Source organism: Virgibacillus kekensis, assembly GCF_042654125.1.
GTDB lineage: Bacteria > Bacillota > Bacilli > Bacillales > Amphibacillaceae > Lentibacillus > Lentibacillus kekensis.
In genome coordinates this window covers 115,343-230,685 of record NZ_JBHSFU010000003.1, presented here as the reverse complement: position 1 = coordinate 230,685, position 115,343 = coordinate 115,343, and the positions used below count along the sequence as shown (strand labels likewise).

Below are 115,343 nucleotides of genomic sequence, written 5' to 3'. Positions count from 1 at the left end.
CCCCTTTTCCTAGTAAAATGTGTTCCCCAAAATTCAATTCCCGGGCAAAGTTTACAAGTGATGGCTCACAGACAATCGATGCCCGGAGCTTTGTCAGCTCCCCCTCTGCCATCCGCTCTTTTGTACGGAATAAGTACTGGGAGACTCCCAGTTCCAAAACAGCGTCGCCAAGAAACTCCAGACGTTCGTTATCCGAAAATGTTTCTCCCCGATGCTCATTCACATAAGATGAATGGATAAAGGCCTGTCTCATTAAATCATGGTCGTTAAATGTTATATCAAGTTGCTTCTGCAACACTTCAGCATTCATCTGCTTGATCACCACTCTGTACATATAGTTAGGTCCATTTTACCGAAGACAGACTGAATTGTAAATATACGGAAAGTCCCGCGGAACGGGACTTTCATGAATTAGGACTGAGTACTGTTTATGTAATTAACAGCATCACCTACTGTATTAATTTTTTCTGCTTCTTCATCAGCAATTTCCATATCAAATTCATCTTCAAGTTCCATTACAAGTTCCACAACGTCAAGTGAGTCTGCTTCCAGGTCATCTTTAAACGATGCTTCCATTGTTACTTTCGATTCTTCAACGTCAAGACGTTCAACGATAATTTCTTTTACGCGATCAAATACGTCTGCCACGATCCTTCACCCCCTTTCAATGAGTAATTATCTTGCTTATGCATGTCGTCGCCGTTCAAGCCCGAACGCTTTTATTCTTACATCACCATTCCGCCGTCGATGTGAAGGGTTTGGCCAGTCATATAATTGGAATCCTCTGATGCTAGGAAGCGTACGACTTTTGCTACATCTTCCGGTTGCCCAAGTTTTCCAAGTGGAATCATTCCAAGCATACTTTCTTTCTGTTCTTCGGTAAGTGCGTCAGTCATATCTGTTGAGATAAAACCTGGTGCTACTGCATTGACCAGTATATTGCGTGATGCAAATTCCTTGGCAGTGGATTTAGTCAGACCAATAACCCCTGCTTTAGCAGCAACATAATTAGCCTGTCCTGGATTGCCACTCACCCCAACAATTGATGCCACGTTGATGATTCTTCCACTCTTTTGCTTCATCATCTGTCGTGAAACTGCCTTGGTACACTGGAACACACCTTTAAGATTGGTATTAATAACCTGATCAAACTCGTCTTCTTTCATGCGCATCAACAGGTTATCACGGGTAATGCCTGCATTATTAACAAGTATATCCAGACTGCCGAATGTTCCTGTTACTTCTTTTATCATAGCCTTAACGTCATCAGCGTTAGCCACATCAGCCTGTATCTTAATAGATTTTACACCGAGTTGTTCTATTTCCTCAACTACAGATTGTGCTTTTGCTTCATTTCCAGCAAAATTCACCGCTACATTGGCACCCTGTCTAGCAAGTTCCAGGGCAATGGACCGGCCTATTCCACGGGACGCACCAGTTACAAGTGCACTCTTACCTTCGAGCATTTAGGATTCCTCCCTGTACCATGAAATAAAGTCGTTCAGCGACTCAGAATCCTGCACTGCAAACGTCTTTATTTTACGGTCGATTTTTTTCACAAGACCACTCAGCACTTTACCATTACCTACTTCTACAAATGCATCTACACCCTGATCAATCATATTCCGGATTGATTCTTCAAACCTTACCGGAGAATATAATTGTCTGATTAAAAGTTCCTTAACCTCATCTTTATCGGTTACTGGCTCTGCTGTAACATTTGCATACACAGGGATGCTAGCATTGTTGAACTCAACCTTATTCAATTCCTTGGAAAACTGTTCATTAGCCGCTTCCATCAGCCGGGAATGAAATGGACCACTTACATTTAACGGTAGCACCCGCTTGGCGCCTTTTTCTTTAAGAAGTGTGCTGGCATGATCGATTCCTTCTTTGGAACCTGAAATAACAATCTGTCCAGGGCAATTAAGGTTAGCGATATCAACGACCTCGTCATCACCAAGTTCTTCAAGCGCTTGTACGATGTCTTCCTGTGACATCCCCAGCACTGCCGCCATGGCACCCTTTCCTTTAGGGAAAGCTTCCTCCATTAACCTGCCTCGTGTAGCTACAAGTGGAAGAGCCTCTTTAAATGAAATTGCACCTGATGCCACCAGTGCACTATATTCACCAAGACTGTGGCCGACTGCCATGACCGGCTGAATTTTCTCTTTTAGAAGAAGAGTATGTACAGCAACACTGGAAAGCAACAGTGCAGGCTGAGCGTTTTCGGTTTCAGTCAGCCTATCTTTTGGTCCTTCAAACATGATTTGAGAAATATTTGGTTCTAATAGTTCGTCCGCCTCATTGAATAATTCTTTTATTTCCGCGTATTCTTCATAAAAAGCTTTCCCCATGCCTACTGCCTGCGAGCCTTGACCAGGGAACATAAACGCTATTCGTTTCATTCGTTTTCCCCCTTGTCCAATTCAATTGTCTCCATTGTTGTTTCAATCGTATCAATTACATTATGCTCTACCATATGGGATGCCTGCCTGATTGCATTATAGACTGCACGACGATTCGATGACCCATGTGCTTTGATAACAGGTGCAGCTAATCCAAACAATCCTGCACCACCATATTCGGAATAGTCAAGCTTGCTTTTTAATCCTTTCAAATCACTTTTAACCATTCCAGCCGCGACTTTGGTCTTCAATGACGACATAAAAGTTTCCTTTAGCATGGAAAACATCGTCATCGCTGTACCTTCAATTGTCTTCAATGCAATGTTGCCGCTGAAACCATCCGTAACCACCACATCCGCAGCCCCTGAAAGGATATCACGAGCCTCCACATTGCCAATGAAATTAACTGGTGCTTCTTTTAGCTGGGTAAACGCTTTTTTGGCAAGGTCGTTTCCTTTACCATCTTCCGTACCCACATTCAAAAGCCCAACAGTCGGATTATTGATCGACCGGACCTTTTCGGTATAAATGGACCCCATAATTGCATACTGGACCAAATGGTGCGCTTTCGCATCAACATTTGCACCAACATCGAGCAATAGAAAGCCTTTCCCATCGACAGTAGGGAGTGTCGGACTTAGCGCTGGACGGTCAATTCCTGGAGTTCTTCCCACCACAAAAAGTCCCGCACTCATTAAGGCGCCGGTATTCCCTGCTGATATACATGCATCGGCTCGGTTTTCCTTCACTTCTTTTGCCATAAGGACAAGCGAAGAGTTCTTCTTTCGCCGCACTGCGCGTACAGGCTCGTCCTCAGAAGTGATAACCTCTTCAGTGTGGATAATATCAATATTCGCAGATTCTGTTAAGTATTTTTTAATTTCTTTTTCGTTGCCGACCAGGGTGATATTCAGGTCTTTATGCTGACTGACAGCTTCCATCGCACCAAGCACAATTTCTTTCGGTGCATTGTCTCCACCCATGGCATCAATCACTATTTTCATGCCGGAGATCCCCCTCTCAATCGTTCGAGCGATACATGTAAAACAATCCGGTGAATACTTTTTCATTACCTACAAAGCTGTTCACTCTGACTACTGTCAATCCTTTATCAGTTTCACCTTCAACAAAGGCTTTCGCCACAACCCGTTCTCCCTCTTTTACTTGTCGGGTGAACTTTATTTCCGACTTGGCAGTAAGCGCCAGTTCATCATTAATAACCGCGACAGCAAGAGAATTTGCCTGTGCAAACAGATGGTGACCCCGTGCTATTTTGTTGCGCGAAAAAACATGCTCCCGCTTTATGATTAGCATGGAAATTGCCCTGTTATCCAGCTCCAGATCGATCAGTTCACCTATTACCTCATCGATCGGAAGGGCTTTAACTGTTTCGTTCCACTGATAAGTTGCAACTGATTTAATCCGTTCACGCAACTCCGGAATGGACAGTTCCATCCGGTCGAGCCGGATTGTCTGAATACTGACATTAAACTTTTTCGCAAGCTCTTCATCCGTGATGAATGGCGTGCTCTCTATCGTTTCCTTTAATAATCGCTGCCGTTCCATTTTACTGATTTTCATCATCCGCACCGTCCGAATTTAAAAACTTTGCATTTCATTTAGCTGGAGTTGCACTTATAGATTATGTTTTATGACTTGGTACTAATAGTAATATATAGTACCACCGTTAAATATGCAAGCTATCTATTAATCAAGTTTATCATGAAGAAATGTGTCATTTTCCAGCATTATCCGCAATGGGTAAAATGACGCGTTTTCTTCCAGCAAATTTTTTTCCACAATTTCCTGCGCATCCTGTCTGGCTGTCTCAAGCGCCCGGTAGTCGTGTATCATATCGCCCACTTTAAAGTCAGGCAGACCACTTTGCTTTTTGCCAAAAAAATCACCAGGTCCGCGCAGTTTCAGATCCTCTTCAGATAGTTCGAAACCATTAGCAGTTTCCGTCATAATACGCATACGTTCTTTACCAATTTCACCTTTTGGATCCGCAATAAGTATGCAGTAACTCTGCTTGTCGCCACGGCCAACCCTCCCCCTCAGCTGGTGCAACTGGGAAAGACCAAACCGTTCTGCATCATAAATAACCATAATAGTAGCGTTTGGGACATTTACACCTACCTCAACAACGGTGGTCGAGACCAAAACTTGTACTTTATTGGCAGCAAAGTCCTTCATGATTCCATCTTTTTCATCAGTTGACAACCGTCCATGCATCAGACCCACTTCAACGCTGTCTGCATAGTATTCCTCAAGTTGATGATACAAATCCACGGCATTTTGAATGTCCATTTTATCGGATTCTTCTATTAGAGGACAAATGATATACGCCTGCTCACCCTCTTCAACCCGCTTGCCGATAAAATTAAAAATGCGTTCAATCGTGTTTTCTTTGGCCCAGTATGTTTCAACTTCTTTACGGCCTGATGGCATTTCATCGATAACCGATACATCCATATCGCCAAAGGCTGTTATGGCAAGTGTACGGGGGATTGGGGTAGCTGTCATAAAGAGAACATCCGGATTAAGGCCTTTATCCCGTAAAATACGGCGTTGCTCCACACCGAACCGGTGCTGTTCATCTACAATCACAAATCCAAGATCAGCAAAGCTCACGTCATCCTGAATCAGTGCATGTGTCCCAATTACAATATCAATGCTATGGTCCTCGATTGCAACGGTCATTTCCCTGCGCCTTTTACCTTTAACCGATCCGGTTAAGAGAACAATATTTGCACGTTCACCAAAAAGCTCGGTCAGTGATTGGTAATGCTGCTCCGCAAGGATTTCTGTTGGAACCATTAATGCTCCCTGCTTTCCTGCAGTTAACGCCGCAAAAAGACAGATTGCCGCAACGGCTGTTTTTCCAGAGCCAACATCTCCCTGCAGGAGTCGGTTCATTCTGTAAGGTGATTCCATATCCCGGAGAATCTGAATCAGCGATTTCTCCTGTGCATTGGTAAGCTTAAATGGGAAATCACCAATAAAACCATCAACCTTTTGTTTATCATAATGCTGGGCATTCCCTGTTGTTGATTCCCGCTTTATTTTCCGTAAAAGCTGCATTTTTAGCTGAAATAGCAGAAACTCTTCATATGTAAAACGTCTTCGAGCATGCTTAAGCGCTACCCTGGATTCAGGGAAATGCATGGTAGCCACTGCTTCTCTCCGATTGGGTAGTTTATATGTATGGAGATAATGTTCGGGCAGAATCTCGTCTATTTGATTGCCGTATTCTTTTACTGCTGTCTGTACAAGCTTTTTAAGTTTGTAATTCGTTACATCACCTTTCAGGGAATACTGCGGCTGGATTTCCGCCTGATCGGCAGCAGGACCTTTTTGGTAATTGCTCACCGTAATTTGCAAACGGTGTGCATCCCACTTCCCTGTTAATGTAATCGTGTCCCCTGCGTTTATTTGTTTTTTTGCAAAGGCCCGGTTGAACATAACTGCTTTAATCGCGACATTTTCCACTTCCAGATTAAAGGTAAGCCGGGATTTTTTCTTCCCAAAAAAAGTGAGAGAAGGCTCATGGACAATCCTTCCCTCGATGGTAACTTTATCATCATGAATTAGTTCGCTGAGCGGTTTGATTTCAAATACATCGAAACGGTAGGGAAAATAAAACAGCAAATCCTCAACAGTGTGAATATTCATATCTGCCAGGCTTTCGGCAAATTTATCCCCTACTCCTTTCAGCTGCGTTACTGGTTCATTTAGCATGTCATATCACTCTTTCTAAACTGACATTCCGAATATCTTTTCTTTTAAAAGCCTTCCTGTCGGTGTATCAGCAAGTCCGCCCTCGCCTGTCTCACGCAAGCTGGATGGCATCTGCTTACCAATTCGGTACATAGCTCCTATAACCTCATCACACGGAATCCGGCTGGTTACTCCTGCAAGTGCCATATCGGCTGAAACAATTGCGAGCGATGATCCGCCTGCATTCCGTTTAACACACGGTACTTCCACAAGACCTGCAACCGGATCGCACACAAGACCAAGCATGTTCTTAAGCGTCATAGCAAAAGCTTCTGCCGATTGCTGTGGTGTCCCGCCTGCCATTTCGACAATTGCTGCGGATGCCATTGCACCTGCAGATCCAACCTCAGCCTGGCAGCCACCTGCCGCCCCCGAAATAAACGAATTATTGGCAACGACAAAGCCAAAGGCACCTGATGTGAACAGGTAACGAACCATTTGCTCGCGCGTCGGGTTCAGCTGATTTTTGACCGCAAACAAAGTTCCAGGAACACACCCGGCACTCCCAGCGGTAGGTGTAGCACAAATTGTTCCCATTGCTGCGTTAACTTCATTGGTTCCCATTGCTTTACTTACAGCATCCATCATTAAATTCCCTGATAGCGGTGTCTTTTCTTTCATATAGTTTTGGATTTTGACTGCATCGCCTCCGGTTAAACCGGTGACCGACTCAACACCCTTAAGACTATCCTCTATAGCTTTCTCCATTACATCAAGATTTTTCTCCATATCAGAAAAAACTTCTTCTCTTGATTTATCTTTTACGTCCATTTCCTGACGAATCATAACTTCAGATATCAATATATTTTCTTTTTCAGCTATTTCAACAAGCTCTGCAACATTACGAAACATAATAAAACTCCTCTCCGGGTGCTTTTGAGAATCTATGAAACTATTTTGGAAATCCGAATAATATGATCGGCATTTTCCAATTCTTTTAAAACAGTATCCTCGACATTTTGGTCCACTTCAATGACCATCAGTGCTTCTTTTCCGACATCCTTCCGGTTAACTTCCATATGACCAATATTAATTTCATATTTCGCAAGTATCTTTGTAACGGAAGCAATGGCTCCAAACCGGTCATTATGCATAATCAGTAAAGCAGGATGGTTTCCGGACAAGCGTAGCTCAAATCCGTTCAGTTCGGTAATCTCCACTTTCCCGCCACCGATTGAAATACCAACGAGTTCAAGCTGGTCCTTCTCATCGCCTATTATTAAACGGGCAGTATTTGGATGACTCATTTTTGCGCTATCTTCAATAAATTCGAAGTCAATATTTTTTTCCTTGGCCGCATCAAGTGATTTGCTCATTCGGAGATCATCCGTCTCATACCCCAGCAAGCCTCCAATTAAAGCAAAATCAGTTCCATGACCTTTATACGTCTTCGCAAAAGATTCATAAAGATGAATGCGTGCCCATTTCGGCTCTTTTCCAAATAGATTTCGTGCAGCTTTCCCAATCCTAGCTGCTCCAGCTGTATGTGAACTCGACGGACCGATCATAACCGGTCCAATAATATCAAAAACTGAATTATATTTCATAAAGTAACACCGCCTGTACCCGAATATTTATTTTCATTATCTATCATTATAACAAAAAGCCGACCAATAATCACCCATCCTAAAAGGAATACACCGTATTTGATCGAGGTGAACGCTCTATTCTACTATTCATCTTTCGGCATGTGCGGCTATTCAGAATAATGGTAAAAAAGTCTACTTTTATGTGAAAAGTCGTGATAATATTGCCTATACAGAGAAAAAGAAATTTATTAAAAAGTGAGGGAGTCAATTGGATAGTTTTGTATCACGCATATCTGGAAAGTTTATTCTAGGATTGGTTGGCATCTTTCTGATTGGTGCACTTCCATCTTTATTTAATGGGGTAAGTATGAATTTAGGCTCTTATATAGCACAACTGACAGCAACACTGCCTGAAATCATCCGACCTTGGGAGATGTCCCAAATGATTGGGGGATTTGAACGGCCGTTATTTCCACGAATCCTGGATCCGTGGGGTTATTCAATGACACTACTATTAGGAGCATTTTCCGTTGCATTTTTGGTGGCAATGGCATTAGCATTTTTCACTTTTCTATTGCCCAGAAAACTAATTAAAATTGTAAAATTCATTTTGTTTTCCTTAGAATCCGTACCAGATGTTCTAGTTATGATTCTGTTTCAGACTGGTGCAATATGGATACATATGCAGACTGGGGAACGATTGTTTTACGTGGTTGAGTATGGTGGCCACCAGCCGTATACCCTCCCTATCATTGCTTTAAGTATTTTACCGACAATATTTCTGTTCCGTATTTTTATTTTGGATTTTGAGGAGCAGGCAGACCAACCATATGTCGAGATGGCTACCGCTAAAGGATTAAAAAATTACCTTATCTTATGGAAACACATTCTAAGAAACGCCATAATGGGAATGTTTCTTCATACCCGATTCATTCTTTGGGTAATGCTTTCCAATCTACTTGTAGCTGAACTTGTCTTCGGTATTAATGGGCTAATTCAGTTTATGTACACTTCACCTACACCAGAGATTTTCACTTTAGGGATCCTGTTATTTTTCGTTCCGATATTTGCGGTCTTGGCTATCGGCCAATTCATTATTGAAAAAGCCACTTCTCAAAAGGTGGTGCTTTAATCATGGTTAAGAATTTATTTAAAAATCCCTTATTTGTTATTGGTTTCTCGTTCATTGCTATAGTAATGGCAGCAAGTGCGATACACTGGATTTTTTTTGATGCGCAGGTACCAACAACGAACCTATTGTATAAAGATGGGAAACTTGTAAGTGCATCTCCGCATCCGCCTTCCCTATTACCGCCATTCGGGTCTGACCGCTTTGGGTCTGACTATCTGTACTTGTTGCTGAAAGGCGGGATCGTTACAATTGGGTTTGCACTGGCAGCGGCAGCACTAAGGATGGTCGTTTCAACAGTCGTGGGGTTATGTTACGCATTTTTATTTCCAAGAGTGAGCCGGCTACTAACAGGCATCTCTGAAGCTTTTCAATATTTACCGACCGCGTTAATCGCATACTTTATTCTCCGACCTGTTCTAATGCAGGATGAATTTACCCGCACCTTTTCAGCAGGATTCTGGGAACGGATTATTTTTGAGTTACTTATTTTTGTACTGATTGCCCTTCCGATGATAGCTACCCTGATTGGCAATGAAACATCACTCATCCTGAAAAAAGAATTTGTAACAGGTTCGAAAGTAATCGGTGCAGGACGGTGGCATTTACTAAAGACACATGTGCTTCCTCACTTGGCACCAAAACTATGGGTGAATTTCGGTCAGCAGGTGGTTCAAGTCCTTATTCTGCTTGTTCATTTAGGCCTGCTTAACCTGTTCCTGGGAGGGACAATCCCTCACCACCTGATGTCCAATGGCTTCCAATCGCTAACAGGGGATTGGGCTGGCCTTATAGGGTATTCCTATAAGTATTTTGATGTGTTTCCGTGGCTTCCATTAGTGCCGTTAGGGGCTTTTGCACTTACAATTCTGGCCCTTAATTATATGATAGAAGGAATGAAGCAGGTATTGATTAAGGATACTAAGGTCCGTACGTACAGAAAAAACAGGTTCGCTCAGGTAACGAACCAGTCACCTGACGTTGAAATTGATCAATTTGAACCTATCAGTCAGAAAGAGCGGACACAGATATACGGCTAATGTGTATTTTGACATTTCTATTCCCGAGCCATATAATTACTTCTTGTGGATTATTTAATAAAGGTTTATTCAATTTATTATTGAACAATCTATTAATAATCGGGTGGGAGAGGGACGCAAAAATATGAGGAGATAATATGCCTTATAACAGTAATTCCAGTCCAGGAAAAGTCATGACCAAATGGCGGACTGAAATAATTGCCGGGCTTATTGGTTATCTGACCACTGTATATATAGTGGCAGTGAACGGATCTATTCTCAGTGAAGCAGGCATATCACTCGAAAGTGGTATGGTTGCAACGATTCTTGCCAGTTTTGCAGGTACCATCCTTATGGGGCTCTACGCAAAGCTGCCATTAATCCTGATTCCTGGGATGGGCATCAATGCGTTATTCGCATATTCGATTGTTGAAGGAACCGGTCTGGCATTTCAAGAAGGACTGGCAGTCGTACTTATTGCTTCACTGCTGTTTTTAATTACGGCCTTCAGTAAACTCGGGATTATCTTGAAACAAGCAATTCCCGAGTCCCTAAAGCATGCAATTACTGTAGGACTTGGATTCTTTTTAATCCTTATCGGGCTGCAGAAGAGTGGATTAGTTGTCAGTGGTGAACATACTATTGTAGCTATCGGTGATTTTACTTCGCCGACAGTGATTGTCAGTTTGCTTACGCTGTTCTTTGCAATATTCATGTTTATGAAAGGTATCCCAGCCAACTTCCTTATTACAATGATTGGAGGCACATTGCTGGCATATTTCTATGGAATATTGGACATGGAAAAAAGTACTACGGCAATCAGTATAAATGATGTTGTATTTATACCGTCCTTTTCTGCAATTGATGAAATTTCTTTCTGGTTAGCGATATTTCCGCTAGCCATGATTCTTATTTTTGAGAACATGGGTCTGTTGCATGGACAGCTGCATATGCTGAAGCGGGATAACAGTTATGGCCGGGCATACCAGGTTACTGCATTTTCTTCGTTAACCTGCGCATTTTTCGGTACATCGCCTACTGTATCCGCAGCTGAAAATGCTGCCGTAATCGCATCTGAAGGTAAATCAAGGACAGCAGCATTAACTGCAGGATTACTTTTCCTCGCAACGATTTTCATTATTCCATGGATCTCTATGATTCCGAATACCGCGATAAGTCCAATCCTGATTATTGTTGGTGTGTTGATGGCCCAGAATATCCGCCATGTTCCACTGGATGATATGTCCGAGGCGTTACCGGCTTTTCTGGTCGTTGCAACAATTCCTTTTACGTACAGTATTGCCGATGGGATGGCGTTTGGTTTTATTGCTTATCCAATTGTAAAAATGGCGATGGGTAAACAAAAAGAATTATCCTTGCCACTTATCATCATATCCGTATTATTCCTGTTAGATTTTATGCTGAGAATCTTTGGAATCTAAAAAATCCGCCTTCATCTCCTGAAGGCGGATTTTTGCTTAACAATTATTCTACTGAAAATATAAACGAATAGATTGGCTGTTTACCGTCATGAACTTCAATTTCAATATCTTCGTACGTATCCTCTAAGAATTTTTCAATTTCTTCTGCTTCCTTATCGGTTGCATCCTCACCTTTAAGGATAGTCAGAATTTCATCATCTTCCGTGATCATCTCATTGAGAAGTTGCTTAACCGTCTCAATCTTATCCTGATTGGATCCCTTGATTTCCCCATCAGCAATTCCCATGAAATGGCCCTTCTCAATAGTAATACCATCAATCTGAGTATCACGGACAGCATATGTAACCTGCCCAGTTTTCACCTGCTTGCTCGCATCTTTCATAGCTTCACTATTCTCGGCCAGCTCTGCTTCTGGATGAAACGCCAGTAATGCGCTGATCCCCTGTGGAATAGTTTTGGTCGGTACAACTGCAGCAGCCACTTCTGCGAGTTCTGCTGCCTGCTCAGCTGCCATCACGATATTTTTGTTATTAGGCAGGATTATTACATTCTTCGCATTAGCTTCCTCAATGGCATCGGCAATATCCTGTGTACTAGGATTCATTGTCTGGCCGCCTTCAATAACCACACTGGCACCCAGGCTCTCAAATAAGGTTTTTAGTCCGGAACCCATTACTACAGTAACGATACCATATTCCGCCTGTTCTTTAGGCACTGGTTTCGCTTCTTTATCACCAACTATGGCAGTATGTTGTTCACGCATATTTTCTATTTTCATATTGATCAGGCTGCCAAATCGCTGTCCAAGTGTAAGGACTGTTCCCGGATATTCCGCATGAACATGAACCTTCACGATTTCATCATCTGAAACAACAAGCAAAGAATCCCCATGTTCACTGAGCTCATTTCGGAATACCTGCTCGTCAAACGGGTTTTCATTAAGCTTGTCCTCTTCAAATTTAACCATGAACTCTGTACAATAGCCAAATTCGATTTCTGAGGTATCCATGAAGTCCTGGGCAATTTTATGGTGCTCTGCATTCACCATTTCTTCCATCTCTGCTTCATCGGCTGTCTGTTCCGGAAGTTCTTCACCTTTCAACGCTGCGAGAAAGCCCTCATAAATAGTCAGCAGACCTTGTCCACCCGAGTCAACTACTCCCACTTCTTTTAAAACCGGCAATAAATCCGGTGTACGTTTCAGCGAAGCTTTTGCTTCCTTAACCACTTTTTCCATTAAAGCGATTACATCTTTTTCCGTTTTGGCTGTATCCATGGCTACTTGTGCAGCATCTTTGGCCACAGTAAGTATAGTGCCTTCCACTGGTTTCATGACAGCTTTATAGGCAGTTTTCACGCCATTGTCAAATGCATTAGCAAGATCTTTTGATGTCGCATCCTTTTTATTCTCAAGCCCTCTGGAAAATCCGCGAAATAGCTGAGAGAGAATTACACCGGAATTACCCCTAGCACCCATCAAAAGCCCTTTGGCAAAAGCATTGGTCACCTCAGCTACATTATTACTGTCCAGTTTCTTTACCTCATTGGAACCAGATGTCATGGAGAGATTCATATTAGTTCCTGTATCGCCGTCGGGAACAGGAAATACATTTAAAGCATCAATTTTCTGGGCGTTGTTCGTCAAATGGTGTGCTCCGGAGAGAACCATTTTCGAGAAATCTACGCCATCCAACGTTTGTAGCGTCACAATTCTTCCTCCTCATTAAAAACCTGACTTATCCTGTGTTCATGAATCGATAAGTCTCAGTTGCGCTTATCCAGGGAGGAAAGCACAACACCTTCTCCCTGTAAACAAAAGCGTAAGACGCCCTACCGTAAATAGCCACCGTAATAAGACGCCGTCTTGTTAATGTGTGCTGATTCAGTTTGTTAATCTTTTGATACTCTTACACCTTGAATATAGATATTAACTGAGTCTATTGCCAATCCCAAAGATTTGTTTAATGTATATTTAACCTGTGACTGCACATTATGTGCCACTGCAGAAATTTTGGTTCCGTAACTCACAATTATATACATGTCAATATGAAGATGGTTATCTTCCTGACGAACCACGACTCCTTTGGAAAAGTTCTCTTTCCTTAGGATTTCAGCGATTCCATCCCTGATCTGGCTCTTTGATGCCATGCCAACTATACCATAGCATTCTACAGCTGCACCGCCGGCTATAGTGGAAATCACTTCATTCGTAATTGTAACGTGGCCATCATTTGTATTAAGTTCAATGGACATTATTATCCTCCTTTAATACCCGCACATTATAAGAATATTTTACTACAAGCATACGCAATTTAAAAGTATGGTATGCTATTCCATACCCCTTATAACAATGGACGAAATTAACAATAGTGTCAAGATATTTTTCTTTATACAATTATTAATAACGATTGCATTCTAATGGGACATATGATAAATTTATAAAGTATGAAATGAAACTTGTCAGAGTAGGAGGGATTACCATGGCAAGAAAGTGTGTTGTAACCGGACGTAAAACCCGTAGTGGAAACCAGCGTTCACACGCGATGAATTCCAACAAACGTAACTGGAAAGCTAATGTGCAAAAAGTTCGTATTATGGTAGATGGCAAACCTAAACGTGTTTACGTATCTGCTCGTGCCTTGAAATCTGGTAAAGTAGAGCGCGTATAAATATACCGCAAATAAGAACCAGCATTAGTTAATGACCGGAAAGCATCCATTTGATGGATGCTTTTTCACGTTGGAGCTCTTTTGCAATCTAGCTGCGGCTCCTAAGATTCTACCACGAGCAATTGACATGCCAAACATCAAAACCAGCCGTGGCTCTTGTCGCTTGCTTATCCGTGCCCCCCCTGTTCTGTCTTAGCTTTTTCGTATCTTGTCCAAAAAAAATGAGCTTTTGCCAATGATTATTGACAAAAGCTATTTCTCCTCATTTCTCTTTATTAAACATGCCGATGACAACTCGAACAAATCCGCCGATAAACCTTGGGAGTTTAATAGTATAAAATTTCATGAGTTCTCCGCCTCCTCTGTTTACAAACAAAGCTTACACTGGAATCGTATGAGACACAGCATCACGACTCTTTATTAGTAATAGTATGCCTTCTCTGTACGAAAAAGTACCATAATTTGAAATAAGCTTATTTGAAATACAGAGTGTTGATCCCCACATGATGGACTGATCATTCAGAGGGTAGTAAAAGCCCTGAAGCGTTAGCCCTTCAACGTTTTTGGAAAGTGGGACAAAAGAAATATAAGGAAATGTTTCACTGCGAGAGACCTCATGACTACCCGGTTCAGTCAGTTCCATCCTATTCTGAGTATCGATAATGATTCCCTTAACATTCTTTTTCAGCAACAGATATAATAGTTGGATATTTGTCATGGCGTGGTCAAGCCGTCCCCCGGTTACACCGAATAAATAAATCTCCTGAGGATCCATGCTTATAGCTTTATCCAATGCAATCTCTAAATCTGTCTGATCTTTTTCAGAAGGATATGTGGTGAACGAGTCTGCATTACTTCTGACGACTTCTTTCTCCCTCTCATTTATTGAATCGAAATCCCCTACCGCGAAGGCCGGGGAGATTCCGTTTTCAATTACAGTCAATGCACCCCGATCAGCTCCGATCCAGGTATCTGTAAAGGACGCATATTGTCTTAGATCCGGAATAAGCTTTCTTGGTCCATTCCCCACAATAGCAATCCGTTTCATCGCTGATCTGCTTTCCCGGTTGCCTCCAGGATGGCATTTATTGCCTGTCGGCGATCATGCTTATTGAATACTGCGCTTCCTGCAACCAGGACATCAGCTCCTGCGTCGGTACATAGTTTCGCCGTCTCCACGTTAACGCCACCATCCACTTCAATTTCAAAAGAAAGATTCAGTTCCTCTCTCCAGGCAGCGATTTGCTTAATCTTTTGTACTGCATGATGAATGAATGACTGGCCACCAAATCCCGGATTCACTGTCATGACGAGGACTAAGTCAACCTCATGAAGAATTTCTCTAATCATTTCGGCAGGTGTAGCAGGGTTGATGACGACACCTGCTTTAACACCCTTGTCTTTTATTAACTGAATCGTCCGGTGCAGATGTGGGCTCGCCTCCTGGTGAACGGAAATTATGGATGCTCCTGCGTCGGCAAACATGGATATATAGTTATCTGGGTTTTCAATCATCAAATGAACATCAAGCGGCAATTCCGTCACAGGTTTTATTGCCTCCGTAATTAATGGCCCTATTGTGATATTCGGTACAAAATGTCCGTCCATTACATCCACATGAATATAATCAGCGCCTCCTTCGGCTACATCCTTTATCTCTTCTCCAAGTTTTGCAAAATCTGCTGATAAAATAGAAGGTGCAATTTTTACCATAACTTTTAATACCTCGGCTTCCTTGAATAAATTTCATCTAAAAAACTCAGATAGTGCTCATAGCGCAGCTCTGTTATCTCTCCTGAAGCGACTGCTTCTTTTACCGCACATTTAGGTTCTTTATTATGCAAACAACCTCTGAATTTACAATCTATGCTTCGTTCCTCGATTTCCGGGAAACAATCTCCTAGTTCACTAGCTTCAAGCTCATTAAAATCGAGCGCGCTGAATCCTGGGGTGTCCGCAACCAAACCACCGCCCATTTCAATAAGCTCCACATGCCGGGTGGTATGTTTACCTCGTCCAAGGCTTTTTGAAATATCATCTGTTTTAAGTTCCAATGAAGGGTTAATTGCGTTAAGCAATGATGACTTACCCACACCCGACTGACCTGCAAAAACGGAAACCTTATCAGAGAAATATCCTTCGAGCTTATTTACTTCATTCGCCTCACTCTTTGTCGATATCAGTTCAACTGGATACCCGATTTCTCTATATATCTCCCTGATTTTTTTTATTTTTTCAAGTTGGGAATCTGGTACGAGATCTTTCTTAGTGATGAATATAATCGGCCTTATACCCTTCGACTCGATCAGCACCAGAAACCGGTCCAGCAATAAAGGATTGAAATCCGGTTTAGCAGCAGAACTCACAATAACCGCCTGGTCAATGTTAGCAATCGGTGGACGTATCAGTTCGTTTTTACGTGGCTTGACATCTGTCACGTAGCCTTCATCCGGTGTGTTTATGTCATACTCCACAAAGTCACCTACAAGAGGGGTGATTTTTTGTTTGCGAAACACACCTCTCCCTCGGCATTGGTGAACTTCACCGTCAGACTTAACATAATAGAATCCGCTGATTGCCTTAACAATTCTGCCTTCTGCCATTTATTCACCCTCTTCATATGGAATTGATTTATCGATAACAACCTCATCATCACGGATTACCTTGTAGCGCGCAACACTGTCAGGCTCAATGGTAAATGTGATGGAATATTCCTTATCCTGCGTTATCTTATCCTCTTTAAAAACATCTGTAATGTTATTGTTTGCATCTTCCACATAGATTGTAACGGTTTGTTCAGAAGGATTATTCCCGTTTCCGTTACCATTTCCATTTCCGTTCCCATTGCCTGGATTATCCCCGTTGCCTGGACCACTTTCCGGGTTATAGGAAACAGTAAATGTTTCCGTAACATTTTTAGGCGGCTTTTCTTTAGGACCAGTAGAAATGTAGAGGGTAACCGTCTCGCCTTCTTCCATCTCTGTATATGGCGCAGGGTCCTGCCGAATAACTTCACCCTCTGGAGTATCCTCAGACGATTCCTCTTCAATTTTCGCCGACAAACCTTGCTCTTCAAGTGCAGTAATTGCCTGCTGCTCGGTCATTCCTTGAAGGTTATAAACGGAAATAAGCTCCGGACCCTTGCTGACATCAAATATTACACGGGTCTCACTGGGAACAACTTCAGTTCCAGGAGATGGCTGAATTTGACCAATAATCTCTCCCGCTGGCTTATCAGACGTTTGCTTATAGTCAATTACTTCATAGCCTTTCTCTTCAAGTAAACGTTTTACCTGACTGAAATCCTGGCCCACATAGTCACCGAACTCCACTTTTTCTTTTCCCTGACTGACAAAAAGTGTAACTTTTGACTCTTCTTTAACCGTTTCACCAGCCTTTGGATTTGTTTTAATAACATATCCCTCTTCCACATCTTCTGAGTACATTTGTTCCCGCTCCGGGTTAAGATTAAGTTCCTGCAGTTCGGACCACGCTTCTTCATATTCCATATTGGTTACATCTGGGATATCGACATCATCTGGTTGCAGCAGTCCAGGTATAAGGAATAAGGCAGCCAATCCAGCACCAATTAATGTAAACAGCACAATGAAAAAAATCGTCCATTTTTTCTTTTTGCTCTTTTTCTTCTTTGGCTTTGGCGCAGGTTTGGCAGGTTCCTCGTCCGTACTATATGTTTTTGTTCCATTATTGGTGGAGTGTACGATCGTATCCCCATTAGTATCAGGTTTCAACTGACTATCGGTAATTATAGGAATAGCACGGGTTTCTTCCCCTGCTTCTACAGGCGGAATATACTTTTCCTCGTCAGCACGATCGGGATCAAGTGCTGTTTCCAGCCCATCCTCCATCTCATAAACTGTTTCATAGCGATGAAAAGGATCCTTTGCCGTTGCTTTTAAAACGATGTTCTCCACACTTTGCGGAACCCCAGGGTTAAACCGCTTTACCGAGGGTGTATCATTTTGCAGATGTTTAAGTGCAATTGAAACAGGTGACTGTCCAGAAAACGGCAGACGGCCTGTCAGAAGTTCAAAAAGTACTATTCCCAGTGAATAAATGTCCGATTTCTTCGTTGCCATTCCTCCACGCGCCTGCTCCGGTGAGAGATAATGAACAGATCCCAGAATGGAATTCGTCTGCGTAAGAGAAGTAGCACTCAGCGCAACGGCGATACCGAAATCAGTAACCTTTACTTGTCCATATGTATCAATCAGTATATTTTGCGGTTTAATGTCCCGGTGGACAATATCATTCGCATGAGCATGTGAAATAGCCGCAGTAATTTGCTTCATGATATCCAAAGCTTCCTGAACATCAATCGGTCCATACCGCTGAATATATTCCTTCAGCGTCATTCCATCTACATACTCCATAACCATATACAGAATATGGTCCTCTTCCCCAACATCATAAATATTGACGATATTAGGATGTGACAGACTTGTTGCTGATTGGGCTTCTCGGTCAAACCGTGCGATGAACTCCTGGTCGTTGGCATAATCGAGCCGTAAAACTTTTATTGCAACATCCCGGTTTAAAATAATATCGGTAGCAAGATACACATTTGCCATACCGCCGCCACCAATTGTTTCTTTGATCCGGTAGCGATCATTTAACAGGTGACCATTCAGCACTAGGACTCACCCTCTTTCACTGGTAGTTCGTGGTGTATGATTATAAGAGTTATGTTATCCTCGCCGCCCCGTTCATTCGCCAGGTAAATCAGTTCCTTTCCGGTGGATTCTGCATCCGTTCCGGCCACAACATAATTGTGCAATTCTTCATCTGTTACCTTGTTCGTCAATCCATCTGAACAAAGGAGCAATCTGTCACCGGTTTCCCAGCCGATAGACTGAACATCGGCCACAACATTTTCCTCGGTACCCAGTGCCTTCAGAAGTACATTCTTTCGAGGGTGCTGTTCGGCATCATCACGGCTTATTTGCCCCGACCGGACGAGCTCATTAACCAGCGAATGATCTTCCGTTATTTGTTTAAATCCTGATTCATTCAGAATATAACAGCGGCTGTCGCCTATATGGGTAACGGTGACAAAGTCTTTTGCACATACAGCAATAACAACCGTCGTCCCCATTCCACGGCATTCTTCCTTGCTGTCGGCTTTTTCAAATATTGCATTATTTACCTCTTGGAGCGATTCAGCGAGCCATGCTTCGGTGTCTTCAGGTAAAGTCAATTCGGGACTATCCTGCCATTTTTGCTGAATAATGGTGGTTGCCATCTGGCTTGCAACGTCTCCTGCCTTATGTCCACCCATTCCGTCAGCAACAATTGCAAGCAATTGCCCGCTCCCATTGTAGAAAACACCGCCGGCATCCTCGTTATGCGTTCTTATCTTCCCTTGATCAGTAAGAAACTTCTCTTCCATCCTATCACCTCGTAAATGAAGTGCTACCAAAATTAATAGCAAATTACCTCTTTATAAAACGTGTCAGAAAAAAACCATCCGTATAAAACGTCTGTGGAAATAACTGCACCCCCGCCTCCGTTACTCCTGGAGATTTTTTTATGGATTCAGGCAGCTCTTCCATAAAGGATTCATCAAGGCTGAAATCAGGATTGCTGTTTAAAAATGCCTTTACAACCTCATTATTTTCCTCTTTGTCTACTGTACAGGTACTGTATACCAGTAGTCCATTGGTTTTTAACAAAGGTGCAACATGATTCAGGATGTCCAGCTGAATTTTGGCAAGGCGTTCTATATCCTCTTCATCCTTATTATACTTGATATCGGGTTTTCCACGGATTACTCCTAGTCCTGAACACGGTGCATCTACCAAAATCCGGTCAAAACTTTCTGGCTGATGGCGTTCCTGAAGCTTCCGTGCATCCCCTTCAGCAGCGTCAATTATCGACAAATTCAGCAGCTCAGCTTTTCTGTCAATCAGTTTTGCCTTTTTCTTATGCAGATCGTAAGCCTGAATTGTTCCCTTATCCTGCATTTTCTCCGCTATATGTGTCACCTTGCCCCCGGGAGCACTGCAGGCATCCAATACAGCCATTTCCGGTTCAACGTCAAGCATCTCAGCGACGAGCATCGAGCTCTGGTCCTGAATCGACAGATAACCCTCAGCAAAAAGTCTTGTTTTCAGCACGTTTCCTTTATCAATAATAATACCCTGATCAGAAAACTCGGAGGGTCTTGTTTCAAACCCAAGACTATTAAGTTCATCCATCACGTCCTTACGGGTAATCTTCAGCGGTTGGACGCGTACGGAGGAAACTTTTCTCTCCAGGTTAGCCTGACACATGTCATGCGTTACCTCCACACCATACATGGAAATCCAGCGTTTCACCATCCACTCCGGGTGGCTTGTCTCAATAGAGATTCGTTTGGACTCACTTTCAATTGCACTAGTGTCCGGAATACCTTTTCGCTGAATGCTTCTTAAAACACCATTAACAAATGAGGCGATTCCCTTATGCCCCTTATGTTTACCGATCTCTACTGCTTCATGAATGATTGCATGGTCGGGTATTTTATCTAGAAAAACCATTTGGTAAACTGACATTCTTAGAAGCATCCGAACCCATGGCTTGATCTTTTTCTTCTTATCTACAAAAGAATCCAGATAATAGTCCAGCGTCATTTTGCGCTGAATCGTGCCATAAACGATCTCTGTCAATAGTGCCTCGTCTCTGGGTGGAATCTTCCTTGATTTGATTTCGTGGTCGATCAGCAGATGGCTGTAGCCGCTGTCCTGCTCAATTCGCACCAGCAAATCAACAATTGCTTCTCTTACCTGATAATTACTCATTTAATCACCTAATTTAACCCCTGTATTAATTCGATCGGATGCTCCTTGCAGGTATTCCTTTACGGTCATCCGCTTTTTGCCTGCGGGCTGGATTTCAGTTACACGAAGTCCCTTCTGGTCCCCACAAACCGCGATAAAAGCTTCGTTATTAACAATCTTAACAATTTCCCCGGGAGCCCCTTTGTACGTTGAATTTTCTATTTCCGCCCACCAGATTTTCATGTTTTTGCCTTCGTATGTAGTAAATGCAACAGGCCAGGGATTAAGTCCTCTAATATGATTATAGACTGCTTCATTACTGTTATTCCAGTCGATTCTTTCCTGCTCACGTTTAATATTTGACGCGAATGTAGCTTTGGAATCATCCTGTTTGACAGGAGTAATATTACGGCTGAATAAAGCTGGCAGTGTATCAGTCAGTAGTTCGGCACCTGCTTCTGACAACTTATCATGCAGTGTTCCTACATGATCATCATCCGAGATTGCAACGTTACGCTGTGTCAGTATATCTCCTGCGTCCAGTTTTTCAACCATATACATAATAGTTATACCAGTTTCTTTTTTACCCTGCATAATTGCGTAGTGAATGGGTGCTCCTCCGCGTAGCTCCGGCAAGAGAGAGGCATGGACATTGATACAGCCAAACTGCGGAGCCTCAAGCAAGGCATTCGGCAGAAGTTGTCCATATGCTGCAGTGACAATCAAATCAGGCTCATAGGCTAGGATTTTCTGATACTCATCTCTTAGTTTTTCCGGCTGAAAAACCGGAATACCCTGTTTTTCAGCCTCCACTTTCACGGGTGGCGGGGTAATAACCTTTTTCCGTCCTTTTGGGCGATCAGGCTGTGTGACAACCAGGACTACTTCATATTCTGTCTTTGTCAGTTTCTGGAGAACAGGTACTGAAAAATCGGGTGTACCCATAAAAACAATTCGTTTCATTACTCAGTTCCTTTCTACATCAGTTGGTATGGTTGCATGTCTACGGTTATCAGCAAATCATTCTTCCGTACTTCTTCATCAAACTGACGAATGATTTTTCGAATCAGTGTCCGCAAGTTTGGTTCATTCTTATATTTTACCATGCATTGGTAGCGATATCTATCTTTCATCCGAGCAATCGGTGATGGCGTCGGCCCCAGCACTACTGTGTCTTCACCGACATTTTTCATTAGCAGCTGGACAATTTTTTGGGTTGCCTGAACCGCTGAGACATGGTTGGGGTGGGAAACAGTAATTAGGGAAAGAAAAACGTATGGCGGATATTGAAACGCCTTCCGTGTCCGCATTTCATTCTGAAAAAAAGTAGTATAATCATAATTGCTCGCAAGCTGAATACTGTAATGATCCGGTGTATACGTCTGCACAATGACTTCCCCCGGAAGTTCATGACGCCCCGCCCGTCCACTTACCTGTGTAAGCAGCTGAAATGTTTTCTCGGAAGAACGGAAATCAGGTAAATGGAGCATCGAGTCAGCAGTCAGAACCCCAACCAGTGTAACATTTTCAAAATCAAGCCCCTTGGCAATCATTTGGGTTCCCAAAAGAATGTCAGCTTCTTTATTGGCAAACTGTGTAAGCAGCTTCTCGTGTGACCCTTTACGTCTGGTTGTATCCACATCCATTCGGATTACTCTTGCTTCTGGAATTAATTGTGTCAGATTTTCCTCAATGCGCTGGGTTCCTGTACCAAAAAAACGGATCAAGTCACTATTGCATTCCGGACATATTTTTGGCATGGGCTCTTCATAGGAGCAATAGTGGCACTTAAGTCTGTTGCTGTTCTTGTGATAAGTAAGGGCAATATCACAGTGCGGACATTCTTTTACATGTCCACAATCCCTGCACATTACAAACGTGGAATAGCCACGCCGGTTCAGCAGCAGTACCGCCTGTTCACCCCTGCTGATGCACGCTTCAATACTTTCTTTAAGCTTCCGTGAGAACATCGACCTGTTACCGGCATGAAGTTCATCTCGCATATCCACTATTTCAACGTCCGGCATTTCGCTGTTGTTAGTCCGCTTTGTCAGTGTAGCAAGCTGATAGACACCTTTCTGGGCCCGCGCATATGACTCAAGTGTCGGTGTCGCGCTGCCAAGAATGACCGGACAGTTATGATTCCTTCCGCGGTATATAGCTACATCGCGTGCATGATAACGCGGCTGATCTTCCTGTTTATAGCTGTTTTCATGTTCTTCGTCGATAATAATGATGCCGATTTTTTCAAATGGAGCAAAAATAGCCGACCTTGCTCCTACGACCACCTGGACTTCCTTACGGTGGATTCGGCGCCACTCATCATACTTTTCACCGCTCGAAAGGCCACTATGCATTACAGCTACATTCGACCCGAACCTGCCTTTAAACCTGCGGACCATTTGCGGAGTTAACGAAATTTCAGGAACAAGAACGATTGCTTCTTTTCCGTTATCGATAACATCCTGGATCGCCTGCAGATAAACTTCTGTCTTACCACTCCCGGTTACCCCGTGAAGCAGGAAGGTATCGTGCGTCTCTTCCCTGATATGTTGTTTAATTGGAGCAATTGCTTCCTGCTGCTGTTCAGTCAGTTCAAGTGCTACGGTTCGGGCATAAGCATTGTCATCATACGGATTTCGGTAAACCTCCTGCTTGAAAGTGACAAGCAGTCCTTTATCAACCAACGCTTTAATTGTACTTTTAGATGTATTGCATTTTTGCACCAGTATCTTTTGGTCAATTGGTTCGGGATGGTCAATAAAATATGCGAGAAGTTCTTTCTGTTTTTTGGCTATTTTAGGCAAATCGAGGATTTCTTCTTCTAGGCTGTGTGGTTCAATCCTGGGTTCCACTACCGTAATATGTTTTTTGGTAATTTTAGACTTTACCTGGTAGTTGACGGATATATCCCCGTCCTGAATTGCCTTTTGAAGCTGGTAAAAGCTGATTTTTGCAGCCTCGAACTCTTCGTAAACGACAAAATCACGCCCGGCAAAAAAATTCTCGAGGTCTTCCGGAAGTGAATCTTCCGTCATTCGTACCAGCTCTTTTCTATATTGCGCTTTCAGAACCTGCGGGAGCATCGCCTGGAACACTGTTATATACATGCTTAGTGTTTCATCGGCAAGCCATTTCCCAAGGCCAAGCAGCTCATCAGTCAACACAGGTGTTATATCGAGTATGTCACTTATTTCTTTCAGTTTATCGAAAGAGGACTCGTCTGTCCGGCCAACGACGAACCCCATGATTTTTCTTGGTCCAAAAGGGACGATTACGCGCATCCCGACATTTAGAATTTCCTGGAAACGTTCAGGTATTTTGTAATCAAACGTCTGGTTGATGGAGCTGGCAGGTACGTCAACAATTACTTTAGCGATATTCATGCTTTATCTTCCTTCTGATCACGTAGCGCCAGTTCCAGAATTTTTTCAGCGATTTCCCTTTTGGAAGCAAGTGGTATTTTATCAACCTTTTGATTCCGGTTAATATAGGTCACGATATTGGTGTCAACCCCAAATCCAGCGCCATCTGATGCGACATTATTGACTACAATTGCATCCAGGTTTTTCTTTTTCAGCTTGTTCATTCCATATTCTTCCGGATTGGTCGTTTCCGCAGCAAAGCCAATTAGAAACTGATCCAGTTTTTTCTCCCCAAGGGAAAGGAGAATGTCCTTGGTACGTTCCATTTCAACATTCCAGTCATTGGGCTGTTTCTTTAGTTTCTCGTTATAAACTGACTTTGGCCGGTAGTCGGCTACAGCAGCAGCCTTTATGACGATGTCCTGGTTAGAAAAATGAGCATGCATTTCCTCATACATTTGCTCTGCTGTCGTAACATCAATCCTCTCAATGCGCGGATTGGATGTATCAAGAGCAACCGGACCGGCAACAAGGGTCACGTCCGCTCCCATATCAGCAGCAGCCTCAGCAATTGCAAACCCCATTTTTCCTGATGAACGGTTGGTAAAAAAGCGTACTGGGTCAATCTTTTCCTGTGTCGGACCTGCAGACACTAGTACGCGTTTGCCCGCAAGTAATAAGTTAGCTTTCTGATGTGCGTTGATTGTGTTAATAATACTTTCTGGTTCCTCGAGCCGTCCTTTTCCGACATAACCACATGCCAAATAACCTGCTCCCGGTTCGATGAAATGGTATCCCCAGGCTTCCAGCTGTTTCATATTTTTGATTACCGCTGGATGGGCATACATGTGCACATTCATAGCAGGTGCAATATATACAGTTGCTTCGGTGGCAAGTAAAGTGGTAGACAACATATCATCAGCAATTCCACCAGCGATTTTTCCAATGATATTAGCGGTTGCTGGTGCTATAACCAGAATGTCAGCCCAGTCCGCCAAATCAATATGCGCAATTTTTTCGGGATCCTTTTCATCAAATGTATCGGTATAAACCGGATTCCGCGACAAAGCCTGGAATGTAAGCGGGGAAACAAATTCCGTTGCGTTTTCGGTCATAATTACTTTGACATTTGCCCCCTGCTGCGTAAGTTTGCTGGTCAATGCACAAGCTTTATACGCCGCGATTCCACCTGACACCCCAAGGACTATATTTTTGTTCTGCATGTTACTTCCCCCTTACTGTAAGCAGTTCAACGTATGATGACATATCCGGATGCAAACAAGACCCCCGCGAAATATTAAACAGCGAGGGTCTTCTGGCTTACTTACTATCTTCTTTTACATACAATTTATCTTGAAGTACCTCTTCAAGGGCCTTGCCGACAAATTTATGAGATTTTGAATTCTCCGCAAAAACCTGATTTGTTTCCAGCATCTGCCGGGCTCTGCGTGCTGATAATGTTACCAATGTATACTTTGATCTGATTTTTCTCTGCAATGAGTCAATTGACGGTTCTAAAATCATTACATCTCATCCTCCAATAACTTTTTATACTGTTTGGCAATCCGGTCACGCTTGCAGTGTTCACTTTGAATGATCGACTGAATTTTTTCAACAGCGGACTCCACCCGGTCATTCACCACTACATAATCATACGCATCCATCATTTCAATTTCATTTCGGGCTTCACGCAGCCGTTTCAGAACCAGATCCTGTGATTCAGTGCCACGACTGACAATCCTGGTTTTCAGCTCCTCCAGGCTCGGCGGGAAAAGAAAGATAAACACGCCTTCGGGAAAGTTTTCCTTCACCTGAAGTGCACCCTGAACCTCTATCTCTAGAAATACGTCATGACCGGCAGCCAGTGTTTCTTCCACGTACTTCCTAGGTGTCCCATAATAATTATTGACAAATTGAGCATATTCTAACAGCTGCTTATCCTCAATCAGTTGTTCAAACTCTTCCCTGCTTTTATAAAAATAGTCAACTCCCTCAGTCTCGCCTTCACGCCTATCTCGTGTGGTCATGGAAATCGAGTACTTCAGTTCGTTGTCCTGTTCAAACAGTTCACGCCGAACCGTTCCTTTTCCTACCCCTGATGGACCGGAAAGAACAAATAAAATTCCTTTCTCTTCAATCAAATCAGTTCCTCCTAGTTATTCATCCGATATTTCTTCATGACTCAAAACACGTTGTCCAACAGTTTCAGGCTGAACAGCAGATAGTACCACATGGTCGCTGTCTGTGATGATTACTGCTCGTGTGCGTCGTCCATATGTAGCATCCACTAATTTATTGGTATCACGGGCCACAGTTATAATGCGTTTGATTGGTGCTGATTCAGGCGACACAATCGAAATAATCCGATTGGCTGAAACAACATTGCCAAACCCTATGTTTATTAAACGTAAACTCAAAACGATTCCCCCTAAAGTATTCCGAATGGCATGTCCTTTTCAATCTCTTTTTGAAAACAATCTGTTATACCTATAATACGATTATTATAAGGAAAAAGGAATGCATAATACAAATGTTTACTCTATATTTTGTATCTGTTCCTTTACTTTTTCAATATCACTTTTTAGCGTAACAATCCAGACTCCGATTTTTGAGTCGTTTGACTTAGAGCCAATTGTATTTGCTTCCCGGTGCATCTCCTGAATAATAAAATCAAGTTTTCGGCCAACAGGTCCTTCACCTTCGACTGTTTCAAAAAAATGCTTGATATGACTGCTCAAACGGGTGATTTCTTCCGTAATATCCCCTTTTTCCGCCATCAGGGCAATTTCCTGATGCATACGCGCCTGGTCAATGATATCATGATTACCGGTATAGTCGTCAATACGTGCCCTAATTCGGTCTCTATATTCTTCAATAACTTGATCACGCCGGCTGCTGATTTTTTCTGCAGTTGATTCAATCTTCTGCATGATATTTGTCAAATCTTTCAGCAGGTAACTTCCTTCTTCATCCCGCATATTCAGGACTTGTTCACAAGATCGTTTTGCGCTGGAGATAATAACCTCCTCCAGATCATCCGGCTGCTCTTCCACTTCATGAACACTCATCATATCCGGATTGGTTACCAGAGCTGCGGCACTTATATCACCCTCAAGCTGATAGCGCATTTTAACGTTCTCCATCTGCTTTATGTACTGATCCATCAGCTCCCAGTCCGGAACCAGCTTTTTCCGGACCAGTCCACTTCCTTCTACATTAATATAGATATCCACTTTTCCGCGGTGGAAATAAGACTTTATAATCCGTTTCAGTTTATCTTCCAGAAACATAAAAGAATGCGGTACCTTTGCTGTGAAATCAATAAAACGGTGGTTAACACTGCGAATTTCGATTGTAATGGTTGTGTCGCCAAAAACAGCAGTATCCCGCCCATAACCCGTCATACTTCTTGCCATTTCATCACTTCCCACTAAAAATAAGCCTAATCAATTATAGCAGTCCAAAAAAAGAAAGTGCAAGAATCTACCGTATGTGTGACCCTTTTCACGATTACCACGCTCATTCGGGATCTCATAACCTTGATGAGTGATCCGCGAGTTCACCATTACCACGCTTGCTCGGGCTCTCATAGCCTTCATGAGTGACCCTTTTCACGATTACCATGCTCGCTCGGGATCTCATAGCCTTGATGAGTGACCCTTTTCACCATTACCGCGCTCATTCGGGATCTCATAGCCTTGATGAGTGACCCTTTTCACGATTACCACACTCGCTCGGGATCTCATAGCCTTGATGAGTGACCCTTTTCACGATTACCATGCTCGCTCGGGATCTCATAACCTTGATGAGTGACCCTTTTCACCATTACCGCGCTCATTCGGGATCTCATAGCCTTAATGAGTGACCCTTTTCACGATTACCATGCTCGCTCGGGATCTCATAGCCTTGATGAGTAACCAGCGAGTTCACCTAAATAAATCCCATTAAAAAATAGCATGGGAACTTTGAGAAATTCCCATGCTATTTCTAATATAGCCATTTGCCCAGTGCCAGTTATCAATGACCTTAAACTGTTTATTTTTTCGTAAATCCAAACAGTACTGTGGGTAGTGAACTTAAAACGAGAATCAGCATCCAGTCTCTAACACCTAAGAATGTTGTATGAAAAATTGGCTGGAGCGGTTCCCAGTAAATAACTACTAACAATAATAATAGGGAAGAAATAACCGCCAGCACCAGATACATATTTTCAAATGGATTTCTCGCGAATACCGAGTTTTCACTTCGGCAGTCAAAAACATGAATCAGCTGCGCCATTACCAAAGTTGTGAACGCAATAGTCTGCCCGTAAACCAGATTGTCGGGATTTCCCTGGTATGTCAGCATAAACGCTATAATTGTCACAACACCTATTATGATACCACGGCTGATGATTTTAAAGCCCAGCCCCCTGGCAAATACCCCTTCCCTTGGGTTACGCGGTCCACGGCGCATGACGTCCTCTTCAGGCTGGTCGAGCCCAAGTGCCATGGCAGGCAATCCATCTGTAACCAAGTTAACCCAGAGAATTTGTACCGGAACGAGGGGTAATGGAAGCGCCAGAACCATCGCAAACAGCATAACAAGAATCTCACCGACGTTCGATGCGAGTAAGTACCGGATAAACTTCCGGATATTTTCATAGATATTACGGCCTTCGTTAATCGCTGCTTTAATCGTTGCAAAGTTATCATCCATCAATACAAGAGAGGAAGCCTCTTTCGTTACATCAGTTCCACTTCTGCCCATACTGATCCCGATATCACTCGCTTTAATAGCCGGCGCGTCATTTACCCCGTCCCCGGTCATCGCAACAATGTGGCCCTTTTCCTGAAACGCTTTTACGATTTTCAGTTTATGTTCGGGTGTAACCCGTGCAAATACATAAACCTGATCGATTATTTCCTCAAGCTCGGAAACCGACATTTGGTTCAGTTGCTGCCCGTCCAACACAAGACCATCTTCAGGCAAGAGGTCCAGGTTCTGGGCGATTGCGCGTGCTGTTTTTACATGGTCCCCGGTAATCATTACTGTCTTGATTCCAGCTTGTCGGCACTCGGTAATCGCTGCTTTTACTTCTTTTCGTGGTGGGTCCATAAGCCCGCACAATCCGATAAATGTCAAATCTCTTTCAAGGATAGCGGCGTTCAGCTCGGTATCTTTTGAAATCGGCCGCATCGCAACTGCTATTGTACGTAACGCTTTTTGTGCCATGCCATTAATCGCATCATCTATTTTATCCTTATCCTCTGTACGCAGCATTTTACGTCCATTTTCATCGAGGAAAAAGGTTGATCTTGGCAGCAGTACATCCGGTGCCCCTTTTGTAATCAGAAACCGTAAGTTATTTTCATCTTCCACGACCATGCTCATCCGTTTACGATCTGAATCAAATGGAAATTCTTTTACAATCTTGAAATTCTCATGGCGCTGTGGAGAGATTCCGATTTTTCTGGCTGCTACCAAAAGCGCTCCGTCGGTTGGATCCCCGTCCACAAGATATTTCCCCTGTTTAACCTGAAGGGCTGCATTATTACAAATCGCTCCATACAGAAGCATTGATTCCAGATTCGGATAATCCGGGTCGAGCTTTTTATCATTTAAAAAATAATTACCCTGCACGTCATAGCCGTCACCAGTGACATACAGATTTTTTCCATTAATGAATACCTCTTTCACCGTCATTTGATTTTCCGTCATGGTTCCGGTCTTGTCCGAACAAATGACAGACGCACACCCAAGTGTCTCGACCGCTGACAGTTTGCGGACCAGCGCTTTCTTCCTGATCATCCGCTGCACGCCGAGCGACAATGCAACTGTTACAATTGCCGGAAGCCCTTCTGGAATTGCTGCCACTGCAAGTGAAACACCGGCAAGGAACATGTTATAGATTGGATGCCCCTGATAAACCCCTACTACAACCACCAGTGCCGTAAGAAGAAGTGCTATAACGATCAGAATCTTCCCCAGTTCGGCAAGCTTATGCTCAAGCGGTGTTGTAGTTTTTTTCGTATTAACCATCAACGAGGCAATCTGCCCCATGACCGTATCCATCCCCGTTGCAACTACAATACCAACGCCAGAACCCCGGGTGGCCAGTGTTCCCATGAATCCCATGTTCACCTGATCCTGCGGGTCGAGTGCGTCCCTCGTAATCGCTGAGGCATGCTTGGCAACCGGAAGCGATTCACCGGTAAGTGCAGACTCTTCTGTTTCCAGACCATTCGATTTGGTTATCCGGATATCTGCCGGGATTCGGTCTCCACTTTTAACCCGAACAACATCACCGACAACCACTTCACTTGAAGGAACCTTCTCCCACCGGCCATCCCGCATGACATTTGCAACCGGTGCCGACATTTCTTTAAGCTTGGCCAACGAATTTTCTGCTTTTTGTTCCTGAAAAAAACCAAGAAAACCGTTTACAAGAACGATAACCATAATAGCAATTGCATCAACATACTCACCCAAAAGGCCGGCGATTAACGTGGCCGCAAGGAGAACAAGCACCATGAAATCCTGAAATTGTTTCAGAAAGATCAGCCATTTGGATGTTTTCTTCTCTGATTCAAGAGTATTGGGTCCAAACTGCTTCCTGCGCTTCTCTACCTGTTTCTCCGATAATCCCCGCTTCGTCGTGACCTGTAGTTTTTGCTCGACAATATCTACATCGGACTGATACCATTTCACACTGCATTCCTCCAAATTCATCTACTTGGACTAATAAGAACGTAGCCTTTATACCGATATCTATGCAGACCTGTCCCAAAAAATGCTATAATTGCGTAAAAGCGCAGGTAAGCGAATAAATATAATAGAGCTTTATTTTTAGAGAACTAGAGGTGATTGGATGCCGTTTGATGGAATTGTCACACGCGCAGTAACGAACGAACTAAATTCAAAAATTATACCCGGAAAAATTACAAAAATCTATCAGCCAACAGATACAGAACTTGTTTTTACAATCAGGAGCCAAGGAACGAATTATACGCTCTTGTTATCGATTCACCCTGTATACGCACGGCTGCATCTAACTGAGGATACATATCGGAACCCTAAAGAGCCGCCGATGTTCTGCATGCTGCTCCGCAAGCATCTTGCCGGGGCAATTATCGATTCCATCGACCAGTATGATATGGAACGGATTGTCACCTTCACCATCCAGACGCGGAATGAAATCGGGGATCTTACAACCAAAAAACTGATCATAGAATTAATGGGAAAACATAGTAATGTTATGCTTGTCGACGGAGAAAAAGGGCATATCCTCGACAGTTTGAAGCACGTTTCCATCACACAGAGCAGGTATCGTACAATCCTGCCGGGACAGCAGTATAAACTCCCGCCAAGCCAGGACAAATTAAATCCGCTCGAGATTGATAGTGAGACGCTGATTCGTAAACTCGATTTTAATGCAGGTAAGCTGGATATGCAGATTGTCCAGACGCTTATGGGTGTATCACCATTGGTTGCAAAGGAAATCGTTCACCAGGCTCGTCTCGGATCAACCGAAACCTATCAGCATGTATTTGAAGAAGTACAGCGTAAAGTCCAACAACATGACTATACGTCGGCTATCTATCTTCATAAAAAAGAAGACTTCCATGTCCTCCCCATTACTTTTCTTGACGGTGAGACGAAATATTTTTCAGATGTCAATCATATGCTGGATGCTTTTTATTCCGGCAAAGCAGAACGAGACCGAGTTAAGCAACAGGCAAAGGACTTATATCAATTCATTAAAAATGAAAAAGATAAAAATGAACGTAAACTGAAAAAACATGATAAGACCCTTAAGAAAGCCGATGATGCTGAAAAATATCAGCGGCTAGGTGAGCTGCTGACGGCCAATATGCACATGGTCAAGCAGGGTGACGAATCGGTTCAGGTGGTTGATTATTACGATCCTGATCAAAAAGAAATTACAATTGAAATTAACCCGAATAAAACACCTAGTGAAAACGCACAGGCCTTCTTTAAGACCTATCAGAAACTGAAAACATCGAAAGAGAAAGTAAACCAAGAAATACGGAAGACACACGATGAAATCTCTTACCTGGACCAGCTGCTTCAGCAAATTGATTCCGCCCGGGAAGCTGACATCGAGGAAATCCGTGATGAACTCCGGGAAGAAGGCTATTTGAAAAAACAAAAGCAAGGTAAAAAGAAGAAACCGATTAAACCAGAACCGGAAAAATATACAGCAAGTGACGGCACACCAATATTAGTGGGGAAAAATAATAAGCAGAACGAATATGTAACCATGAAGCTTGCCCACCGGGATGACATTTGGCTGCACACCAAGGATATCCCCGGCTCCCACGTAATCATCCGGGCAAAAGAACCAAATGAGGATACATTACTGGAAGCTGCACAGCTTGCCGCCTTTTTCAGCAAGTCAAAGCAATCTTCCTCCGTTCCTGTAGACTATACTAAAATTCGTCACGTGAAAAAGCCGAACGGAGCAAAACCTGGATATGTAACGTATGATAATCAAAAAACCATTTTCGTGACACCAGATAAAAATACAGTGGAGAAACTTAAAAACGGATAATCCCGCGGGATTATCCGTTTTCTCTTATTCTACAGCTTTAGGATTTAAAGTTACTTCAACATTACCTCTGGTTGCTTTGGAATACGGGCAAACTTCATGAGCATCCTCCACCAGTTCCTCAGCTTCCTCAGGACTTGCACCCTGAACCTCTACGGTTAATGTGACTGCAATCTTAAAACCATCATCTTCTGGGTCTTTACAGAAACTAACCTCCGCAGTAGTAGTCGATTCTATTTTTTTACCCTGCTTATCTGCTACCAGATTTAAGGCCCCATCAAAGCATGCGGAATATGCCGCCGCAAATAACTGCTCCGGGTTAGAACCTTTCCCTTTAGCATCTTTATCTTGTGCTGGGTTTACCAGTTTTAAATCAATTAATCCATCATCAGACTTAACGTGACCTTCTCGTCCATTTCTGGCGGTTGCCGTTGATGTAAATATTACATTACTCATTGGAATACGCTCCTTTTCTGGATATACGTATACTATTCCATTTTAATTGATAAGTTAAACCTCTAGATGAATTCCTGCCTTAACAATTCAGTTATAAATTTATCAACCTGCGGCAGCTTCCGTACCCCTTCCTGGTAACATAGCCACGTATCCCTGGTTACCGGCTTACCTTCCAGTTTCAATGAAATATTCGGATATTCATCCATCATTGAATCAGAGACACTTTTCGGCAATACCGCCATACCTAGACCTTGCTTCATGAACTGTTTGCATGTCTCTATTTGATCTACCCTGATTGTCTTCTCGGGCTTTAGTTGACTCTGATGATAATACAACCAGTTATCGACCAGCTCATGCATACTGTCATCACTTTTGAATGAAATAAGTGGTCGTTCCTTTAATTTGTTTTTCGGAAACGGCTCGGTATCAAATATATATAATGGATCCTCAAACAACCGTTCAGATACGCTTTCTTTCAATTTCTCTCCACGAATTATACATACATGATAATTTTTGTGATCCTTCTTAATATCCTCACTGATTCCTGTGACAAGATCTATCGCCACTTTCGGATATTCTTTCGTGTATTCTGCCAGAATTGATGGTAGATACCGTTGACTGACCAGCGATGAACATGCAATTGATAACGTACCCTGCACTTCCTTACTTGATTCAGCCAGCGAGTTCATCAAATCACGTTCACCTTCCATTACCTTTTCAGCATGTTTTAGAATCAGCTCACCGGCTGGGGTAAGTACAAGACTTTTGGAGGTCCGAATAAAAATCGGTTGCTCAAAATAACCCTCTATATACTTGAGTCGCTGGGTAACGGCCGGCTGTGAGATAAGCACAGCCTTGGCAGTCCCCCGGATTGTTCCGATTTCATTTAATTTAAGCAGTAATTCGTAGTCTTCTATCTTCATGATTTTGACGCCTTCTTTGATAAGTATTTATTATTACTTTTAATTATAAACCAGTATTATCCTTATTGCATCATTAAGTGTATGATATATTTAACTAAAGACGGGAGGGTCTCATTATGAATGAAAAGGACCATGTGAAACAGGTTTTCTCCAAGAATAAGGAATCGTATGTAACAAGCTCCACACATTCAACAGGCAGCGACTTGGAGTTAATGGTTGAATGGCTGAGTCTGGGACTGGACAAAACAGTGCTTGATATCGCAACTGGTGGCGGGCATGTAGCAAAAAAACTTTCACCACACGTCGGGAAATTAGTTGCAACAGATTTAACTAAAGAAATGCTAGAAAATACGGCAAAGCATTTAAAAGAGTATAAAAATATTAGTTATGAGGTTGCCGATGCAGGGGACTTACCATACGAGGATAATTCGTTTGATATCATAACTTGCCGGATTGCTGCGCATCACTTTCCTCAGCCCAAAAAGTTTGTTAAGGAAGTAGCACGGGTGCTTAAACCTGGTGGTAAATTTCTGTTTATTGATAATGTGGCACCTGAAGATCCAGCGCTTGATAAGTTTGTCAATACTCTAGAAAAAATGCGGGATTACAGCCATGGCCGATCGTTGAGGATATCGGAGTGGGAAAATCTATTAGGGCAGGAAAAACTGCACGTACAGAAGGATAAAACCAAAAAGAAGACATTGCCTTATCAGGAGTGGGTGACTAGGACCTTGGATGATGAAGATGAGATTAAGAAGGTTAGGGATTATATATGGAATGCAGATGTGGATACAAAGGAATATTTTCAAGTCAAAATAGAATCCGATCAAATTACTTCTTTCGCAATCGATGAGTTGATGGTGTTATGTAAGAAACAATAAAATAAAACTGGCCTAGATTTTAATTTATAATGCAATCGAGGCCAGTTAGTATTCTTTCTTACTATTAAGCTTTTTGCGCCGTTGATAAATGTACATTGCTCCCCCACCAGCAGTTAGAGCTACGCCAAGAATTAGATAGTTGAACATGTTGGTCGCCGTGTCTGGGAGTCTGTTGTCGACTGAAAGTACGCCGCCTAGGGTGCCTTCGACGTAAATTTTGAACTGGAAATAAGAGGTTAAACCCTGAAATTCATTAGTTAATTCCTTAGGAACTTTCACAAAAAATGTCAGTTTTTCTTTTGTCTGACTATCTATTCGCCCAGCCCTTAATTCAGTAAAGTCTTTTAACTTCCCTTCATATAAAGTACCTTGACTACTCTTTAACTTGAGCTCTAACTTATTATAAAAAGCTTTTGATCCGCCTGTGAATTTGTTTGAAATATTGTAGTCAAAACTTTCAGTTCCATTATTATCCAAAGTTAGAAACCTTGTAACAGAATCACCTGGCTTGATATTACTCAAGTCAAATAGCACATTTCCTGGCTCTACTGAAAGATTTACTGTGGTTGTTTTGTTTTGAGCATAAATAGGTTGTAACATACTAAATAATAATATTATAACCAACGTTATTATTCTCATGAACTATACTCCTCAAATTAAAAATTCAACATATATAATATATAAAAAAGGTGGTAACCCACCTTTTTTATATATTAATTTAGGATTTAATCCTCCACTACATCTTCTTCATTAATAGTTTCTGTACCGGTAGTTCTTGAATCTGGTTGAGTCGTTGGATTAGTTGTATCATCAGCAGAACCTTGAACGCCGTTATTCACTTCACCATTTGCATCATTTGTTCTAACCTCTACACCACCCCACTGAGTTGCTTCAAGGTTAAACTGGAAGGTTGCACTATTGCCCATAAATTTGTTTTGGACAAATTCTGAGTAATCACCATTAATTCTTTCAGTATCGTTTTTAAATGTGATCTTAACATGAACCTCATCTATATCTCCGTTAGTAGGAATACCTCTATTTTCATCAACCACTACGTTTGAAAGAGGAGCTAAGTTAATCCGTTTAGAACCATCAGTTGCCTCATAAACGTCTTTAATTTTATTCGTATCATATGATAAATTCACCAGTTGGTATAAAGATATAGGTCCATTAGAACCAAATACTGATACTTTGTTATCAGGATATACATGGTTCTCTTGATCAACCCTAAAGAAATCGATGGTAAACTGTTTTAAAAATTCGGCTTCACTGTCATTCTCTCCATTACCTTGGGCGAAGGTGGCGCCTGCACTTAATAGTACTTCTTTTATAGCTAAGGACCCACCATTTGTAAGTTTAAACACTCTTTCCACACTATCTCCAGGCTTCATGTTAGATAGATCAAAGTTGATAGGTTCGGTTTCTGAATTCTCTTTGATAATTAAATCTAGGGTTCCAGCTGCAAATGCATTATTAATTGTTGCTGTATCGTTAAAAGCTGCCCATGTTCCTCCCCCTACTAGTGATAACCCCAGTGCTGCAGATGCTACACCCATTCCTACTTTCTTCTTAATACTCATTCCTTTTCCTCCTTGTTTTCCCTCTATCCGAGGTATGTAAGATTTATTGAACTCCTATGACTTTTGCCATAGAGAGGCACAATCAGAATTAAGCTGTTTCTTTAACATCTTTTTTGTTGGCTGGCTGCTCAATTTCTTTCAGAGCTCTCCAGATAGTGACACCCGAGTAGATTAACAGTAGAACACCCGGTATAATTAGCAACATTGCTGTTCCTTTATTTGATTGGGCAAACTCTATAAAATAACCCAGAAACGGAATAGTCATGCCTGTATACTTTCCAATAACATTCATTGAAGGGACCATATTGGTATCGGCTTCTTCGTTGTTATCACCTTTTGTTTGGTACATTACATTACCACCCTGTTTAACTACCTCCGAAATCCTGTGCGTAACAATTTCATTATGGCTTTTCAAGAAGGTAATTACGTCACCCTTTTGTAGGTTTTCTGTGTTAACCAGTGGCTTTACAGCTATGACTGCTCCTGTGGAAAACGTCGGTTCCATGGAACCTGATAATACCGTTTTCAATTGGTAGCCAAGAAAGTTAGGCTCTCCTCCAGATGCCTTAGAGGAAATTACCACAAAAATCATAAAGAGTAGAGTTACTGATAGAACTATAGTTATTGACATACTAACAATCTTTTTTATCTTTCTTTTTGTCACTTAATACACCACCTAGTAATTGTTATTCATCACTTGCTACTTCATTGTTGATTCTGTTGACTTCTTACTCTCACTGCTCTCAGATTCGGAATTATTCTGAGAACTATCGCTTTCCTCTTTCTCGGTTCCATTATTAGTTTCTGTGGTGCTATTTTCTTCTGTGGTTACATCTTCTTCAGGACTATCTATATTTTGGTCACTAGTAGATTCAGAGGTATCTGATTCAGTTTCATCCTCCGCCTCATTATTATCCTTTTCTTTTATATCTGCGGAATCCACTTCAGCTTTATCTTCTTTGGTTTGTTTTCTTTCAGGGTTCGAATTTTCCTTTGAATCACTGTCACCATTTGGCATTGTCTCTTCAGTTGATTTCTGAATATCAGGTTGTGTTTCAGTTTCTTCTTGTTCTCTGTCTATTTCCGTTTCACTATCAGGTTCTGGGCCACAGGATATATCTTCACTCCATGGTCCGCTTCCAGTATTATTATCGCTTTTTGCATGCCCTGTTTCATGATAGGCTTTGATTTTGTATATGCCGTCTTTTTCAGGCTGATAATAAATATCGTAGTACTCGCCTTTATTTGGTATAGGAAAAGTCCCCGTTTCCACTACTACTCCATTCTTCGCACTACCATTTGCACCTGGTGCTAACCAGTAAACCTCATATTTTGTTAGCTCCTGATCTACGCTTTCTCCCGTATTAGTAAAACGGGCATAAAATTCTGTTTCACAGCTCCCCCCCATGCTCACCTCTTTAAGGGAACTTTTCTCCCAAACTCCATTGTCTGGCGGATAGCCTGCTCTAATTGTGTTGGGAATCTGTTCAACATCATTAAAGTAAGCCCCAGTTCCCGAGGTTAGAGTAATAGCACCGATAATACCTATGTACCAGATTGCAGCCAGTTGAGTTATTATCACAAATCCCCGCCGCTTTTTATATTTTTTTAAACGTGTACTTCTCATTTCCTTCACCCTTTTCGGTCTAATATTTAACGAACAAGGCTTTAAGACTATGTAATCAATTTGTTCTTCATTAAGAACCTTATAATCTGGAGTATATTATATAACGAACATATTGAAAAACCTCATATTAAGCCATTTAAATGTTATAACGAACAATCATCGTGCGTTATCTCGCTCATACGCTTATTTTCATTCATTTTTAAAACTTTATAAATTGTATTTTGTTCTTTATAATGCAAATACAAAGAAATGTAATAGGGTATATAAATAATTGAAGAAGATTATTCCTATGATAGGTGAGAACTTAAAGAAGCTTAGGTAGGAAAAGGAATGTTCTCTAACGAGGATTGCGAGGGATGCAGGAGTTTCCAAGACATACCTGAGTTATCTGGAGAGAAATGAAGTCCAACCCATCATTACAGTTCGTGGTTAAGATAGCGGGGACACTCGATTGTTCTCTGGAATATTTATTGGATAATGAACAGACGGATGAGAAAACCCAGGAGATTGATGATCTTAGAAAAGAGTGGACCGACCTGGAAGACGAATAACAAAACCCCACATTATCCCAAAAAATAAACGGCCACCACAAGGTGACCGTTTGTTTTTGCCTAATTTTTATTATCAGATGTTCTACTGGTTACACTGAATCCTATAAATCATCCCGCCATTTCTCCAAAGTAACCTTTTCGGATTCATTAATCTGTCCATTGCTCGCAAGTAATGATAGAACTGTATCATAATCAGTAATCGTTCTGCATTTCAACCCAGCAGCATCGAAGTTATTAGCTGCTTTTTTCAATCCATATGTAAAAATAGCAAGTACCTCAAGTACCTCAACGCCCTTTTGCTTCAGTGCCTCGGTCGCTTCAATTGAAGAACCTCCTGTTGAAATTAAATCCTCTATCACAACAGCTTTCTGGCCTTCAAGAATATGACCTTCAATCTGATTTCCTTTTCCATGACCTTTAGGCTTTGATCGTACATAGACCATGGGCAAATCAAGCTGTTCAGCAATCCACGCAGCATGGGGAATACCTGCAGTGGCGCATCCTGCAATGATATCCGGCTTCACTTCCATTTCGTTAATGAGCTCGACAAATGCCTCGGCCACTTTCCTGCGCACTTCAGGATAGGACATGGTCAGCCGGTTGTCACAGTAAATTGGTGATTTGATTCCTGATGTCCAGGTAAAATAATTTTCTGTCCTCATTTGAACTGCTTTTATGTTCAATAATTCCTGTGCTAATTCATGGCGTGCTTCCATGTCCCCACTCCTCCTGTACTTGTAAGTATGCTGTTTTTGGGTCCTTAGCCTGTGTTACCGTACGGCCGACTACTAATATATCCGCTCCGTTTTCTTTCGCAAATACCGGAGTTGCCACCCGTCGTTGATCGTTTACATCTGTCTCCTGCAGACGAATTCCTGGTGTAACCGTCAGAAAAAAACTTCCGCAAGCAGCTTTGACCCGGCTAGCTTCATGAACGGAACACACAACACCATCTGCTCCATTCTCCGCTGCAAATCCAGCAAAGTGCGTGGCATTATCCGCTACCGACCCGGGAATCTTCAACTCATTATTAAGTGCCGTTTCATCCATCGAGGTAAGAACGGTAACTGCAATTAGTTTAGTATCATGACTGGCCGGACTTCCGGACAGCAATCCTTCCTTAGCCCTATTAATCATCTCGCTTCCACCAAGCGCATGGACATTAACCATATCAACTTCCAGTCTGGCTAGATTCTTCATTGCTTTCATGACGGTGGTCGGAATGTCATGAAGTTTTAAATCAAGGAAAATTCCGTGGTCATTCGCTTTGAGTTTTTCTATAATCCGGGGACCTTCTCGGTAAAATAACTCCATTCCCACTTTTACCGGAACGCCATGTAAATCATTTTCCTTTAGAAAATGCTCTGCCTCGTCCCACGATGTAAAGTCGAGTGCTAGATATGTATTTCCTTTCATGCCTCATGCCCCTTTCCGATTGCAACTTCTACCGAATGGAATCCATATTTATGAAGCACTTCAGGTAAAGCGGCTATAATATCCGGGCAGGCAAACGGATTCTGGAAATTTGCCGTTCCAACCGCTACCGCACTGGCACCGGCCAAGAGAAACTCCAATACATCTTCAGCTGAAGAAATACCACCCATACCGATAATCGGAATGGAAACATGCTGCTTCACCTCATAAATCATCCGGATGGCAACTGGCTTGATCGCTTGTCCGGAAAGTCCGCCGGTTTTATTTGCCAAGAGCGGACGCTTGGATCCAAGATGTATCTGCATTCCGGTCAATGTATTGATCATCGATAGACCATCAGCTCCAGCTTGTTCAACTGCTTTAGCCATCGCTACTATGTTTCCCACGTTTGGCGATAGCTTTACATAGACAGGAAGATTACTGGCTTCTTTCACCTTTTTAGTTACCGTTGCGGCCATCTCCGGTTCGGTACCAAACTGGATACCACCTTCCTTAACGTTCGGACACGAGATGTTAAGTTCCAGTGCATGGACATCTTTCGTCTTGTTAAATGCAGATGCAACTTTCACATACTCTTCAAGTGTGCTACCTGCAACATTAGCTATAATCGGAACGTCATAACCTGCCAGAAAAGGAACTTCATTAGCGATAATTTTCTCGACACCGGGGTTCTGCAGGCCAATCGCGTTTAGCATGCCTGATGATGTCTCTGCAACACGTGGTGTAGTATTCCCATAACGGCCTTCACCTGTTGCTGCCTTCATAATCACAGCACCAAGTTTACCTAAATCATAAAACTCACTGTATTCGCGTCCAAAACCAAAACATCCTGATGCAGGCATTACCGGGTTCTTCAGCTTGAGACCAGGCAAATTCACCGATAGATCCATCATAAAATCACCTCATTTGCAGGAAATACCGGTCCGTCCTTACATATTTTCCTGTATCCACTCTCATTATCTGCAGGGATGACACACGCAAAGCATGCGCCAACCCCACATCCCATCCGCTCCTCAAGCGAAATGTAACCTGGTTTATCGGCCAGTTTCTCTTTTACTGCCTTCAACATTGGTATCGGTCCGCAGGTAAAATAATAATCATATCCATCAATTGAACCGAGCACATTTGTTACAAAACCTTTATGACCGTAACTACCGTCATCGGTGACAATATGTGTTTCACCCAGCTGACTGAATTCCGCTTCATAAAAAACACTGTCTTTCGTCTGAAAGCCTAAAACGGAAATGACCTCAATCCCATGGTTTGAAAGTTCTTTTCCGAGGTTATATAAAGGCGGGACCCCAATCCCTCCGCCTATTAAAAGGGCTTTTTGAATTGATTTATCCTGATACGGGAAGCCGCAGCCACTGGGACCCAGCGCATTAATTCGCATTCCAGGCTGATATGCTCCCAGTCGCTTTGTTCCTTCCCCCAATTCTTTAAAAAGAATAGTGGTAATTCCTTTTTCAGCGTCTACATCGGCAATCGAGATTGGACGGCGTAGTGAGTGCCCTTCCACTTGGAGGTGCAGAAACTGTCCCGGCACCGCATTTTTTGCAACATGATCATTGGATAATTTCATTTCCACTGTGTCGAGTGCAATCTTTTCCACTGCTTCAACAATCATCTCGACCCGTTGTTTCATGACCATACGACCTCTTTGCCTGTAAGCGGCTGTGCACTGAAGGTAGTCGAATCTATAACACTCAGGATTGCGTTTGCCGTATCAAGGTTGGTCAGGCATGCAATTCCATGCTCAACGGCCTGACGACGAATCCGGAAACCATCCGAACGTGGTTTTTTTCCTGATGTAAGGGTATTGACTACAAACTGTACCTTGCCGCTTTCGATGATTGATAGAACGTTTGGCTCGTCAGTATCCACTTTACCAACTTCAGTTACCGGCAGATTAAACGCTGCAACATATTTCGCGGTTCCTGTGGTAGCGTATAGCTGGAAACCAAGCTGGTGGAAGCGCCGTGCGATATCGATCGTTTCCTGTTTGTCTTTATCCGCTACCGTTAAAAGAACTGCCCCTTCCTGCGGTACAGTCAGTCCTGATGCTACGAGCCCTTTATACAATGCCTTTTCAAGCGTTTTATCATGGCCGATTGCTTCCCCGGTCGATTTCATCTCAGGTCCAAGAATGGTATCAACACTGCGAAGTTTTTCAAACGAGAACACTGGAACTTTGACAGAAACTGCTTCCTGTTCAGGCAGAATCCCGGAAGAATATCCCATTGATAACAGTGATTCACCTAAGATACAGCGTGTCGCCAGGTTAGCCATCGTAACTCCGGTTATTTTACTTAAGAACGGAATAGTTCGGCTTGCCCTTGGATTAACTTCCAGGACGTATACCTCTTCTTCACGGATAATGAACTGAATATTGACCAGCCCTTTCACTCCAAGTGCCTGAGCAATTTTAATCGTTGCATCCATCGTTTTCTGTTTGACTGAGTCGCTGAGCCGCTGTGGCGGATACACTGCAATTGAGTCTCCTGAGTGTACACCTGAGCGCTCGATATGTTCCATGATTCCCGGAACAATAACCGTCTGACCATCACTGATAGCGTCAACTTCAATTTCGATCCCGGTGATATATTTATCGATAAGAATTGGGTGCTGGTCATCGATACCATTCGATTTAGCCAGATATGCGTTTAATTCGTCGTCATCGTATACAATTTCCATCCGGCTGCCGCCGATTACATACGACGGACGTACAAGTACCGGGTAGCCAAGCTCGCTTGCTACTTCACGTGCCCGATCTAGTTTCAGTACCGATTTACCCTTCGGACGCAGTAAATCCAGGTCATCGAGCAGGAGTTCAAATTTATCCCGGTCCTCTGCCTGATCGATTGCTTCAAGATCGGTTCCAAGAATTTTTACCCCGCGGCGCTCGAGCCCGTCTGCCAGATTGATAGCGGTTTGACCGCCAAACTGGACAATAACGCCCTCTGGCTGCTCAAGGTTAATTACATGCATGACATCCTCAAGTGTCAGTGGTTCAAAATATAGCTTATCGGAAATACTGAAGTCGGTAGAAACTGTTTCAGGATTATTATTCATAATAATAGCTTCATAGCCCATTTCCTTGATTGCCAGAACAGAATGAACGGTCGCATAGTCAAACTCAATACCCTGACCAATCCGAATCGGCCCTGAGCCTAGAACCAGGATTTTTTTCCGGTCCGACTGAATAGATTCGTTTTCGTCCTCGAAGGTGCTGTAAAAATACGGTGTTTCCGACTCAAACTCAGCCGCACATGTATCAACCATTTTATAAACCGGCTCAATCTTCTGGTCCATTCGCAAGGTATAAACATCGTCTTCCGTCATGTTCCATAACCGTGCGATATGCCCATCAGAAAATCCTAATTCTTTTGCAGTCTTAAGCAGGTCAGCGGAAGTTTTATGTTCAGCAAGTTCAGTCTCCAAATCGATCAGACGCTTAAGTTTGATTAAATAAAATCTATCTATTTTAGTCAGCTCGAATATTTCTTCCGTATCTATCCCTCTGCGGATTACCTCAGCCAGGACAAACAGACGCTCATCGTCAGGTTTTTGTAGTCGTACTTTCAACTCATCCATTGTCACATCTATAAGACTGTTTAAAAAGAATTCACCTGACCCGCTGTCCAATGAGCGAACACCTTTCAGGAACGATTCCTCAAAGTTTCGCCCGATTGACATAATTTCACCGGTCGCCTTCATTTGAGTTCCAAGGCGACGGTCGCCGTTTACAAACTTATCAAACGGGAATCTTGGCAGCTTTGTCACAACATAGTCGAGTGCAGGCTCAAAGCATGCATATGTCGTTCCGGTAATTGGGTTCATGATTTCATCAAGCGTAAGTCCGACTGCAATCTTCGCTGCAATTTTCGCGATTGGATATCCGGTTGCCTTCGAAGCAAGCGCTGATGACCGGCTGACGCGCGGGTTAACCTCGATGATATAGTAATTGAAACTGTCCGGGTCTAAGGCCAGCTGAACATTACAACCTCCCTCAATTTCAAGCGCACGAATTATTTTCAGTGATGCATTCCTTAGTAGCTGGTATTCACGGTCACTAAGAGTCTGGGATGGTGCCACAACAATCGAGTCCCCAGTATGGATTCCGACCGGGTCGACGTTTTCCATGTTACACACAACAATTGCCTGATCATTTTTATCGCGCATTACTTCATATTCAATTTCTTTAAAGCCGGCGATGTTTTTCTCAATCAAACATTGGCTAACCGGTGAAAGTGACAGACCGTTTCGAGCCACTTCCCTAAGTTCCGGTTCACTGTAACACATGCCGCCCCCAGTTCCGCCGAGTGTATATGCCGGGCGGACGATTACCGGATAGCCGATTTTCTCAGCGAAAGCGAGTGCTTCGTCAACTGTTGTGACAATTTCACTTTCTGCCACCGGCTCGTTTAGTTCTCCCATAAGCGTACGAAATTTCTCCCGGTCCTCCGCTTGCTCAATTGCATCCAAAGACGATCCAAGTAATTCAACATTGTACTCGGAAAGAATTCCGGTTTTCTCAAGTGCAATTGCCAGGTTTAGTCCCGTCTGCCCGCCGAGTGTTGGCAGGAGTGCATCAGGCTGTTCTTTCCGGATAATCTTAATCAAAAATTCAGTAGTAAGTGGTTCCATGTACACTTTATCAGCTACGGTGTGGTCGGTCATGATCGTAGCCGGATTCGAGTTAGCAAGGATAACGGTATACCCTTCTTCACGCAATGACTGACATGCCTGCGTTCCGGAGTAGTCAAATTCTGCTGCCTGTCCGATTACAATAGGACCTGAACCGATTACAAGTATTTTTTCGATGTTGGTATTCTTAGGCATGTGTTACCACCTCACTTGTAGTTTTTGATTGCTTAATCATATTGAGAAATTCATCAAACAGGTGGTTCGTGTCTTCCGGTCCTGGTGAACTCTCTGGGTGATACTGAACCGAAAATGCCGGATAGTTTTTATGCCGGATTCCTTCCACTGTTCCGTCGTTCAATGCCCGCTGGGTTAGTACGAGGTCTGTTTGATTCAGTGAATCGTTCCTTACCGCATAGCTGTGGTTCTGCGAAGTCATGTATGTTTTATTTCTCTCCAGGTCTTTTACCGGATGATTGGATCCGCGATGGCCGAACTTCATTTTTTCTGTATCTGCCCCGCAAGCGAGCGCCAGCAGTTGATGGCCCAGACAAATTCCGAAAAGAGGTATCTTGCCGGTTACTTCAGCTACCATCTCGATTGATTCCGGTATGTTCTTAGGATTCCCCGGTCCATTTGTGAGCATAATTCCGTCAGGCTTTAACCGTAGAATATTAGCTGCTCCATAATTATAAGGAACAACTGTCACATGGCAGTCGCGCTTGGTCAGCTCACGTAGGATTCCATGCTTCATTCCAAAATCGACAAGAACGATACGCAATCCCCGGCCAGGTACCACGTATGGCTTAACAGTTGATGTCTGTTCAACCTGATTGGTCTGATACGGCTGACTCCGTACCTGGTCAGCCAATACTTCAGTGTCGTCTATTACATCCGTGATGATTGCTTTCATTGTTCCGTGTTTCCGGATAATCTTAGTCAGTTTCCGGGTATCAATTCCGGAAATCCCCGGAATATTATGTGCCTTCAGATAGTCACTCAGTGTTTCATCACTTCTGAAGTTTGATGGATGGTCGCATAATTCTTTTACCAGAAACCCGTGAATGAATGGTGTTACGGTTTCAAAGTCATCCCGATTGATTCCATAATTTCCGACAAGGGGATATGTCATCATCACAATCTGCCCACAGTACGATGGGTCTGAAATAATTTCCTGATAACCGGTCATCCCAGTGTTGAATACTACCTCACCAGTTACGGTGGTATCACTGCCAAAACCTTCTCCGGTAAAAACTGTTCCATCTTCAAGTATCAGCTGACGTTTAGACATAAGCTACCTCCTTGTGTACAAGCTTTCCTTCTGCAAGTGTCATGACAGGTGTACCCTGAACTTTCCAGCCATGGAATGGGGTATTTTTACCCTTAGATAAAAATGCGTTTTTGTCGATATGTGTTTTAGTATAAAGGTCGACGATCGTAATATCTGCTGGTGCATTAACCTTTAATTCGCCAAATGGCAGGTTAAAGACGTCAGCCGGTTTTACGGTCAGCCAGTCGACCAATTGTTTTAATGTGATTTTTCCGGTTTTCACCAGATATGTGTAAAGAAGTGGAAATGCAGTCTCGAGACCGACAATTCCAAATGGAGCTTTCAAAAAGCCTGGTGACTTTTCAGATTCAGCGTGCGGCGCGTGATCGGTTGCAATAAAATCGATTGTTCCATCTAGCAATCCTTCAAATAACGCCTGCTGGTCTTCTTCGCTCCGTAGAGGGGGATTCATTTTGTAATTGGCATCATCATCCTGAATTGCAGATTCATTCAGTAACAGATGGTGCGGAGTAACTTCGGCAGTCACGTTGATTCCTGCCTTTTTGGCGTCCCGGATAACCCGGACAGATTCTTTTGTACTCACATGGCAGACATGGTAATGGCAACCGGTGGCCTCTGCCAATAGGACATCACGGGCAATTTGTACGGATTCGCTCAGAGAAGGAATTCCCGGCAGATTCATAGCTCCACTTACATTTCCTTTATGGACAACGCCGCCGTATACGATTGAGTTATCTTCACAATGCGCTACAATGGATTTCCCTGCTGCCGCAGCCTTGGTCATGGCCTGAAGCATCATGTCTGCAGTCTGAATGCCAACTCCATCATCGGTGAATGCAAAAATCTCTTGCTCTGCCAGTTGCTGAAAATCAACCAGTTCTTCGCCTTTCAAGCCTTTGGTAATAGCCGCGTATGGCAATACTCTTACCGCTGCATCGGTGTCTACTTTTCTTAAAAGATTGTCAACCTGGACAGTTGAATCAGGGACCGGTGAAGTGTTTGGCATCGAACAAACAGTGGTGAATCCACCGCGGGCAGCCGCTTCGGTACCGGTTTTAATCGTTTCCTTATGCTCACCACCAGGCTCGCGCAAATGGATATGCACATCAATGAAGCCGGGGAAAATATAATTGTTTCCGCAATCCAGCACTTCATCAGTTGCATCGGAAATTTCGGAAGCTATCTTGGTTATTTTCCCGTCCTCTATTAGAATTTCGCACGCTTCTGATGTGTTATCTCCTGTTAAGAGTTTTCCGTTTTTAAGTAATGTTTTCATTATGCGTTCCCCCATTCCTTCAGTAATTTTGTAATGATAGCCATTCGCGCATACACGCCATTTTCCATTTGTTTAAAAATCCTCGAGCGTTTACACTCAACCAGTTCATCCTCAATCTCTACCCCGCGGTTAACAGGAGCGGGATGCATAATGATTGCATGGTCTTTCATCGTAGCCTCCCGCTGATTGGTTAGACCATATTCTTTCAGATAGATTGATAAATTACTAGCAACATGCTCATGACGTTCGTGCTGAATTCTGAGAAGCATCAGTACATCACACATTTCAGTAGCTTCATCCATGGACACATACGGATAATTCAGCTGCAGATCTTCAAATCCTGGTGCCGCAGCCAGATAAACATTCGCACCCATTGTGGTAAGTGCTGCTGCATTTGACCGGGCAACCCGGCTATGCCTAATATCCCCTGCAATCACCACGTTCAGCCCATCGAATGCTCCAAACTCCTGATAGATTGTCAGAAGGTCAAGCATGCACTGGGTCGGATGCTCACTCTTCCCTGCCCCAGCGTTAATAATGGGAATCGAAATGCCGGATTGAAGCTTCTCATACCAATTGTCATCCTGATGGCGAACCACCAGCATATCTGCTCCAATCGCTTCATACGTTTTAGCAGTATCATAGAGTGACTCTCCTTTTGTGACACTCGATAAGTCCATATGGAAATCAAGCGATTCGAGGCCCAGCTTTTTTTCAGCAACCTGGAAGCTCATCTTTGTCCTTGTGCTTGGCTCGAAAAAAAGGTTGGCTACAAACAGCTGGCGTGTAAATCGATGATTCTCTTTACGTAGTTTTTCAGCTACGTTCAAAATATCCAATATTTCTGCACGAGACATGTAACAGGTCGAGAGAAAGTGTCTTGGAATCATTGTTTTATCACTTTCCTTTTCAAGCAGCGCCTTCATTGTCATCTGCCACCTCTCTATCATCTAATATCGTGCCATTGCCATATCCGCTCTCTTTGTTTGGCAGTACAAGGTTTAGAAATACCCCAACTAATGCGGACAGCGCCATGCCGGCAATTTGCAGGTTATCGGAAAGCTGGATAAACGCTCCGCCTATTCCGAGTACCAGAATGACAGACGAGATAATAAGATTCCGTTTGTCACTTAAATCGATATGATTGTCAATCAGCATCCGCAGACCGTTTGATGCAATTATCCCAAAGAGCAGGATGGAAACTCCGCCCATTACGGCAGACGGAATGGAGCCGATTACTGCAGTCACAATCCCGATGAAGCCGAAGAATATTGCCAGGACAGCAGCTCCTCCGATTACAAACACACTGAATACCCGGGTGATTGCAAGGACACCGATGTTTTCACCGTACGTTGTATTTGGTGGTCCTCCAAGGAAGGATGCAATCATGGTTGCAACTCCGTCACCCATAATGGAACGATGCAGTCCCGGGTTTTTCAGGAAGTTCTTTTCCACCACTTTTGAAAGAACCATCTGGTCGCCAGTATGTTCAGCAATTGTAACCAGTGCAACAGGTACCATCAAGAGGACAATTTCCCAGCTGAACACTTCAAACGGTGAGTATGTTACGAACGGTACGAGAAATTCAGGGTTCTGAAATACTGCTGCGAAGAACGCTCCAACTGAACCAGCTGATGTTATGCCTGCCCACTCAGCCGCAATTTCGGACGTGTCGACGATTCCCTGAGTCATTGCGAACACATACCCGCTGACAATCCCAATCAGAATCGGAATAAGTGCAAAGAATCCCCGGAAAAAGATAGTTGCGATAATGGTGATTGCCAATGTTACGAGCGCTACAGTAAAGTGCGTGCTGCTGTATACCTGTTCATCAAGCCCTGGTACATACATCGCCATGTCAATTGCTGTTGAGGCAAGTCCAAGTCCGATTACAATTATCACAGGTCCTACCACGATTGGCGGCAGAATCCGCATTAGCCACCCGACACCGAGCAGTCGTATCAGGACTGAAACTACACCATAAACAAGTCCGGCCAGAAAGCTCCCTATCATTGCACCTGCTGCTCCACCTGAGGCAGTTGCCCCTATAATTGGTGCAATGAAGGCAAAACTTGATCCCAGATATGCCGGGATTCTGCCTTTGGTTATCAGCAGATATGCCAGAGTTCCAAGTCCACTTGAAACAAGAGCAATTGCCGGTGACAGACCGGTCAGGAAAGGAACAAGAATGGTTGCTCCAAACATGGCGAATAAATGCTGCAGACTTAACACGATCCATTTCTGTGGTTTTGGTACCTCATTTACTTCCAAAGCTGCGTTTGTTTTACTCATATAAATTCCTCCCGTTTAGTTTTCTTTTAGCAATCTTGGCTTATCGCCAAGATTTAATAGCCTTAATTGCACTTATGCAGTAAAAAAGTATTTATACTTTCTTACCTGCCTGCCATAAAAAAACCTCTTTGCGAAAGGTCGCAAAGAGGTAAACGTGCAGAAAATACACGTATATCCCTGGCAACCTTTTAAATCTCGCTGGATTTAATTAAAGGTCTCCTGTTTATTTTTCGTAAATACTTACTTCCTCAAGTTCATCCGTCTCCTGCAGATTAACCACGATAATCTCTTTATCTGACGTTGGAATGTTTTTTCCGACATAGTCAGCCCGGATTGGCAGCTCCCTGTGTCCTCGGTCAATCAGGACAGCCAGCTGAATCTGTGATGGTCTTCCAATATCCATCACCGCATCCATTGCTGCTCGGACTGTTCGCCCTGTGAACAATACGTCATCAATTAAGATAACTTTTTTTCCGTCAAAATCAGCGTCAATCTTGGTATCCTTCAGTTCTGGATCCTCATGCTCTGTTGTCTTCTCCAAATCGTCCCTGTAAAGCGTGATATCAAGCTCACCAGTTGGAACATTGATACCTTCAATTTGGCGGATTTTTTCCTGTAGACGTTTGGTAAGTGGAACTCCTCTGGTCTTAATCCCGACCAGCAACAGGTCCTCGCCGCCTTTATTTTTTTCTACTATTTCATGGGCGATTCTAGTAAGTGCTCTTCCCATTGCTGCCTGATCTAGTACAGTTGTTTTCTTGTTCACGGTCAGACCCCCAATAAAAAATCCCTTTTCTCCATGAGGAAAAAAGGGATTTGGATAGACGTATAGCAATACAATCCATATTCCGCTTCCTTCTTCGCCTCACTGGACGTTGTTAAAGGATCTTTATTCATTTGTTTCATTATTACAGACTCGAGTACGCCTGTCAATACATTTTGCGGATTTGCGCCAGAAGATCCTGGAAATATGCTGGTGGCTCTTCTTCAAAATAAAGTCGCTCACCGGTCCGCGGATGTTCGAAGCCAAGTGACCTGGCATGCAGAGCCTGTCCGCCGATATCGAATGTCTTCCGGCGACCGTACTTTGGATCGCCTACTAGAGGAAATCCAATATATCGCATATGAACGCGAATCTGATGCGTCCTGCCGGTTTCCAGCTGACATTCCACATGCGTATAACCTTCAAACCGCTCAATTACCCGGAAATGGGTGACAGCCGATTTGCCATTCTCTACAATCCCCATCTTCTGGCGGTCATTTTTATCTCTGCCAATCGGGGCATCAATCAGCCCTGTCTCATGTTCAATGACTCCATGAACGACCGCTTCATATTTACGTTCGATATATTTCTCAGCCATCTGTTCAGATAAACCAGCATGAGCTTTATCATTTTTAGCGACGACAAGGAGTCCGCTTGTATCCTTATCAATCCGGTGGACAATGCCAGGTCGCTCCGTTCCATTAATGCCTGACAGATCATCACAATGATACAACAGAGCATTTACCAGTGTCCCAGTCTGATGACCAGCAGACGGATGTACCACCATGCCTCTTGGTTTATTAACAACAAGCAGGTCACTATCCTCATAGACGATTTCAAGCGGTATATCCTCTGCCACTACATCGAGTTCTTCTGGGTCGGGAACTGCCCAGCTAATTTCATCGCCTGTCTGACATTTATAGTTCGGTTTAACCGACTCCCCGTTAACGCGTACATAGTCATCCGCAATCCATGACTGAATCTGTGAACGGGAAGTATCGGCTACTACCGTTGACAGCAGTTTATCGATTCGTGTTTTATTTTCTGTTTCAGTTACTGTGTATTGGTTAGAATTCATTTTGTTGATTTTCCTTTCTTCCGCTCATCCAGGAAAGTAACGATTAAGACAAGGATCACGCCTACCACCAATGCAGAATCTGCTACATTGAAAATTGGAAAGTCATACCCGAAAATAATAAAATCAAAAAAATCCACTACTTCTTTGCGAAACAAACGGTCAATAAAGTTTCCTATTGCCCCACCAAGAATCAATCCAAGTGAAACAGCAAGCAATCTGCTGTCTTTTCCATACTTCTGCATGTAAAAAATAATTCCAGCAATCACGATGAGCGTTACAATATAGAAGAACATCATTTGTCCCTGTAGGATACCCCATGCTGCACCACTATTCCGGTGTGAGGTTAGATAGAAAAAGCCTTCGATTAGTGTTATCTGTTCCCCGATGTCCATTGTTTTAATAATAATCCACTTTGATGCCTGGTCGATAATTGTGACGACCAGTGCCAGTATGTAATACCAGAACATTCGCTTTCCTCCGCTTTCTTCTCAGACTACTCCTTTTGCATTTTATCACAGTTTTTTAAAAAAGGCTCTTTTCTCGTGAGTTTTTCTTGTTCTGTAATCCTCGCAGTTTATAATTCTCAAGTCAAAACAGCAGTCATTTAGAATATAACATTAAAAAAGCGCCTCTCATTGTCATGTTACTGACAGGAGAGGCGCTTTTCTATTAACAACTTTATGCACTATAATGTTCTTTTACCACGTCTGCACAGCGGGTGCACAGTTCCGGATGGTCCGGATCCTCGCCTACTGTTTCAGAAGCAGTCCAGCAGCGTTCACATTTTTCACCAGGATGCTGCTCAACAGCAACATCAACATAGCGATATTCACGGGCACTATCAGCCTGATCTGCAACGTCTGCTCCAGAAACGATCAGAAGCTGATGAAGGTTTGGAATCCCTTGAAGTACTTCTTTGGTCTTTTCATCTTTTGGAACCAAAGTGATTTTCGCTTCAAGTGACTTACCAATCACTTTCTCATTACGTGCTTCTTCAAGTGCCTTAAGAACGTCATCACGGACTTTCATGAAATGATCCCATTTTTCTTGGGCATTTTCGAAGTCAGTGATTTTCCTTGGTTCCGGAATATCGGTAAGCTGGACGCTTTCCGCTTCTACACCAGGGATGTATTCCCACACCTCATCTGTTGTATGCGGAATAATCGGTGTCAGCAGCTTGACAAGTGTTGTCAGGATTTCATAGTAACCAGTCTGGATACTGCGGCGACGATGATTATCTTTTGCCTCGATATATAATACATCTTTGGCAAAATCCAGATAGAATGAGCTTAAGTCCACGGTACAGAAATTGTGAATCTGTGAGTAAATCGGTGAATACTCATATTTCTCATAGCTTTCACGTACGCTAGCATTCAATTTCTGCAAGCGATGTAGCATATAGCGATCCACCTCTGCCATTTCACTTTCTGGTACAGAATCTGTCTTCGGATCAAAATCAGACAGGTTTGCCAGCATGAAACGGAAAGTGTTACGGATTTTACGGTATGCTTCGGAAATCTGTTTCAAAATTTCCTGGGAGATCCGTACATCGGCCTGGTAATCAACCGAAGATACCCAAAGACGAAGAATATCGGCACCCAGCTGTTTCTGCACCTTGGAAGGAACCATAACATTACCTAGTGATTTACTCATCTTGCGGCCGTTTCCATCAAGCACAAATCCATGACTGATGATATTCTTATATGGCGCTTTGCCAGTCACTGCAACCGCAGTTGACAGGGATGAGTTAAACCATCCGCGATATTGGTCACTGCCTTCCAGGTAAACATCGGCAGGGCGTTGGTGGTCTTCACGGCCAAGCAGTACTGCTTCATGTGAAGAACCAGAGTCAAACCATACATCCATAATGTCCGTTTCTTTGGTGAACTTTCCGTTAGGACTGTTTTCAGATGTGAATCCTTCAGGGAGAAGCTCTTTAGCATCCCACTCAAACCAGATATTCGATCCATGCTCAGCGAAAAGCTGTGATACATGCTCGATCGTTTCATCCGTAATGATTGGCGTATTATCTTCAGCGTAAAATACCGGAATTGGCACGCCCCATGTTCGCTGCCTGGAAATACACCAATCTTCCCGGTCGCGGACCATGTTATAAAGACGTGTTTCACCCCACGCAGGATACCAGTTAACCCGGTTGATTTCGTCCAGGATGTTCTGACGGAAGTTCTTGATGGATGCAAACCACTGGGACGTCGCACGGAAAATTGTCGGCTTCTTCGTACGCCAATCATGCGGGTACGAGTGAGTAATGAATGACAGTTTCAGCAATGCGCCTGATTCATCCAATTTCTCAGTGATTGACTTGTTTGCCTCATCATAAAATAACCCTTCAAAGCCTGGCGCTTCACTTGTGAATACCCCTTTATCGTCAACTGGTGACAGTGCTTCAAGACCATATTTTTTACCAACGTAGAAGTCATCTTCACCATGACCTGGTGCGGTATGAACACAGCCGGTACCAGCATCTGTCGTAACATGTTCACCAAGCATTACAATTGAATCACGGTCATAAAACGGATGTTTTGTTACTACACGATCAGCATCAGACCCTTTAATCGTTTTGACTACTTCTGGGTTTTCCCATTCCAGTTCATTTGCAACATCTTCAAGCAAATCCTGTGCAACAACAAATTTATCATTATTTGCAGAAACGACAACATACTCCAGATCAGGATGAAGTGAGATACCCAGATTGGCTGGAATTGTCCAAGGGGTTGTTGTCCAGATGACAATTTTCTCACCGCCATCAAGCACATCTTTTCCATCTGTTACCTCGAATCCAACATAAATAGACGGTGAACGCTTATCATGATATTCGATTTCCGCTTCTGCAAGTGCAGATTCAGACGATGGCGACCAATAGACAGGTTTCAAACCTTTATAGATATATCCCTTTTTAGCCATTTCACCGAATACACGGATCTGTGCAGCTTCATAATCCTTGGTTAGCGTGATATAAGGATTATCCCAATCACCGCGCACGCCCAGCTGCTTGAACTGTGTACGCTGATTATCAAGCTGTCCGAGAGCATACTCAGCACACTTCTGTCTGAACTCCGCAATACTCATTTTCTTGCGGTTAACTTTTTTCTTTTTAGTGAGTGCAGTCTCAACAGGCAAACCGTGTGTATCCCACCCAGGAACATATGGCGCATGATAACCGGTCATAGATTTATACCGGGTAATGAAGTCTTTCAGCACTTTATTCAGCGCATGGCCGATATGAAGGTCACCGTTTGCATACGGAGGACCATCATGCAGGATAAATAATGGACGGCCCTTGGTACGCTCCTGTGACTTTTCATACAATTTATTTTCATCCCATTGTTCCTGCCGTTTTGGCTCTTTATTGGGAAGATTGCCACGCATCGGGAAATCCGTCTTAGGCATTAATAACGTTTCTTTATAATCCACAACTTTTCCTCCTAATCGTTCTATAAATTAAAAAAAGCCCTCTGCATCCCACAAAGGGACGAGAAGACTCGCGGTACCACCCTTATAAATCTAAAATAGCCATCTATTTTAAATTCACTCGATATTCGTAACGTGAACAGACGTTCATCCCTACTCAGGTTCGGAATGAATACTCGGGAGTGATTTTCTGAAAGTATCACTGTACCAGGCTTCCACCTACCCTGGCTCGCTGAACAGCTGACTCTTTCATACTGGTCTCCGTCATTGTAGTTTACATTTTATTTTCATTTTCTGTGTAATGAATTATATGTAAAATTCCAGATAACGTCAAGGCTTAAGCCTCTTTATCGGCCGCTACTTCCAGTTCGCTGCCGAAATCCGCGTCAAACAATTCTTCCCAGTCATCGGTTCCAATCATTTCAAGCTGCGCTTCCACAAGCATTTTCAGTCTTGTCCGGAACACTTTAGCCTGCTTTTTCAGTTCCTCTACATCCATTTCGATGCGTCGTGACTTGTTTAGCGCCTCGTTGATGATCCGGTCAGCGTTCTTTTCCGCTTCCTTAATAATTAGCTTAGATTCTTTTGATGCATTTCCCTTTACCTCATCCGCAGTTTCCTGGGCAATCAGAATTGACTTATTCAGTGTCGTTTCAATATTGGTAAAGTGTCCAAGCTTCTCATTCAGAGTTTCGACCTTTTCCTGAAGTTCCTTCTTCTCCCGGATTACGATTTCATAATCCTTAATTACCTGATCCAAAAACTCATTGACCTCATCTTCATCATATCCACGAAATCCTCGTGTAAACTCTTTGTTATGAATATCTAGTGGTGTTAATGGCACACAGGTCACCTCCTCAAAATTTATCCAGAAAAAATAATAAACGCAATAATTCCTATATTACGTTTTGATTCGACATAAAAAGTAAAATTCCTGCTTAGAATTAAAATTATTTTAAAACAGCAGTTGTTATTCTGCATTTATCTTTCTTGGTCGTCCCATTTATACTTACCAACTTACTGCGACCCTTGCCACGCATTGAAAGAATGTCACCTTCTTCAAGCTGGAACTTAGGATCATCCACTACCCGAAAATTAACCTTGACCAGTCCCTTGGTCACATATTCAGTGGCGTCCTTACGAGATAATGAATATATCGTTTTTAATACGGCATCCAGTCGAAGTGACGAAACAGTCTGGTCAGTTTCCAGCCATTTCTTCTCCGTTTCGATCAGCATGGAGAGAGGCTTTTCCTCCAGTTTAATTTTGGCATTTTTGATTGATGTTAGGTTTGCCAGTACGTATGGTGTAATTTCGTCGGCTGCAACAATTTGAATAATTCCGTTTCCCGCGAATATATCCCCAAGCTTTTTTCGCTTAATGCCAAGCGAAAGAAATGCCCCCATAACATCACGGTGCGAAAGAGAAACAAATTTTTCATGATAATTGCCCTGCAATAAGTTTAACTGAAATGATACCTCGGTCACTTCTTCATAAAATGGAGCAATCACCATGCGTTTTCGTTCAGATGCATCATTACCACCGTGTTTGTATACGTTTAAATCTTCCTGACTTGTCCCGGCTAGCATATCGACAATCTGTTGTTCCCGAGGATCAAGAAAATCAGTAACTTTACTTGTAAAAGTCTTCTCAACCTGATCAATCCAGGAAAGGACATTGTCGATAAATGACTGCTCTTCTTTTCGGAAATGCTGATAGATATCCAATTAAATCAGAACCAGTTATATAGTAAATCAAACAGGGCCGGAAGTCCATATGCCCTGGCGAAATAAAGTACAAAAATTGCTACAATCGGTGACAAATCAATCATTCCAAGCGGAGGGACAATTTTTCTGAATGGCTCCAGATATGGTTCCGTTATTTTAGCCAGGAAACTCCCGAAAGCAGACTCGCGCGCTCCAGGGAACCAGGACATAAAAATGTATATAATCAATGCAAAACTGTATATCTCAAGCCCGTAAAATAAAATCAAAAATAGTGCTTCCATCAGTTACTACCATCCTTTTTCAAATTCGTCTTCCTCTACATATGATTCCGTAATAGAGCCTGAGACATCCACATTGTCTGGTGTACATAAAAATGTCTGTGAGCCCAGTTTCTGAATATCACCTTTTACGGCGTATACAGTTCCACTAAGGAAATCAACAATGCGTTTTGCCTGATTGTGATCAACACGCTGCAGATTGATGACAACTGCACGTCTGTTCACAACATTATCAGCAATTTCCTGTGCCTCATCGTAATTCCGCGGTTCACATAATACAACTTTTGAAGTTGGTTGCTGCATACTGGTCAGACTCACAACATTTTCACTCCGTCGTTTCTGTCCGCCACTCGCATCATGCTGTTCAATTTCCTGCTCTTCTTCAATATACTCGTACTCATCATCCATAGTGAAAAAAGTCTTGATTTTGTTTTTAATACTCATCGTTCCACCTCACTCATTTAGGATCCGACTAGTTTTGAGCCAATCCGAATATGGGTTGCTCCCTCTTCAATAGCGATCTGATAATCATTGCTCATCCCCATTGACAAATACTCACAAGGGGCATGTCCCAGTTGTTCATCTTTTACAGTGTCTCGCAGTGCCGCCAGCTTTTTGAAAACGGAACGGATGCTTTCTTCATCATCTGTATGCGGCGCCATCGTCATTAGCCCAGCAACATGAACATTCTCATAGATTTCAAGCCCGTGGATGAACGGAAGTACATCCTCAGGCGCCAATCCATGTTTAGATTCTTCACCACTTACATTCACCTGGACAAAACAGTCAACCGGTTTATCTGCACGCTTATTTATTTCTTTTGCCAGTGATTTTCTGTCAAGCGAATGAATGGCATCTACCTTATCAATAACGTCTTTTACTTTTCGCGACTGTAATGTACCAATAAAATGCCATGATGCCTGATCCTGTATGTAATCATACTTTTCGAGAAATCCTTCCAGCCTGTTTTCGCCAAGATTTTTAACTCCAGCCTGCAAAGTTTCCTTTGTTCGTTCTATTGTAACATATTTTGTAACGCCGATTATGGTTATTTCGTGAGGATTGCGACCACTTTTTTCACAAGCCTGTCTGATATTATGGTTTATTTCTTCCAGATTCGCTGTTACATCCATTATTACCAATGCCTCCAAAGTATAATCAGTCAGTATATCCAATATATCCGAGCATTCTGCCTGTCCTGCCGTTATCCCGCCTGTGGGAGAAAAATAAGGATTCGTCAGTAAAAGTGCAATATCCTGTTACATCGATGTTCTCAGGTAATATACCCTGTTCCAAAAGAATTTCGACATTTAGTTGCTTTAAATCAAGTAAATAGTGATTATTCGCTTTAGGGGTGGCCACCTTATCAAAATATCGTTTTGGAATATGTTTAATAACATTTTCATCGACTTCATAATGGTCCCTGGAAATACATGGTCCGATTACCACTAGTAATTCAGCCACATCGGTTCCGAGCTTCTTAAACGTATCCGTCAGTTCTTTTCCAATCTGATGAACAGTTCCCTTCCAGCCGGCATGCGCTATACCTGTATATCCAGTGCTGGGATCAAAGAAGAACAGTGGAACACAATCAGCGTATGCCGCGATACATAATACGCCATTCTGATTTGTTATCAGTCCGTCAGTTCCCTGTACGGATGTTTCGTAGTGCTCTGCTCCCTTTCCTTGGTCATCATTCTCGACTACTTGAACATTTGTCTTATGGATTTGTTCCCCGGCAACCCATGATGTAAGGTTAATTTCGATATCCTCAGCCAGTTTCTTCCTGTTTGCAACAACATTGTCCTGATTATCTGGAACGTGGAGGCCCAGATTCAATGTGTGAAACGGCTCTGTGCTTACACCGCCGTTTCTCGTGGAAAAGCCAGCCCGAAGTCTGCTGTTCAGTTTCTTCCATCTGGTTATCTCCAATTTTAATTGACCTGATTGCTGAAACGGTTCTATCATATCAGCCCCTCCTTCGATGTCTACTTGTACTATTTTATCATATTTTGTTTATTTTTCGATAAAATGCTGCTGATCAGGATAAAGAGCCGGTTTTCCTACGTCCCGCACAAGGATTACATCCGAACCGATAGTTTCAATATGATGCCAGGGAATTACCATCTCGCCTGCTTTACCAAATAAACCATTTTTCTTGTCTTTAACAATAATAACCAGGGCAGTAATATTTCCATTGTCACCGTCAATCTCAAGGTCGGATATATGCCCAAGCCGGCGGCCGTCCTCTATCACAATAACCTCTTTAATTTGTAGTTCAGATAATTTAACCATGATCATCACCTGCCTTATTTAAAATATATATGCAGCCATCTGATAAAAAAAACTTCGAAGTGGAAATTGTAACAATCAATTAAATGTAAAAAACGCCACCATATAGATGACGTTTTAATAGTTGTATTATGTTATTGTAGTGCTTATTAGCTTAATAAGTTTCCCCCTTCACATTTCTTCGTGCGCGTTTCAACATTATTCAAACATTTGCTTGTTCATCTGGGATATTGCTGCTTTCTCTAGCCGTGATACCTGGGCCTGGGAAATGCCTATTTCATCGGCAACTTCCATTTGAGTTTTGCCCTGAAAAAATCGCTTATTCAAAATCATTTTATCTCGTTCGTTCAAACGATACATACCCTCTTTTAACGATAATTTATCGACCCATGTTGAGTCTTTCTCTGAATCATCACTGAGCTGGTCCATTACATAAATCGGATCCCCACCATCATTATAAATCGGCTCAAAAAGCGATACCGGATCCTGGATAGCGTCCATAGCAAATACAATATCTGAATGGGGAACTCCCATTTCTTCGGCTATTTCTGCTGGTGTAGGCTCTTTTGAGGTTTTACTTATCAGTTTCTCTCTAACCTGTAAAGCTTTATAGGCAATGTCTCTTAATGATCTGGACACCCGAATAGGGTTATTATCACGTAAATAACGTCTGATTTCACCTATAATCATCGGAACTGCATACGTCGAAAATCTTACATTATGGCCTAAATCAAAATTGTCAATTGATTTCATGAGCCCAATACAGCCTACCTGGAAAAGATCATCTACGTACTCCCCACGATTATTGAATCGCTGGATTACACTTAAAACCAGCCGTAAATTTCCGTTTACCAGTTTTTCTCTTGCTGATAAATCACCTTGTTGCATTTGTTTAAATAACTCACGCATTTCATCATTTTTAAGTACAGGTAATTTGGATGTATCCACACCACAAATTTCAACTTTATGTCTGGTCATTCTTTCTACCCTCCCGGTTGGAGATGCTGTTCATGGACAGTATCTCCCCGTGGAGGAATTTTTATGCAGACCCCTGGTTGCTAAAAAGGGTCAAAAAAAGCTCTGAATGCCTATGCTATAAGTCATACCATTTTATTTAATTCTTTTTGGAGACGTCTGATTATTTTTTTCTCAAGCCGTGAAATATAGGACTGGGAAATGCCCAGCATATCGGCTACATCTTTTTGTGTTTTCTCTTCCTGACCAACCAGACCGAAACGAAGCTCCATAATTTGCTTTTCACGATTATTTAACTGGGAAAGTGCATCTTTTAACAGTGCTTTATCTACATTAGTTTCGATGTCCTTGGTAATGATATCCTCATCGGTTCCCATAACATCAGATAACAGGAGCTCATTGCCATCCCAGTCAATATTAAGCGGTTCATCAAACGATATTTCAGACTTTAGCTTGTTGTTTCTTCGCAAATACATCAGGATTTCATTCTCAATGCACCTGGATGCATATGTAGCCAACTTGATTTTCTTTTCGGGATTAAACGTATTGACCGCTTTAATAAGTCCAATCGTTCCTATACTGATCAAATCCTCAATATTTATCCCCGTATTTTCAAACTTTCTGGCGATGTATACAACGAGTCGTAAATTTCGTTCAATTAGCATCGCTCTGGCTGATTTATCACCCTTAGGTAATAATTCAAGCAATTCACGTTCTTCTTCTTTTGATAGTGGCGGCGGTAATGCCTCACTTCCGCCTATATAATAAATCTCATCCGTTTTTAGGCCAAGTTTGAACAAGAGCTTATACCACTGTAAACGTAAACGCAGCTTCCAATGTTTCACTATTAAGTCGCCCCTTTTCAGCAGTTATTCCGCAATAATCAGCACATCTGCCACACTATTGCTGTCAAAAATGCGTTATGCAGAATTGACAGTTGCCATTTTTATAATCTGTGGATGCAGTAAACAGTGATAAGACTGATCTTTTGTTAATTCAGCAAACTGAATTCCAATTAACGTTTTACGTGTAACTATCTTCTCGTCTCCATAATAAATTTCCAGATTGTCAGGCTTAAGAGCCAGCATGAACGTGCGCTTTCCCTCTACGCCCTGGAAAGGAATAATATGAATCCGTTTCTCCCATTTTTCCGGTAGTTTTTCAAAATCTAGATTCTCATGTGCATTCTCAAGCATTTTCCACTCTTCCCTAGTAAACCATTGTGATAAAAAGTATTCATCGCAAATTATCACAGGTTTCTTAGTCAAGGGATCAACGAGCTGGTTTCCGCTGTCAATGTAGCCGGTTGTCGACTTACTAACACCAGCAATCTGTATGGAAACCTCACTGAGTTGGTCATAGCGGATTTTTTCAGTAGCGTGCTTGTCCATACGTTTTTTCGTAAACCACCAGGAAAGCGGAAATCCTACAATCACAAACAGCCAGCTGATTGGATCGCCATACCCGCCGTTGTAAGTGAGAATACTCCCACTAGCTACCCCAACAGAACTTTGGGATAAAAAGTGAACGGCTATCAAACCTCCCCCTATCGCAAAAGTAATAAAGTAAAACAGGAAAAGCAGTTTTAACACCCGGTGAACAGACTGCCAGCCGAAAGCGCTAACAATAATCAAAACCGAATAGATTAACTTTCCTGTCATACCTGATAAAAAAGATCCCGGATAAAAAATAGTCAATGGGACTAGTAACGAAGCAACAAACGCGCCAAAAATAATTCTTATCTTGTGTGTGCTGTCCTTGGCGAGCGCCTGTGTAAGCATAAGGAGCATCATATCCAAAAAGAAATTCAGCAGCCAGACAGCGTCAAGATAAATGGTCACGTCCTTCTTCCTTTCATCTTAAAAATACCTTATAGAAAGTATAGTTTGTTTAGAAAGCAAAGTCTGTCACTTCTTGTATGGTAAAAGGAGCTAATTTTAACAACTTATCGGGGACTTTGTCAGATAAGATTTCTTAAGAGTCTAATCAGAGGAAAGTGAATTTTTAAGAGACTGCAGTTTTCCAAGATGCTTATGCAAATCGATACGTTCATAACCCGACCTAGGTCATACTTTTACTCATCAAAAAAAACTTCATAAAATGTAAGCACCTTCCAAGTAATTAGAGGTTGAACGAAACGGGAATCCTTGTCAAATGCCTCTCATCGGCTTGATGAGAGGTCGAAGGAAGCGGAAACTCTTGCCTAATGCCGCTCATCGGCTTGATGAGAGGTCGAAGGAAGCGGAAACCTTGCAAAACGCCGCTCATCCATCTGATGAGCGGTCGAACAAGTCGAGATTTCTTGCTAACACCGCTCATCGAGACGGTCTCCTTAATCGACACGATTATTTTCTTCCTAAACAAAGAAAAAAGCAACCAGATTTGGTCTGATTGCTTTATCTCTAATCTATTAAACTGATTTATCGGTTTCTATTACGGTTTCTCAGGAAGGTTGGGATATCAAGTTCCTCATCCTGATTAATGGAACGGTGCTGCTGATGTTGCGGTTGCCCCTGTTCTCTTGGTGTATCATCATTTTGTCGGGTTGCAGCCTGTTCACGATGATTGATCACCGGACGCTGTTTTGGCTGAGGGTTAATTTTTTGAGTTTCATCAAAGCCAGTCGCGATTACAGTTACTACAATTTCATCTTTAAGATTTTCATTAATTACCGAACCGAAGATAACGTTAACTTCATTATCTGCCGCGGAAGTAACCAGATCTGCAGCTTCCTGTACCTCGTAAAGACTAAGGTTAGCTCCACCAGTTATATTCATCAGAATACCATGCGCTCCATCGATTGATGTCTCGAGCAATGGTGAGGAAATAGCCTTTTTGGCAGCTTCGGTTGCACGGTTTTCTCCTGTGGCCACACCAATCCCCATTAATGCGGACCCTTTATCAAACATAATTGTTTTTACGTCAGCAAAGTCCACATTAATCAGCCCTGGTTTTGCGATCAGGTCAGAAATACCTTGTACACCCTGACGCAGCACATTATCCGCTTCACGGAATGCTTCAAGCATTGGTGTATTCTTATCAACGATTTCGAGAAGACGGTCATTCGGGATTACAATTAAAGTATCCACGCTGCTTTTAAGTGAATCAATTCCTGTAACAGCCTGTGTAGACCTTCTTTTACCTTCAAAAGTGAACGGCCGGGTTACAACTCCTACAGTAAGAGCTCCAAGTTCTTTGGCAATCTGTGCGATAACCGGAGCAGCTCCTGTACCGGTACCTCCACCCATTCCAGCAGTTACGAAAATCATATCTGCTCCTTGAAGTACTTCTTCGAGCTGCTCTTTATTCTCTTCAGCAGCCTTTTTACCTACTTCAGGATTAGCACCTGCACCAAGTCCGCGGGTAAGTTTACCGCCAATCTGCAGTTTTGTTTCTGCTTTTGATAGATTAAGAGCTTGAGCATCCGTGTTTACAGCGATGAATTCAACACCTTCTACACCGTGCTCTATCATGCGATTTACTGCGTTGCTGCCGCCACCGCCAACGCCAATAACTTTTATAGTTGCCAATTGATCCATATTCGTATCAAACTCTAACATATATTCGTTCCTCCTAATATGTAAAATTGCGAGAGTCCTGGAAGCTTTCTTTCTTCTGGGACTGCAGCTATTTACATTCTTTTAAATAAACAGCAGCAAAGCCCTGTTCAGTTATGCCATACAGACAGGTAAAGTCCTGTCCGTACACTGCTGAACAAAAATTTGTTTTCTCAAGGAACACCAGATTAATCAAAAAAGTATTTGAATAAATTAGCGAATCCTGATTCTTTTTTCTTAGGTTCAGAAGATTCTTCTGTTTTAGCCGGTTTTTTAGCTCGTTTCGGCTTCGCTTCATTTTGATTCATCACAACGGATGGATATAAGTCTTTTCCTTGTATTTTCGCATTGCGATAGGCAAATTGCAAGATTCCAACCCCTGCAGTAAATTGAGGTTCACGTACACCAATGTAATCAGGGATTGCAATCCGTACATTTGACTGGAAAAGTTCTTGTGCCAGTTCAAGTACACCCGGCATTTTCATTGTACCACCTGTCAGCACGTAACCACCAGGTAATTGCTGGTAACCCATTCGTCTGATTTCACGTTCCGCATAAGCAAAAATTTCTTCCAGACGCGCTTCAATCATATCCGCTATCTGAAGCTGGTTGTACATCTGCTTATTATTGCTTCCAATTACAGAAGCCTCAAAAGTTTCATCCTCTTTAGCATCATTGAAATAGGCATGTCCATAATTAAGCTTAATATCCTCTGCTTCTTCGGTGGAAGTCCGCAGACCAATTGATAGGTCCTTGGTAATGTTGTCTCCACCCAGTGGCACCACACTTGTAGACACCAGATGATCATTTTCAAAAATAGAAACGGTAGAACAACCGCCGCCTACTTCAATAAGTGTTACGCCAATGTTCTTTTCATCTTTGGATAGCGCCACAGTTCCAGCTGCTAGAGGCTGCAGACAAATATCTGACACTTCCAGATTGGCTCGTTCCACACATTTTAAAATGTTATGTAAAACTGTTTTAGAACAAGTAATAATTGTTCCTTCCATTTCCAGCCTTACACCGATCATTCCACGGGGATCGGTTATCTCATCCAACCCGTCCACGATGAACTGTTTCGGTATTACATCAATGATCTCTCTTTCCGGTGGGATGGATACAACCTGCGCCCCGTCAATGACACGGGTAATATCTTCATCACCGATTTCACGGTTCTCACTTTGAACGGCCACTACTCCATGGCACGGCTGCAGCTGTATGTGGTTACCATTGACCCCGACTACTACTCTGTCAATCTGCATTCCAACCATTCGTTCTGCCTGTTCAACAGCGTTCCGGATGGAATGGACTGTCTGGTCGATGTCCACAATTGCCCCTTTTTTCATGCCATTTGACTTTGCGGTTCCTACTCCAATGATATTCAGGGAATCATTTAATACTTCTCCGATAATTACTTTGATTTTTGATGTACCTATGTCAAGACTCACTAGTACGTCACTGTTGTTCAAAGAAAGGCACCTCCTGATTTCAGAAGCATCTGATTATGACATGTATCCCGTAGTTTTGTTGGGAATTCCAAGTTTGTTAGTATTACGACCCTTAAATAGAGCCGTTGGGATTATCAGATGGTTTCTCATATTCCGTTTTTCTTTTATTTTTATACTATAATCTACTATTTTAAAGGAATACTGTGGAAAAGAAAATATATATTGATTAATTCAATAAAAATCGCTGAAATCCTTCTATTTTCTAAATGTTTTTAATGTTTTTTTGAAGAAGAATCGATTTTTGCATGAATTACGCTAGAGCCTTTCGGAAAACATTTGGTATATATGACTTTCCACAATAATTTAATATTTTTTTCTCAGACAGAAAAAAAGAATTTCGGCTGACCAGGCGATATTATAACATGCCTAATTTTCCGTGTCATTTATCTCCTCATCACTGGCAGCCTCTTCTTCTACAGGTTTGTTGAATTCTTCAAAATAAGCCCCTACACCTATATGGATAATCCCTTTCTTATCTGGGTCAAGCTGCGAGACAATCGAAGGATAGACTTTCATTTTTTCGGCAAAATTTCGGATCGTACCATCAACTATGTACCCTTCATTCATGTACAGCTTAATTTTATTTTGGTTACCGTCTTCCGGATCCCAGTGTACTTCAGAGATTAAGCGGAGTATGCTTACTGGAAGTTTCTCAAGTTCCTGTGTCATTTCCTTTAAATAGTCTTTATCGGAGAATCCCAGAATCAATGGAGCGTCCCCGTTAATTGTTTCCTGTTTGACTTCTGTTAAAACCTCACTGTTGCCCAAAATCGGAAAAAAATTTCCTTTATTTTTTATATAGCCGACATGTTCGTATTCATTCAGCTTTATATGAACAGTCCAGGGGAGCTTTCTAGTGACCTCTGCAGATTCTACAGCGGGATTCTCACTTACTGATTTCACAATTTGTGCATCGTTAATCATCCAAATATTGGTATCCTGGTTAAGGCTTGTCTGCTTAATGACTTCCTCGTCAGAGACCATGGAGTTTCCTGTGACCTTTACAGTACGCACATGACTTAATGGAGACTGGAGATACACAATAATCGCAATCAAAACAAAAAAGACGGAAAGATAAAAAATCAGCCGGCGGTTTGCCTTCTTTTTCCGCTCCTGTTTCAGTTTTGGAATGCGGTCCTCAATCGAAACGACATTCTTTTTCTCCATTTATATTTCTCTTCCTTTTTCAGAGAGTTTAAACAAAAAACTGCCAAAACTATTAATTTACTTGTTTTAGAAAGAATAAAACGGCACTTTACAATGCCGCTTCCATCTGTTACATGAATTATATCACATAATGTATTTAAGTATGTAGTAAACTTTTCCCAGTTTACTTGATTTTTCATACTATTTTCAGGGTTTGCCTACATTTTCGAATACTTACTGATATTCAGCAGGATTCCGACCGAACAAAGCGTAAGTGTCAGGGAAGAGCCCCCGTAACTGAGAAATGGCAACGTAATCCCAGTTACCGGAATAAGCCCGATTACCACACTGATGTTGATCATCACCTGAATTGTAAGCATGGCCACAATCCCAAGTGCCAGAAACCTCCCATATGAATCAGGTGCTTCCAAAGCTATTTTAATTCCGCGCCAAAAAAGAATCATGAATAATATGATTACAAACGTACCACCAAGAAAACCGAGTTCCTCTGCGAGTATCGCAAAAATAAAATCGTTTTGGGGTTCTGGCAGGTAAAAGTATTTTTGCAGACTCTCGCCAAGCCCAAGACCCATTAACCCACCGGGACCGATAGCATATAGAGACTGGATGATCTGAAATCCATCTCCAAGCGGATCCTGCCATGGGTTCAAAAATGCCGTAATTCGGTTTATCCGGTACGGGGCAGAAGCTATCAGCAGGACAAACCCTACCACCCCAATTAACCCCAGTCCAAAAAAATGTAAAAGCCGTGCGCCAGCTGAGTAAATCATGGCCATACATGTGAGAACAAGTACAACGCCTGTCCCAAGGTCCGGCTGCAGCATGATCAGACCGAACGCTGCAAATACTAGAATCATAGATGGGAAGAAGCCTTTTTTAAAAGAAGTGATATACTTTTGCTGGGCCGATAAAAACACAGCCAAGTATATGATTAACCCCAGTTTCATAAACTCGGATGGCTGAATGCTGAACGCCCCTACACCAATCCAACTCTGGGCTCCACCCCGCTTCATACCAATCCCGGGAATGAGTACAACCAGGAGCAAAAAGAAACATATTAACAGCAGGATCTTGCTGTATTTTCTCCAATTCCCATACGGCACAGACATAATAAAAAACATTGCAACCACACCAGCGCTACAAAACAGCAGCTGGCGTTTAAGGTAAAAGAATTGATCAGCATATTTATATTCCGCCCAGACATACGAAGAACTATAGACCATTACGATTCCCACAATAAGCAGCATGAAAATAACGGTGAGCAACGTATAATCTGGTGCATACTTAGTTTTCAGCAGATTTCGGAACAAAAAAAACACCCCGTTTTCAGTTTCGTTAACAGGGGCGTAGAGTTATTCTTATTATGTCTTTTTTAATACAAGCCCCTACTTTAATGTATGCACGGCTTGTATAAACATGTCTCCTCTTTCTTCAAAAGTCCTGTACTGGTCCCAACTGGCACATGCAGGTGACAGGAGAATCACATTATCAGGTTCTGAAATCTCATATGCGTTTCGGACCGCATCTTCCATGGTGTCTGCTGACCTGATGATATCTATACCTGCTTTTTCCGCGGTACTTCTTAGTTTTTCGGATGTTTCCCCAAAAAGAACCATTCCCTTAACATTTTCGAGGTAAGGAATCAGGTCATCAAAGTCGTTCCCACGATCCAGTCCTCCAGCAAGCAGAACAGTAGGCTGCCTAAACGAGGATAACGCCTTTTGAGTCGCAAGCGTATTTGTCGCTTTGGAATCGTTATAGAAAAATCTTCCCTGGATATTTTCCACAAACTGCATCCGGTGTTTAACCGCCGAGAATGTGGTGAGCACTTCCTGAATTCCTTCATTCGTTGCACCGCTGAGCTTAGCCGCACAGACAGCCGCAAGTATGTTTTCCAGGTTGTGATCCCCTACAAGCACGATATCTTGCCTGTCGATCACTTTTTCACCCTGAAAGTAAACACCCTTTTCATCAGCCCAGGCACCATTCTCATATTTCTGTTTAAGTGAGAAAGGGATTTTGGATGCTTTTGCCTGTTCAATAGATTCTACAACTGTGGAATTGTCTGCATTATAGATTAAAAAATCCTCTTCTGACTGATTGCGAAAAATATTGCACTTAGCTTCCCGGTAGTTTTCAAACGTTTTATGATAATCCAGGTGAGCTTCATAAATATTTAGCAGAACCGCAACTTTCGGTTTAAATGCTTTAACACCCATCAACTGAAAAGATGACAGTTCAAGCACCATTTTTTCATCACTTTTCAGCTCATTCGCAACTTCGGTCGCCACATATCCGATATTTCCAGCAACCCGGACCTGCTGATTGCTTTTGGCCAGCATCTCGGTGGTTAGTGTCGTGGTCGTGGTTTTTCCATTTGACCCAGTAATCCCAATAATGGAAGTCTCCACTAGATTCCCTGCAATTTCTATTTCAGTTATAATCGGAATATCCCTGTTCTCAGCCTCAACAAGCAACGGTATGTCGTAAGGAATTCCCGGGTTTTTCACAATAACCTCGACACCTTCCAGAACAGATAAGGGATGTGAACCTGTTATCACTTCAGCACCAAGCTGTTTCAGGTCCTTAACAGACTGGGCGTTTTCATCAGCCTGTTTATCATTGACCCGTACCTTCCTTCCGTTCTCAAGAAGAAGCCTTGCTGCTGCAGTACCGCTTTTAGCTAATCCCAGGACCAGAATATTTGTATACGGAAAATTCTTCAGTTTCTTCAAGTTATCCACACCTCAATATATATGCCAAGAGCAGCAAAGATAAGTCCAACAAGCCAAAATGTTGTTACAACCCGCCATTCCGACCAGCCAAGCAGTTCATAGTGATGGTGAAGAGGACTCATTTTAAATACTCTCTTACCTGTAGTTTTAAAGGATATTACCTGAATGATGACAGATAATGTTTCAATTACAAATACGCCGCCGATGACAACTAAAATAATCTCAAGCTTTGTCAGAATTGCAATTGCAGCGATTGATCCGCCTAGCGCCAATGACCCGGTATCCCCCATAAATACTTTTGCGGGATGCGCGTTGAAAACCAGGAATCCGAGCAGCGCACCGACAACCGCCAATGAAAAGATTGTTACTTCACCTTGGGGAAAGCCATACCATGCCAGAACACCAAAGGCACCAAATGCTATTGCAGCGGTACCTGCCAATAGGCCATCAAGGCCATCCGTCAGGTTTACGGCATTGGAAGATCCGACGAGCATAAAAATAATCAGCAGGGCGTATCCGTATCCAAGTTCCCACTGAATTGATGTGCCTGGTATCTGAATATAAGTGGCAAAATCGTTATATTCCAAAATAAAATAAAAAACAAGTGCAATAATCAACTGTCCAAACATTTTTTGTTTGGACGTCAAACCTAAATTACGTTTCATTGCTACCTTGATAAAATCATCCAGAAATCCCAGCAGGCCATACCCTACCAGCACAAAAATCAGCAGCCATAGCTCATAGCCTATGTTTCCGCTGGATTTCCCTGCCATGATAAGTGAGGTGGCAAAAATGCTGAGTACAATCATAATTCCACCCATTGTAGGTGTTCCTGTTTTTTTCTGGTGTGACTGTGGACCTTCTTCTCGTATACTTTGCCCAAATTTCAACCGTCGTAAAAACGGAATGAAAATAGGTGACAGAAGGACGGTAATCAGGAACGCTATTGCAATTGTCATAAGTAGTACGGTTATATTCATTATTTCTCCTCCTTCTGCAGCGACCGTCCCATTCATCATTAAGCTGGATTAATCACATTCTCAACCAACTGCTCAAACTGCATGCCTCTCGAGGCCTTGAAAAGTATCAGTGTCTCTTTGGATAAATAGCTTTCCAGGGCTTGTAAAAGCTCCTCTTTCGAACCAAAATGGCTACATACTATATTTTGCTTTCTATCGGACACAACAGATGAAATTTCCTTTGCATCCTTTCCATATGTAAATAATACATGGATAGATGCATCGACACTGTCAGCCACCGACCGGTGAAAATCTCTGGACGCTTCCCCTAGTTCAAAAATATCACCGAGAACGAGCACCTTCCGTTCAAATCCATCCATTTGCCCAACAACGTTTATTGCCGCTTTCATCGAAGTCGGTGAGGCGTTATAGGCATCGTTAATAACTGAAACACCATTACGGCCTGTCAGCAACTCAAATCGCATAGACGTGTGCTGAAGAGCCATCAGTGCATCAGCTGCTCCGGTTTTTGATATACCCCCGATATGGTCGGCAACTGTAAGTGCAAACGCCGCATTAAGGGCATGATGTCTGCCAAGTAATGGAATAGCATATACCGTTTGATCTGATAATGTAAAGGTTGTTTGATTATGAGTTAGTTCCACATCATTAACTACCACATCATTATCAATTTCAAACCCGCAGGTAATCACATAATCAAGATTATGCATTTTGTTTAGTAAAGGTTCGTCCCCGTCTACAACAAGTAATCCATTTTCCTTTAAGCCACTGTTGATTTCCAGCTTAGCATCGGCTATTCCTTCTCGAGAACCTAAATACTCTATATGCGACTCACCAATATTGGTGATTACTGCATAATCAGGCTTGGCTATTTTTGACAATGTTTCAATTTCACCGGCCTGACTCATACCCATTTCCACTACAAGGACTTCTGTATCTGCAGGCATAGATAAAATTGTCAGTGGCAAACCAATATGATTATTGAGATTCCCTTTTGTATGGTGAGTCCGGTAACCTGAGCCTACAACTGAGGCCATCATATCTTTCGTGGTTGTTTTTCCATTTGAGCCGGTTATTCCTATTACAACCGGATTAATTTTATCCCGGTATGCACTTGCAAGCTGCTGAAGTGCCTTTAGTGTATCCTCCACAAAAAAGACAGGGAAGTCAGTCGGCACGAAACCAGGCAGTTTCCTGTCTTTCTGCCAGAGCGCTGCAATCGCCCCCTGATCGAAAGCTTGCTTGAAATAGTCGTGTCCATTAAACTTTTCCCCTACAATTGGTACAAACAATGACTTATGTGTTTCTTTTCTGCTGTCTGTACTTACTTCATCTATCGGAATGCCTGGGCTGACAGCTCCTTTATATTCGTTAAAAATCGTTTTAAGCCACTCTGTATGAAATAACATTATGATTGCTCCTTAGCTTTGATAGCTTCTCTGGCAACTTCACGGTCATCAAAATCATAACGATGATGGCCGATTTCCTGATAGGTTTCGTGACCCTTACCAGCAATTAATACAATATCATCTTTTTCCGCCAGGCTTACTGCGTGGAAAATAGCATCGCGTCTTCCCTCGATTACTTCATAATGATTCTCCTGCAGTTCTCCGGTCATATCTTCAAGAATTAACGTTGGATCCTCTGTGCGCGGATTATCGGATGTAAAAATGACATGGTCAGCATACTGCATCGCAATCCCTGCCATTAACGGGCGCTTTGTGCGATCACGGTCTCCGCCACAACCAACCACAACATATACTTTCCTTTCAGCAAATCCTTTTATCGTCTGCAGTACATTTTCAAGCGAATCCGGTGTGTGCGCATAATCCACTATAACTGCATAGGGCTTGCTGCCATCCACTGGTTCAAACCTACCTCGTACACCGCCTATTCGTTTAAGAGCATTCTTGATAGTAACCAGGGGTATACCCGCAGAAATAGCTGCAGCACTAGCGGCAAGCATATTATAGACATTAAACTTTCCGATTAGCCTGCTGCTTATCTCAATAGAGCCGACTGGTGTCTCCATCGTAAATGAAGTTCTATTGACTTCTAATTTAATATTAGTTGCCATTACCTGTGCTGAATTTTCACACCCGTAAGAGACGATATGCTGGGCTGTACTGCGCTGAATTATTCTGCTGCTAGGGTCATCCACATTAAGAATGGCGTATTTTTTCTTGTTATTGTTATAGGTATTCCCCAACTGGGCAAACAAAAGACTCTTTGCGTGCAGGTAATCATCCATGTCCTTATGGTAGTCCAGATGATCCTGCGACAGGTTGGTGAATATTGCAATATCAAAATCACAGCCGTATACCCGCCCCATATCAAGTGCGTGCGAAGAGACTTCCATAATTGCCTTATCAACGTCCTTTTCAATCATCTCACGGAAAGTCCGTTGCAGGAAGAGCGCATCAGGCGTAGTATTATTTACAGGAAATGCATCCTGGCCGATTTTCATCTGAATTGTTCCGATCACCCCGGTCTTTAACTCGTACTCATTGAAGATGGATTCCAGCAGATATGAAATTGTAGTTTTTCCATTTGTGCCGGTAACACCAATAAGCGGCAGGCTAGCTGTTGGATAATCGTAAAATTTTGCGGCAATCATAGCAATCGCTCTGGACGAATCAGCAACAATTATTGTAGGAACCGGAACATCAAGTTTCCGCTCAGCTAAAATAGCACTTGCCCCGTTCTCAACAGCTTGATCCACAAAATCATGGCCATCCAGGGTAAAGCCATTGATACAAACAAACAAACTTCCTCTGGTAACCCTTCGTGAATCCACCTCTATATTACTGATTTCTACACTATCGAATGCCACCGCAGATTCATAGAATGGTAAAGCAGCAAGAATTTCAGATAATCTCATTTAAAACATCCTATTCTATAGTAATATCCCACTTCTATATTTAGATAAAATGTGATAATAAGAGGGTGCTTTTTCACCCTCCTATTTAATTACCACTACACAAGGTTTTTACACCTGTATAATTCATTGTTTTGAAGAGTCGCTTAAACTTTCGTTTTTCATTATAGCAAAAAAATCGGATGTTCACGATTAATTTTTATTGGACAGATAAATCCTGATTGTATCACCTTGTTCCACTTTAGTCCCGGCATGAGGTTCCTGATCAACGATATAGTTTCCACTCCCACTTGTCTCTATAGATAAATTCGTCAGATATTGGGTTAACTCCTCTTTTTTCAAACCTACAAGGTCAGGAACTTCCACTTTTGGCTGCTCTGGCCAGGTATATTCTTTGGACAGACCGTTATCCCGTGGCTCTACTCCCATTACATGCATACTATCCTCTATAATAGTCCCCACAATTGGAGCTGTTACCACCCCGCCAAACTGGACTGTATTCTTTGGATTATCAATCGCTACATAGACAACAATCTCCGGGTCATCAGCAGGCGCTACACCAATAAAGGAAAGAATATAGTTATTGTTCATATAGTTGCCGTCCGGGCCGACTTTTTGGGCCGTACCTGTCTTACCCCCAACACGGTAACCTTCCACATACGCTGGGCGTCCAGTTCCCTTTGCAACTACGCTTTCCAATGCCATTCGTATTTCTTTTGAGGTGGACTCGGAAATCACCCGTTCTTTCATTTCAGGTTCGATTTTTTCCACAACGTTATTTGTGCGTGGGTCAATCCATGCATTTGCAATTTGCGGTTCATACAGTCGCCCGCCATTGACAGCTGCGGCTACCGCCATAACCTGCTGAATTGGAGTAACAGAAACCCCCTGTCCGAACGAAGTGGTGGCGAGTTCGACTGGTCCGATTCGTTCAGGCTTAAATAATATACCACTTGCCTCACCATTTAAATCAATACCAGTTTTATTTCCAAAACCAAAATCCCTGATATAGCTGAAAAGCCTTTCCTCGCCAAGTTTCATCCCCAGACTGACAAACCCTGGGTTACACGAGTTTTGTACGACTTCAAGATATGTCTGGCTTCCATGCCCACCACTTTTCCAGCAATGAAGCTCAGTACCTCCCACCGAAATATCCCCATCATCCATAAAGTGGTCATTCTGTAAATCTACAACCTCTTCTTCGAGGGCTGCAGCAAGCGTAATAATTTTGAACGTAGAACCAGGCTCATACGTACTCCAAATTGGCAGGTTACGGTTATATACCTTTGCATCCACGTTTTGATAATTCTCCGGATTAAAATTCGGACGTGAGGTCATACCTAATATTCCGCCTGTATCAGGATCCACCGCAATGGCAAGTGCTCCATCCGGATTATACTTGGAAACTGCAAGATCAAGTTCCCGCTCCATGATTGTTTGGATTTTAGAGTTGATGGTCGTTTTCAGATTAAGGCCATCCTCGGGCGGTTTATAGATATCTGCAATTTGTTCAAGTTTCTTCCCTTTTGCATCGGAGTAAAAAGACAGGCTGCCTTCTTCCCCGTCTAGTTTTTCATTATAAAAAAGTTCGAGTCCCATGAGCCCCTGGTTATCTATGCCGGCGAACCCCAGAACATGCGATAGATCGTCACCGAAGGGGTAGTGCCGCTTAGAATCCTTAGCAAGGTATACACCATCCAGATTTAGTGTCTTGAATGCCTTTTCCTGTTGCTCCGTTATTTTTCTGCCAGCAGGATGAATCCGGGTATAAACGGCATCTCTGGTAACATATTCGTATGCCTTCTCTTCAGATATATTTAATATATCTGCTATCTTACCGGCCGTTTCCTGTGGATTTTTAATTTGCTTGGGAACAACGATCACAGACGGCGCCGACACATTTTCTGCAAGTACTACTCCGTTCCTGTCCAAAATATTTCCCCGCTCGGCCTCAAAAGTGATGTCCCTGCTCCATGAGTCATTGGCCAGTTTCATCAGTTCATCACCAATCACAAACTGAACATATCCCAGCCTGAAATCAATCACTGTAAAAAACAGCAGCCCGCAAAGAAAAACAGTGACTATTCGTTTTCTTACTGTTACAGCAGATACACGTTTCATTCTCCATCCCCTTTTCATAGGTAGGCTTGTATCAACTATATGAGTATAGAAAACTGAATAGAACACTGTTTGTCCATGTTAATATTCAACTGTACCTCTTATTATCTATGTCTGTTCTTCTGTATCAGAACCAGATCCCGAATCTTCGCTGGTTTCGGTATCTTCTTCCGTTGTATTGTCATCACTAACAGGGTCTTGCTCCTGCCCTTCCTCCGGTGGTGGTTCCTGTTCAGGCGTTACCCCGGGCGGCGTGAATTCGACCCCTAGATAATCATTTTTCTTGACTGGTGAACCCTCTTTTATACTTTGAGAAAAAGCGTAACCATTTCCGAGAGTCTCCACCTTCAAGTCTAGTAAGCTGGCCAATTCCAATACCTCCCGCATGGACCATCCCGTAATATCCGGCATAACCGGTTTTTCGGTAACAAGCATAACCCTGTCAGTAGGCAGGAGTTTTTCACCTTTTTCCACACTAGCCTTTTGAACAGTAGTTCCGTTTCCGATTACCGTTACATTGATACCTTTTTCAGTTAACGAGCCTTTTACCGCATTCACATCCTGTCCTAGTAGTTCCGGTACAGTTACGGAATCGACAGGTTTAGAAGACTCTTTATCAGGATCAATACTCAGATAATGCAGGCTTTTACTCATTACATTTCTGAACACGAATGAGATTGGCTTGGAACCTGGAGTGTATCCTTCCAGTTCAGGTTGTTTAACGGATACATACATCATAAGCTCAGGATCATCTTTAGGAGCCATCCCCAGAAAAGAGAATATATAATTTTCATGTCCAGTCATATAACCAGGGTTATCCGGATCAGGTATTTGCGCAGTACCAGTCTTTCCGGCAACAGAATAATCCTCTAAAGCGTAGTCGTCCCCTGTACCATATTCAGCCGATACAGCTGAACCTAATAAATCCATCATTTGCTTTGAGGTTTCTTCTGAAATTGGCGTGTCCACTACCTCGGGAGACTTTTTCTTAATGACATCACCTGTGGAGGAATCCACAATCTTAGAAATTACATACGGTTTCATCATTTTTCCGTCATTCGCTATTGCTGTGGCTGCCTTCATCAGCTGAATCGGCGTAGTAGTCGTTCCCTGTCCATATGAAGTGGTCAGTTTTTCGATCGGCCAGTTATACAAAATCTCTCCAACAACCTCACCTGGAAGGTCAATACCTGTTTTTTCATCAAAATCAAAAGCATTCAGGTAATCAAGGAACTTCTCAGGTCCTATTTTCTCCCAGACGAGTTTGGCTGCGGCTACATTGGAGGACCGTGCAAATCCTTCATCATAGGTGATGGAACCCCAATCACCGTCCCAATCATGAATTGGTCGCATTTTTTCGCTTATCCGGTACTTACCTGATTTGAACCACTCATCGCCTTTATAAACCCCTTCTTCCATAGCTGCTGCCCATGTAAACATCTTCATCGTAGAACCAGGTTCAAATGGCGTGGAAATTGCATCATTATACCAATTTTCCACGTTATCCAGGACGTTCGGGTTATAACTTGGCCGGTTACTCATCGCTACCACTTCACCGGTTTTGGGATCCATAACAATGGCGGTCATCCGCTCCGGATTATACTTCTTAAACATCTCCGTCATCGTATCTTCCAGCAGTGTCTGGATTTTCTGATCAATTGTCAGGTAAACATCTTCCCCGTCTTCGGGCTTCTTAATCACCTCATTGGGATTTAGCAATTCCGTATTGTAATTGTCTCGCTCATACGAAATGTGGCCATCTTCCCCGCCCAAAAGCTTATTCATTTCCTTTTCGATACCAGTCTGTCCAACAATCTGCCCTTCCTGTTTACGTGCAAATCCAAGAATATGGGAAGCAAACATGCCATTTGGATAATAGCGGATTGCTTCTTCAGTAAATGTGATGCCTGGCAGATCCAGCGATTCGATTTCTTTCTTTGTTTGTTGGGAAAGTTCCCTTCCAACCTTTCCGAATTCCACCTGAAAGAGGTCCTTTTCAATGCCTTTTTTTATTCGTTCAAGCAAAAACCTTTTCTCGGCATCTAATAAAGGAGCCAACACTTCCGCCGTCTTTTCGGGGTTTTTTACATGCATTGGCTCCTCAGGATTCTGCGTATACGATTCGTCAACTATTGCCTGAACTCGGTACGTAGGACGATTATATGCAAGTGTCATCCCATTGGTATCATATATTTTTCCCCGCTCTGCCTCAAGTGTGTACGAAGCAGTCCGCATTTCCTCGGCCCATTTATCGAGTGAAACGTTATCGATTTCCCCCGTTGCCTGAATGTACAGGAACCTTCCGGCTACAAGTAAAAATATCCCAACAAAGCAAAGAATAAGGACCCAAGACATGAAATGAGTTGTTTTATTTTTCTTCATGACATATCCACCTTATTTTATTGGTTAAATGCTGTAGCCTGTTTCACTTCCGTACTTTGAATTTCCAGTCCGTTTTCTTTAGCAATCCGTGTAATCCGCTCAGGTCTGCTTAATTGTTTTTTCTCATATACGAGGTTTTCATTTTTTACTTCCTGCTGCTGTACTGTCTGCTCAAGTGACTGCAGCTTGCGATTCAGCGTATCGCTTGTTGAAGAGTAAGAAACAACATAAATACATGCCGCTATCAGACATAAACCAATAACAGAGTACAATACTTTTTCGCCTTTTGATATCCAGCTTTTCTTATGAACTTTGACCTTAACCTGCTTTTCCCGTTGAGGGGACTGGGGAGCGTATGATTGTTCCCATTTCCGCGCATGATTTACACTCATTTATTTTTTCCACCCTTCCTCGTATCTGAATTCTTCATTCCATTTCTCTGTTTTTTCAGCCACCCGTAACTTGGCGGACCGTGACCTCCGATTGACATCAAGTTCGTCAGTTGTTGCCACTATCGGTTTTCTGTTTATCAATTTAAATGGTGCTTTATGATCATCTGGTATTACCGGCAGGTTTTTTGGAACCTGCTTTGCTGTACTCCACTTCTTAAACGCTTGTTTACAAAGCCTGTCCTCCAAGGAATGAAAGGTAATAACTACAACTCGCCCACCTACATCGACCATACGTGCAGCCTGATGGAGGGCGTCATTAAAGGCTTCCAGCTCATCATTAACTGCTATCCGCAACGCCTGGAAAATACGTTTAGCCGGATGACCGCCTTTTCTTCTGGCTGGTGCTGGTATTGCATCTTTAATAATTTCGACAAGCTGATGAGTCGTTTCGATTGTAGTTTCCTCCCTGACAGCCTCTATCTTTCTCGCTATCTGTTTGGAAAACTTCTCTTCACCGTATTTAAAGAAAATACGGACGAGCTGGTTGTACGACCATGCATTGACTATTTCATATGCTGTAAGCTCTTGATCTTGATTCATCCGCATATCAAGTTTTGCATCATGCTGATAGCTGAATCCCCTGTCTCCACGGTCGAGTTGCGGTGAAGACACTCCTAGGTCAAAAAGAATTCCATCAATATTGGTATAGTTCCGTTTTGTCAGTTCTTCCTCCAGGTTCCTGAAGTTTGAATGAATAAAAACAATTCGGTCATGGTACTTTTCTAGCCTCTTTTTAGCTGCTTCAAGGGCATCCTTATCCTGGTCGAAGGCAATCAGTAATCCGTTGTTTCCCAATTGGGAAGCAATCTGTTCTGAGTGTCCGCCCCCACCAACTGTACAATCAACATATGTACCGTCAGGCTTAATCGCCAATCCCTCGAGCGTTTCTTCTTTTAATACACTATAGTGGTCAAACATTAATACACCTACTTCTGGAAAATCTGTATCCCCCTGTATGACCAGTTTTCCCTGCTGTTACTCATTAATGTTAAATATCAAAGTCCATTAGATTTTCAGCTATTTCACCAAATGATTCCTCAGAATCTGTGAAATAGTCTTCCCAGTTTTCGTTAGCCCAGAATTCAATCCGGTTTGATACACCGATTACCACGCATTCTTTATCGAGTGATGCATAGTTGCGCAGTGGCTGAGGAATATTTATCCTTCCCTGTTTGTCCACTTCGCATTCAACCGCACCGGAGAAAAAGAACCGTGTAAACGCACGTGCATCTTTCTTAGTGAGTGGGAGTTTCTTCAGCTTTTCCTCAAGAGTTTTCCATTCATCCATCGGATAAGCGAACAAACATTTATCCAGTCCACGGGTTACCACGAAGGCTTCTCCAAGCCCCTCACGGAATTTCGCAGGGACAATGATTCTGCCTTTAGAATCTATATTGTGCTGGAATTCACCCATGAACATATAGTTCGCCCCACTTTCATATTCACATATTACCACATTCCCCCACCATTCACCACTTAATTTTTAAATTTTTTATAGCAAATTAAAAAATGAGGCTATTTATTTATAAACCGGACATATTATCGGTGTTTTTTTACCTATGTAGGAAACACAAAAAAACACTGTCACATCAATGTGCGACAGTGTTTTTCTTTTAATATTACACCCATTCCACCTAAAAAATGAATAAAGTGGGGAGTGGTGGATGGGTTTGACCTAGAAATATACAACGTAGTGGTCCTCTTTAAATGAACAGGGAGAATTCACGAGTTCCCTGATAAAATCAGCACCATATTCGTTGATCCAAATCAGAGGGTTCCATACGCGCTCCTGAAGTCCGTTATTAGGACGCAGGGTGATCCCCACCAGGTTATATTCAGCCAGTTCTTTTCGGTATTTTTCTTTTATTGCCTTTTGTATTCTGTCTTCCAAATACTCAATATCACAATGGAGATAATATAAATTCCTATCAGCTAATTCTCCTAGGTCGGCACGAATATTTCTCGCAACATCCCGCAGAGGCTCATGTACCTTGTCCACAGTCGACTTTATTTCATTTGCAATTTGCTCAACCGGTGGATCATTCTGCGCTGCCAGCCAGTTGGATTTCAGCTGGTCTACCCCAATACTTACCGCACTTTTTGGGTCAATCGCAAATCTGTTAAGTATTTTATCTGCATTTCGGTCAACAAAAGTAAACGAGAGTCTAGGAATAACCGGGGGCATTTTTATACCGGCTGTATGGAACGCCGGCTTTAATGCTGACCAGTATCCTACTTCTCCCGGCCCTCCAATAAATGCGAGCGTGGGAAAAAGAAGATCCTGCATAACAGGTCTTGTTACCACATTGTTACTAAGCAATTCTGGTTTACTTTTAGCAATTTCTGTAAGCTCCTGTTCACTTAATAAAACTTCATTTTGCTTACCAGCCCAACTTCCATCTTCATTACGGACCAGCAGAATACGTTCCTTATTCTTATGGTAAAACAAATGACCATCATTATAATCAACCTCAAGGGAAACAGAATAACCCTTTTGCTTCACCTGCTGTAGCGTTGTATATACACCTTGTGAAATACTGTGCTGATTCTCTATTAAGCCAAGAAAATGGTTACTCTCGATTTTTCGTGCTTCAGGACTACCAGAATCAAACAATACCAGCCCTTCATCTTTAAACAGTTTCAATAATAATCGGGCAAAGAAGTCTACGTAAGTATCAGACAAACTCAAGCAGTTCTTAATTGTCTGGTAAAGATCCTTTGTATATTGACTTTCATTTAACTGTTCAAACAAACTGTCGACCCACTGTTTTGCATATGTTTCATCAACAGGAATATCTGACAAAGGCTGCTTATCCTTCACACGTTGTAACAATTTATATTTCTTCATTGATTCCTTTTCTGGAAGGAAAATATGATTAACCTCATCAAAGTCATGGTCTTCTCCGGCTATCCAGAAAACAGGAATAACAGGGGTGTTTAGCTTTTCTTCCTGCTCTTTCGCAAATTGGATTATCGAAATTATTTTATTTATTGTATACATAGGTCCCGTAAGTAATCCTGCTTGTTGCCCGCCGATCACCACCATGCTATTATCCTTTTCAAGCCGCTCAATATTTAAATATGTAGAATCAGGGGCATCCCATTGTTTATTTAATTTAATAAGAACCTCTACAAGCTCCTCGCGTCCAAAATTCCTGGATTTAAGCTCACTGGCCCGATCTTCATATGTAGACTGAGAATACGGAGCATAATCAAAGTGTTCCATGATACTTTCCCGGTTATTACGATAATCATTTATTAATACATTTTGATTGTCCAGTTTAATTGAGTCGATCCGCATCGATTACATGCTCCTTTACGTAATGACATCTCTCCATTACGTATTGTACATAAAACCATAATCAATTTCATTTAATCTGTTTCCGGTAACCAGCTATATGAAAAATAGCTGTTCAGTTATTCCATAGAACACCAAGAATATATAAAGAAAAGCAAATAAAAGAAAGCTAAACCGCCAGAAAATTTTAAATACATTCTTGAAAATAACCTCTGTATACATCTTCCACTGTAGGATTACAATCGCCGCCAATGTCCCAAGCAGTAGCACCATTACGATTCCCACATAAGAATTGTTAAATACCACTTCAAGCAAGATACAGACCGATATTATATATAAACCTGTTGTCCAATTTACAGCCTTGTGAACAGCTCTCCACCTGCTCTTTGATAGTTTACCGGCAGCGAAATAGACCAAAAGCGTTACAATGACTGGAGCGGTAAGGATAAAACCGATCAAATAGCTAACTAAATTCATCATCTTTGTTTCATAATCCCTTTCTTTTCTTCCATGGCCTTGATGCTATGATAAGCAAAAGATGTGTATGGTATGGAGTATAATTTCCCGCTGAGCAGATATCCGCTTATTGCCTCTATCTCGGTCTGTCTGTTTTCTATTAAGTCCTTTCGCATGGAAGAAATATTATCACGGGTGTTATGGGCAACTTTCCCAATTTTTATCCATTGTTCTTCATGATTGAGCCCCAGAACTTGGGAGGCTTCCTCACATAATTGGAAAGCCAGATTTCGTATATGAAAGTTTGTCATTACTTCCCCATTTTTAATATCAAAAATAGCTGTAAGTGGATTGATTACCGCATTAATAACCAACTTTTCACTTAAAAGCCTCTCCCAGTCCTTAACAAGTTCAACTGGAAAATCTGGAAAGGAAAGCTGAGTGACAATCGTGTTAAGAAGGTTTTCATCAGCTTTATACGCTGCCAGCCTGATTTTGCCTTTACCTGTATGTTTGACTGTATACTCATTCTCCTTGTAAGCACCATGTTCAACAACCCCAAGTAAAACCGGCTGGGAAAATTGCTGAAGCTCTGGGACGTGCCCCATACCATTTTGCAGAAAAACCAATGTTCCCTTAGTGTTGAGCTTGCGAATATTCTTAGCGACAGCCGAAAGGTGCGGCTGCTTTACACAAACTATCAGAAGCTCTTCATCACTTAATTCGTTTAGAAATGCTGATTCGACATGGAAGTTGCTAGTCGCATTGCTCCGAATAATACCATGAGCTTGCAAAGCATTTAACTGTTCTTCCCGTCGTATGTAAATCGTTACGTCATGCTTATCAGCCAAATAGCTTCCAAGCAACAATCCAATTGATCCCCCACCAATAATGCCAATCTTCATAGCTTTCGACCTTCTCTTCTTTTTAGATTCTATGTATTCTATATCCAGCTCTTTAAGTATATTTTCTTTCCATTACCTCTCTGTTGAGATAAACTGCGAAGTATCTAGCTATGTTGATTTCCGCTTCAGGCAGTCGCTTATCCCACTCCGGGTGCAATTCCAACATCTGTTCAAGCTAAAGCTTTCACAGTGTTTCCTTTGCCGCCGGGTACGGCTTCAGCCTCCTCGCGGAAACCCACCGCTGCGGTGTCTTCAGACACGTGCTGTTCCCCCAGGAGTCGACTGCCCTACGTTCCAATCAGACGCCATGTTAGCGAAGTGTATTTCCGGAGCGAAGCTTCGCTGTTATGTCGCAGTTTATAGTTGGATAAAAGCTGTAATCTTTTATTTAAGCAGCAAGAACCCCTACAAAAAGTGGTTATTTTATATGAATTATGTAATTCTCAGTTTCTGTCATTTCAATCTGAATATTTTTATATTATAATAATTATAGGGAAAAACCAAATACTTCTGATGTTAAGGGGGCAAACAACAATGACCACACCTAAAGTAGAGAAGCTGCTAATCAATTATAAAACACTGGAGAAATTCAAGTATTTCAAAGAATACGGAAATCAAGAGCTATCCATGCTAGAGGATTTACAGAATAATATTGTGGAAAATGACAGTGAATCACCTTTTTACGGTATTTATTTTGGCAACAACCTTGTTGCACGTATGAGTCTTTACACGGTGAAAGCCAAGTATGACAAATTCTTTGAGCCACCACAGGATTACCTGGAGTTATGGAAACTCGAAGTCCTGCCCGCTTACAGGGATCAAGGATACGGAAAAGCCTTAGTTGACTTTGCAAAAAGCTATAATCTTCCAATTAAGACTAATCCAAGAATCAATTCACACAGTTTCTGGGAAAAGATGGGATTCCAAAAAGCAAAGTACGATATGGAGAGAGACCTTGGAAACAATCCGCTTATCTGGATGCCAGAAGGAGTAACAGAAAAAGAAGTATAGTAACAACAGAAGCTGAAACACCCGGATCGCTTGTTGAAGCTAGGTTTTGTTAGTAAATTGGACAACAAGCCCAACTACTACTTTACGAAACAGGAATATAAAGATTAAGACATGAATGGGTACATTACTTCATTCATGTCTTTTTTAAGTATTATATATAGTACAATGTCCTTTAGCCTTTTACCCAGTCCCAGAGTTTCCCCATTTCCTTCCATGCTGCTTCATAGCGGTCCAACTTTGCGATCAGTTCCTCATTTTCCTGCTTTAACTGTTTTACTTCTTCTATTTCATTGAGCGGAAATAAAAGCCCTTTTCCTGATGAGGTCTTTTTCATTTTCTCAAGCAACTGGATGGCGGTATCTATTGGGTCACTTTCTTCCACGGTTTCCGGCTCACTTTGACCTGCCAGTTTTTGCCGCCCTCCTTGTTTACGTTCCTCCTTGGCAAGCTCAATTGCCTCCTGGTATTGCTTACGAATGGAGGCATTCCAGCGAAAACCACAGGCAGCCGAAGTTCTTGATAGCTGTTCTGCGACATCTTTAAACGCTTCAAGCTGTGTTTTGCCTTCCCGGATATACCGTAAAACAGTTTCTGCTAGAATAATATCTTCGTCTTTTGTCCAAGCATCCTGACGTGTTGCATTCATAACATCCCTCCTTACACTTTTGCTATCAATGTATGCAAAAGATAGGAGTGATAGAATAAATATGCGATAAATTATTTCGGCAAAACATGCTAATCTATCTTTTTGAGCGGCTTAAAAAATCCTCTACAGCCTTTTTATGGGCAGGTGAATCCCAGAGTGATGCACAATTTCTGACGTCTTCATCCATCAGCGCAGAAAATCCGATAGTTGTCAGTTTCTTTTTATATTGATTCTTTAGGATTTGCATCTGGTGAAGAGACTTAGAGGTATATGGTTCCAGTATTTTTTCCTGGTCATCCCATTCTTGCTCAGATACTATTCTATGTAACCACCCTTTACTTTCTAGAAATGGTGCCTCATAAACTTTCCCTTCCATCAACCATTGTAATGCAAAACTGGTATGAACCTTTTCATATAGTAGGCTGCCACCTCCCCAACCGGGCAAAATCCCTATATTTGACTGAACAAAACCAAACTTAGTTCCTTCCCGCGCGATTCGGATGTCACATGCGGTTGCAATTTCACAGCCCCCTCCCAGTGCATCCCCATTAAGCAGACACAAGGTTGGGACAGGAAATGAAACAATATCATAAAGTACTTCTTTCATTGGATATAGACTTTGGAATGCCTCATCAGGGCTTAAACTCCCATGGAGATGCTTTAAATCCCCACCTGCGCAAAACATCCGTTCGCCTGCCCCAGTTATAATAAGGAAATTGATCGAATCCTGTTTTGCCTGATTCAATGCATCTTTGAACGCTGAAGTCATTTCCTGTGAAATGGCATTTCGCTTTTCAGGACGGTTAATTGTGATTTTTCCGTACCCAGCTTTATTTCTACTGTATTCAACTGTATCCGTCATAATTACCCCTCTTTACCCTGTTTTCTACCTATTATTTATAATACCATACGGATTTTTTAGATTAAAAAAACAGACCACTTCAATGAGTGATCTGTTTACTGAAAGTATTATTACGATTAATTGTTTACAACTTCTTTTCCATCATAATGCCCGCATGATTTGCAAACGTGATGTGGCTTTGTCAGTTCACCACAGTTTGAGCATTCTACCATGCCAGGTACGTGAAGCTTTTTATGGGTACGACGTTGATTTTTAACCTTTTTGGATGTTCTTCTTTTTGGTACTGCCATGACTTACACCTCCTTCAAATACGAAAGCAAAAACAGAATCTACATTCTTATTTCTCTTTCTTATCATCAAGTAAAGACTCCAGTTTTTTCAAACGGGGGTCAATCTTTTTTTCATTTTTTTCTTCTGTGACAAATTCCCAGCCATTACCTTCAAAAGGTGCCTGGCTTGTCGCATTCTCATCATCGGAGAAAACACGAAAAGGAACTTCCAATATAATATTTTCCTTTATATACGGGGTTAAGTCAAGTACTTCTCCGTTGATTGGATGAATTTCGTCTTCATCATCCTCGTCACCCGCATATGGGGAAGTGGAAAACACTTCAACCGCTTCTATTTCAAACGGATACGGCACATCAACCAATGTTCGGGCACATGGCAAAATCATTTTACCATTTATAGTAAAGTTAAATATGATTTCATCTCCCTGATCATTCGCTGTACCATGTACATGAACTGAGCCAATTTCCCGAATATCATTATTCATGGTTTCCAGCTCAGATACATCCGCCTGACCATCGAACTTGTATGGTTCGTGATAGGCTCTTTTTCTGATTTCACCTAACGTAAATTTCATTATAATCACCTCAAGGCAACAAGAGTTATTTTAAAAGGAAAATAAGGTTTTGTCAACATTTTTTCTTTACAGTAAAAAAATATCGAAACTTCTTCATCTTTATAGGTATTATTCCCGTTAGAATTGTACGTAACCTTAAAATTGAATAATGCAGCGGAAAGCGTTTTCTGCTACACTTATTACATTAAATTACTGGGAGTGGAATGTATGGATGCCTGTGGTCTCATTGTGGAGTACAACCCATTTCATAATGGACATGTTTACCATCTACAGCAAGCAAAGAAAGTATCGGGTGCCGACTGTATGATTGCCGTAATGAGCGGATCCTTTCTGCAGCGGGGCGAACCAGCCATAATTGATAAGTTTCATCGTACAAAAGCGGCACTTGCGACCGGAATAGACATTGTGGTTGAACTGCCGTACCCATACGCAGTTCAGAGCAGTGATATGTTTGCCAAAGGCTCGGTTCTTACTTTAAACAGGATTGGTGTCTCATCGATTTGCTTTGGGAGCGAATCGGGAGAAATTTCCCATTTTACCAGAAGTTGCCAAACATTCAGGGATAAAGAAATTATATATAAAGAAACGTTACATAACAATCTTGATGAGGGTATATCTTTTCCTGAAGCAAGCAAGGATGCATATCAGAAAATCGGATTAACTTCTGCTGACATGGATTTGTCAAAACCGAACAACATTTTGGGATTCAGCTACGTTAAAACGATCCTGGACTATAAGTTACCGATCAACCCATTAACCATCAAACGAACTAAGAGTGGCTACCATGACCAGGACATTACAGGGTCGATTGCAAGTGCCACGAGTATACGGAAAAAACTGTTTGCTGCCGGAACTCTAACGGATGAGATAAAATCTGCTTTACCCGAAGAAACGATACACCAGTTGAATACATATCGTACCTCAGCATCTACCTGGCATACATGGGAATACTATTTTGACCTGTTGCAATATAGGGTACTCACTATGCCCGCAGATGTGTTAGCATCCATTCATGGTGTAGACGAGGGATTGGAGCATCGTATCCGGAAAACTGCCCGGGAAGCGACTACATTTCAGGAGTGGATGGAAAAACTCAAGACCAAGCGCTACACTTGGACTCGATTACAGCGCACCTTTGTTCATATCCTTACCAATACCACCAAAAATGATGTAATGTATGCGAAAGACATATCACATGTCCCATATGTACGGCTTCTAGGTATGACCAAAATAGGACAAGCTTATTTAAACAAACAAAAGAAACAAATGGACGTACCGCTGATTTCCGGATTGAACCGTTCCATGGATTCCATGCTCCATCTTGAGGAGCGAGCTTCCAATGCTTATTACAGTATACTGCCACCGAAAAAAAGAAATCTTTTTCACAGGCAGGAGCTTCAGCCTCCAATCATCATCGAAAAATAAACAGCGTGGCGAACATGCGCCACGCTGTTTCTATTATTTTAGCCATCCATACCCTGAAGATATTCAATTGCCTCGTCAAAGGTATCAACCGGAACCACTTTCATGTTCGATCCAATTTCTTCAACGGTCTTTTTAGCCACTTCATAATTGGACCCTTTTGCACCATCTTCATTAGGAGCTAAGAAAATATTGCATCCTTCATCATCAGCCGCAACAACTTTTTTATCTATCCCACCAATACGGGATACGTTTCCGTCATAATCGATTTCTCCTGTTCCGCAAATCTCCTGACCATTTGTCAGGTCACCTTCTGTCAGCTGGTCATAGATCTCGAGCGAAAACATTAGCCCGGCACTTGGGCCGCCTATATTACCACTGGAGAACTTCACCTCCGGCTTAACGCTTACTTCTCTGTCCGTTACCAGCCGAATGCCAATCCCTACCTTATTTTCGAGTTCTTCAAACCGTTCAAGTGTTATTTCTCTGGTAAGCCGCTCACCATCCCGCATAACTTCCAGGGCAATTGTGTCTCCTGCCTGTTTATCTTCCACAAACTGAATAAGATTTTTAGACTCTTTTATCTCTTGACCATTAATACCTGTAATCCGGTCACCAGCCTTTAACTCTCCATCCGCAGGCATTCCTTCAACCACAGCAACAACATAGACACCATTATAATTAATTTTAATGTCCTCTCCCGCTTCTTTGTATGCAACTACTTTAGCTGCCTCCTGTGAACTTTCCATCATCTGCAGTTGGGCATGAAAATACTCGCTCTCTGATACGCCTTCCTGCCTGACTTCACGAAGAGGCAGAACTTCCTGATGAGGCATAGCTTTCGCGAGAACATATTGGATAGGTGTCGCCTGTCCACCCCTAATAGTCACAAGGTGCATATCTCCTTCACTTTCATAGCCGCCCTGTACTTCGACAATCGGGTTAAGGGGGTCAGCTCCTCCGGGTTTATATATATAGTATGGAAGCTGGTATGTTGACAGGAAAAATGCCAAAGCGACAACAATTAATAATGATAGTATATGTTTTTTGTTAAATTGCATCGTAAATCCCCTTTCAGCCTGGGAGCCATCTTCTCTCTGAGTATTAAAAAGTGTATGGCATAATTACATGATGTATGTGCGTATATTGATATAGACTTGTACATTTTGTACACCTTATCGATTAACACAGGCTAGACTCATTCTACTACGATTAAAAATAGAAGTACAGAGTTAGCTCATACTCTAGGGGGCTTCATATTGATCCAGAAATTTAAAACAATCCTGCTTTCAGGTGTCACCGTATTCATTGCTTTCTGTCTAATAAAATATCCCGATCAATCGTTTGAAGCTAGTATCCGTGGCCTTACTATGTGGTGGGAAATTGTATTCCCTTCATTACTGCCTTTTTTTATAACTGCCGAGCTGCTGATCGGATTCGGAGTCGTCAAATTTATAGGTGTCCTTTTTGAACCGATTATGCGTCCATTATTCAATGTGCCCGGATCAGGAAGTTTTGCATGGGCGATGGGAATGGCAAGTGGTTATCCGACAGGCGCAAAAATATCTACTCGTCTGCGGGAGGATGACCAAATTACTCAGATTGAGGCAGAACGCCTAGTATCCTTCACAAACGCCTCAAGCCCTCTCTTTATTTTCGGTGCTGTATCGGTAGGATTCTTTTACGATGTGAAACTGGGTATGTTGCTTGCGTCCTCCCATTATATCGGGAATGCAATTGTAGGGATATGCATGCGGTTCCATGGGACAAGGCAGGAAAAGGACGTAGAAAAAACAACTCGAGAAAAAACTTCCATTATTCAGGCCTTCCGGGAAATGCACCGGGCAAGGATGAATGATACCAGGCCGTTCGGGAAAGTTGTCGGTGATGCGATATTAAACTCGATTCAAACCCTGGTAATGGTTGGCGGATTTATCATTTTGTTTTCAGTAATCACAAAGCTGCTGTTTATAATTGGTGTCTCACCTCTCTTTGCAGCGGGGATAAAAATTATTTTACAAATAATCGGACTGCCAGCCGATCTGGCGATGCCGCTTTTTTCCGGTTTATTCGAAATTACTCAAGGTGCAAAAGCTGTGTCCCAGACAGAAACAAGCAGTCTGCTCGCAAAAATGGTTATTGTCAGCTTTATCCTTGGCTTCAACGGCTTTTCAATTCAGGCTCAGGTCGCAAGCATTATAGCACCAACTGACATCCGTTTCGCGCCTTATTTCTTTGCCCGTATTTTGCACGGAATCATTGCAGGTCTACTTACTGTCATCCTGTATAAACCACTTTATCTCAACCGGACAACATTCAATTTCAACGGGGTGCCGGTTTCAGGCGGAGCACAGGCAGAACCGTGGGTATATATCCTTTATCAATTGAAGGAATTCGGGCCACTAGTTACCCTCCTGTTTCTGTTGCTCGGAGTTTTTATCCTGCTTCGTCGCCATTATACCCGGGGATAATCCACAGAATAAACTAAAAAATGCTGTCCCATTTTGATGGAACAGCATTTTTTCAACTGAACTTTTCATTTAAAGCTCTTTCAACCGTATCCGGAACTAGGTCGGATACGTTAGCCTTATATTTGGCCACTTCTTTTACAATACTGGAGCTTAGGAAGGAATATTGATTATTTGTCATCATGAAAAATGTTTCGATATCTTCATCAAGTTTTCTGTTCATCGAAGTGATTTGCATTTCATATTCGAAGTCACTGACAGCGCGTAAGCCGCGAAGTATAGCACTTGCTTTCTGCTGTCTTGCATAATCAATCAGCAGCCCTTTACTGTCGTCCACTGACACATTCGGTAGATGTTTAGTGGTTTCACGCAGCAGTTCCAACCTCTCTTCCACAGTAAATAATGGGGATTTCGACTGGTTGTTAAACACTGCAACAATCACTTCATCAAAGATTTTCGCACCCCGCTGGATAATATCCAAGTGCCCGAATGTTACCGGATCAAAGCTCCCTGGACAAATTGCTCGCCTGGTCATTAACTATTCCCCCTCTGGTTCTTTCGATAAATAGTGATGCCAATAGTTCCTCCATAATCTTCTTTCTTTACAATAGAAAAATTTTCGTCTTCATCAGGTAGTTTCTCTGCTGGGTCGTGTTCACAGTACAATATACCGTTGTTCTTCAGAAGTTGGAGCTTGTGAATCTCATGAATAAGTTTTTCATAGCTTACCTTACCATATGGAGGGTCAAGCAAAATCAAGTCAAACTGGAGACTTCGTTTTGCTGCTGCTCCGAGCGCCCGAAATGCTTCAGCACGAAAAACTTCTGCATTTTTATCAAGCCTTAATGTTTTAAGGTTATCATAAATAGTATGTATCGCTTTGGGATGCTTATCAACAAAAACTCCATTTTCCATCCCTCTGCTGAGTGCCTCAATACCAAGGGAGCCGCTCCCTGCAAAAAGATCCAGACAGGCACCCCCGTCAAAAAAAGGACCAAGAATCTGAAAAACTGCTTCTTTCACTTTATCTGTGGTTGGCCTGGTTGATTTACCTGGCACCGCTTTCAATTGCCTGCCTTTATGTACCCCCGCTATAACCCGCATGTAACCACCTCAATAACACATATTAATCTTTCAGGAAAAAAAGCGCAAGTATCTAAGAAAAATACAGTAAAAATATGTATATAATTTTTCCACCCGTCCATAATACAATTATGAGACAGCTTAGTTGGTTGTTTCAGAACACGGAGAAGACTTACACTTCCCCATAAGTTCTTCCTCCGGTTTCTCCTCTCCCTTTGCCTTTTTGTTTTCTAACAGGAAAACAAAGGGACCTGCAGAGTTATTTCTGCAGGTTTTTTTATGTTCTGCAGACGTTATTAGACAGGACAAAATTTCTCTCCACCGCAGTCTTCTCAACAAATTTTATCACTGAATAAACTTACTCACCAACTAAAGCGCTAAAAATAAAACCTTTATGGTGGCAATGCATCCATAAAGGTTAAATTCCCATTTTATAATCGTACTGTTTTGCCTTATCGGGCTTGGCATTTTCAAAATCAGTCCGAATAAACGGTTTATAAGATCGATCCACTTTCGTCACAAACGAAAGCTTCAGCAATTTAGTTTCAATGCTTTCCAAATCTTCCTGGTTCACATATATAACTGCATACTTGAGTTCGCGGGACGCATAGAGCAAATGCCCATGTCGCTTAATCTGTTTTAGATTTTTCATATGTTGAAACCAGACAATCAGGCCTTGACGTTTCGTTCTCATCGGCATATCCTCTCTAACATCATGTTTCTGATAAGTTTATCAGAATATGCCGCATTCTTCAATATATTTAGGAAGCCTTACAGCCGCATCCACTGCTACCACTTCCGCAGCCACAGCCGCCATCTGTTAACGCTGCACCATCTTTAGGGGCCTTAATATCATCACTGACACTTTTAGCCACATATTCACTAATCTCATCCAATAACTTCTGAAGGTTGCGCTCAGCAATTTTAAATGCGGCAACCTTATCATTCATGTCCATTTCACGCTTAGCTGCACGAACCTTTTTCATAATATCGCTGTAATCCGGGTGGTAGCGTCCAAAGCGCTGAACATCCTCGTAGTGAACCTTTATATCTTTAAACGCCATTATAAGCCGTTGAGCTTCTTCATCTTCATTTAATGCCCTTAAGGACTTTTGGTAACTCTCCATTATGTCCGACTTTAAAACCATCCGACTGACTAATTCTGAATGGTCAAGTATGTCTGCATATTCCATTGTTCCTATCATTATTTCACCCCCAATTATATTTTATCATTTAATTCAGGGTATGAAAATGTTATTGTACTTAATCTTTCATCGACCCGGCAACTTGAAGCAGCATACTGACCATCTGAATTTTCCCGCTTAACTTCTCTGCCTGCTGCGGAATAGTTTTTCCATAAAACTTCTTTGCCTCTTTTCCTATCTCAACTATCCTGCCTGGATCTCTGGACAAATAGCGGTACCATTCAGGATTGTGACGCACAAAATTGATTAATTCCGGGTGTTTGGTAAGATATCTGTACGTGGTTTGATGCATACTATCACCTCTAATCCTTGAACCAGTTATCTTGATGATACGGTCTCCTGAATGTCTGTTGTGGTTTGTCAGACTGGAATTGGCCTAAAAGCTCCTGTACGGTAGTAATAGCACTGTTTAAATTTCCAACCTGCGACTGCACTTTATCCAGATCAATACTCTCTGAAAGTTTAACCAGCTGATTAAGCAACTCTTTCTGTCCCCCGCCTTTACTCCGTGATTTTCCATTTCCATTTTGCTTCTTGTACTTCTCCCAAAATGAATCGTCTTCTCCAAGCAGTACCCACTTTTCGTAATACTCCTGCCAGCTTCTTCCGCTTTTCCTCACTTCCTCCACCAGTTTTGGGTGTCTATTCATGAAGGCCTTGAACTCTCTTACACTTGGATGGAGTTTATCATCGCTCAATACTATCCCTCCTTTAGAAGTCTTTCTGCTAGTTATTTTATGTAGGGAAAACACACACTGTGCCGTGTATTGATTCAACAAAAAAAGCATACCCGGTAAGCTTTTTCCAGGTATGCATTCAATTACTGTATTTTTAAGAAATTCTGAGTGTAGTAAAATCGGTAAACCCCTACACCAAGGTGTGTGTAATCGTCTTTGAGAAGAGCTTCACGGTGACCTTTACTATTCAGCCAGCCATGCATCGCTGAAGGTGCATCCGGATATTGAGCGGCAATATTCTCACCAGCAGACCGATAGAAAACTTCCTCCGCCGCTAGCCGTTCTTTTAAGCCATCCCCGTCAAGTCCATAATGCGAAAAATAATTATTCTGTGCCATATCTTTGCTGTGCAAATATGCAACATTACTTACCGTTTCATCCCATTTCAGCGCAGGTTTTCCGTGGTTGAAACGTATTATATTAGTAATATCAAAAATCTGCTGTTCCATATCAGCTTCTATTTTATTCCATTCCTTATCAGAGAAAGATGGCTTTTCAGGAAGGCTTCCACGATATTCCATTCCGTACGGTCGATGCAACAACAGGATGTCACCGGATAAAACCCTGACTGAGGAAAGTTTTCCGGTAAACGAATCAAAATATAACTGAATGAAATAATTGTCCGTTATTTTCACCAGTGGACGTGAACGTAATTCCTCATCTTTCAGTTTGAATGTGTACGAGGATAACCCTTCACTGTACGTGACTTCATTTGTAAAAGAAAAATTTTCTTTTAGTGAATCATAGCTCTGACCGATTTGAATTGGCTCCAGTGATAGTTCGTCACCAATTGCATAAATTGAAGCTATTTTATTATCTTTGACCCCAAACTGAATGTACTGCCCTTCACTTTGTGTATAGACTAACCATTGATAACCATAGGGGCTTTCATATTCTTTTGCAGGTTTCCCATAAACCGCTGACAGTTCTTTAACAGGCTTTCCTATCCACCGGTACAAATCCCCTTCCAATGGGATAATAGATCGCTTCGCGGGCATTGCCTTGGTTTTGAGGACATTTTTCTTTTCCTCCACGACAGTGTTGATATTCTGAACAGCCTGTTCAGGTGTCAGATCATTCTTTTCCAGAAAATAAAAACCGCTTATAACAACCAGCAATAGTAATGCCAACAGTCTACTCAGCCGCATATTTGATGCTCCTTCTATTTGTTCTTTTATCTAACTATATGAACAAATCTCTCATTCCATGCTCTATTATTTAAATTAATATAAAATAACTATTAGTTCGATTATCCAATTATACAATATAAAACCCCGCTCAGATACCAATTCATTTAAATATTGATGCTCTATTTTTCATGGATGATGGTAATAGAAATAAGGTTTTAAATCTACTTTATGGTCTCTGCATAATTCAATTTTAAACAGACTTGGGATGCTTCCTCCCTTTTGATTGCAAGTTAAACTGATTCGTACTATTATTATTGTGTGAGGAAAATTATGTGAGGTGGATTAAATGAGAATAGACAATACGGGTATTGAGGATTCTATCGTTGATGTAAAACCATTGGACCACTTGCTGGGTAAACATGCTTTTATCCGCGGAGGACAGTGGGATTATGAACGTGTAACATACGATTACAGAATTGATTCCAAAGAGAAGAATGTTACATATTACATACGGATTCAGGGATATGCTATCGAAGGAGATGTGGATCGGGGTAATGCTGTCATTAAACTGGCTACACCATTACTCGGTAAACATTACTATCCGCATGGAGTTGAATACGGCGAAGGGGAAAATTTCCCTAAGAACCTTGTGGAGCGCGCATCCAAGATTCTCGCCGGTGTAAAGGAAGAAATCGAACAATATAAGAAATAACGTTTATCAGAAAACCAGCGGCCCTCCAGCAACCCGGCCACTGGTTTTTTTATTAATTGATTAGTGACAGGACAGGCAATATGCACTGTTCATAGTTGGAAATTAGTGCTATATTTTATATATACATACTGAACTCTGAACCGTTCAAGCGAAAGGGGTCATCCGATTACATTGTTTCGATCTATTACAAAGCGTCAATGGACAATAATTTTCTTAATCATTTTTCTGATTTTGTTGTTTTATTTTATCGTTCCTATTTCTGTGCCATTAATAGTAGCACTGGTGACCGCCTTGATGCTCAATCCGCTGATAAGACTCTTGCAGCGAAAAATTAAGATTAGCAGGAAGAATGCCGTAATTATTGTCTTTCTTCTGTTTCTTGTGGTCATAGGTTTGGCTGGCTCGTTTATTGTCACCAAGGCCGCAACGCAGGTTGTTACCTTTGTCGAAGATGTGCCATCCCATTTCAATCAGTTAAATAGTGCCTATAAGGATTGGGAAAATGACTTTGAAAAGTATACGCAAAACCTTCCAGAAGAATTTTATGGGCAGATTACACAAAGTATAGAGGATCAGCTGAATACATTAAGTACAGCAATTAAAGAAAAGATCACAATTGATAGGATTGCGCAGATATTCGCTGAGATACCTCAATACCTGATCAGTTTTCTTGTCTATCTGATTGCCCTGTTCCTGTTTATGCTGGAAATACCGTTACTGAAAGCAAAGCTGTACAATTTGATGACCAAAGAGACTGCTGAAAAGGTAAGTTTTATGAACAACCGACTTTCAAATGTTGTGCTGGGTTTTCTTAAGGCTCAATTTCTGGTTAGTGTCGTTATCTTTCTGGTTTCGTTGATAGGTTTATTTCTGATCATCCCGGATGTGGCCATCATTATGGCAATGGTTATATGGTTGGTTGATTTTATTCCGTTAATAGGATCAATCATTATTCTGGGGCCGTGGGCAGTGTTTATGTTCTTTGCAGGTGAGACCGCTCTTGGAATACAGCTTTCAATTCTCGCCATTATTCTGCTTGCGATAAGAAGAACAGTTGAACCTAAAGTTATGGGGCATCACATAGGCCTTTCCCCACTCGCCACATTGATAGCAATGTTCCTGGGAGTAAAGTTGTTTGGGATAATCGGTTTCGTTCTTGGACCGCTTATTCTCATTGCCTTTAACTCAGCAAGGGAAGCAGAAATAATTAAATGGAATGTAAAAATATAAAAAGTGCAGGCGTAATTAAATCGCCTGCACTTTTTATATGAATCTCTAACCTCCGAGGATTGCCTTTAGCATACTGGTGGTCTGTCCGCCCTCGTATATAATATATAGTAACAAATAGACCATCACTCCAGTTAAGGCACTGAAAAACCAGATGACACTCGTTACAGGACCAATTTTCCGGTGAACCCTGATTCTTCGCTTTAGTCCTAATGTGAGCGTGACGACACCAAAGATGGCCCCTGTCGTCGCGAGAAAGATATGAAAAATGAGAAATATGGTGTAATACACTTCAATCTCTTCAGGCCCTCCAAAGCTGGTATTTCCAATAAAGACCGTCCTAGACACATAGATAATGAAAAATATTAGGGCACTGATAGCTGCAGATATCATTGTTCGCTTATGAGCTCGAGCGTTACCCTTCATTATAAATCTCCATCCAAATGCTACGAGCACTGCACTGACTACTATAAAAAAGGTACTAATAGTTGGTAAAATTGGTGGCATATTGATGTAATTCCTTTCTCTAGCAAAATTAAAGTGAAACAAAAACACGGATTTTAAACTATGTTTTCGTTTCACTTTTCTTATTTAATACTGTTCGCTTTGATTTCCTGCCGGTATTGGGTCAACGCGAAGGCTTTCCCGGTTAAACCAGCTGAAGAAAATTCTAGCCAAAATGAAACCGTAAGTGACCTCCTGCGTAAGTTTCATAATGATACCGCCTAATTGTTGGTCCTCCAAAGTTGTCATTGGACTGAACATCTCTGGACCAGAAATGGAATAAGTAAGCCCCTGAAGCACATCGTTCGGCACACATAAAGCCAATGCTTGCATCCATTCACCACTCTCTGAGTACGTGGCATATAATGGCACATCAGAAAAAATTATCAGAACACACGCGGGGGTTATGAGTACTCCATTCGCAAAAATATAAAATATCTTACCGAGTGGCGGCATTCTGTCAAACTTCTTTATTGGTGTGAGGATTGGCCACCATACAATAAAGGCTGCAAACAGGATAACTAATGAAATTGACGTATGAGCAACCTGTGAAGACTTGGCAAAATTAAAGACTTCCGGTAGATGATAAAGCGAAAACAAGGTATTAAACAATAATAGAGAAATCAGCGGTTTTGAAAGAAACATGAGAGCAGGTTCAACTACTGGCCTCAAGACAACCTTTTCCCAGAACCATTTCGGCAACCCTTTAATAATCAGAATTGGGAAAATAAGAAAATACACTGCCATCTGAATCATATGGGTTGTCAGCATAATATGTGTCAGCAAATCAATCGGAGATCCTTTGACAGCGTACAGTAGAACTAACGCTGTATAGAAAGTAATTTGCTGCTTTTTCGACGGTCTGTCTCCACCTCCAAATTTATGCCGGTATGGTCCAGTAATAAGGAAATATAATATAGCAAGACCCAATACAAATAAAAAGAAGTATGGGCTCCATAATGCTCGAAAACCAAAAATCTGTAACTCCAGCCACATAACTAGTTCACTCCATAAAACGTTGTTATCTTTCATTATAACGTATTTGCTATTGAATCACATAATCCCAATGTGACAAATTTTAAACAAAAGCCAAATTCATATCTGTTCTTTCCGAAGACTGTGCTTAATGACGTGGACCCATTCACAGGACATGGGCATTCCTAGCCGAGGACCCTAGCAGTCAACGGCCTTCCAGTAAAATAGTAAAAGACCGGGAATTTTATCCCGGTCTTTTACACGTACCATTTACCACCAGACTAGCAGCATCAACCCTACAATCGTTAAGATTGCTGCCCATATACCTCCGTAAATCATTAAAGCAGGCGTCTCATGGCCTTTATCTTTCATATGCATAAAGTAATAGAACTGAAACGCAACCTGTATCACTGCAAGAACAAGGATGACAGGTATAAGAAACATCTTCTCCATTGTTCCAGTTGCCACGATTACAAATGCAATAATGGTAAATAAAATCATTAATGCGAAAGTAATCAGCTGTTTTTGCATTTCAATTTTATTCTTACGTTTCTGAAATGAATTAATCTCTTTGGAATTAGTGTTGTCAGCCATTTATTACCCCACCTTTCCCATTAAGTATACAACGGTGAAGATAAACACCCATACTACATCAATAAAGTGCCAGTACAAGCTGAAAACGTAAAATTTCGGTGCATTGTATAAATTCAAGCCACGTTTAGCATTACGTACCATTAATGCAATCAGCCAAAGGAGGCCGAAAGTTACGTGCCCACCGTGAAAGCCTACGAGTGTATAGAACGCAGAGCCAAGGGCAGATGAACGGAATGTAAAATCGTACTCATGAATATAATGCGTGAACTCATAAATTTCACAACCGAGAAATGAGAAGCCTAAAAGTGCAGTGATACCAAGCCATAGCTGCATCTTTTTAAAGTTGTTATTCTTCATATGATACATTGCATAAACACTTGTCAGTGAACTGGTCAGCAATAGAATCGTCATGATAAATACCAATTCCAGTCCAAACAAGTCGTTTGTGGAAGGGCCCCCGGCGGTTGAGTTTCTCAACGCCAGGTAAGTTCCAAACAAACATGCAAACAATACGGTTTCACCGCCAAGGAAAAACCAGAAGCCTAAAAACTTATTTTTACCTTCAAGGGTGGCTTTCTCAGGTTCATGTGGCATCGTTTCAGGATTTAAGGAATGATCATGACTCATATTAGTCAGCCTCCCTTTCAAGTTCTTCTTTAGTAATGTGATAACCAAGGTCATCTTTCACTGACCTGATTAGCATACATGCCAGCAATATCCCCATACCGCCGAATAGAAGGATATAGGCCCAGTTATAGTTAACCTGATAAATGAAGCCAAATCCTGCAATAAACAGCCCTAGAGACATCATAAACGGCAGGAATGATCCATTCGGCATATGAATATCCCCTACTGGCTCAGCCGGAGTTATCTTACCGTTTCCGTCGGTTTTCTCAATCCACAATGGATCCAGTCCGCGAATCAACGGAGTCTGTTTAAAGTTATAGTGTACAGGTGGTGAAGCTGTTGCCCACTCCAATGTACGGCCATCGAATGGATCGTCTTCAACTTTTTCACCTCTGACCGCTGTAATGACAACATTGGCAAGAAAAAGAATAACCCCAATTGCCATTAGGAATGCACCAATTGTACTGATAAGGTTTCCTGTATCCAATCCTTGACCTTCCAGGAATACCCAGTAACGACGTGGCATACCCATCAGTCCTAGGAAGTGCTGGATGAAGAATGTCAGATGGAACCCGATCAAGAATATCCAAAATGTAATTTTTCCAAGCTTTTCATCAAGTATACGACCAAACATCTTAGGCCACCAGTAGTGTAAACCGGCAAGTATACCGAACAGCGTACCACCAACGATTACATAGTGGAAGTGTGCTACAACAAAATAGGAATCGTGATACTGATAGTCGGCAACTACCGATGCAAGCATAACACCTGTCATACCACCGATAGTAAACGTTGGAATGAAGCCAAGTGACCATAGCATCGCGGAGTTGATTGTAATACTTCCACCCCATAATGTAGCCAGCCAGTTAAATATCTTAATACCCGTCGGTACTGCAATTGCCATGGTTGCTATCGCGAAGATAGAGTTTGCAACTGGACCAAGCCCTACGGTAAACATGTGGTGGGCCCATACCATGAATCCAAGGAATGCGATTAGGATAGTAGCAAACACCATTGCTGTATACCCGAATAAACGTTTTTTAGCAAATGTTGCAATAACCTCACTGAAGATACCAAATGCCGGCAAAATCAGGATATAAACTTCAGGGTGACCAAAAATCCAAAAAATATGCTCCCAGATAATTGCGTTACCACCAAGTGAAACATCAAAGAATGCTGATCCAAACAGACGATCAAACATTAGAAGAAAAAGTCCAATTGTCAGTGCTGGAAAAGCAAATAAAATCAACGTACTTGTTACGAATGTAGTCCAAGTAAACAGTGGCATCCGCATGTAAGTCATTCCTGGAGCACGCATATTAATAATGGTAACCAGAAAGTTGATACCAGCAATTAAAGTACCAGCACCCGAAATCTGCAGTCCCAGTACATAAAAGTCAACCCCATGACCAGGCGAAGTGGTTGATAACGGAGCATACGCTGTCCATCCAGCATCAGGTGCTCCTCCAAGGAACCAACTGCAGTTAAGGATTAATCCGCCAAATAGGAACAACCAAAATCCGAGTGAGTTTAGAAAAGGAAATGCTACGTCCCTTGCACCTATTTGTAATGGAACGACCGCGTTCATCAAGCTAAGTATCAATGGCATGGCTGCAAGGAATATCATTGTAGTCCCATGCATTGTTAATACTTCATTATAAAAACCTGCACTGACGAAATCATTTTCTGGTTTCATCAGTTGAATACGAATTATCATGGCTTCTAAACCGCCAAGCAAGAAGAAAAATCCACCACCGAACAGATATAAATGTGCAATCTTTTTATGATCCACAGTGGTTAAGTAATCCCATAGCACAGCGCCGAAGCCTCTATTTTGAGTAGCTGCTATACTCATGACTTAAACCTCCCTTTAACATCTTCCATCCCTTTTTATATATGTCGAGTCTTACTTACCTGCATCTTCCGGTGTAATTTCAGATGGCTCCAGCTGCAGCAGGTACTCAGCAATCTTGTCCGCTTCTTCTTCTGAAACATCAGGATAGTTACCGGTCATTTTATTGCCAGGTTTAATTTCCTCAGGATCCATAATCCATCTAACCAGGTTTTCCTTTGTAGGCTCAAGAATACCTGCAATTTTTGATCTGCTTCCAAAGTTAGTCAGGTTAGGTCCGACCGCTGCCGGTGATGAACCGATTGCGTGACAGCCCATACAGTTGTTCTCCTGGAACAATGCCTGGCCTTCTTGTGCTACAGCATCCTGTGGCTGGGCTTTAGGATCGACATTCTTCATGTCTTCTACCCACTGGTCAAACTCTTCCTGACTTACTACGACCACTTTGAAGTCCATGAGTGAGTGGGACGGTCCACAAAGCTCAGCACATTTACCCCAGTAAACACCTTCCTCATAAGCTTCAATGAACATGGTGTTCTCATTTTCAGGGTTAACATCCATTTTACCTGAAATACTTGGAACCCAAAATGAGTGGATAACATCTGATGATTTCATGTTCAAGTACACTTTCTCTCCAGCAGGAATATAAAGATCCTGACTAGTTTGAATTTCTTGTCCTTCATAGTTAAAGTGCCACCAGTACTGATTACCTGTCACCTGAATGTTCAAATGATCACTGGCACCTGTTTCGTCTGCAAGATCAAAAGTTGCAGTCACTGTTGGTACCGCAATAATAATCAGCAGAATAATTGGAATAACTGTCCATATTGTTTCCAGGGCCTTGTTTCCTTCAACTTGTTTCGGAATGTAATTTTCCTGTCCCTTTTTCTTACGGTAACGCAGTAATACTGCAGTATAAATAAGCATTACAATAACCAGAACAAACAGCATTACAACAGTTGTCAGAATGATTAGGTCCAAGGCCTTTTCAGCACCATAACCTTTAGGTTCCAGGGCTGTTAAATTTTCCTGTCCACAAGCTGATAAAACAAGTGCTAAAGAACCTAACAGAAACAATCCTTTAAATTTTCCCATCCAACCTTTCATGTATTCATACCTCTCTTTCTCTTTGTAACTTCCTTATATATTAAGTGTATAAGTAAGGACAAGCTTAGCTTAGGGGCAATTCCAGGGTTACTACAACCATCATCAGAAATATGATGGTTAAATAGTTCAAGGAATAAATGAATATCATATTTGCCCATTTTAAATCGTTCTTCATAAAAAATCCGCTGATGCCCATAATCAGCCAGCCAACATTAAGAAGTGTAGCTATTACTAAAAAGGTAGTTCCCAAAGGTGCCAGATAGAATGGCAACGGCAGTAAACATGCAATATATACTACTATCTGCCTTTTTGTTATTTCAAAACCATGTACGACAGGGAGCATAGGTATACCCGCAGCCTTATATTCCTTAGCCTTCTTCATTGCGAGAGCAAGAAAGTGAGGCGTCTGCCAAATGAACATGATCAGAAACAGAACGATAGCCATTACATGAAGGCCCGGGTCAACAGCTGCCCATCCAATAAGTGGTGGAACAGCACCGGAAACGCTTCCGATGGCAGTATTAAGGGTGTATCTGCGTTTTGACCACATCGTGTACAGAACCACGTATGTAAACCATCCTGCTAATGCGATAACTGCAGCTGCAGCAGTTGTCATAAACAGAAGAATTAACCCGATTGCTGTTGAGGCAATCCCCATTATCAGCACTTTGTTGAGTGAGATTCTTCCAGTTACGGTTGGCCTTGTTTTGGTTCTGGTCATTATAGGGTCAATATCCACATCATACCAGTTATTAAGAATACATCCACCTGCAATGACAAGCGCACTACCTCCCATTGTCAGCAAAAATGTTCCCCAGTTAGCTGCAAATGAGGTGTTGGTAAAGTAAAGCGCTAGCCAAAATCCGGCAAATGTTGTAATCAGGTTAGAATTTACGATTCCCACTTTAATCAGCGATTTTAAATCGGCCAGCAGTGAAGTACTAGATGAAGTTACAGGATCTGCAGCCTCATTGCCATCAGTTACAGCCGTTTTACCTATTAAAGGAGAAGAAGTTGTCTCCACTTTGTTCATTTAAGTATATCCCCCCTTCTGATTCCAACAAAAAGGCACATGTTAAATACGAAGCATACTACTTATCATACCTAAGTATTCCCAATAGTATCCTCCATAATTATCCTAATTGTACCACGGAATTGTAATTCATTCTATTTACTGCATATTCCTAGTTCACTTAATCAGGATCAGGCATATCAAATGTGACAGATTTGTGAAAAAAGCCCTTAAAATAAAACGAAAGGCTGTCACAGCCTTTATCATGTAAACAAAAATATGCAGTTTTCCCATGGCATTAGACACAATGGTATGAAGCTTAGCAAATATCCCCTACACTATTTCTAGCAAACAAAGCTCGACAATGCAAGCGTTTTTTATTTTTTTATAGTGAAAATGGTAATAAATCGTGATAACATATCATTTGTGTGTATTTTGCAGTATTATTGCTTTTTAATTGCTTGATAGAATTACTAACTATTATGATAGAAGTGTTATATGTATATCCTACGAGAAGCGAGGCAGTCATAATGATCAGAATTTTAAAGTGGCTCTCTGTAGTTGCTGTGTTGGGAATGGTATTTGTTCTAATGGGAGGATCACTGGTAACAAAGACGGAATCAGGAATGGGTTGCGGAGCCAGTTGGCCATTATGTCATGGACAGGTGCTACCGGATGAGATAACCCCCGAGCTTGTTATTGAATTAAGTCATCGGCTTGTTTCAGGAATAATGGGGGTAGTTGTGTTGTTACTTTCTATTTTAGCCTGGAAATATATCGGCCATGTAAGGGAAGTAAAATTCCTGGCTTTTTTATCCTCATTCTTTCTGATTTTACAGGCTCTAATTGGCGCAGCAGCTGTAGTTTGGAACCAGTCCGATTTTGTGCTGGCGACACATTTTGGTATTTCGCTCATATCCTTTGCAGCATTATTCCTGCTTATGCTGCTGATATTTGAAATAGATAAGAAATTCGATGCAAAGTCATTGATTATCCAAAAGAAACACCGCATAGAAATATATGCACTGAGCATATACACCTTAATGGTAGTTTATACAGGAGCTTTGGTAAGACATGCCCACTCCAGTATGGTATGTGGAGATTGGCCTTTTTGTACAAACAGCGCACCCCTTGCATTCGCTGATTACAGTATTCAGCAGTGGATTCAGATGGGACACAGACTTGCTGCGGGTATTTTGTTTATATGGACATTATTACTTTTTATCCGAATAATACGCAATTATCGGTCAAACAGAGTAATGTTTTGGGGATGGATAACAACTATGATCCTCATTTCATTACAAGTGTTTCTTGGAGCGATGATTATCTTCACAATGCTGAATCTGGGTATTGCGCTATTACATGCCCTGATAATTACTTGCTATTTTGGAATGCTTAGTTATTTTGTGTTACTGTCATCACGAAGTGCCAAATATGAAAAAGGGTAACGGTGGCGATGCCGTTACCCTTTTTCTCTATTCAAATTCAATTAACAGATCATTTACCGTGATAGCTTCTCCGTCTTTTACATGAATATCCTTAATTACCCCTGCATATGGCGCCTGAACAGTTGTCTCCATCTTCATCGCCTCGGTTATCAGCAAATAATCACCTTTTTTGACTTTCTCACCTTTTTCACAAAGGACTTTAACAACCGTGCCTGGCATGGTCGCCCCAATTTGCTTATCATTTCCCTGGTCGATTTTAGGTCGTGTTACAAGATCGGATTTAACATTATCATCACGTACAACCACTTCTCTTGATTGTCCGTTAAGTTCAAAATAGACAACCCTAGTTCCGTCAGAGCGGGCTTCAGAAATGGATACTAGTTTAACAAACAGTGTCTTACCCTGCTCAATTTCCACTTCAATTTCTTCACCAAGCTTCATGCCATAAAAGAACGTAAGGGTATCGAGGACAGACATATCCCCATACTTCTCATAAAAACGATGGTAATCCATAAATACTTTTGGATAAAGCGCGTGCGATATGATATCGAAACTGGTTACCTGACGATCAAGGGTTTTGAACAGTGCTTCCTTCTGTTGCTGAAAATCAATCGGATCAAGCAATTCTCCAGGACGAACTCCAATTGGTTCTTTTCCTTTTAAAATAATCCGTTGCAGCTCCTGCGGGAACCCTTGATACGGCTGCCCGATATAACCCTGAGCAAATTCGATGACAGAATCCGGAAAGTCGATTGATTCCCCGCGTTCGTAGATGTCATCTTCTGTAAGGTCGTTCTGAACCATAAACAGTGTCATATCCCCTACCACTTTCGAGGAAGGCGTAACTTTTACAAGATCACCGAACATGTCATTTACACGACGGAACATTTTTTTAACTTCATTCCAGCGATCTTCCAGTCCAACCGCCTTAGCTTGTTGTTTAAGATTGCTGTATTGTCCGCCTGGCATTTCATGAAAATATATTTCCGTATGCGGAGATTTCATACCACTCTCGAAATCCTGGTAATAATCTCTGATGCCTTCCCAGTAATGGGCAAGTTTTTCATACGAATCAATATTGATATTCGGCTGACGCTCCCGCCCCTCCAACGCATGATATAACGTTTGTGCGCTAGGCTGGGAAGTGAGACCTGCCATTGGACCACAAGCCACATCAACAGCATCTACTCCCGCATCAATCGCTCTTCCATACATATACACACCATTACCACTCGTATCGTGCGTATGGAGGTGTACCGGCAGATCAGTCGATTCTTTCAATGTAGAAATTAGCTGATAGGCTGCTTCCGGTTTAAGCAACCCTGCCATATCTTTGATTCCTAGTATATGGGCACCTTCTTGTTCAAGCTGTTTGGCTAAATTTTTATAGTAATCCAAATCATATTTTGTCCGCCCCACATCTAGAATGTCCCCGGTGTAACACATGGATGCTTCCGCAATTTTATTACTTTCCCGGACTGCCTGGATAGCCGGCCTCATTCCTTCCACCCAGTTTAAGCTGTCAAATATCCGGAAAACGTCGATTCCAGCGGTCGCACTCTTCTCCACAAATTCCCGGATTAAATTATCCGGATAATTCTTGTATCCTACCGCGTTACTGGCCCGAAGCAACATCTGGAAAAGAACATTCGGCATTTTCTCGCGTAATTTAAGCAGCCGCTCCCACGGGTCCTCCTTAAGAAAACGGTATGCCACATCGAACGTGGCCCCACCCCACATTTCCACAGAAAATAACTGTGGAAGCAGTTTTGAGGTTGGTTCTGCTATCTGTAGCAGGTCCTTTGTGCGAACCCGGGTGGCAAGCAATGACTGATGTGCGTCACGGAATGTTGTATCAGTCAGTAGAACATCCTTCTGGTTTTTCATCCAATCGGCCAAATACGCTGGTCCATGCTCATCAAGGATTTGCTTCGTTCCCTTTTCTGTTTCCTGAAGCTTATCTATTTTCGGAATTATAGGCGTAGACAAAGTCGGTTTCTTCTTTTTTGCCATACCTTCGAACCCGTTTATCGTTGTATGACCTATATATGTCAACATCTTCGTTCCGCGGTCTTTTCTTTTAGGGAAAACAAATAATTCTGGTGTTTCATCAATAAAAGTGGTACTGTATTCGCCGGATAAAAAACGGTCATGTAATATTACATTCTCAAGGAACGGTATATTTGTTTTAATTCCACGAATACGGAATTCCTTTAAGTTACGCACCATTTTTTTGGCGGCCTGTTCAAACGTGAGTGCCCAAGTCGAAACTTTGACCAATAAAGAATCATAGTGTGGTGAAATTACGGCTCCCTGAAATCCATTACCTGCATCCAACCGGACACCAAAGCCCCCACCTGTTCGGTAGGCCATGATTTTTCCAGAGTCAGGCATAAAATTATTTAATGGATCTTCAGTTGTTACCCTGGACTGAATGGCAAAACCATGTACAGTAATCTGATTCTGTTTGGGAATTCCAATCGAGTCATCATGGATATTCTGACCCTCTGCAATCTTGATTTGGGTTTGGACGATGTCCACACCAGTTATCATTTCAGTAATGGTATGTTCCACCTGTACACGCGGATTAACCTCTATAAAATAAAATGCGTCATCAGTTACTAAGAATTCAACCGTACCTGCATTTACATAATTAACATTCTTCATCAGATCAACTGCTGCATCGCATATTTCCATCCGGAGGTTATCCGGCAGTGATACACTCGGGGCTATCTCAACAACCTTCTGATGTCGACGCTGGACCGAGCAGTCACGTTCAAACAAATGAACCGTGTTTCCATGCTGGTCACCAATAATTTGGACTTCAATATGCTTCGGGTTCTCAATCAGCTTTTCAACGTAGACCTCTTCACTGCCAAATGCGGCCCTTGCCTCCGACCTTGCACGATCGTAGGCTTCGTCTAAAGAATCCTCATTACGGACAACACGCATTCCGCGGCCTCCGCCTCCTAGAGATGCCTTAATGATAATCGGATAACCGTGTTTTTTACCAAAGTCTTTTATTTCCTCAGCAGACGTTACAGGTCCATCACTTCCCGGTATTACAGGAATTCCTGCTTTCACCGCCTGACTTCTTGCTTTAACCTTGTCACCGAACATATTCAGGTGTTCGCTGGTAGGACCAATGAAGATTATTCCCTCTTCCTCACACCTTCTGGCAAAATGAATATTTTCCGAGAGAAATCCATAACCAGGATGAATCGCATCCACCCCTACATTCTTAGCAAGCTCAATCAGACTTTCAATATCTAGATATGCATCAATCGGCTTCTTTCCTTCGCCAATCAAGTAGGCCTCGTCAGCTTTATAACGATGATATGAGCCGGTATCCTCTTTCGAATAAACTGCAACAGTCCGGATATTCAGTTCGGTACAAGCCCGGAAGACACGAATTGCTATTTCACCCCGGTTTGCAACCAGAACCTTATTAATCTTTTTTACCTCACCCATGTTTTTCCTCCTTTAGTAGTGAATTCCTTTGCCTCATCTTTTTCGTGAGGAACAGCTGGTTCCTGTTCCTGCTGTTTTACGGTTTTTGCAACATTGTTCAGAATCCCCATTGATGCCAGCATGATTACCAGTGATGATCCACCGTAACTGACAAAAGGAAGTGGAACACCTGTGATTGGCAATATTCCACTTATTGCGCCAAGGTTAATGAAGGCTTGAATCCCAATCATGGAAGAAATCCCGATTGCCAGTAATGCCCCGAAACTATCTCGGCACTTTCTGGAAATAAAAAGACCCCTGAGTACGATAATAGCCAACATCCCTATTACAAGTACCACACCTACAAACCCAAGTTCTTCAGCTATAACAGCCATAATGAAATCGGTATGGGGTTCCAGTAAGTATCCCAGTTTTTGTACACTTCCGCCAAGCCCTTCACCAGTCAGGCCACCAACACCTATTGCCAGATACGACTGAATAAGGTGGTAACCGTCATCCTGGGGATCTTCAAATGGCTGGTATGCACCAGCAAACCTGGCTACACGCTCTTCTGTTACCATACTTGGAATTGCAAAAGCTAGTAATGCAACCCCAAGCAGCACTAACATAAAAAGGTGCTTGAAACGGATACCTGAACTGAAAATAACGGAACACGCAATAATAAATATAATCGCTGCAGTACCAACATCAGGCTGCATCATTATAAGTCCAAGTACTAATGCCGTCAGGACTAAGGGCGGTAAAACGCCTTTGTTGAATTCATTGATGTAGGATTGTTTTTTTGAATAGATTGATGCCAGATAAATAATCAGTCCCAATTTTGCAAATTCAGCAGGTTGCATGCTTGCGAAACCGAAATCATACCATGACTTTGCTCCATTGGCCTCCGTACCAAGGAAAAGAACACCTACAAGTAGACCAATTACAATCAGAGTAATAAGTTTCATTAGCTTCTGATAATATTTGTAGGGAAAACTACAGGTTAAGACAAATGCAACCAGCGCGATAGCAAACCATTGAATCTGCTTGATCAAATAGTGGTTGCTTTCATAACCCTCATACACTGCAAGTACCATACTTGCACTGTAGATCATGACAATACCGAACGCAGTAAGCAACAGTGGTGTAAACATCAACGTAAAATCATAATCTTTTAATCTCTTAATCATTATACTTCTCCTCAGCATATGTAATAATTTATAGTGATAAAGAGAAATTTTTAAATAGTATAGCACATATTATGTAATAGTGTAACATATTTCTCTTTTATCAATTCAAAAGTATAAAAAAACTTTGCCATTATCCAAACAGGCAAAGTTTTTACTAGGTTGTCATGTAACGTTACACAGAGTTTTGTGCTGCTTCATGCAATATATTGAGCTGCCTTTCCAAGTTTTCCAATAGAGCTTTACCTTCATTTTCGCTGATCAAGTTCAATCGGACAGCAAAATCAATCTCTCTTGAAAGACCGAACATTTGTGTATCCAAAACCTCTTCATACAGAGGACATTGTGGCATCATCAGGTTTTCAATTTGAACTTCTATTAACTTAAGTATCTTGTCAGCATCAGCCTTTAGAAGGGCATAAGCTTTTTCACGATGAGTTTCGGTCACCTCAGGAATCAAAATGAATCCCCTCCGATTAAAAGACTTTATTCTATTTAATATTATCGTTTCAACGGTGAAAATGCAAATAAATTTAATGAATTTTACAGATAATATTTTTATGGTGAAAAAATTCTGCATGTCTGCTATCCTTGTTAGAGATAAATTGGAGAGGTGGTAGTAAGATGATAGTACCAATAACCGGAAATGTTACATATAGCATAACACTAGATCCGACAGTTTGGATTTTTGATGACAGGAAGGTCCTTTTAGAGGAAGCTTTCTCCGACCAGCTTAACAATCAAGAAGAGGGCGATGAACTGGAAAAAGCTTCACAGCGGTGGAGTCGTGAGGTTTACCAGCAAAAAATCAACCCTCCTGTAAACAAAAGTATCTCTCGATTTGAGCGTGATAAGATACTTGAGAATTCCTATGTAATGCCCATAAATGAGTTTGTAGATCACGCCGAAATAAAAGATGACGCGAAAGATGTTACCCTCCTTTCTGGTTCGGGCGAAACCACAATTTCACTGGAGAATTTAAAAAACAGTTATCTGTTGTTCGCTATTGATGGGAAACCTTTACAAGAAGAAGGTCCTGTACACCTATATTTTCAGGATGGCTCCAATAAAGATAACCCGATCAAAGGGATTGAAAAAATAATTGTTAATTAATTTTTTGAAGCTGCCGGTAAATCGGCAGCTTCTTTTTATGGAAGAAAAACTTTTAACCGTATAATTTGGGATTTTCCACTCAACCTAATAAGACAGTAATCCGTTTTGTCATTTCAAAGGAGGAGTACACATGTTTAAACGGTTTTGGATATTGTCTTTTATGCTTTTACCCATAATAGTAGGCTGTCAGGAAAACAATAATGAACAGTCACTGCCAAGTGAAGAAGAAAACAACAAGTTCATTCAAGTGGAAGATTCCAACCCAAGTAAACAAAAAGAGCTTTCAAATCAGCAAATTGCCGATCACCTTGCTAATGTTGCAAGTGATGTTCCCAATGTAAATGATGCAGCTTCTTTCGTTGCAGGGCCGTACGCTGTTGTGGGAATCGATGTTGATAAGGATCTTGATCGATCTCGTGTAGGTACAATTAAATTCGCTGTCCTTGAAGCACTCCAGCATGACCCATATGGGAAAACTGCGGTCGTAGTGGCTGACGGTGATGTCGTGGAGCGACTTCGCACCATGGGTGAAAAAGCTGATCAGGGACACCCTGTTCAAGGATTTATTGATGAACTAGCAGCAATAGTTGGCAGGTATATACCGGATTTCCCTATTAATGAAGACCGACCACAGGAACAGGATCAGAATAAAGAGGTAATCCCTAAGCAAGAAGAGAATAAGCTAGACCAGCTGGAAGAAGACCAGTCAAACAATCAGAATAAGGAATAAGAGAAAAGGTGCTTCCCACTATATATGAGAAGCACCTTTTCTCTTACATATTCTCTTTTTTATTATTTTTCACTTCATTATAGTACTCTACACCAAATTGGGATCCCTCGGAAACCATTTTGGAGTTCTCAAACTGCTCTGTATCATATTCACTCATCTGATCAGGGATTCCTGCTTCTTCTAATGTATGATCTGAGCTGTTTTTACTCCGGACCTTATCTGAATAATACTTTGCACGTTGTTTTAGCTTACTGCGATTGTTTTCATTACGCAGTAAATATCCTGCAATCCCTGCTCCAGTTGCACCGATAGCTGATGCTATATACCGTTTTCTCATTTAATCACCCTTCCCTAGTTTGAACTTGTGTTATATATTCCCTTCCTATTCTTCCCTGAAACGTGAACTTTCATGTGGGCTCACTACATGCTATACTATTAGGTATAAGCCTAATTGATAGAGGTGAAAAAATGAAAGTTAAATGCGTACTTTGTGATGTTATTGAAGATATAGAAGATTACTCGTTGCAGGCAAAGCGTTTGAGAAACAGAAAAATAAATATGTATCTTTGCGAAGAATGTTATAGCCGTATTGATAGTAATACCAAGAAAAGACATGCCACCGGTGACTTTCAACTATATCGGGAACGCAAAAAGAAAAAAGATTTAATATAAAAAAACTCCCGGTTAGGGAGTTTTTTCATGCTTCTCGTTTCTTTTTCCTGTCCTGATATAGTCTGAAACGATAAACCCCCATCACAAGAGATATCACAATCAGGCTCTCTGTGATAGGATAACCGACAATACTGAAAAAAGTTATAATGATAGAACCAAATGCAAGCAATATGTATACGACAACTGATTTTAAAATAGGTAGTTCCCGAGCAAAACCGAGTTTATATGCAATTGATGCAAAAATAAAATTCAGGAAATAGAAAATTGCCAATTCATGTCCATGAAAGTTGTTGACTAAAAATTCGTATATAGGACTGAAATTCGTATTCATTGGTTAAACTCCCCCACTGCTGTGTGTTAACTAAATTACCTGTTTTTCCTTTTTATAAAAAATCCTCTATCTATCATACTAAAACTTCACGGCACATGCCAGTTTAACATTGAACATCTATTGAATTTTAACTTTGTGTAATAGGAAGATTTACGATATACTTGTTCAGGAAAAAAGAGGTGTACATAATGAAAAATATTAATATTCCCATGTTGCTGTTAGCAACCCTGGTAATCCTAATGTTTATCCTAGTTGGGATAGCCATTGCATTCCGTAATGTTTGGTTTGTTCTATTATTTATTATATTGGGATTTGCATTTATGGGATACGGGCTTTCACTCAAACGTAAAAAGAAGTGACTCTGAAAAACAGAGTCACTTCTTTCCTTTTTCCATATAATCATTAACAATTTGTTCCTTAAGTGAAGGATTACATGTCAATACAGAACTTTTTTCCAGCAGATTGAGTTCGTCACCATGGATGGTTGATGTTACACCGCCGACTTCATTGACAATTATGATACCGGCAGCTATATCCCATGGAGACAAGCTCATCGTTAAGTATCCATCGATAATTCCTTCAGCAAGAAAAGAGAACTCCAGTGCCGCTGATCCATAAGTCCGTGTTCCCCTGATTGTCCTGACGAAATCCTGCATTACCTGTTCATCAACCAGACGATTTTCACAGAGCCAGAAATGATTAAGGCTTACGATCGACTCTTCCAACTTCTTTTCTCCCTGTAAATTCTCAAGCTTCACATTATTTTTATAAGCACCTGCTCCACGTTTAGCAGTATACAGGTTATCGTTCATAACATCATAAATAAGGCCGATTTCGCCGATTCCGTCATAATAAATGCCGAGAGAAATGGCAAAATTACGTTTTTGATGCACAAAATTCATTGTTCCGTCAATCGGATCGAGAATCCATACCGTTCCTCCAAGCGATTCCAGTTCGTCACCATAACCTTCTTCACTTAATACATAATGTTCAGGATAATTCTTTTTAATTCGAGTAACAAAAAAGTCCTCTGTATTCTTGTCCATTGTGGTAACTAGATCATTAGGATTCGACTTTGTGTTTATCTCAAGTGGCTCATTAATCTTTTCTCGTATTGTGGCTCCTGCTTCCAGGACCCATTCCTTTGCCTGTTTATATATTGTTTCCCGTTGTTCCTGGTTCATATGTAGGCCTCCATTTTCTGCTTGACTGTTTCTATGATATCAAATGGAAAGGATAGAATCATTTATGAGACATTCCCACGAGCTTTGTTCATAAATTCGGATGCTCCTGACATACGTAATTGATATCAAATGCGACGTAGTGAATTTCGGACGTGTTAGGCAATCGCTTCAGCAATACATTTCTCTTTCACAACTCCGGGTGCAAGTCCAACATCTGTTCAAGCTAAAGCTTTCACAGTGTTTCCTTTGCCGTTGGACTCACCACGAGCCTCCTCGCTCGCATAGACCGCTCACTGCCGGGTCTCTTAGGCTCGTTGTTCCACAGGAGTCTATGCGAATTGCTTACGCTTGGTGTCCATTACTTATAGGGGTTTGAGTGTATTTCTAACGTGCTTTCACTGAATTCTACATGAATCTCCTTATCTAACTTAACGTTGATTGGAGCGTAAGGCAGTCGACTCCTGCGGGAAAAGCACGAGTCTGAAGACCCCGCAGCGGTGGTTTTCCGTGAGGAGACTGAAGCCGTGCCCGCGGAAAGCGACTGCCTGAAGCGAAAATCAACCGTGCTGTTACGTCGCAGTTTATAGATTTTGTGTTAAACCAAAAATATAACGACCCCAAATTTTGTCCATATGTTTTGGACATATGTAACTTGGGGTCATTATCCGGTATTATTCACTTTCGATTTCCTGTAACTGGAGACGTAATTGTTCCAGGCGCTCTTTGGATTTTATCTTTTGAATTTTATCGTTCGCCTGCATTGCATCGAATAAGGTCATTAATTCATAGTCAATCTCCATTCGAATAACCGGAAGTTTTTCCTTTGCTTCTTTTCGTCGCAGCGCCTCCATTACATATTTCATAGATTCCACAACCTTTCAGTTGGCTTATATTATATATATGACACCAGATTCCTTTTTGTTCATAGTGCTTTATCAGTTATTTACTGTTACATTCCCCTATGCCAAGTCGCTTTAAACCTTTCTGACGGGATATAGCTTGACTGATTGGTATATTTGCTTAATAATAATTATTATAATCTAATACAGAACCAGCAGAAGGGATGAGTAATGTGGAATTCAATGGGTTTACTGAAGACGACTTTAAAACATTTGAAATAGAAGGTCTGGACCAGCGGATGGACGCTATAAGAGAAAGAATCCAGCCTAAGTTTAAAGCAATTGGTGACGCGCTTGCTGATGATATATCCGAGCTTACTGGCAATGAGATGCATATACATATTGCCCAGCATATGCGAAGAACGAAGAACCCTCCTAAGGATACTTGGATGGCTTTCTGTCATAATAAACGCGGCTATAAAAAACACCCGCATTTCCAAATTGGGTTGTTTGATGACCACCTGTTTATCTGGCTAGCTTATATCTATGAACTTCCGGAAAAACAAGAAATAGCTAGCAGGTTTTTAAACCACCTGGACGACATTAAAGCGTCAGTTCCGGATGATTACGTGGTCTCCCTGGATCATACAAAGAAAGAGGCGACAAAAATGAAGGACGTTGACCTGGAACAGGCGCTAACCAGGTTTAAGAATGTTAAAAAGGCTGAATTTCTAGTTGGCCGGCACATACAGCCGGACAGTCCACTGTTAAAAGACGGGAATGCTTTTTTGAAAGAAGTAAAAGTAACATACAGTAAGTTAACCCCTTTATATAAAGTCTCCATGAATACATGAGAGAAAGTTATAAATTTCTACCACGTTAACTCCCACAGAGGACTTCCATTATTAGGAAGTCCTCTGGTTTATTATCTTAGTTGTAAGGTGTCCGATAAACCACTATCAGTTAATAATTGAAACAAACTTATTTTACCACCCTCGGTGAACTTGGCTTCCCCTTTAATTTCGAAGACTTTTCCCTTATTCTGTAACTCCACTATTGTAATGAAATCATATCTGTTTTCATAATCCTCTAACTGCTCGATATTAATACTTTCAACTTTTATCCTTTCTCCGCCAAGCGGCTGAAAGCTTGTCGCATATATCGTTAAATATTCATGAAACATATACTCAGTGAAATGGGTACGATACATTTCTTCTAGAAATAAATCCAGTTCAGTTGGTTTTTGTGGTTGTTTTATTTCAGGGTCCTCACCAATAATTGTTGCATTTTCGCGTTTCGTTAGTAGTTTGGTTAATTCGTCATCCGGCCCTGCTGTAAATGTATTTTTTAATACTGTTTCTAATGTAGTTATGTTCATATCCTTTGACTCTGGGTAGTTCGAAGTGCAACCGACAATGACTAAAAATACTCCTAACACCGGTAAAATAGTAATAATTCGAGTGATAGTCATAAAACATTTCACACAATCACCTCCAGTTATTAAGTTATACGAAATAATAACCAAAAGGTTTTAACTTTTACCAACTTTTATTAAAAGAAATCCTATGTCCCTATCTGAAAGAAGCAATGGCCCTGCATACATTCCCTAATCTTTTATTAAAATTCCAATGAAAAAAGACCTCGCACTTGAGGTCTTTTTCTAATCCATCTTGATTTTTTCCTGATCTTGCTCTCTGGCTTTCTTTACAACCGGATAGCATGCATAGCCGGATGCATTTTTAA

General features: G+C 41.8%; 117 protein-coding genes and 1 other annotated feature (2 of these 118 running past the window's edge). Of the genes, 18 read left to right on the top strand and 99 right to left on the bottom strand.

The window, feature by feature from the left end:
- The 9 genes from rnc to sdaAB all read right to left on the bottom strand — a co-directional run.
- Window positions 1-310, bottom strand: partial view of a ribonuclease III gene (gene rnc / locus ACFO3D_RS02520; RefSeq protein ID WP_390293404.1) — the beginning only. 374 nt of this gene lie to the left of the window's left edge; 310 of the gene's 684 nt are visible here — the first part of the coding sequence; the start codon lies at window positions 308-310; its stop codon lies beyond the left edge, outside the window.
- A 101-nt stretch (window positions 311-411) separates the two neighbouring features.
- The gene (gene acpP / locus ACFO3D_RS02515; RefSeq protein WP_390293022.1) at window positions 412-648 is read right to left on the bottom strand and encodes an acyl carrier protein; all 237 of its coding nucleotides are present in this window, start codon (window positions 646-648) and stop codon (window positions 412-414) included.
- Between the two features lie 77 nt (window positions 649-725).
- The gene (fabG, locus tag ACFO3D_RS02510) at window positions 726-1,466 is read right to left on the bottom strand and encodes a 3-oxoacyl-[acyl-carrier-protein] reductase (protein WP_390293021.1); all 741 of its coding nucleotides are present in this window, start codon (window positions 1,464-1,466) and stop codon (window positions 726-728) included.
- Window positions 1,467-2,408 (bottom strand): ACP S-malonyltransferase, encoded by a 942-nt coding sequence (gene fabD, locus ACFO3D_RS02505; RefSeq protein WP_390293020.1) that lies wholly within the window; start codon window positions 2,406-2,408, stop codon window positions 1,467-1,469. It abuts the gene before it with no gap.
- On the bottom strand, window positions 2,405-3,412 hold the full coding sequence (gene plsX / locus ACFO3D_RS02500) for a phosphate acyltransferase PlsX (RefSeq protein ID WP_390293019.1): 1,008 nt from the start codon (window positions 3,410-3,412) through the stop codon (window positions 2,405-2,407). Before plsX ends, fabD begins: the two co-directional genes overlap by 4 nt.
- Window positions 3,413-3,428: 16 nt before the next feature.
- Window positions 3,429-3,989 carry a transcription factor FapR gene (gene fapR, locus ACFO3D_RS02495; RefSeq protein WP_390293403.1) on the bottom strand — a complete coding sequence of 187 codons (561 nt, stop codon included), beginning with the start codon at window positions 3,987-3,989 and terminating at the stop codon, window positions 3,429-3,431.
- Window positions 3,990-4,115: 126 nt separating this feature from the next.
- Window positions 4,116-6,149, bottom strand: a complete 2,034-nt coding sequence (gene recG / locus ACFO3D_RS02490) for an ATP-dependent DNA helicase RecG (RefSeq protein ID WP_390293018.1) — start codon at window positions 6,147-6,149, stop codon at window positions 4,116-4,118.
- Window positions 6,150-6,164: 15 nt separating this feature from the next.
- Window positions 6,165-7,040, bottom strand: a complete 876-nt coding sequence (gene sdaAA, locus ACFO3D_RS02485) for an L-serine ammonia-lyase, iron-sulfur-dependent, subunit alpha (protein WP_390293017.1) — start codon at window positions 7,038-7,040, stop codon at window positions 6,165-6,167.
- 32 nt (window positions 7,041-7,072) lie between these two features.
- Window positions 7,073-7,735: an L-serine ammonia-lyase, iron-sulfur-dependent subunit beta gene (sdaAB, locus tag ACFO3D_RS02480; protein WP_390293016.1), complete on the bottom strand. Its 663-nt coding sequence runs from the start codon at window positions 7,733-7,735 to the stop codon at window positions 7,073-7,075.
- A gap of 250 nt (window positions 7,736-7,985) precedes the next feature.
- Between sdaAB and ACFO3D_RS02475 the strand changes: the two genes are divergently transcribed.
- From ACFO3D_RS02475 to ACFO3D_RS02465, 3 genes are all read left to right on the top strand, one after another.
- On the top strand, window positions 7,986-8,849 hold the full coding sequence (locus ACFO3D_RS02475) for an ABC transporter permease subunit (RefSeq protein WP_390293015.1): 864 nt from the start codon (window positions 7,986-7,988) through the stop codon (window positions 8,847-8,849).
- A 2-nt stretch (window positions 8,850-8,851) separates the two neighbouring features.
- Entirely contained in the window at window positions 8,852-9,886 is a 1,035-nt protein-coding gene (locus ACFO3D_RS02470; protein WP_390293014.1) for an ABC transporter permease subunit, read from the top strand.
- A gap of 137 nt (window positions 9,887-10,023) precedes the next feature.
- Window positions 10,024-11,307, top strand: a complete 1,284-nt coding sequence (locus ACFO3D_RS02465; protein WP_390293013.1) for an NCS2 family permease — start codon at window positions 10,024-10,026, stop codon at window positions 11,305-11,307.
- 43 nt (window positions 11,308-11,350) lie between these two features.
- Here ACFO3D_RS02465 and ACFO3D_RS02460 read toward each other — a convergent pair whose 3' ends face one another.
- Window positions 11,351-13,015 (bottom strand): DAK2 domain-containing protein, encoded by a 1,665-nt coding sequence (locus tag ACFO3D_RS02460; RefSeq protein WP_390293012.1) that lies wholly within the window; start codon window positions 13,013-13,015, stop codon window positions 11,351-11,353.
- A 182-nt stretch (window positions 13,016-13,197) separates the two neighbouring features.
- Window positions 13,198-13,560 (bottom strand): Asp23/Gls24 family envelope stress response protein, encoded by a 363-nt coding sequence (locus ACFO3D_RS02455; RefSeq protein ID WP_390293011.1) that lies wholly within the window; start codon window positions 13,558-13,560, stop codon window positions 13,198-13,200.
- Window positions 13,561-13,787: 227 nt separating this feature from the next.
- On the opposite strand from ACFO3D_RS02455, the gene rpmB reads away from it, so the two are divergent.
- The gene (rpmB, locus tag ACFO3D_RS02450) at window positions 13,788-13,976 is read left to right on the top strand and encodes a 50S ribosomal protein L28 (RefSeq protein ID WP_072886868.1); all 189 of its coding nucleotides are present in this window, start codon (window positions 13,788-13,790) and stop codon (window positions 13,974-13,976) included.
- A 262-nt stretch (window positions 13,977-14,238) separates the two neighbouring features.
- Here rpmB and spoVM read toward each other — a convergent pair whose 3' ends face one another.
- The 15 genes from spoVM to ACFO3D_RS02375 all read right to left on the bottom strand — a co-directional run bounded on the left by spoVM (window position 14,239) and on the right by ACFO3D_RS02375 (window position 30,810).
- Window positions 14,239-14,322: a stage V sporulation protein SpoVM gene (gene spoVM / locus ACFO3D_RS02445; RefSeq protein ID WP_390293402.1), complete on the bottom strand. Its 84-nt coding sequence runs from the start codon at window positions 14,320-14,322 to the stop codon at window positions 14,239-14,241.
- 33 nt (window positions 14,323-14,355) lie between these two features.
- Window positions 14,356-15,024: a thiamine diphosphokinase gene (locus ACFO3D_RS02440; protein ID WP_390293010.1), complete on the bottom strand. Its 669-nt coding sequence runs from the start codon at window positions 15,022-15,024 to the stop codon at window positions 14,356-14,358.
- Window positions 15,021-15,689: a ribulose-phosphate 3-epimerase gene (gene rpe / locus ACFO3D_RS02435; protein WP_390293009.1), complete on the bottom strand. Its 669-nt coding sequence runs from the start codon at window positions 15,687-15,689 to the stop codon at window positions 15,021-15,023. The genes ACFO3D_RS02440 and rpe overlap by 4 nt, the downstream gene beginning before the upstream one ends.
- Window positions 15,690-15,694: 5 nt before the next feature.
- A complete protein-coding gene (gene rsgA, locus ACFO3D_RS02430; protein ID WP_390293008.1) occupies window positions 15,695-16,579 on the bottom strand; it encodes a ribosome small subunit-dependent GTPase A in 885 nt (294 codons plus the stop codon).
- Window positions 16,580-18,631, bottom strand: coding sequence for a Stk1 family PASTA domain-containing Ser/Thr kinase (gene pknB, locus ACFO3D_RS02425; RefSeq protein ID WP_390293007.1), 2,052 nt, complete (start codon window positions 18,629-18,631; stop codon window positions 16,580-16,582).
- Window positions 18,631-19,386 carry a Stp1/IreP family PP2C-type Ser/Thr phosphatase gene (locus ACFO3D_RS02420; protein WP_390293005.1) on the bottom strand — a complete coding sequence of 252 codons (756 nt, stop codon included), beginning with the start codon at window positions 19,384-19,386 and terminating at the stop codon, window positions 18,631-18,633. The genes pknB and ACFO3D_RS02420 overlap by 1 nt, the downstream gene beginning before the upstream one ends.
- Window positions 19,387-19,429: 43 nt before the next feature.
- The gene (gene rsmB, locus ACFO3D_RS02415) at window positions 19,430-20,776 is read right to left on the bottom strand and encodes a 16S rRNA (cytosine(967)-C(5))-methyltransferase RsmB (RefSeq protein WP_390293003.1); all 1,347 of its coding nucleotides are present in this window, start codon (window positions 20,774-20,776) and stop codon (window positions 19,430-19,432) included.
- Window positions 20,777-21,718: a methionyl-tRNA formyltransferase gene (fmt, locus tag ACFO3D_RS02410; RefSeq protein WP_390293002.1), complete on the bottom strand. Its 942-nt coding sequence runs from the start codon at window positions 21,716-21,718 to the stop codon at window positions 20,777-20,779.
- A gap of 14 nt (window positions 21,719-21,732) precedes the next feature.
- The gene (gene priA / locus ACFO3D_RS02405; protein WP_390293001.1) at window positions 21,733-24,141 is read right to left on the bottom strand and encodes a primosomal protein N'; all 2,409 of its coding nucleotides are present in this window, start codon (window positions 24,139-24,141) and stop codon (window positions 21,733-21,735) included.
- A complete protein-coding gene (gene coaBC / locus ACFO3D_RS02400; protein ID WP_390293000.1) occupies window positions 24,138-25,343 on the bottom strand; it encodes a bifunctional phosphopantothenoylcysteine decarboxylase/phosphopantothenate--cysteine ligase CoaBC in 1,206 nt (401 codons plus the stop codon). Before coaBC ends, priA begins: the two co-directional genes overlap by 4 nt.
- Before the next feature lie 97 nt (window positions 25,344-25,440).
- A complete protein-coding gene (rpoZ, locus tag ACFO3D_RS02395; RefSeq protein WP_390292999.1) occupies window positions 25,441-25,644 on the bottom strand; it encodes a DNA-directed RNA polymerase subunit omega in 204 nt (67 codons plus the stop codon).
- Window positions 25,644-26,261, bottom strand: coding sequence for a guanylate kinase (gmk, locus tag ACFO3D_RS02390; RefSeq protein ID WP_390292998.1), 618 nt, complete (start codon window positions 26,259-26,261; stop codon window positions 25,644-25,646). Before gmk ends, rpoZ begins: the two co-directional genes overlap by 1 nt.
- 15 nt (window positions 26,262-26,276) lie before the next feature.
- Window positions 26,277-26,537 carry an extracellular matrix/biofilm regulator RemA gene (gene remA, locus ACFO3D_RS02385; protein ID WP_390292997.1) on the bottom strand — a complete coding sequence of 87 codons (261 nt, stop codon included), beginning with the start codon at window positions 26,535-26,537 and terminating at the stop codon, window positions 26,277-26,279.
- A gap of 117 nt (window positions 26,538-26,654) precedes the next feature.
- Window positions 26,655-27,536: a YicC/YloC family endoribonuclease gene (locus tag ACFO3D_RS02380; RefSeq protein WP_390292996.1), complete on the bottom strand. Its 882-nt coding sequence runs from the start codon at window positions 27,534-27,536 to the stop codon at window positions 26,655-26,657.
- A 619-nt stretch (window positions 27,537-28,155) separates the two neighbouring features.
- Window positions 28,156-30,810, bottom strand: coding sequence for a calcium-translocating P-type ATPase, SERCA-type (locus tag ACFO3D_RS02375; RefSeq protein ID WP_390292995.1), 2,655 nt, complete (start codon window positions 30,808-30,810; stop codon window positions 28,156-28,158).
- Window positions 30,811-30,970: 160 nt separating this feature from the next.
- On the opposite strand from ACFO3D_RS02375, the gene ACFO3D_RS02370 reads away from it, so the two are divergent.
- The gene (locus tag ACFO3D_RS02370) at window positions 30,971-32,674 is read left to right on the top strand and encodes an Rqc2 family fibronectin-binding protein (protein ID WP_390292994.1); all 1,704 of its coding nucleotides are present in this window, start codon (window positions 30,971-30,973) and stop codon (window positions 32,672-32,674) included.
- 24 nt (window positions 32,675-32,698) lie between these two features.
- Here ACFO3D_RS02370 and ACFO3D_RS02365 read toward each other — a convergent pair whose 3' ends face one another.
- Window positions 32,699-33,127, bottom strand: coding sequence for an organic hydroperoxide resistance protein (locus tag ACFO3D_RS02365; RefSeq protein WP_390292993.1), 429 nt, complete (start codon window positions 33,125-33,127; stop codon window positions 32,699-32,701).
- Between the two features lie 62 nt (window positions 33,128-33,189).
- A complete protein-coding gene (locus ACFO3D_RS02360) occupies window positions 33,190-34,050 on the bottom strand; it encodes a LysR family transcriptional regulator (protein ID WP_390292991.1) in 861 nt (286 codons plus the stop codon).
- Window positions 34,051-34,166: 116 nt separating this feature from the next.
- On the opposite strand from ACFO3D_RS02360, the gene ACFO3D_RS02355 reads away from it, so the two are divergent.
- Window positions 34,167-34,931: a class I SAM-dependent methyltransferase gene (locus ACFO3D_RS02355; protein ID WP_390292990.1), complete on the top strand. Its 765-nt coding sequence runs from the start codon at window positions 34,167-34,169 to the stop codon at window positions 34,929-34,931.
- Between the two features lie 45 nt (window positions 34,932-34,976).
- Here the strand turns inward: ACFO3D_RS02355 and ACFO3D_RS02350 are convergent, their stop codons facing one another.
- The 4 genes from ACFO3D_RS02350 to tapA all read right to left on the bottom strand — a co-directional run bounded on the left by ACFO3D_RS02350 (window position 34,977) and on the right by tapA (window position 38,138).
- Window positions 34,977-35,570: a TasA family protein gene (locus ACFO3D_RS02350; protein ID WP_390292989.1), complete on the bottom strand. Its 594-nt coding sequence runs from the start codon at window positions 35,568-35,570 to the stop codon at window positions 34,977-34,979.
- An 86-nt stretch (window positions 35,571-35,656) separates the two neighbouring features.
- A complete protein-coding gene (locus ACFO3D_RS02345; protein ID WP_390292988.1) occupies window positions 35,657-36,511 on the bottom strand; it encodes a TasA family protein in 855 nt (284 codons plus the stop codon).
- Window positions 36,512-36,599: 88 nt separating this feature from the next.
- Window positions 36,600-37,175, bottom strand: coding sequence for a signal peptidase I SipW (gene sipW / locus ACFO3D_RS02340; protein ID WP_390292987.1), 576 nt, complete (start codon window positions 37,173-37,175; stop codon window positions 36,600-36,602).
- Between the two features lie 36 nt (window positions 37,176-37,211).
- Complete coding sequence (gene tapA, locus ACFO3D_RS02335; protein ID WP_390292986.1) at window positions 37,212-38,138, bottom strand: amyloid fiber anchoring/assembly protein TapA; 927 nt, start codon at window positions 38,136-38,138, stop codon at window positions 37,212-37,214.
- 398 nt (window positions 38,139-38,536) lie between these two features.
- On the opposite strand from tapA, the gene ACFO3D_RS02330 reads away from it, so the two are divergent.
- A complete protein-coding gene (locus ACFO3D_RS02330; protein WP_390292985.1) occupies window positions 38,537-38,689 on the top strand; it encodes a hypothetical protein in 153 nt (50 codons plus the stop codon).
- 101 nt (window positions 38,690-38,790) lie between these two features.
- On the opposite strand, the gene pyrE is transcribed toward ACFO3D_RS02330, so the two are convergent.
- The 39 genes from pyrE to ACFO3D_RS02135 form a co-directional block, all read right to left on the bottom strand.
- Window positions 38,791-39,405, bottom strand: a complete 615-nt coding sequence (gene pyrE, locus ACFO3D_RS02325; protein ID WP_390292984.1) for an orotate phosphoribosyltransferase — start codon at window positions 39,403-39,405, stop codon at window positions 38,791-38,793.
- Window positions 39,389-40,105: an orotidine-5'-phosphate decarboxylase gene (gene pyrF, locus ACFO3D_RS02320; protein ID WP_390292983.1), complete on the bottom strand. Its 717-nt coding sequence runs from the start codon at window positions 40,103-40,105 to the stop codon at window positions 39,389-39,391. Before pyrF ends, pyrE begins: the two co-directional genes overlap by 17 nt.
- Window positions 40,102-41,013 carry a dihydroorotate dehydrogenase gene (locus ACFO3D_RS02315; RefSeq protein WP_390293401.1) on the bottom strand — a complete coding sequence of 304 codons (912 nt, stop codon included), beginning with the start codon at window positions 41,011-41,013 and terminating at the stop codon, window positions 40,102-40,104. The genes pyrF and ACFO3D_RS02315 overlap by 4 nt, the downstream gene beginning before the upstream one ends.
- Window positions 41,013-41,768, bottom strand: a complete 756-nt coding sequence (locus tag ACFO3D_RS02310) for a dihydroorotate dehydrogenase electron transfer subunit (RefSeq protein WP_390292982.1) — start codon at window positions 41,766-41,768, stop codon at window positions 41,013-41,015. The genes ACFO3D_RS02315 and ACFO3D_RS02310 overlap by 1 nt, the downstream gene beginning before the upstream one ends.
- The gene (carB, locus tag ACFO3D_RS02305; protein WP_390292981.1) at window positions 41,765-44,965 is read right to left on the bottom strand and encodes a carbamoyl-phosphate synthase large subunit; all 3,201 of its coding nucleotides are present in this window, start codon (window positions 44,963-44,965) and stop codon (window positions 41,765-41,767) included. The genes ACFO3D_RS02310 and carB overlap by 4 nt, the downstream gene beginning before the upstream one ends.
- On the bottom strand, window positions 44,958-46,058 hold the full coding sequence (locus ACFO3D_RS02300) for a carbamoyl phosphate synthase small subunit (protein WP_390292980.1): 1,101 nt from the start codon (window positions 46,056-46,058) through the stop codon (window positions 44,958-44,960). The genes carB and ACFO3D_RS02300 overlap by 8 nt, the downstream gene beginning before the upstream one ends.
- On the bottom strand, window positions 46,051-47,334 hold the full coding sequence (locus tag ACFO3D_RS02295; RefSeq protein ID WP_390292979.1) for a dihydroorotase: 1,284 nt from the start codon (window positions 47,332-47,334) through the stop codon (window positions 46,051-46,053). The genes ACFO3D_RS02300 and ACFO3D_RS02295 overlap by 8 nt, the downstream gene beginning before the upstream one ends.
- A complete protein-coding gene (locus ACFO3D_RS02290; RefSeq protein WP_390293400.1) occupies window positions 47,334-48,224 on the bottom strand; it encodes an aspartate carbamoyltransferase catalytic subunit in 891 nt (296 codons plus the stop codon). Before ACFO3D_RS02290 ends, ACFO3D_RS02295 begins: the two co-directional genes overlap by 1 nt.
- A gap of 19 nt (window positions 48,225-48,243) precedes the next feature.
- Window positions 48,244-49,626 (bottom strand): solute carrier family 23 protein, encoded by a 1,383-nt coding sequence (locus ACFO3D_RS02285; protein WP_390292978.1) that lies wholly within the window; start codon window positions 49,624-49,626, stop codon window positions 48,244-48,246.
- Window positions 49,627-49,849: 223 nt separating this feature from the next.
- On the bottom strand, window positions 49,850-50,392 hold the full coding sequence (pyrR, locus tag ACFO3D_RS02280; protein ID WP_390292977.1) for a bifunctional pyr operon transcriptional regulator/uracil phosphoribosyltransferase PyrR: 543 nt from the start codon (window positions 50,390-50,392) through the stop codon (window positions 49,850-49,852).
- Window positions 50,393-50,555: 163 nt separating this feature from the next.
- On the bottom strand, window positions 50,556-51,467 hold the full coding sequence (locus tag ACFO3D_RS02275; RefSeq protein WP_390292976.1) for an RluA family pseudouridine synthase: 912 nt from the start codon (window positions 51,465-51,467) through the stop codon (window positions 50,556-50,558).
- On the bottom strand, window positions 51,464-51,934 hold the full coding sequence (lspA, locus tag ACFO3D_RS02270) for a signal peptidase II (protein ID WP_390292975.1): 471 nt from the start codon (window positions 51,932-51,934) through the stop codon (window positions 51,464-51,466). The genes ACFO3D_RS02275 and lspA overlap by 4 nt, the downstream gene beginning before the upstream one ends.
- 211 nt (window positions 51,935-52,145) lie before the next feature.
- Entirely contained in the window at window positions 52,146-54,902 is a 2,757-nt protein-coding gene (ileS, locus tag ACFO3D_RS02265) for an isoleucine--tRNA ligase (RefSeq protein WP_390292974.1), read from the bottom strand.
- 51 nt (window positions 54,903-54,953) lie between these two features.
- Window positions 54,954-55,176: a binding site (T-box leader), on the bottom strand.
- A gap of 60 nt (window positions 55,177-55,236) precedes the next feature.
- Window positions 55,237-55,743, bottom strand: coding sequence for a DivIVA domain-containing protein (locus tag ACFO3D_RS02260; protein WP_390292973.1), 507 nt, complete (start codon window positions 55,741-55,743; stop codon window positions 55,237-55,239).
- A gap of 106 nt (window positions 55,744-55,849) precedes the next feature.
- Entirely contained in the window at window positions 55,850-56,626 is a 777-nt protein-coding gene (locus ACFO3D_RS02255) for a YlmH family RNA-binding protein (RefSeq protein WP_390292971.1), read from the bottom strand.
- Between the two features lie 5 nt (window positions 56,627-56,631).
- On the bottom strand, window positions 56,632-56,907 hold the full coding sequence (locus ACFO3D_RS02250) for a YggT family protein (protein ID WP_390292970.1): 276 nt from the start codon (window positions 56,905-56,907) through the stop codon (window positions 56,632-56,634).
- Window positions 56,908-56,913: 6 nt separating this feature from the next.
- The gene (locus ACFO3D_RS02245; RefSeq protein WP_390292968.1) at window positions 56,914-57,348 is read right to left on the bottom strand and encodes a cell division protein SepF; all 435 of its coding nucleotides are present in this window, start codon (window positions 57,346-57,348) and stop codon (window positions 56,914-56,916) included.
- Window positions 57,349-57,365: 17 nt separating this feature from the next.
- Window positions 57,366-58,037 (bottom strand): YggS family pyridoxal phosphate-dependent enzyme, encoded by a 672-nt coding sequence (locus ACFO3D_RS02240; RefSeq protein WP_390292967.1) that lies wholly within the window; start codon window positions 58,035-58,037, stop codon window positions 57,366-57,368.
- 25 nt (window positions 58,038-58,062) lie between these two features.
- Window positions 58,063-58,872 (bottom strand): peptidoglycan editing factor PgeF, encoded by an 810-nt coding sequence (gene pgeF, locus ACFO3D_RS02235; protein ID WP_390292966.1) that lies wholly within the window; start codon window positions 58,870-58,872, stop codon window positions 58,063-58,065.
- Window positions 58,873-58,920: 48 nt separating this feature from the next.
- Entirely contained in the window at window positions 58,921-59,199 is a 279-nt protein-coding gene (locus tag ACFO3D_RS02230; protein ID WP_390292964.1) for a YlmC/YmxH family sporulation protein, read from the bottom strand.
- A gap of 195 nt (window positions 59,200-59,394) precedes the next feature.
- The gene (gene sigG / locus ACFO3D_RS02225; RefSeq protein ID WP_390292963.1) at window positions 59,395-60,174 is read right to left on the bottom strand and encodes an RNA polymerase sporulation sigma factor SigG; all 780 of its coding nucleotides are present in this window, start codon (window positions 60,172-60,174) and stop codon (window positions 59,395-59,397) included.
- Between the two features lie 122 nt (window positions 60,175-60,296).
- Window positions 60,297-61,016 carry an RNA polymerase sporulation sigma factor SigE gene (gene sigE, locus ACFO3D_RS02220; RefSeq protein ID WP_390292962.1) on the bottom strand — a complete coding sequence of 240 codons (720 nt, stop codon included), beginning with the start codon at window positions 61,014-61,016 and terminating at the stop codon, window positions 60,297-60,299.
- Window positions 61,017-61,091: 75 nt separating this feature from the next.
- Complete coding sequence (gene spoIIGA, locus ACFO3D_RS02215; RefSeq protein ID WP_390292961.1) at window positions 61,092-62,012, bottom strand: sigma-E processing peptidase SpoIIGA; 921 nt, start codon at window positions 62,010-62,012, stop codon at window positions 61,092-61,094.
- A 579-nt stretch (window positions 62,013-62,591) separates the two neighbouring features.
- Window positions 62,592-63,731: a cell division protein FtsZ gene (gene ftsZ / locus ACFO3D_RS02210; protein WP_390292960.1), complete on the bottom strand. Its 1,140-nt coding sequence runs from the start codon at window positions 63,729-63,731 to the stop codon at window positions 62,592-62,594.
- A gap of 185 nt (window positions 63,732-63,916) precedes the next feature.
- Window positions 63,917-65,197, bottom strand: coding sequence for a cell division protein FtsA (gene ftsA, locus ACFO3D_RS02205; protein WP_390292959.1), 1,281 nt, complete (start codon window positions 65,195-65,197; stop codon window positions 63,917-63,919).
- A 405-nt stretch (window positions 65,198-65,602) separates the two neighbouring features.
- Entirely contained in the window at window positions 65,603-66,403 is an 801-nt protein-coding gene (locus ACFO3D_RS02200) for a cell division protein FtsQ/DivIB (RefSeq protein ID WP_390292958.1), read from the bottom strand.
- A gap of 197 nt (window positions 66,404-66,600) precedes the next feature.
- Window positions 66,601-67,713, bottom strand: a complete 1,113-nt coding sequence (gene spoVE, locus ACFO3D_RS02195; protein WP_390292957.1) for a stage V sporulation protein E — start codon at window positions 67,711-67,713, stop codon at window positions 66,601-66,603.
- Window positions 67,714-67,788: 75 nt separating this feature from the next.
- Window positions 67,789-69,138 (bottom strand): UDP-N-acetylmuramoyl-L-alanine--D-glutamate ligase, encoded by a 1,350-nt coding sequence (gene murD, locus ACFO3D_RS02190; RefSeq protein ID WP_390292956.1) that lies wholly within the window; start codon window positions 69,136-69,138, stop codon window positions 67,789-67,791.
- Complete coding sequence (mraY, locus tag ACFO3D_RS02185) at window positions 69,135-70,118, bottom strand: phospho-N-acetylmuramoyl-pentapeptide-transferase (RefSeq protein ID WP_390292955.1); 984 nt, start codon at window positions 70,116-70,118, stop codon at window positions 69,135-69,137. Before mraY ends, murD begins: the two co-directional genes overlap by 4 nt.
- 38 nt (window positions 70,119-70,156) lie before the next feature.
- Window positions 70,157-71,527: a UDP-N-acetylmuramoyl-tripeptide--D-alanyl-D-alanine ligase gene (locus ACFO3D_RS02180; RefSeq protein WP_390292954.1), complete on the bottom strand. Its 1,371-nt coding sequence runs from the start codon at window positions 71,525-71,527 to the stop codon at window positions 70,157-70,159.
- Window positions 71,527-72,999, bottom strand: coding sequence for a UDP-N-acetylmuramoyl-L-alanyl-D-glutamate--2,6-diaminopimelate ligase (locus ACFO3D_RS02175; RefSeq protein ID WP_390292953.1), 1,473 nt, complete (start codon window positions 72,997-72,999; stop codon window positions 71,527-71,529). Before ACFO3D_RS02175 ends, ACFO3D_RS02180 begins: the two co-directional genes overlap by 1 nt.
- A gap of 189 nt (window positions 73,000-73,188) precedes the next feature.
- Entirely contained in the window at window positions 73,189-75,117 is a 1,929-nt protein-coding gene (locus tag ACFO3D_RS02170; protein WP_390292952.1) for a stage V sporulation protein D, read from the bottom strand.
- A gap of 105 nt (window positions 75,118-75,222) precedes the next feature.
- On the bottom strand, window positions 75,223-77,496 hold the full coding sequence (locus tag ACFO3D_RS02165) for a penicillin-binding protein (RefSeq protein ID WP_390292951.1): 2,274 nt from the start codon (window positions 77,494-77,496) through the stop codon (window positions 75,223-75,225).
- Window positions 77,497-77,513: 17 nt separating this feature from the next.
- Window positions 77,514-77,888 (bottom strand): cell division protein FtsL, encoded by a 375-nt coding sequence (gene ftsL / locus ACFO3D_RS02160; RefSeq protein ID WP_390292950.1) that lies wholly within the window; start codon window positions 77,886-77,888, stop codon window positions 77,514-77,516.
- Window positions 77,889-78,866 carry a 16S rRNA (cytosine(1402)-N(4))-methyltransferase RsmH gene (gene rsmH, locus ACFO3D_RS02155; RefSeq protein WP_390292949.1) on the bottom strand — a complete coding sequence of 326 codons (978 nt, stop codon included), beginning with the start codon at window positions 78,864-78,866 and terminating at the stop codon, window positions 77,889-77,891.
- 70 nt (window positions 78,867-78,936) lie between these two features.
- Window positions 78,937-79,368, bottom strand: a complete 432-nt coding sequence (gene mraZ, locus ACFO3D_RS02150; RefSeq protein ID WP_390293399.1) for a division/cell wall cluster transcriptional repressor MraZ — start codon at window positions 79,366-79,368, stop codon at window positions 78,937-78,939.
- Window positions 79,369-79,623: 255 nt separating this feature from the next.
- The gene (bshC, locus tag ACFO3D_RS02145) at window positions 79,624-81,249 is read right to left on the bottom strand and encodes a bacillithiol biosynthesis cysteine-adding enzyme BshC (RefSeq protein WP_390292948.1); all 1,626 of its coding nucleotides are present in this window, start codon (window positions 81,247-81,249) and stop codon (window positions 79,624-79,626) included.
- A gap of 93 nt (window positions 81,250-81,342) precedes the next feature.
- Complete coding sequence (locus tag ACFO3D_RS02140) at window positions 81,343-81,726, bottom strand: DUF3397 domain-containing protein (RefSeq protein ID WP_390292947.1); 384 nt, start codon at window positions 81,724-81,726, stop codon at window positions 81,343-81,345.
- Entirely contained in the window at window positions 81,723-82,607 is an 885-nt protein-coding gene (locus ACFO3D_RS02135; protein ID WP_390292946.1) for a 2-dehydropantoate 2-reductase, read from the bottom strand. Before ACFO3D_RS02135 ends, ACFO3D_RS02140 begins: the two co-directional genes overlap by 4 nt.
- Before the next feature lie 534 nt (window positions 82,608-83,141).
- Between ACFO3D_RS02135 and ACFO3D_RS02130 the strand changes: the two genes are divergently transcribed.
- Window positions 83,142-83,618, top strand: coding sequence for an N-acetyltransferase (locus ACFO3D_RS02130; RefSeq protein WP_390292945.1), 477 nt, complete (start codon window positions 83,142-83,144; stop codon window positions 83,616-83,618).
- Between the two features lie 172 nt (window positions 83,619-83,790).
- Here the strand turns inward: ACFO3D_RS02130 and ACFO3D_RS02125 are convergent, their stop codons facing one another.
- The 4 genes from ACFO3D_RS02125 to ACFO3D_RS02110 form a co-directional block, all read right to left on the bottom strand.
- Window positions 83,791-84,264: an RsfA family transcriptional regulator gene (locus tag ACFO3D_RS02125; RefSeq protein ID WP_390292944.1), complete on the bottom strand. Its 474-nt coding sequence runs from the start codon at window positions 84,262-84,264 to the stop codon at window positions 83,791-83,793.
- A 94-nt stretch (window positions 84,265-84,358) separates the two neighbouring features.
- Window positions 84,359-85,126, bottom strand: coding sequence for an enoyl-CoA hydratase/isomerase family protein (locus tag ACFO3D_RS02120; protein WP_390292943.1), 768 nt, complete (start codon window positions 85,124-85,126; stop codon window positions 84,359-84,361).
- 116 nt (window positions 85,127-85,242) lie between these two features.
- Complete coding sequence (rpmF, locus tag ACFO3D_RS02115) at window positions 85,243-85,416, bottom strand: 50S ribosomal protein L32 (RefSeq protein WP_088050071.1); 174 nt, start codon at window positions 85,414-85,416, stop codon at window positions 85,243-85,245.
- A gap of 47 nt (window positions 85,417-85,463) precedes the next feature.
- Window positions 85,464-85,991, bottom strand: coding sequence for a YceD family protein (locus ACFO3D_RS02110; protein ID WP_390292942.1), 528 nt, complete (start codon window positions 85,989-85,991; stop codon window positions 85,464-85,466).
- A 207-nt stretch (window positions 85,992-86,198) separates the two neighbouring features.
- Between ACFO3D_RS02110 and ACFO3D_RS02105 the strand changes: the two genes are divergently transcribed.
- Complete coding sequence (locus tag ACFO3D_RS02105; protein ID WP_390292940.1) at window positions 86,199-87,416, top strand: nucleotidyltransferase; 1,218 nt, start codon at window positions 86,199-86,201, stop codon at window positions 87,414-87,416.
- A 38-nt stretch (window positions 87,417-87,454) separates the two neighbouring features.
- Here the strand turns inward: ACFO3D_RS02105 and ACFO3D_RS02100 are convergent, their stop codons facing one another.
- Entirely contained in the window at window positions 87,455-88,474 is a 1,020-nt protein-coding gene (locus ACFO3D_RS02100; RefSeq protein WP_390292939.1) for a SepM family pheromone-processing serine protease, read from the bottom strand.
- Between the two features lie 198 nt (window positions 88,475-88,672).
- Here ACFO3D_RS02100 and ylbJ point away from each other — a divergent pair, with 198 nt between their 5' ends.
- On the top strand, window positions 88,673-89,884 hold the full coding sequence (gene ylbJ, locus ACFO3D_RS02095) for a sporulation integral membrane protein YlbJ (protein ID WP_390292938.1): 1,212 nt from the start codon (window positions 88,673-88,675) through the stop codon (window positions 89,882-89,884).
- 52 nt (window positions 89,885-89,936) lie between these two features.
- Here the strand turns inward: ylbJ and coaD are convergent, their stop codons facing one another.
- The 7 genes from coaD to ACFO3D_RS02060 form a co-directional block, all read right to left on the bottom strand.
- Complete coding sequence (gene coaD, locus ACFO3D_RS02090; protein ID WP_390292937.1) at window positions 89,937-90,416, bottom strand: pantetheine-phosphate adenylyltransferase; 480 nt, start codon at window positions 90,414-90,416, stop codon at window positions 89,937-89,939.
- Window positions 90,416-90,985, bottom strand: coding sequence for a 16S rRNA (guanine(966)-N(2))-methyltransferase RsmD (rsmD, locus tag ACFO3D_RS02085; protein WP_390292936.1), 570 nt, complete (start codon window positions 90,983-90,985; stop codon window positions 90,416-90,418). The genes coaD and rsmD overlap by 1 nt, the downstream gene beginning before the upstream one ends.
- A gap of 397 nt (window positions 90,986-91,382) precedes the next feature.
- Window positions 91,383-91,658, bottom strand: coding sequence for a YlbG family protein (locus ACFO3D_RS02080; protein ID WP_390292935.1), 276 nt, complete (start codon window positions 91,656-91,658; stop codon window positions 91,383-91,385).
- 67 nt (window positions 91,659-91,725) lie between these two features.
- Entirely contained in the window at window positions 91,726-92,169 is a 444-nt protein-coding gene (locus ACFO3D_RS02075) for a YlbF/YmcA family competence regulator (protein WP_390292934.1), read from the bottom strand.
- Between the two features lie 58 nt (window positions 92,170-92,227).
- The gene (locus ACFO3D_RS02070; RefSeq protein ID WP_390292933.1) at window positions 92,228-92,461 is read right to left on the bottom strand and encodes a YlbE-like family protein; all 234 of its coding nucleotides are present in this window, start codon (window positions 92,459-92,461) and stop codon (window positions 92,228-92,230) included.
- 10 nt (window positions 92,462-92,471) lie between these two features.
- On the bottom strand, window positions 92,472-92,867 hold the full coding sequence (gene ylbD, locus ACFO3D_RS02065) for a YlbD family protein (protein WP_390292932.1): 396 nt from the start codon (window positions 92,865-92,867) through the stop codon (window positions 92,472-92,474).
- Window positions 92,868-92,989: 122 nt separating this feature from the next.
- Window positions 92,990-94,054, bottom strand: a complete 1,065-nt coding sequence (locus ACFO3D_RS02060) for a CAP domain-containing protein (protein WP_390292931.1) — start codon at window positions 94,052-94,054, stop codon at window positions 92,990-92,992.
- 328 nt (window positions 94,055-94,382) lie between these two features.
- On the opposite strand from ACFO3D_RS02060, the gene ACFO3D_RS02055 reads away from it, so the two are divergent.
- Both ACFO3D_RS02055 and ytvI read left to right on the top strand, forming a co-directional pair.
- Window positions 94,383-94,748 carry a YugN family protein gene (locus ACFO3D_RS02055; RefSeq protein ID WP_390292930.1) on the top strand — a complete coding sequence of 122 codons (366 nt, stop codon included), beginning with the start codon at window positions 94,383-94,385 and terminating at the stop codon, window positions 94,746-94,748.
- 171 nt (window positions 94,749-94,919) lie between these two features.
- Window positions 94,920-95,978, top strand: a complete 1,059-nt coding sequence (gene ytvI / locus ACFO3D_RS02050; protein WP_390292929.1) for a sporulation integral membrane protein YtvI — start codon at window positions 94,920-94,922, stop codon at window positions 95,976-95,978.
- Window positions 95,979-96,023: 45 nt separating this feature from the next.
- Here ytvI and ACFO3D_RS02045 read toward each other — a convergent pair whose 3' ends face one another.
- From ACFO3D_RS02045 to cyoE, 7 genes are all read right to left on the bottom strand, one after another.
- Window positions 96,024-96,482: a DUF420 domain-containing protein gene (locus tag ACFO3D_RS02045; protein WP_390292928.1), complete on the bottom strand. Its 459-nt coding sequence runs from the start codon at window positions 96,480-96,482 to the stop codon at window positions 96,024-96,026.
- Window positions 96,483-96,566: 84 nt separating this feature from the next.
- Complete coding sequence (gene ctaG, locus ACFO3D_RS02040; RefSeq protein WP_390292927.1) at window positions 96,567-97,475, bottom strand: cytochrome c oxidase assembly factor CtaG; 909 nt, start codon at window positions 97,473-97,475, stop codon at window positions 96,567-96,569.
- A gap of 249 nt (window positions 97,476-97,724) precedes the next feature.
- Window positions 97,725-98,048, bottom strand: coding sequence for a cytochrome c oxidase subunit IVB (gene ctaF, locus ACFO3D_RS02035; RefSeq protein ID WP_390292926.1), 324 nt, complete (start codon window positions 98,046-98,048; stop codon window positions 97,725-97,727).
- Window positions 98,049-98,051: 3 nt separating this feature from the next.
- Window positions 98,052-98,675 carry a cytochrome (ubi)quinol oxidase subunit III gene (locus ACFO3D_RS02030; protein WP_390292925.1) on the bottom strand — a complete coding sequence of 208 codons (624 nt, stop codon included), beginning with the start codon at window positions 98,673-98,675 and terminating at the stop codon, window positions 98,052-98,054.
- 1 nt (window position 98,676) lies between these two features.
- Window positions 98,677-100,530 carry a cytochrome c oxidase subunit I gene (ctaD, locus tag ACFO3D_RS02025; protein ID WP_390292924.1) on the bottom strand — a complete coding sequence of 618 codons (1,854 nt, stop codon included), beginning with the start codon at window positions 100,528-100,530 and terminating at the stop codon, window positions 98,677-98,679.
- Window positions 100,531-100,581: 51 nt separating this feature from the next.
- Entirely contained in the window at window positions 100,582-101,634 is a 1,053-nt protein-coding gene (gene coxB / locus ACFO3D_RS02020; RefSeq protein ID WP_390292923.1) for a cytochrome c oxidase subunit II, read from the bottom strand.
- Window positions 101,635-101,698: 64 nt separating this feature from the next.
- A complete protein-coding gene (gene cyoE / locus ACFO3D_RS02015) occupies window positions 101,699-102,667 on the bottom strand; it encodes a heme o synthase (RefSeq protein WP_390292922.1) in 969 nt (322 codons plus the stop codon).
- A gap of 509 nt (window positions 102,668-103,176) precedes the next feature.
- Between cyoE and ACFO3D_RS02010 the strand changes: the two genes are divergently transcribed.
- Entirely contained in the window at window positions 103,177-104,094 is a 918-nt protein-coding gene (locus tag ACFO3D_RS02010; protein WP_390292921.1) for a COX15/CtaA family protein, read from the top strand.
- 27 nt (window positions 104,095-104,121) lie between these two features.
- Here ACFO3D_RS02010 and pyc read toward each other — a convergent pair whose 3' ends face one another.
- The 3 genes from pyc to ACFO3D_RS01995 all read right to left on the bottom strand — a co-directional run bounded on the left by pyc (window position 104,122) and on the right by ACFO3D_RS01995 (window position 109,188).
- Window positions 104,122-107,565 (bottom strand): pyruvate carboxylase, encoded by a 3,444-nt coding sequence (gene pyc / locus ACFO3D_RS02005; RefSeq protein WP_390292920.1) that lies wholly within the window; start codon window positions 107,563-107,565, stop codon window positions 104,122-104,124.
- The gene (ftsW, locus tag ACFO3D_RS02000) at window positions 107,553-108,734 is read right to left on the bottom strand and encodes a putative lipid II flippase FtsW (RefSeq protein WP_390292919.1); all 1,182 of its coding nucleotides are present in this window, start codon (window positions 108,732-108,734) and stop codon (window positions 107,553-107,555) included. The genes pyc and ftsW overlap by 13 nt, the downstream gene beginning before the upstream one ends.
- Window positions 108,735-108,906: 172 nt before the next feature.
- Window positions 108,907-109,188, bottom strand: coding sequence for an Fpa/YlaN family protein (locus ACFO3D_RS01995; protein WP_390293398.1), 282 nt, complete (start codon window positions 109,186-109,188; stop codon window positions 108,907-108,909).
- A 167-nt stretch (window positions 109,189-109,355) separates the two neighbouring features.
- On the opposite strand from ACFO3D_RS01995, the gene ACFO3D_RS01990 reads away from it, so the two are divergent.
- Both ACFO3D_RS01990 and ACFO3D_RS01985 read left to right on the top strand, forming a co-directional pair.
- On the top strand, window positions 109,356-109,844 hold the full coding sequence (locus tag ACFO3D_RS01990) for a hypothetical protein (protein ID WP_390292918.1): 489 nt from the start codon (window positions 109,356-109,358) through the stop codon (window positions 109,842-109,844).
- Between the two features lie 130 nt (window positions 109,845-109,974).
- Window positions 109,975-110,574 carry a YhcN/YlaJ family sporulation lipoprotein gene (locus ACFO3D_RS01985; protein ID WP_390292917.1) on the top strand — a complete coding sequence of 200 codons (600 nt, stop codon included), beginning with the start codon at window positions 109,975-109,977 and terminating at the stop codon, window positions 110,572-110,574.
- Window positions 110,575-110,617: 43 nt separating this feature from the next.
- Here the strand turns inward: ACFO3D_RS01985 and ACFO3D_RS01980 are convergent, their stop codons facing one another.
- Window positions 110,618-110,911: a hypothetical protein gene (locus tag ACFO3D_RS01980; RefSeq protein WP_390292916.1), complete on the bottom strand. Its 294-nt coding sequence runs from the start codon at window positions 110,909-110,911 to the stop codon at window positions 110,618-110,620.
- 131 nt (window positions 110,912-111,042) lie between these two features.
- On the opposite strand from ACFO3D_RS01980, the gene ACFO3D_RS01975 reads away from it, so the two are divergent.
- Window positions 111,043-111,246, top strand: a complete 204-nt coding sequence (locus ACFO3D_RS01975; protein WP_390292915.1) for a YlaI family protein — start codon at window positions 111,043-111,045, stop codon at window positions 111,244-111,246.
- Window positions 111,247-111,271: 25 nt separating this feature from the next.
- Here ACFO3D_RS01975 and ACFO3D_RS01970 read toward each other — a convergent pair whose 3' ends face one another.
- Complete coding sequence (locus ACFO3D_RS01970) at window positions 111,272-111,577, bottom strand: YlaH-like family protein (protein WP_390292914.1); 306 nt, start codon at window positions 111,575-111,577, stop codon at window positions 111,272-111,274.
- A 188-nt stretch (window positions 111,578-111,765) separates the two neighbouring features.
- Between ACFO3D_RS01970 and ACFO3D_RS01965 the strand changes: the two genes are divergently transcribed.
- The gene (locus ACFO3D_RS01965) at window positions 111,766-111,936 is read left to right on the top strand and encodes a DUF5325 family protein (protein ID WP_390292913.1); all 171 of its coding nucleotides are present in this window, start codon (window positions 111,766-111,768) and stop codon (window positions 111,934-111,936) included.
- Window positions 111,937-111,951: 15 nt separating this feature from the next.
- Here ACFO3D_RS01965 and ACFO3D_RS01960 read toward each other — a convergent pair whose 3' ends face one another.
- Both ACFO3D_RS01960 and ACFO3D_RS01955 read right to left on the bottom strand, forming a co-directional pair.
- On the bottom strand, window positions 111,952-112,761 hold the full coding sequence (locus ACFO3D_RS01960) for an inositol monophosphatase family protein (protein ID WP_390292912.1): 810 nt from the start codon (window positions 112,759-112,761) through the stop codon (window positions 111,952-111,954).
- Window positions 112,762-113,432: 671 nt separating this feature from the next.
- Window positions 113,433-113,624 (bottom strand): hypothetical protein, encoded by a 192-nt coding sequence (locus ACFO3D_RS01955; protein WP_390292911.1) that lies wholly within the window; start codon window positions 113,622-113,624, stop codon window positions 113,433-113,435.
- Window positions 113,625-113,833: 209 nt separating this feature from the next.
- Here ACFO3D_RS01955 and ACFO3D_RS01950 point away from each other — a divergent pair, with 209 nt between their 5' ends.
- Window positions 113,834-114,454, top strand: coding sequence for a YktB family protein (locus tag ACFO3D_RS01950; RefSeq protein WP_390292910.1), 621 nt, complete (start codon window positions 113,834-113,836; stop codon window positions 114,452-114,454).
- A 71-nt stretch (window positions 114,455-114,525) separates the two neighbouring features.
- Here the strand turns inward: ACFO3D_RS01950 and ACFO3D_RS01945 are convergent, their stop codons facing one another.
- Window positions 114,526-115,083, bottom strand: a complete 558-nt coding sequence (locus tag ACFO3D_RS01945; RefSeq protein ID WP_390292909.1) for a hypothetical protein — start codon at window positions 115,081-115,083, stop codon at window positions 114,526-114,528.
- A gap of 177 nt (window positions 115,084-115,260) precedes the next feature.
- On the bottom strand, window positions 115,261-115,343 hold the end of the coding sequence (locus ACFO3D_RS01940) for a UPF0223 family protein (RefSeq protein ID WP_390292908.1). It continues 187 nt past the right edge of the window; 83 of the gene's 270 nt are visible here — the last part of the coding sequence; its start codon lies beyond the right edge, outside the window — the gene reads right to left on this strand; the stop codon is at window positions 115,261-115,263.

Excerpts from the sequence above, each read along its gene's own strand:
- coaD (WP_390292937.1), bottom strand. The coding sequence starts at position 90,416 with ATGACCAGGCGAGCAATTTGTCCAGGGAGCTTTGATCCGGTAACATTC.
- ACFO3D_RS02295 (WP_390292979.1), bottom strand. The coding sequence starts at position 47,334 with ATGAAAACATTACTTAAAAACGGAAAACTCTTAACAGGAGATAACACA.
- ACFO3D_RS02100 (WP_390292939.1), bottom strand. The coding sequence starts at position 88,474 with ATGCAATTTAACAAAAAACATATACTATCATTATTAATTGTTGTCGCT.
- fabG (WP_390293021.1), bottom strand. The coding sequence starts at position 1,466 with ATGCTCGAAGGTAAGAGTGCACTTGTAACTGGTGCGTCCCGTGGAATA.
- ctaD (WP_390292924.1), bottom strand. The coding sequence starts at position 100,530 with ATGAGTATAGCAGCTACTCAAAATAGAGGCTTCGGCGCTGTGCTATGG.
- sdaAB (WP_390293016.1), bottom strand. The coding sequence starts at position 7,735 with ATGAAATATAATTCAGTTTTTGATATTATTGGACCGGTTATGATCGGT.
- ACFO3D_RS01960 (WP_390292912.1), bottom strand. The coding sequence starts at position 112,761 with ATGAACCAGGAACAACGGGAAACAATATATAAACAGGCAAAGGAATGG.
- carB (WP_390292981.1), bottom strand. The coding sequence starts at position 44,965 with ATGCCTAAGAATACCAACATCGAAAAAATACTTGTAATCGGTTCAGGT.
- ACFO3D_RS02180 (WP_390292954.1), bottom strand. The coding sequence starts at position 71,527 with ATGTTATTTCATACAGAGTGGCTTAAAACGATTTTTAACGAATATAAA.
- rsmH (WP_390292949.1), bottom strand. The coding sequence starts at position 78,866 with ATGTTTGACCACTATAGTGTATTAAAAGAAGAAACGCTCGAGGGATTG.
- ACFO3D_RS02140 (WP_390292947.1), bottom strand. The coding sequence starts at position 81,726 with ATGATGAATTTAGTTAGCTATTTGATCGGTTTTATCCTTACCGCTCCA.
- ACFO3D_RS02070 (WP_390292933.1), bottom strand. The coding sequence starts at position 92,461 with ATGCATCAAACCACGTACAGATATCTTACCAAACACCCGGAATTAATC.
- ACFO3D_RS02380 (WP_390292996.1), bottom strand. The coding sequence starts at position 27,536 with ATGGCAAGAAGTATGACGGGTTATGGGCGGGATACTGCTGTTTTTGGC.
- mraZ (WP_390293399.1), bottom strand. The coding sequence starts at position 79,368 with ATGTTCATGGGTGAATTCCAGCACAATATAGATTCTAAAGGCAGAATC.
- ACFO3D_RS02135 (WP_390292946.1), bottom strand. The coding sequence starts at position 82,607 with ATGAAGATTGGCATTATTGGTGGGGGATCAATTGGATTGTTGCTTGGA.
- rsgA (WP_390293008.1), bottom strand. The coding sequence starts at position 16,579 with ATGGCAGAAGGCAGAATTGTTAAGGCAATCAGCGGATTCTATTATGTT.
- ACFO3D_RS02285 (WP_390292978.1), bottom strand. The coding sequence starts at position 49,626 with ATGAGTAAAACAAACGCAGCTTTGGAAGTAAATGAGGTACCAAAACCA.
- bshC (WP_390292948.1), bottom strand. The coding sequence starts at position 81,249 with ATGCGGATCGACTCAATTAAACTGGACAATCAAAATGTATTAATAAAT.
- ACFO3D_RS02370 (WP_390292994.1), top strand. The coding sequence starts at position 30,971 with ATGCCGTTTGATGGAATTGTCACACGCGCAGTAACGAACGAACTAAAT.
- mraY (WP_390292955.1), bottom strand. The coding sequence starts at position 70,118 with ATGAATATAACCGTACTACTTATGACAATTGCAATAGCGTTCCTGATT.
- ftsW (WP_390292919.1), bottom strand. The coding sequence starts at position 108,734 with ATGATTAAGAGATTAAAAGATTATGATTTTACGTTGATGTTTACACCA.
- ACFO3D_RS02290 (WP_390293400.1), bottom strand. The coding sequence starts at position 48,224 with ATGATTCCAAGACACTTTCTCTCGACCTGTTACATGTCTCGTGCAGAA.
- ACFO3D_RS01965 (WP_390292913.1), top strand. The coding sequence starts at position 111,766 with ATGAAAAATATTAATATTCCCATGTTGCTGTTAGCAACCCTGGTAATC.
- ACFO3D_RS02130 (WP_390292945.1), top strand. The coding sequence starts at position 83,142 with ATGACCACACCTAAAGTAGAGAAGCTGCTAATCAATTATAAAACACTG.
- ACFO3D_RS02230 (WP_390292964.1), bottom strand. The coding sequence starts at position 59,199 with ATGGTTAAATTATCTGAACTACAAATTAAAGAGGTTATTGTGATAGAG.
- rpmB (WP_072886868.1), top strand. The coding sequence starts at position 13,788 with ATGGCAAGAAAGTGTGTTGTAACCGGACGTAAAACCCGTAGTGGAAAC.
- ACFO3D_RS02350 (WP_390292989.1), bottom strand. The coding sequence starts at position 35,570 with ATGAGAATAATAACGTTGGTTATAATATTATTATTTAGTATGTTACAA.
- ACFO3D_RS02465 (WP_390293013.1), top strand. The coding sequence starts at position 10,024 with ATGCCTTATAACAGTAATTCCAGTCCAGGAAAAGTCATGACCAAATGG.
- ACFO3D_RS02125 (WP_390292944.1), bottom strand. The coding sequence starts at position 84,264 with ATGAATGCAACACGTCAGGATGCTTGGACAAAAGACGAAGATATTATT.
- ACFO3D_RS02470 (WP_390293014.1), top strand. The coding sequence starts at position 8,852 with ATGGTTAAGAATTTATTTAAAAATCCCTTATTTGTTATTGGTTTCTCG.
- ACFO3D_RS02080 (WP_390292935.1), bottom strand. The coding sequence starts at position 91,658 with ATGAGAACGAAACGTCAAGGCCTGATTGTCTGGTTTCAACATATGAAA.
- ACFO3D_RS02245 (WP_390292968.1), bottom strand. The coding sequence starts at position 57,348 with ATGAGTATTAAAAACAAAATCAAGACTTTTTTCACTATGGATGATGAG.
- fapR (WP_390293403.1), bottom strand. The coding sequence starts at position 3,989 with ATGAAAATCAGTAAAATGGAACGGCAGCGATTATTAAAGGAAACGATA.
- ACFO3D_RS01975 (WP_390292915.1), top strand. The coding sequence starts at position 111,043 with ATGAAAGTTAAATGCGTACTTTGTGATGTTATTGAAGATATAGAAGAT.
- ACFO3D_RS02200 (WP_390292958.1), bottom strand. The coding sequence starts at position 66,403 with ATGGAGAAAAAGAATGTCGTTTCGATTGAGGACCGCATTCCAAAACTG.
- ACFO3D_RS02250 (WP_390292970.1), bottom strand. The coding sequence starts at position 56,907 with ATGGAAGCACTATTTTTGATTTTATTTTACGGGCTTGAGATATACAGT.
- ACFO3D_RS02045 (WP_390292928.1), bottom strand. The coding sequence starts at position 96,482 with ATGCCACCAATTTTACCAACTATTAGTACCTTTTTTATAGTAGTCAGT.
- sdaAA (WP_390293017.1), bottom strand. The coding sequence starts at position 7,040 with ATGTTTCGTAATGTTGCAGAGCTTGTTGAAATAGCTGAAAAAGAAAAT.
- cyoE (WP_390292922.1), bottom strand. The coding sequence starts at position 102,667 with ATGAACAAAGTGGAGACAACTTCTTCTCCTTTAATAGGTAAAACGGCT.
- ACFO3D_RS02420 (WP_390293005.1), bottom strand. The coding sequence starts at position 19,386 with ATGGAAGAGAAGTTTCTTACTGATCAAGGGAAGATAAGAACGCATAAC.
- ACFO3D_RS02310 (WP_390292982.1), bottom strand. The coding sequence starts at position 41,768 with ATGAAACAACGGGTCGAGATGATTGTTGAAGCAGTGGAAAAGATTGCA.
- pyrF (WP_390292983.1), bottom strand. The coding sequence starts at position 40,105 with ATGAAAGGAAATACATATCTAGCACTCGACTTTACATCGTGGGACGAG.
- pgeF (WP_390292966.1), bottom strand. The coding sequence starts at position 58,872 with ATGATAGAACCGTTTCAGCAATCAGGTCAATTAAAATTGGAGATAACC.
- ACFO3D_RS01955 (WP_390292911.1), bottom strand. The coding sequence starts at position 113,624 with ATGAAATATGTAATGGAGGCGCTGCGACGAAAAGAAGCAAAGGAAAAA.
- ftsZ (WP_390292960.1), bottom strand. The coding sequence starts at position 63,731 with ATGTTAGAGTTTGATACGAATATGGATCAATTGGCAACTATAAAAGTT.
- ACFO3D_RS02300 (WP_390292980.1), bottom strand. The coding sequence starts at position 46,058 with ATGTCTAAACGTCAGCTGATACTTGAAGATGGAACAGTTTTTACCGGA.
- ACFO3D_RS02110 (WP_390292942.1), bottom strand. The coding sequence starts at position 85,991 with ATGAAATTTACGTTAGGTGAAATCAGAAAAAGAGCCTATCACGAACCA.
- ACFO3D_RS02240 (WP_390292967.1), bottom strand. The coding sequence starts at position 58,037 with ATGGATGTAACAGCGAATCTGGAAGAAATAAACCATAATATCAGACAG.
- rpmF (WP_088050071.1), bottom strand. The coding sequence starts at position 85,416 with ATGGCAGTACCAAAAAGAAGAACATCCAAAAAGGTTAAAAATCAACGT.
- ACFO3D_RS02030 (WP_390292925.1), bottom strand. The coding sequence starts at position 98,675 with ATGAGTCATGATCATTCCTTAAATCCTGAAACGATGCCACATGAACCT.
- ACFO3D_RS02055 (WP_390292930.1), top strand. The coding sequence starts at position 94,383 with ATGAGAATAGACAATACGGGTATTGAGGATTCTATCGTTGATGTAAAA.
- ACFO3D_RS02275 (WP_390292976.1), bottom strand. The coding sequence starts at position 51,467 with ATGAATTCTAACCAATACACAGTAACTGAAACAGAAAATAAAACACGA.
- rpe (WP_390293009.1), bottom strand. The coding sequence starts at position 15,689 with ATGGTAAAAATTGCACCTTCTATTTTATCAGCAGATTTTGCAAAACTT.
- ACFO3D_RS01980 (WP_390292916.1), bottom strand. The coding sequence starts at position 110,911 with ATGAGAAAACGGTATATAGCATCAGCTATCGGTGCAACTGGAGCAGGG.
- ACFO3D_RS01970 (WP_390292914.1), bottom strand. The coding sequence starts at position 111,577 with ATGAATACGAATTTCAGTCCTATATACGAATTTTTAGTCAACAACTTT.
- ACFO3D_RS01990 (WP_390292918.1), top strand. The coding sequence starts at position 109,356 with ATGATAGTACCAATAACCGGAAATGTTACATATAGCATAACACTAGAT.
- rsmD (WP_390292936.1), bottom strand. The coding sequence starts at position 90,985 with ATGCGGGTTATAGCGGGGGTACATAAAGGCAGGCAATTGAAAGCGGTG.
- rsmB (WP_390293003.1), bottom strand. The coding sequence starts at position 20,776 with ATGAGTAATTATCAGGTAAGAGAAGCAATTGTTGATTTGCTGGTGCGA.
- ACFO3D_RS02330 (WP_390292985.1), top strand. The coding sequence starts at position 38,537 with ATGAAGTCCAACCCATCATTACAGTTCGTGGTTAAGATAGCGGGGACA.
- ACFO3D_RS02120 (WP_390292943.1), bottom strand. The coding sequence starts at position 85,126 with ATGACGGATACAGTTGAATACAGTAGAAATAAAGCTGGGTACGGAAAA.
- pyc (WP_390292920.1), bottom strand. The coding sequence starts at position 107,565 with ATGGGTGAGGTAAAAAAGATTAATAAGGTTCTGGTTGCAAACCGGGGT.
- ACFO3D_RS02365 (WP_390292993.1), bottom strand. The coding sequence starts at position 33,127 with ATGAGTAATGTAATATTTACATCAACGGCAACCGCCAGAAATGGACGA.
- fabD (WP_390293020.1), bottom strand. The coding sequence starts at position 2,408 with ATGAAACGAATAGCGTTTATGTTCCCTGGTCAAGGCTCGCAGGCAGTA.
- coaBC (WP_390293000.1), bottom strand. The coding sequence starts at position 25,343 with ATGCAGAACAAAAATATAGTCCTTGGGGTGTCAGGTGGAATCGCGGCG.
- ACFO3D_RS02165 (WP_390292951.1), bottom strand. The coding sequence starts at position 77,496 with ATGAAGAAAAATAAAACAACTCATTTCATGTCTTGGGTCCTTATTCTT.
- spoVM (WP_390293402.1), bottom strand. The coding sequence starts at position 14,322 with ATGAAATTTTATACTATTAAACTCCCAAGGTTTATCGGCGGATTTGTT.
- ACFO3D_RS02355 (WP_390292990.1), top strand. The coding sequence starts at position 34,167 with ATGAATGAAAAGGACCATGTGAAACAGGTTTTCTCCAAGAATAAGGAA.
- ACFO3D_RS02345 (WP_390292988.1), bottom strand. The coding sequence starts at position 36,511 with ATGAGTATTAAGAAGAAAGTAGGAATGGGTGTAGCATCTGCAGCACTG.
- ftsL (WP_390292950.1), bottom strand. The coding sequence starts at position 77,888 with ATGAGTGTAAATCATGCGCGGAAATGGGAACAATCATACGCTCCCCAG.
- fmt (WP_390293002.1), bottom strand. The coding sequence starts at position 21,718 with ATGAAACGAATTGTTTTTATGGGTACACCCGATTTTTCAGTACCTGTT.
- ACFO3D_RS02440 (WP_390293010.1), bottom strand. The coding sequence starts at position 15,024 with ATGAAACGGATTGCTATTGTGGGGAATGGACCAAGAAAGCTTATTCCG.
- priA (WP_390293001.1), bottom strand. The coding sequence starts at position 24,141 with ATGAATATCGCTAAAGTAATTGTTGACGTACCTGCCAGCTCCATCAAC.
- tapA (WP_390292986.1), bottom strand. The coding sequence starts at position 38,138 with ATGAGAAGTACACGTTTAAAAAAATATAAAAAGCGGCGGGGATTTGTG.
- ACFO3D_RS02075 (WP_390292934.1), bottom strand. The coding sequence starts at position 92,169 with ATGATAGGAACAATGGAATATGCAGACATACTTGACCATTCAGAATTA.
- ACFO3D_RS02315 (WP_390293401.1), bottom strand. The coding sequence starts at position 41,013 with ATGGATCTATCGGTGAATTTGCCTGGTCTCAAGCTGAAGAACCCGGTA.
- pyrE (WP_390292984.1), bottom strand. The coding sequence starts at position 39,405 with ATGGAAGCACGCCATGAATTAGCACAGGAATTATTGAACATAAAAGCA.
- ACFO3D_RS02010 (WP_390292921.1), top strand. The coding sequence starts at position 103,177 with ATGATCAGAATTTTAAAGTGGCTCTCTGTAGTTGCTGTGTTGGGAATG.
- ctaG (WP_390292927.1), bottom strand. The coding sequence starts at position 97,475 with ATGTGGCTGGAGTTACAGATTTTTGGTTTTCGAGCATTATGGAGCCCA.
- ACFO3D_RS02060 (WP_390292931.1), bottom strand. The coding sequence starts at position 94,054 with ATGCGGCTGAGTAGACTGTTGGCATTACTATTGCTGGTTGTTATAAGC.
- ACFO3D_RS02455 (WP_390293011.1), bottom strand. The coding sequence starts at position 13,560 with ATGTCCATTGAACTTAATACAAATGATGGCCACGTTACAATTACGAAT.
- ACFO3D_RS02170 (WP_390292952.1), bottom strand. The coding sequence starts at position 75,117 with ATGAAACGTGTATCTGCTGTAACAGTAAGAAAACGAATAGTCACTGTT.
- plsX (WP_390293019.1), bottom strand. The coding sequence starts at position 3,412 with ATGAAAATAGTGATTGATGCCATGGGTGGAGACAATGCACCGAAAGAA.
- ACFO3D_RS02105 (WP_390292940.1), top strand. The coding sequence starts at position 86,199 with ATGGATGCCTGTGGTCTCATTGTGGAGTACAACCCATTTCATAATGGA.
- ctaF (WP_390292926.1), bottom strand. The coding sequence starts at position 98,048 with ATGGCTGACAACACTAATTCCAAAGAGATTAATTCATTTCAGAAACGT.
- rpoZ (WP_390292999.1), bottom strand. The coding sequence starts at position 25,644 with ATGATTTTAGAACCGTCAATTGACTCATTGCAGAGAAAAATCAGATCA.
- sigG (WP_390292963.1), bottom strand. The coding sequence starts at position 60,174 with ATGACCAGACATAAAGTTGAAATTTGTGGTGTGGATACATCCAAATTA.
- lspA (WP_390292975.1), bottom strand. The coding sequence starts at position 51,934 with ATGTTCTGGTATTACATACTGGCACTGGTCGTCACAATTATCGACCAG.
- recG (WP_390293018.1), bottom strand. The coding sequence starts at position 6,149 with ATGCTAAATGAACCAGTAACGCAGCTGAAAGGAGTAGGGGATAAATTT.
- coxB (WP_390292923.1), bottom strand. The coding sequence starts at position 101,634 with ATGAAAGGTTGGATGGGAAAATTTAAAGGATTGTTTCTGTTAGGTTCT.
- ACFO3D_RS02360 (WP_390292991.1), bottom strand. The coding sequence starts at position 34,050 with ATGAAGATAGAAGACTACGAATTACTGCTTAAATTAAATGAAATCGGA.
- ACFO3D_RS01985 (WP_390292917.1), top strand. The coding sequence starts at position 109,975 with ATGTTTAAACGGTTTTGGATATTGTCTTTTATGCTTTTACCCATAATA.
- ACFO3D_RS02175 (WP_390292953.1), bottom strand. The coding sequence starts at position 72,999 with ATGAGATTATCTGAAATTCTTGCTGCTTTACCATTCTATGAATCTGCG.